This is a genomic window from Nannocystis sp. RBIL2, assembly GCF_026626745.1.
Lineage (GTDB): Bacteria > Myxococcota_A > Polyangia > Nannocystales > Nannocystaceae > Nannocystis.
The window spans coordinates 2,734,043-2,849,385 of sequence record NZ_JAPNJW010000001.1 but is presented as its reverse complement, the minus strand read 5'-3'; the positions used below and the strand labels follow the sequence as shown (position 1 = coordinate 2,849,385).

The 115,343-nt window shown below is 70.1% G+C and carries 86 protein-coding genes and 1 pseudogene (2 of these 87 running past the window's edge); 41 read left to right on the top strand and 46 right to left on the bottom strand.

What is annotated here, in order from left to right:
* Positions 1-323, bottom strand: the 5' portion of a protein-coding gene (locus tag OV090_RS11005) for a hypothetical protein (protein ID WP_267703546.1). 211 nt of this gene lie to the left of the window's left edge; only the first 323 of its 534 coding nucleotides appear in the window; it begins with the start codon at positions 321-323; its stop codon lies off the left edge, out of view.
* A gap of 284 nt (positions 324-607) precedes the next feature.
* Positions 608-1,564: a hypothetical protein gene (locus OV090_RS11000; RefSeq protein WP_267703545.1), complete on the bottom strand. Its 957-nt coding sequence runs from the start codon at positions 1,562-1,564 to the stop codon at positions 608-610.
* A 596-nt stretch (positions 1,565-2,160) separates the two neighbouring features.
* On the opposite strand from OV090_RS11000, the gene OV090_RS10995 reads away from it, so the two are divergent.
* A complete protein-coding gene (locus OV090_RS10995) occupies positions 2,161-3,147 on the top strand; it encodes a cyclic GMP-AMP synthase DncV-like nucleotidyltransferase (protein WP_267703544.1) in 987 nt (328 codons plus the stop codon).
* Positions 3,144-4,916, top strand: coding sequence for a ThiF family adenylyltransferase (locus OV090_RS10990; RefSeq protein WP_267703543.1), 1,773 nt, complete (start codon positions 3,144-3,146; stop codon positions 4,914-4,916). Before OV090_RS10995 ends, OV090_RS10990 begins: the two co-directional genes overlap by 4 nt.
* A gap of 61 nt (positions 4,917-4,977) precedes the next feature.
* On the opposite strand, the gene OV090_RS10985 is transcribed toward OV090_RS10990, so the two are convergent.
* From OV090_RS10985 to OV090_RS10965, 5 genes are all read right to left on the bottom strand, one after another.
* Positions 4,978-5,373, bottom strand: a complete 396-nt coding sequence (locus tag OV090_RS10985; RefSeq protein WP_267703542.1) for a hypothetical protein — start codon at positions 5,371-5,373, stop codon at positions 4,978-4,980.
* Between the two features lie 25 nt (positions 5,374-5,398).
* Complete coding sequence (locus OV090_RS10980; RefSeq protein WP_267703541.1) at positions 5,399-6,034, bottom strand: hypothetical protein; 636 nt, start codon at positions 6,032-6,034, stop codon at positions 5,399-5,401.
* A gap of 351 nt (positions 6,035-6,385) precedes the next feature.
* Positions 6,386-7,009, bottom strand: a complete 624-nt coding sequence (locus tag OV090_RS10975) for a hypothetical protein (RefSeq protein WP_267703540.1) — start codon at positions 7,007-7,009, stop codon at positions 6,386-6,388.
* Positions 7,010-7,878: 869 nt separating this feature from the next.
* Positions 7,879-9,375, bottom strand: coding sequence for a hypothetical protein (locus OV090_RS10970; protein WP_267703539.1), 1,497 nt, complete (start codon positions 9,373-9,375; stop codon positions 7,879-7,881).
* A gap of 133 nt (positions 9,376-9,508) precedes the next feature.
* Positions 9,509-10,360, bottom strand: a complete 852-nt coding sequence (locus tag OV090_RS10965; RefSeq protein ID WP_267703538.1) for a sigma factor-like helix-turn-helix DNA-binding protein — start codon at positions 10,358-10,360, stop codon at positions 9,509-9,511.
* Positions 10,361-10,589: 229 nt separating this feature from the next.
* Between OV090_RS10965 and OV090_RS10960 the strand changes: the two genes are divergently transcribed.
* On the top strand, positions 10,590-13,511 hold the full coding sequence (locus OV090_RS10960) for a serine/threonine-protein kinase (protein ID WP_267703537.1): 2,922 nt from the start codon (positions 10,590-10,592) through the stop codon (positions 13,509-13,511).
* Between the two features lie 62 nt (positions 13,512-13,573).
* Here OV090_RS10960 and OV090_RS10955 read toward each other — a convergent pair whose 3' ends face one another.
* Positions 13,574-14,443: a hypothetical protein gene (locus OV090_RS10955; RefSeq protein WP_267703536.1), complete on the bottom strand. Its 870-nt coding sequence runs from the start codon at positions 14,441-14,443 to the stop codon at positions 13,574-13,576.
* 595 nt (positions 14,444-15,038) lie between these two features.
* Between OV090_RS10955 and OV090_RS10950 the strand changes: the two genes are divergently transcribed.
* Both OV090_RS10950 and OV090_RS10945 read left to right on the top strand, forming a co-directional pair.
* Positions 15,039-15,476, top strand: coding sequence for a hypothetical protein (locus tag OV090_RS10950; protein ID WP_267703535.1), 438 nt, complete (start codon positions 15,039-15,041; stop codon positions 15,474-15,476).
* 96 nt (positions 15,477-15,572) lie between these two features.
* The gene (locus OV090_RS10945; RefSeq protein WP_267703534.1) at positions 15,573-17,255 is read left to right on the top strand and encodes a 5'-nucleotidase C-terminal domain-containing protein; all 1,683 of its coding nucleotides are present in this window, start codon (positions 15,573-15,575) and stop codon (positions 17,253-17,255) included.
* 101 nt (positions 17,256-17,356) lie between these two features.
* On the opposite strand, the gene OV090_RS10940 is transcribed toward OV090_RS10945, so the two are convergent.
* Positions 17,357-17,884 (bottom strand): sulfotransferase family 2 domain-containing protein, encoded by a 528-nt coding sequence (locus tag OV090_RS10940; protein ID WP_267703533.1) that lies wholly within the window; start codon positions 17,882-17,884, stop codon positions 17,357-17,359.
* A 51-nt stretch (positions 17,885-17,935) separates the two neighbouring features.
* Between OV090_RS10940 and OV090_RS10935 the strand changes: the two genes are divergently transcribed.
* Positions 17,936-19,042, top strand: a complete 1,107-nt coding sequence (locus tag OV090_RS10935; RefSeq protein ID WP_267703532.1) for a YkgJ family cysteine cluster protein — start codon at positions 17,936-17,938, stop codon at positions 19,040-19,042.
* A 340-nt stretch (positions 19,043-19,382) separates the two neighbouring features.
* Here the strand turns inward: OV090_RS10935 and OV090_RS10930 are convergent, their stop codons facing one another.
* A complete protein-coding gene (locus OV090_RS10930) occupies positions 19,383-19,631 on the bottom strand; it encodes a hypothetical protein (RefSeq protein ID WP_267703531.1) in 249 nt (82 codons plus the stop codon).
* On the opposite strand from OV090_RS10930, the gene OV090_RS10925 reads away from it, so the two are divergent.
* From OV090_RS10925 to OV090_RS10915, 3 genes are all read left to right on the top strand, one after another.
* The gene (locus OV090_RS10925) at positions 19,630-20,514 is read left to right on the top strand and encodes an NAD(P)-binding domain-containing protein (protein ID WP_267703530.1); all 885 of its coding nucleotides are present in this window, start codon (positions 19,630-19,632) and stop codon (positions 20,512-20,514) included. The genes OV090_RS10930 and OV090_RS10925 overlap by 2 nt on opposite strands.
* A gap of 342 nt (positions 20,515-20,856) precedes the next feature.
* Entirely contained in the window at positions 20,857-22,128 is a 1,272-nt protein-coding gene (locus OV090_RS10920; RefSeq protein WP_267703529.1) for a hypothetical protein, read from the top strand.
* A 51-nt stretch (positions 22,129-22,179) separates the two neighbouring features.
* Positions 22,180-22,584: a VOC family protein gene (locus OV090_RS10915; protein WP_267703528.1), complete on the top strand. Its 405-nt coding sequence runs from the start codon at positions 22,180-22,182 to the stop codon at positions 22,582-22,584.
* A gap of 45 nt (positions 22,585-22,629) precedes the next feature.
* On the opposite strand, the gene OV090_RS10910 is transcribed toward OV090_RS10915, so the two are convergent.
* Together OV090_RS10910 and OV090_RS10905 are read right to left on the bottom strand one after the other, a co-directional pair.
* Positions 22,630-23,511, bottom strand: coding sequence for an SMI1/KNR4 family protein (locus tag OV090_RS10910; RefSeq protein WP_267703527.1), 882 nt, complete (start codon positions 23,509-23,511; stop codon positions 22,630-22,632).
* A 23-nt stretch (positions 23,512-23,534) separates the two neighbouring features.
* Positions 23,535-24,425, bottom strand: coding sequence for an FHA domain-containing protein (locus tag OV090_RS10905; protein WP_267703526.1), 891 nt, complete (start codon positions 24,423-24,425; stop codon positions 23,535-23,537).
* A gap of 243 nt (positions 24,426-24,668) precedes the next feature.
* Between OV090_RS10905 and OV090_RS10900 the strand changes: the two genes are divergently transcribed.
* The 3 genes from OV090_RS10900 to OV090_RS10890 all read left to right on the top strand — a co-directional run bounded on the left by OV090_RS10900 (position 24,669) and on the right by OV090_RS10890 (position 29,950).
* Positions 24,669-25,829, top strand: coding sequence for a hypothetical protein (locus OV090_RS10900; RefSeq protein WP_267703525.1), 1,161 nt, complete (start codon positions 24,669-24,671; stop codon positions 25,827-25,829).
* A 532-nt stretch (positions 25,830-26,361) separates the two neighbouring features.
* Positions 26,362-27,324, top strand: coding sequence for an ADYC domain-containing protein (locus OV090_RS10895; protein ID WP_267703524.1), 963 nt, complete (start codon positions 26,362-26,364; stop codon positions 27,322-27,324).
* Positions 27,325-27,334: 10 nt separating this feature from the next.
* A complete protein-coding gene (locus OV090_RS10890; RefSeq protein WP_267703523.1) occupies positions 27,335-29,950 on the top strand; it encodes a serine/threonine-protein kinase in 2,616 nt (871 codons plus the stop codon).
* Between the two features lie 74 nt (positions 29,951-30,024).
* Here the strand turns inward: OV090_RS10890 and OV090_RS50620 are convergent.
* The 3 genes and pseudogenes from OV090_RS50620 to dctP all read right to left on the bottom strand — a co-directional run.
* Positions 30,025-30,336 (bottom strand): annotated as a pseudogene (locus OV090_RS50620) (2Fe-2S iron-sulfur cluster-binding protein); the annotation flags it as partial.
* Between the two features lie 194 nt (positions 30,337-30,530).
* Complete coding sequence (locus OV090_RS10880; RefSeq protein ID WP_267703522.1) at positions 30,531-30,935, bottom strand: hypothetical protein; 405 nt, start codon at positions 30,933-30,935, stop codon at positions 30,531-30,533.
* Between the two features lie 72 nt (positions 30,936-31,007).
* Positions 31,008-31,748, bottom strand: coding sequence for a TRAP transporter substrate-binding protein DctP (gene dctP / locus OV090_RS10875; protein ID WP_267703521.1), 741 nt, complete (start codon positions 31,746-31,748; stop codon positions 31,008-31,010).
* Positions 31,749-32,073: 325 nt separating this feature from the next.
* On the opposite strand from dctP, the gene OV090_RS10870 reads away from it, so the two are divergent.
* A complete protein-coding gene (locus OV090_RS10870; RefSeq protein ID WP_267703520.1) occupies positions 32,074-32,412 on the top strand; it encodes a DUF6209 family protein in 339 nt (112 codons plus the stop codon).
* A 103-nt stretch (positions 32,413-32,515) separates the two neighbouring features.
* On the opposite strand, the gene OV090_RS10865 is transcribed toward OV090_RS10870, so the two are convergent.
* Complete coding sequence (locus tag OV090_RS10865) at positions 32,516-34,474, bottom strand: FG-GAP-like repeat-containing protein (protein ID WP_267703519.1); 1,959 nt, start codon at positions 34,472-34,474, stop codon at positions 32,516-32,518.
* A 422-nt stretch (positions 34,475-34,896) separates the two neighbouring features.
* On the opposite strand from OV090_RS10865, the gene OV090_RS10860 reads away from it, so the two are divergent.
* Positions 34,897-36,777 carry a hypothetical protein gene (locus OV090_RS10860; RefSeq protein WP_267703518.1) on the top strand — a complete coding sequence of 627 codons (1,881 nt, stop codon included), beginning with the start codon at positions 34,897-34,899 and terminating at the stop codon, positions 36,775-36,777.
* Positions 36,778-36,891: 114 nt separating this feature from the next.
* Here OV090_RS10860 and OV090_RS10855 read toward each other — a convergent pair whose 3' ends face one another.
* Together OV090_RS10855 and OV090_RS10850 are read right to left on the bottom strand one after the other, a co-directional pair.
* Positions 36,892-37,800 (bottom strand): ion transporter, encoded by a 909-nt coding sequence (locus OV090_RS10855; RefSeq protein ID WP_267703517.1) that lies wholly within the window; start codon positions 37,798-37,800, stop codon positions 36,892-36,894.
* A 9-nt stretch (positions 37,801-37,809) separates the two neighbouring features.
* Positions 37,810-37,986, bottom strand: a complete 177-nt coding sequence (locus OV090_RS10850; RefSeq protein ID WP_267703516.1) for a hypothetical protein — start codon at positions 37,984-37,986, stop codon at positions 37,810-37,812.
* A 556-nt stretch (positions 37,987-38,542) separates the two neighbouring features.
* Between OV090_RS10850 and OV090_RS10845 the strand changes: the two genes are divergently transcribed.
* From OV090_RS10845 to OV090_RS10820, 6 genes are all read left to right on the top strand, one after another.
* On the top strand, positions 38,543-39,205 hold the full coding sequence (locus OV090_RS10845) for a glycoside hydrolase domain-containing protein (RefSeq protein WP_267703515.1): 663 nt from the start codon (positions 38,543-38,545) through the stop codon (positions 39,203-39,205).
* A gap of 152 nt (positions 39,206-39,357) precedes the next feature.
* Entirely contained in the window at positions 39,358-40,035 is a 678-nt protein-coding gene (locus OV090_RS10840; RefSeq protein WP_267703514.1) for a DUF2589 domain-containing protein, read from the top strand.
* A 193-nt stretch (positions 40,036-40,228) separates the two neighbouring features.
* Positions 40,229-40,741 (top strand): DUF2589 domain-containing protein, encoded by a 513-nt coding sequence (locus OV090_RS10835; RefSeq protein WP_267703513.1) that lies wholly within the window; start codon positions 40,229-40,231, stop codon positions 40,739-40,741.
* 7 nt (positions 40,742-40,748) lie between these two features.
* Entirely contained in the window at positions 40,749-41,006 is a 258-nt protein-coding gene (locus tag OV090_RS10830) for a hypothetical protein (protein ID WP_267703512.1), read from the top strand.
* Positions 41,003-41,581: a hypothetical protein gene (locus OV090_RS10825; protein ID WP_267703511.1), complete on the top strand. Its 579-nt coding sequence runs from the start codon at positions 41,003-41,005 to the stop codon at positions 41,579-41,581. Before OV090_RS10830 ends, OV090_RS10825 begins: the two co-directional genes overlap by 4 nt.
* Positions 41,582-41,846: 265 nt before the next feature.
* Positions 41,847-43,415: a substrate-binding domain-containing protein gene (locus OV090_RS10820; RefSeq protein WP_267703510.1), complete on the top strand. Its 1,569-nt coding sequence runs from the start codon at positions 41,847-41,849 to the stop codon at positions 43,413-43,415.
* Positions 43,416-43,421: 6 nt separating this feature from the next.
* Here OV090_RS10820 and OV090_RS10815 read toward each other — a convergent pair whose 3' ends face one another.
* From OV090_RS10815 to OV090_RS10805, 3 genes are read right to left on the bottom strand one after another with little or no spacing between them, the layout of a single operon-like run.
* On the bottom strand, positions 43,422-44,408 hold the full coding sequence (locus OV090_RS10815) for a prohibitin family protein (protein ID WP_267703509.1): 987 nt from the start codon (positions 44,406-44,408) through the stop codon (positions 43,422-43,424).
* Between the two features lie 6 nt (positions 44,409-44,414).
* On the bottom strand, positions 44,415-44,603 hold the full coding sequence (locus tag OV090_RS10810) for a hypothetical protein (RefSeq protein ID WP_267703508.1): 189 nt from the start codon (positions 44,601-44,603) through the stop codon (positions 44,415-44,417).
* A gap of 16 nt (positions 44,604-44,619) precedes the next feature.
* Positions 44,620-45,159: a DUF697 domain-containing protein gene (locus OV090_RS10805; protein ID WP_267703507.1), complete on the bottom strand. Its 540-nt coding sequence runs from the start codon at positions 45,157-45,159 to the stop codon at positions 44,620-44,622.
* 515 nt (positions 45,160-45,674) lie between these two features.
* On the opposite strand from OV090_RS10805, the gene OV090_RS10800 reads away from it, so the two are divergent.
* Together OV090_RS10800 and OV090_RS10795 are read left to right on the top strand one after the other, a co-directional pair.
* Entirely contained in the window at positions 45,675-45,905 is a 231-nt protein-coding gene (locus OV090_RS10800) for an MbtH family protein (RefSeq protein ID WP_267703506.1), read from the top strand.
* A 33-nt stretch (positions 45,906-45,938) separates the two neighbouring features.
* The gene (locus OV090_RS10795; RefSeq protein WP_267703505.1) at positions 45,939-47,573 is read left to right on the top strand and encodes a cyclic peptide export ABC transporter; all 1,635 of its coding nucleotides are present in this window, start codon (positions 45,939-45,941) and stop codon (positions 47,571-47,573) included.
* Positions 47,574-47,613: 40 nt separating this feature from the next.
* On the opposite strand, the gene OV090_RS10790 is transcribed toward OV090_RS10795, so the two are convergent.
* Both OV090_RS10790 and OV090_RS10785 read right to left on the bottom strand, forming a co-directional pair.
* Positions 47,614-48,327 carry a DUF6875 domain-containing protein gene (locus tag OV090_RS10790; RefSeq protein WP_267703504.1) on the bottom strand — a complete coding sequence of 238 codons (714 nt, stop codon included), beginning with the start codon at positions 48,325-48,327 and terminating at the stop codon, positions 47,614-47,616.
* Positions 48,318-65,501, bottom strand: a complete 17,184-nt coding sequence (locus tag OV090_RS10785) for a non-ribosomal peptide synthase/polyketide synthase (protein ID WP_267703503.1) — start codon at positions 65,499-65,501, stop codon at positions 48,318-48,320. Before OV090_RS10785 ends, OV090_RS10790 begins: the two co-directional genes overlap by 10 nt.
* 264 nt (positions 65,502-65,765) lie before the next feature.
* On the opposite strand from OV090_RS10785, the gene OV090_RS10780 reads away from it, so the two are divergent.
* A complete protein-coding gene (locus OV090_RS10780) occupies positions 65,766-65,936 on the top strand; it encodes a hypothetical protein (RefSeq protein WP_267703502.1) in 171 nt (56 codons plus the stop codon).
* 218 nt (positions 65,937-66,154) lie between these two features.
* On the opposite strand, the gene OV090_RS10775 is transcribed toward OV090_RS10780, so the two are convergent.
* Positions 66,155-67,828 carry a multicopper oxidase domain-containing protein gene (locus OV090_RS10775; RefSeq protein ID WP_267703501.1) on the bottom strand — a complete coding sequence of 558 codons (1,674 nt, stop codon included), beginning with the start codon at positions 67,826-67,828 and terminating at the stop codon, positions 66,155-66,157.
* A 701-nt stretch (positions 67,829-68,529) separates the two neighbouring features.
* On the opposite strand from OV090_RS10775, the gene OV090_RS10770 reads away from it, so the two are divergent.
* Positions 68,530-69,243 carry an outer membrane lipoprotein-sorting protein gene (locus OV090_RS10770; RefSeq protein ID WP_267703500.1) on the top strand — a complete coding sequence of 238 codons (714 nt, stop codon included), beginning with the start codon at positions 68,530-68,532 and terminating at the stop codon, positions 69,241-69,243.
* 85 nt (positions 69,244-69,328) lie between these two features.
* Here OV090_RS10770 and OV090_RS10765 read toward each other — a convergent pair whose 3' ends face one another.
* Positions 69,329-70,171, bottom strand: a complete 843-nt coding sequence (locus tag OV090_RS10765) for an HAD family acid phosphatase (RefSeq protein WP_267703499.1) — start codon at positions 70,169-70,171, stop codon at positions 69,329-69,331.
* A 171-nt stretch (positions 70,172-70,342) separates the two neighbouring features.
* Between OV090_RS10765 and OV090_RS10760 the strand changes: the two genes are divergently transcribed.
* On the top strand, positions 70,343-70,891 hold the full coding sequence (locus OV090_RS10760) for a YaeQ family protein (protein ID WP_267703498.1): 549 nt from the start codon (positions 70,343-70,345) through the stop codon (positions 70,889-70,891).
* 490 nt (positions 70,892-71,381) lie between these two features.
* Positions 71,382-72,728 carry a hypothetical protein gene (locus OV090_RS10755; protein ID WP_267703497.1) on the top strand — a complete coding sequence of 449 codons (1,347 nt, stop codon included), beginning with the start codon at positions 71,382-71,384 and terminating at the stop codon, positions 72,726-72,728.
* A gap of 78 nt (positions 72,729-72,806) precedes the next feature.
* Here OV090_RS10755 and OV090_RS10750 read toward each other — a convergent pair whose 3' ends face one another.
* Complete coding sequence (locus OV090_RS10750; RefSeq protein WP_267703496.1) at positions 72,807-73,886, bottom strand: two-component regulator propeller domain-containing protein; 1,080 nt, start codon at positions 73,884-73,886, stop codon at positions 72,807-72,809.
* A gap of 224 nt (positions 73,887-74,110) precedes the next feature.
* The gene (locus tag OV090_RS10745; RefSeq protein WP_267703495.1) at positions 74,111-74,668 is read right to left on the bottom strand and encodes a DUF4386 domain-containing protein; all 558 of its coding nucleotides are present in this window, start codon (positions 74,666-74,668) and stop codon (positions 74,111-74,113) included.
* Positions 74,669-75,001: 333 nt separating this feature from the next.
* On the opposite strand from OV090_RS10745, the gene OV090_RS10740 reads away from it, so the two are divergent.
* On the top strand, positions 75,002-75,673 hold the full coding sequence (locus OV090_RS10740; protein ID WP_276604602.1) for a TetR/AcrR family transcriptional regulator C-terminal domain-containing protein: 672 nt from the start codon (positions 75,002-75,004) through the stop codon (positions 75,671-75,673).
* Between the two features lie 39 nt (positions 75,674-75,712).
* On the opposite strand, the gene OV090_RS10735 is transcribed toward OV090_RS10740, so the two are convergent.
* Positions 75,713-76,354 carry a hypothetical protein gene (locus tag OV090_RS10735; RefSeq protein ID WP_267703493.1) on the bottom strand — a complete coding sequence of 214 codons (642 nt, stop codon included), beginning with the start codon at positions 76,352-76,354 and terminating at the stop codon, positions 75,713-75,715.
* 452 nt (positions 76,355-76,806) lie between these two features.
* On the opposite strand from OV090_RS10735, the gene OV090_RS10730 reads away from it, so the two are divergent.
* The 4 genes from OV090_RS10730 to OV090_RS10715 all read left to right on the top strand — a co-directional run bounded on the left by OV090_RS10730 (position 76,807) and on the right by OV090_RS10715 (position 82,024).
* On the top strand, positions 76,807-77,301 hold the full coding sequence (locus tag OV090_RS10730; RefSeq protein WP_267703492.1) for a VOC family protein: 495 nt from the start codon (positions 76,807-76,809) through the stop codon (positions 77,299-77,301).
* A gap of 274 nt (positions 77,302-77,575) precedes the next feature.
* The gene (locus OV090_RS10725; protein WP_267703491.1) at positions 77,576-79,153 is read left to right on the top strand and encodes a hypothetical protein; all 1,578 of its coding nucleotides are present in this window, start codon (positions 77,576-77,578) and stop codon (positions 79,151-79,153) included.
* A 181-nt stretch (positions 79,154-79,334) separates the two neighbouring features.
* The gene (locus OV090_RS10720) at positions 79,335-80,258 is read left to right on the top strand and encodes a hypothetical protein (RefSeq protein ID WP_267703490.1); all 924 of its coding nucleotides are present in this window, start codon (positions 79,335-79,337) and stop codon (positions 80,256-80,258) included.
* A 1,139-nt stretch (positions 80,259-81,397) separates the two neighbouring features.
* Positions 81,398-82,024, top strand: coding sequence for a reverse transcriptase domain-containing protein (locus tag OV090_RS10715; protein ID WP_267703489.1), 627 nt, complete (start codon positions 81,398-81,400; stop codon positions 82,022-82,024).
* 58 nt (positions 82,025-82,082) lie between these two features.
* Here OV090_RS10715 and OV090_RS10710 read toward each other — a convergent pair whose 3' ends face one another.
* Positions 82,083-83,447, bottom strand: a complete 1,365-nt coding sequence (locus OV090_RS10710) for a hypothetical protein (protein WP_267703488.1) — start codon at positions 83,445-83,447, stop codon at positions 82,083-82,085.
* Positions 83,448-83,824: 377 nt separating this feature from the next.
* On the opposite strand from OV090_RS10710, the gene OV090_RS10705 reads away from it, so the two are divergent.
* Positions 83,825-85,039, top strand: coding sequence for a cytochrome P450 (locus OV090_RS10705; protein WP_267703487.1), 1,215 nt, complete (start codon positions 83,825-83,827; stop codon positions 85,037-85,039).
* A 119-nt stretch (positions 85,040-85,158) separates the two neighbouring features.
* On the opposite strand, the gene OV090_RS10700 is transcribed toward OV090_RS10705, so the two are convergent.
* Positions 85,159-85,824 carry a tetratricopeptide repeat protein gene (locus tag OV090_RS10700; RefSeq protein WP_267703486.1) on the bottom strand — a complete coding sequence of 222 codons (666 nt, stop codon included), beginning with the start codon at positions 85,822-85,824 and terminating at the stop codon, positions 85,159-85,161.
* 4 nt (positions 85,825-85,828) lie between these two features.
* On the bottom strand, positions 85,829-88,243 hold the full coding sequence (locus tag OV090_RS10695) for a 5'-nucleotidase C-terminal domain-containing protein (RefSeq protein ID WP_267703485.1): 2,415 nt from the start codon (positions 88,241-88,243) through the stop codon (positions 85,829-85,831).
* A 1-nt stretch (position 88,244) separates the two neighbouring features.
* On the opposite strand from OV090_RS10695, the gene OV090_RS10690 reads away from it, so the two are divergent.
* Positions 88,245-88,589, top strand: a complete 345-nt coding sequence (locus tag OV090_RS10690; protein WP_267703484.1) for a hypothetical protein — start codon at positions 88,245-88,247, stop codon at positions 88,587-88,589.
* A 389-nt stretch (positions 88,590-88,978) separates the two neighbouring features.
* On the top strand, positions 88,979-90,667 hold the full coding sequence (locus tag OV090_RS10685) for a hypothetical protein (protein WP_267703483.1): 1,689 nt from the start codon (positions 88,979-88,981) through the stop codon (positions 90,665-90,667).
* 16 nt (positions 90,668-90,683) lie between these two features.
* Here OV090_RS10685 and OV090_RS10680 read toward each other — a convergent pair whose 3' ends face one another.
* Complete coding sequence (locus OV090_RS10680; protein WP_267703482.1) at positions 90,684-91,664, bottom strand: formylglycine-generating enzyme family protein; 981 nt, start codon at positions 91,662-91,664, stop codon at positions 90,684-90,686.
* Positions 91,661-93,406: a sulfatase-like hydrolase/transferase gene (locus OV090_RS10675; RefSeq protein ID WP_276604431.1), complete on the bottom strand. Its 1,746-nt coding sequence runs from the start codon at positions 93,404-93,406 to the stop codon at positions 91,661-91,663. The genes OV090_RS10680 and OV090_RS10675 overlap by 4 nt, the downstream gene beginning before the upstream one ends.
* A gap of 440 nt (positions 93,407-93,846) precedes the next feature.
* On the opposite strand from OV090_RS10675, the gene OV090_RS10670 reads away from it, so the two are divergent.
* The 4 genes from OV090_RS10670 (at position 93,847) to OV090_RS10655 (ending at position 98,274) form a co-directional block, all read left to right on the top strand.
* A complete protein-coding gene (locus tag OV090_RS10670; protein WP_267703481.1) occupies positions 93,847-95,550 on the top strand; it encodes a thiamine pyrophosphate-binding protein in 1,704 nt (567 codons plus the stop codon).
* Positions 95,547-96,272, top strand: coding sequence for a nitroreductase family protein (locus tag OV090_RS10665; RefSeq protein WP_267703480.1), 726 nt, complete (start codon positions 95,547-95,549; stop codon positions 96,270-96,272). The genes OV090_RS10670 and OV090_RS10665 overlap by 4 nt, the downstream gene beginning before the upstream one ends.
* Before the next feature lie 61 nt (positions 96,273-96,333).
* Positions 96,334-96,969: a DUF3592 domain-containing protein gene (locus OV090_RS10660; RefSeq protein ID WP_267703479.1), complete on the top strand. Its 636-nt coding sequence runs from the start codon at positions 96,334-96,336 to the stop codon at positions 96,967-96,969.
* A 282-nt stretch (positions 96,970-97,251) separates the two neighbouring features.
* A complete protein-coding gene (locus tag OV090_RS10655; protein ID WP_267703478.1) occupies positions 97,252-98,274 on the top strand; it encodes a ferritin-like domain-containing protein in 1,023 nt (340 codons plus the stop codon).
* A 48-nt stretch (positions 98,275-98,322) separates the two neighbouring features.
* Here the strand turns inward: OV090_RS10655 and OV090_RS10650 are convergent, their stop codons facing one another.
* The 3 genes from OV090_RS10650 to OV090_RS10640 all read right to left on the bottom strand — a co-directional run bounded on the left by OV090_RS10650 (position 98,323) and on the right by OV090_RS10640 (position 101,972).
* A complete protein-coding gene (locus tag OV090_RS10650; RefSeq protein ID WP_267703477.1) occupies positions 98,323-99,057 on the bottom strand; it encodes an NAD(P)H-binding protein in 735 nt (244 codons plus the stop codon).
* 94 nt (positions 99,058-99,151) lie between these two features.
* Complete coding sequence (locus tag OV090_RS10645) at positions 99,152-100,405, bottom strand: hypothetical protein (RefSeq protein ID WP_267703476.1); 1,254 nt, start codon at positions 100,403-100,405, stop codon at positions 99,152-99,154.
* A 175-nt stretch (positions 100,406-100,580) separates the two neighbouring features.
* Complete coding sequence (locus OV090_RS10640; RefSeq protein WP_267703475.1) at positions 100,581-101,972, bottom strand: aminotransferase class V-fold PLP-dependent enzyme; 1,392 nt, start codon at positions 101,970-101,972, stop codon at positions 100,581-100,583.
* Positions 101,973-103,106: 1,134 nt separating this feature from the next.
* Between OV090_RS10640 and OV090_RS10635 the strand changes: the two genes are divergently transcribed.
* Positions 103,107-104,096 (top strand): hypothetical protein, encoded by a 990-nt coding sequence (locus OV090_RS10635; protein ID WP_267703474.1) that lies wholly within the window; start codon positions 103,107-103,109, stop codon positions 104,094-104,096.
* Between the two features lie 23 nt (positions 104,097-104,119).
* Here the strand turns inward: OV090_RS10635 and OV090_RS10630 are convergent, their stop codons facing one another.
* The 7 genes from OV090_RS10630 to OV090_RS10600 all read right to left on the bottom strand — a co-directional run bounded on the left by OV090_RS10630 (position 104,120) and on the right by OV090_RS10600 (position 108,826).
* Entirely contained in the window at positions 104,120-104,389 is a 270-nt protein-coding gene (locus tag OV090_RS10630) for a hypothetical protein (RefSeq protein ID WP_267703473.1), read from the bottom strand.
* Between the two features lie 83 nt (positions 104,390-104,472).
* Positions 104,473-105,489 carry a hypothetical protein gene (locus OV090_RS10625; protein WP_267703472.1) on the bottom strand — a complete coding sequence of 339 codons (1,017 nt, stop codon included), beginning with the start codon at positions 105,487-105,489 and terminating at the stop codon, positions 104,473-104,475.
* 147 nt (positions 105,490-105,636) lie between these two features.
* Entirely contained in the window at positions 105,637-106,029 is a 393-nt protein-coding gene (locus OV090_RS10620) for a tetratricopeptide repeat protein (RefSeq protein WP_267703471.1), read from the bottom strand.
* A 179-nt stretch (positions 106,030-106,208) separates the two neighbouring features.
* A complete protein-coding gene (locus OV090_RS10615) occupies positions 106,209-106,517 on the bottom strand; it encodes a hypothetical protein (protein ID WP_267703470.1) in 309 nt (102 codons plus the stop codon).
* Between the two features lie 350 nt (positions 106,518-106,867).
* On the bottom strand, positions 106,868-107,668 hold the full coding sequence (locus OV090_RS10610) for a TatD family hydrolase (protein WP_267703469.1): 801 nt from the start codon (positions 107,666-107,668) through the stop codon (positions 106,868-106,870).
* Positions 107,669-107,879: 211 nt separating this feature from the next.
* Positions 107,880-108,173, bottom strand: coding sequence for a hypothetical protein (locus OV090_RS10605; protein WP_267703468.1), 294 nt, complete (start codon positions 108,171-108,173; stop codon positions 107,880-107,882).
* 32 nt (positions 108,174-108,205) lie between these two features.
* Positions 108,206-108,826: a hypothetical protein gene (locus OV090_RS10600; RefSeq protein ID WP_267703467.1), complete on the bottom strand. Its 621-nt coding sequence runs from the start codon at positions 108,824-108,826 to the stop codon at positions 108,206-108,208.
* Positions 108,827-109,156: 330 nt separating this feature from the next.
* On the opposite strand from OV090_RS10600, the gene OV090_RS10595 reads away from it, so the two are divergent.
* Together OV090_RS10595 and OV090_RS10590 are read left to right on the top strand one after the other, a co-directional pair.
* On the top strand, positions 109,157-110,662 hold the full coding sequence (locus tag OV090_RS10595; protein WP_267703466.1) for a hypothetical protein: 1,506 nt from the start codon (positions 109,157-109,159) through the stop codon (positions 110,660-110,662).
* Positions 110,663-111,496: 834 nt separating this feature from the next.
* Positions 111,497-111,955, top strand: coding sequence for a winged helix-turn-helix domain-containing protein (locus OV090_RS10590; RefSeq protein ID WP_267703465.1), 459 nt, complete (start codon positions 111,497-111,499; stop codon positions 111,953-111,955).
* Positions 111,956-112,093: 138 nt separating this feature from the next.
* On the opposite strand, the gene OV090_RS10585 is transcribed toward OV090_RS10590, so the two are convergent.
* The 3 genes from OV090_RS10585 to OV090_RS10575 form a co-directional block, all read right to left on the bottom strand.
* On the bottom strand, positions 112,094-112,636 hold the full coding sequence (locus OV090_RS10585; RefSeq protein ID WP_267703464.1) for a hypothetical protein: 543 nt from the start codon (positions 112,634-112,636) through the stop codon (positions 112,094-112,096).
* Between the two features lie 234 nt (positions 112,637-112,870).
* The gene (locus OV090_RS10580; RefSeq protein WP_267703463.1) at positions 112,871-115,075 is read right to left on the bottom strand and encodes a DPP IV N-terminal domain-containing protein; all 2,205 of its coding nucleotides are present in this window, start codon (positions 115,073-115,075) and stop codon (positions 112,871-112,873) included.
* A protein-coding gene (locus OV090_RS10575) for a PLP-dependent aminotransferase family protein (protein ID WP_267703462.1) crosses the window boundary here: on the bottom strand, positions 115,072-115,343 show its final stretch. It continues 1,114 nt past the right edge of the window; 272 of the gene's 1,386 nt are visible here — the last part of the coding sequence; its start codon lies off the right edge, out of view — the gene reads right to left on this strand; its stop codon occupies positions 115,072-115,074. Before OV090_RS10575 ends, OV090_RS10580 begins: the two co-directional genes overlap by 4 nt.

The following is a 115,343-nucleotide window of genomic DNA, read 5'->3' as shown; positions in this document are numbered from 1 at the left end:
TGGGACAGCGCCACGTGGCCGGCGAGCGGGCCGAGGTCGACGATCGCGTTGCCGGCGGCCGAGAGCTGCGAGAGCGTCTGCGGGGCGAACGCGTGCAGGGCGGTGACGCCCGTGAACTCGATGCCGAGGTCGACGAGCGCGTCGAGCTCGACCAGCGCGCCGATGTCCGGTTTCAGCGGGTTGAGGCCGAGGCGAAGCGACTCGAGTCCGTGCAACCCGGCGAGCGGGTCCGGGTCGACGAGCGCGTTGCTGTCGAGCGACAGCGACTTCAGAGCCGGCAGGTCGACGAGCGGCGCGACGTCGACGATGTCGTTGACCGACAAGCGCAGCGACTCGAGCGACGCGCGCCGGCCATCGAGCCAGCGTGACGGCGACGTTGCGGGGTCTCACCTCGCGGCGCTGCGGGGCGCCTGTCAGCGATCGAAATCTCGCGGAGGACTGCACCTCAGGGGCTGGCGTTGCTCAATTTCCGATGTGACCTCGGGTCGTCCAGCCCGAGCTTGATCATTCGGCGACGCAGCGCATGCCGAGTGGCGACGTGCTCGCACGCCGGAAGGCGGCGCGTTCTGCACGATAGGCTGCGTTTGCCCACTGATCTTGCGAATGACTACAGCGGGAACGCGCTACAGTCGTCGAAGTCACGCCAGTTGCAGGCTTCGAGCTGATCGATCCGGCTGGCCAACTGGGAAGCACGCAGCCGCGTCGCCACACGGCAGTTGCGCTTCCACGGCGTGGGCCACAGGCATAGCCGCCGCAGCACGGCGAGTCCCGAAGCGCTGCCGAGGGCATTCACGGTCGCATCGTCCCAGATGAGGGCTTCCTCGTGTCGATCCGAGAGCTGTCGCGAGGTGCGGGTCTCGTAGCCGAGGTGCAGCTCGGTGAGTCGTGGCAGCTCCGCGCGGGTCAGTGACTGCACGGAGGGTGGCGCCGCACCCATGCGCGCATCGAGAATGCGCAGCGCAGGGTGGAATGCGGCGACGAAGTAGGGGCAGCGGATACCGAGCCGCTCCAGGCGGGGACACCCCCTGGCCAGCGGCAGCAGCGAGCCGCAACTGCGCAGGGCGAACGACGCCTCGCCGTGAGGATCAGGCAGTCCGCCGATGCACAGCGCGCGCAGAGCCGCCAGCGGCTCCGTCGAAAGCGCCTCGACGAGAGGCGCGAAGTCCTCCCTGTCGTCCTCCATGTACTGCACGGAGAGTGAGACCAAAAGCCGCGCCGACGGATGCGCGAGGACCTGCCGGAGCACCTCGGGTGGCCCTGCAAAACATAAGGTATGGAAGAAGCCGCCGCGGTAGATCACCTCGCAACTCGCCGCGGGCTCGGCGTCACCCCGCGAAGGAAAAGCGCCGGAGAGCTCGACGGCGTGGGCCGCCAGGAGGGCTTGCTCTTTCTCGCGTAGCGCAGCGTCCTCGTTTTCTTCGAGGGCGAGCTGAATCAAGCCCAGCTCGCCCCGCGGGTCACCCTGGGATTGCAGCCGCTCGGCGTAGGTGACCCATGCTCGGCGATCGTCGGGGCGGTCGATGATGTCTTGCTCGAGTGTCGCGTTCTCGGGGTCGGCTCGCACCGCGCCATCGTATCCTCGGCAGACCACACGGCATTTGAAAACGTGGATTCGCCGGGCCCCTGCGAGGCTCGCGGCGCCGGAGGCACGTCGAGGCTGCGCTCGACGCCGGCGAGTCAGTTCGGACAGAGGTCTGCTGCGGCGAGAGCTGACCAGGGGTTCAGGTTTTGGGTGATCGAGTTGCGGGACGGTCGCAGAAGGTCGACCGCGCGCGCCGACTCCGGGATGACAACCGGCCGGTCGCCGGGGCGGCCGGCGGGCGATCGCCGTGGCCGGACACCAGGCCCTGACCGCGACGATATTGCCGGGCGTCGCGTCGCCGACCTGCCGCCCGGCCGCCCGCATGGCCTCATCGTGCGAGGTCGTGGTCCAGTTGCTCTGGCCTGCTCGGCGCTCGGTTGCGCTCTCTAGTGCAACAATTGCTCGAGCCAGGGCTGCGACGGGCTCGCCGGCCGGCCGGAGAGTCGTGAGCCGAATTTCGCGGCGACAGGACTACGGTCGAGCCGCGAGCTCGACCCATCTTGGCCCGCGACGACGCGGGCTTCCCGCGGTGATCGATCGGCGGCGCGACCGACACACAACTGTCCCCACCACGGCATATGACCAACATCAATCGATACCTGGCCACCTTCGACGAGACGATCAAGCTCGACTGGGACCACACCGGCGTCCTCCGCGAGCGACGTAATGTCATCCTCGAGCACCTCCGCGCGCGGCTCGACGGCCCGAGCTTCGACCCCTGCAATCAGGGCAGCTACGACCTGCGCACGGGCGTCCACCCGCTGAGCGGCGACTACGACATCGACGTCGCCCTACGTTTCAACACCACGATCGACGAATGGCCCGACCCCGTCGCCCTCAAGCAGCGAGTGCTCGCGGGTCTCGAAGACCTCGGCAGCTCGGTTCGGCTCCGTCGCCCGTGCGTCACCGTGTTCTACCGGCGCGGTGACGAACAACTGTATCACGTCGACCTCGCGGTGTACGCCCGCGACGCGCATGATCGCCTCCATCTCGCGTGCGGCAAGCCCGGCGATCGGCAGGACATGAGGATCTGGCAGCCCTCGGATCCGCAGGCGCTCGGCGCCTTCATCGACGGGCGCTTCAAGGATCAAGACAAAGTGCAATTCCGTCGGGTGGTACGTGTCCTGAAGCGCTGGAAGGACGAGCGCTTCTCCAGCGAAGGAGAGGCGGCGCCCAGGGGCATCGCGCTCACGGCCGCGGCGCTGAAGTGGTTTCGGGTCGAGCGTCGCCAGGATCCCGTCGACAGGCAGGTTCACTACGACGATGCGGCGGCGCTCCTGGCGCTGGTGAAGGCCATGCGTGAATATCCCGAGCGGCGGCTGAAAGCGAAGCTCCCGGTCGCTCCCGGCAACGACCCGTTCGACCGCATGACCGATCGCCAGATGGAGATCTTCCGTGAGGAGCTCGAGCGCCTCGAGCGAGCGCTGACGACCGCGCTGGGGAGCCCGGACCGCGACGGGGCGTGCGACGCCCTGCGCCGCGTGTTCGGCGACGACTTCCCCGGCCCGGAAGGCAAACCCACGCGCAAGCGTTCGGCGATCGTCGCCTCGGGGTCGGCGGCATGAAGCGACCCATCCCGACCGAATTGCTCGCCGAGCTGTGCGCCGCGGGCATCCTCGAGGACGCGGCGCCCGCCGGGCCCGAGCTCCTCGCTCAGAGCTGGGCGAATGGGCTCGCGGGCGCGTTCACGGGCCGAGCCCGCGTCGAGGGCCGCGCGCTCCGTGTGCGGATCGGCATCCCGCGGCGCTTTCCAAACGTCCTGCCGCGGATCTACGTCCTCGACCTCGACTCGCGGCTGCCTCACGTCCACAAGCACGGGTACGTCTGCTACTCGGAGCACGACGGCGTGCTGCTCGATCGCAGGGACGCCGTCGCGGTCGTCGCCGACGCCCTGCGCATGGCGCTGGAGCTCGTCGCCAGCGGGCTACGCGGCGACAACTCGGCCGCGTTCATCGAGGAGCTGGCGCTGTACTGGCCCGGCCAAGCCCTCGCGCTGTCGATGGTGTCGCCAGGCGAGGAGATCCGGTGGGTCTGCGGCGTCCGCATGTCCAAGTTGTGGCACCTGTTCGACAATCGCGCGCAGGCGAACCGCGCGCTGCCCGGGTTGCCCGCCGAGCAGGTGCTCTACGTCCCGCTCCACGAGGTGACGCGGCCGATCGACTCGACTCCGTCGGAGTGGGGAACCACGGAGATCACCCGCTTCATCAAGCAGAACCTGACCGACGCGCAGCGCAAGTCGCTGCACACGCAACTGCGCGGCAAGCCCCGCGCGAGCAGCTTCGTCGTCGTCCGCGTCCCGTTGCCGCGCGGCGGGCAGTGCCTGATCGGCGTGGAGTACCTCGGCATCCAGGGCGAGCATCCGCTGACGAGGCGTCCGGGCACCGCAGGAGCGCAGGCGATCACCGTCTTCCGACAAGACCTCGATTACCTGGTCGCCCGCGGCGGTGGGCTCGCGGCGGTGCGGCGCTCCAGGGCGCTGCTGATCGGCAGCGGCGCAGTCGGGGGTCACGTCGCCGGCGAGCTCGCGCGCGCCGGCGTCCAAGCGCTCACCCTCGTGGACCCCGACGAGCTCCGCCCCGAGAACGCCTACCGCCACGTGCTCGGTCAACCGCTAGCGAGCGACGTCCTGCGCGCGTTCCTCAAGTCGCCCGCGAAGGTCCACCTGCTGACTTTCGAGCTGAGAACGCACTATCCCGCGCTCACGGTCGAGCCGGTCGTCGCGGCCATCGAACAGGCGATCGAGGCCGGCACGATCCGTCTCGCAGACTTCGACATCGTCATCGCCGCCACCGGCGATCCCAACGTCGACCGCTGGCTCAACGAGACCGCGCTCGACGCTGCCGAGGCGCCGCCGATCGTCTACACCTGGCTCGAGCCGCTCGGGCTCGGTGGCCACGCGGCGCTGATCGCCGGGCACGGACCGAAGCAGCCGCGCCCGGCGGGCTGCCTCGACTGCCTGTTCACCCCCGCACAAGAGGAGCGCGCCCCGGCCCTGTGCAATCGCGCTGCGTTCGCGGCCCCTGGGCAGGCGGTGACGCGCGAGCTGGCCGCGTGCGGCAACGCCTTCACGCCGTTCGGCTCGCTCGACGCCGTGCGCACCGCCGAGCTGGCGGTGCGCCTGGCCTTGCAAGCGATGACCGGCGAGCACCGGGGCGCCTTGCTGCGCTCGTGGAAGGGCGACCCCGCCGCGTTCCGCACGGCCGGCTACCGGACCTCGCCGCGCTTCGAGGAGCCCGTCGAGCGGCTCGAGCACGCCGGTGAAGTCTTCTCGCAGCCGCACTGTCCCGTGTGCGCCCCGCCGTTCATGGCCCGTAGAGCGGCAGCGCCTGGCTGAACCCCCTGTGACCTTCGTGGTCGGGCCGCGCCGTTCGGGGCCGCTGGGCTGAGATCCGAGGTCAGCGCCGGCGACGGCGGGCGAGCCACCACGGCAAGGCGAGCAGGCCGAGAGCGGGATCGCCAGTGAGGTTGCAGCCGGAGTCGCCGTCCGCGAGGGCGTCGCTGGATCTGGCGCCGCTCGTGTCGGCGGGGGTGCCCGGATTCCCGTCCCTGGCGCCGACATCACTCGTGGTGTCGACATTCCTGGCGGTGCTGCCTTCGCCGGTGGTATCGCCATTCCCGGCGTCGCTGTCCTCGCCGGTGGTGCTGTCATTCTCGGTGGTGCTCTCGCCGCCGGTGGTGGTGTCGTCGGCGGGCATGCACAGGCCGGCGCTACCCAGGCCGTCCTCGCACGGTTCGCCGTCGGGGGCGTGGCCGCGGGAGCTCGCCCGCAGCCACAGGCCTGCCGCGAGCACGAGCCCCGGCCCGCGACCCCCGTGCTCACATCGTGCACATGTCGTAGTCGCACGTGCCGTACGTGTACCCGTAGGAGCAGTTACCCGTCGACGGATCGAACGTGCTCGACGTCAGGATCCTCGTGCGCACCCGACCGAGGCCGCAGCCGATGCAGGCCTGGGTGCCCGCCGGCAGGCAAAGCGACGCGGGCAGGCCCTCTGGCGCGCTCAAGGGCAGGTCGGCGCCGCCGAGCGCCGGGATGAAAGCGATGCAGTCCTCGCCATCGCACGACTCGCCGGCCTCGCGCAGGTTGACGTGCGCCGTCGGGCTCTCGCCGTCACAGGTCGCCTCGAGCACCGGTGCCACGAAGCCGCGGTCCCCGAGCTGCAGCGGATCGATGAGGATCTGGGAGACGCGCGCGTCGCCGTCGCACTCGAGGGTGGCGCGCTGCTCGTCGCTGAGCGCGAGCTCGACGACCTCGCCGTCGGCGAGCTCGATCGCGGCCGAACCGGCGAGCTTCAGCGACATGCCGGCGACCGGATCCTCGGCACCCTCATAGTTGGGGGTGTAAGCGGCGAGGCTCGCGGCGGCCGGATCTCCCGCGTCACAGCCGGGCACGGCGAGCAGTCCGGCGAGCAGGGTGGTCAGCGCGACGAAACTACGAACATTGGCATTGAACATGAGCGATCTGTCTTTCCAGGTGAGATGAACGCCGCGGCGTCAACCGCGACGCCACCTGTATTGCACAACGCGTACCAACGACGCCGCTCGGCAATACGCGGACCCTTGGCCGCGTTCGCCGACGGACAGTGGCCTGTCAGGCCACTCCGCCGCGATGTGTGGCGTCGCAGTCGACAGCCGCCTCGCGCTCGTGGACGCCGGGCCGACCGCCCTGCTCGTGTCCGTCGTTCACCGCGCGTCGCACCTCGGTGCCCGGCTCCGCCGGCCGCAGATAGTCGATCGTCGCGGTCCTGTCGCCGTAAACAACGGACGGCGGCCGAGCCGTCGCGCCCGGCGTTCGACAGGTTGGAGTCAGAATCGGCCGACGAGCGACACGCCCGCGAACGTCGGGCTGAAGCTCGGGGTCAGACGAGTGTGCTCGCCGATGGCCCGGCGGTAGCGACGCAGCTTGCGGTTGTAACTCGCGCCGTGGGCGAGCAACCCGACGCCGACGATCCCGGTCGCCTGAGTGAGCATGATGCCGCTCAGGTACCCGGCCCACCGCCCGCGCACGCACTGCCCGTAGTCGGGGTCGGACATGCCGGAGGCCTCGTCGTACGGATACTTGCGGTCGCACGAAGAGGCGCCGAAGACGTCGACGAGCGAGCCGACCCGTACGCCGATGTAGCCGAGGATCCCGAGCGTCATGAGACCGGCGCCGAGACCGGCGTGGAGTCGGCCGAGCCGCTCGCGCCCGCCGGCGTAGGCGGTCTGATACGCGGCATGACGACCGTGGGTACCACCCGCTCCGCCGGCGAAGCCGAACGCGAACAGGTTGGAGATGAGGGCGACCGGGCCGAGCGCCGCGAGGCTGACCGCGTCGCCGAGGCAGTCGGCCGGATCTCCGCCCACGTCGCTGCAGCCGCGCTTGACGGTGATGATCCGTCCCATGTTGGCGCCGAGTCCGAGCGCGCCGAAAACCCCGGCGGTGGCCATCAGACCGATTCCGCGGCGACGCGGCGGCGAGGGCCTGTCCTTTGCAGACGCCGACGCCGACGCCGTCACTTCGGGGGCCGGCTCGGGGCCTTCGGTCTTGTTCGTGGGTGCGGGCGCGGCGTCGTCGGCCGCGCCGCTCGATGCGAGCGGAGCGTCGGCCACGGGAGGCGCCTGCGTGAGAGCGAGGACGAGAGAAAGGGCGGTTGCGGAGATGACAGACATACGCGAGTCGCTTCACCACAATGACGCCGACCCCTCGTCGTGGTCGCAGCGGTCGCCGCCGCATCGGTGACACGCCGTCGCCGCGTCCCCGTCGCATGTGTCGCCGATGGCGGATTCTCACGCCTCGCGTCGCTCACGCCCGCGCTGCGCTTGCTGCAGGGGGGATGAGCTGGACGAACCAGAAGTAGCCGTCGTAAAGCGCGCGGCGGAGGAGCCGTGCCGGGCCTTCGATCTCGCGGGTTCATCGCTGGCTCGACGTTGCCACCGGACCACACCGCGGCGCCGTGAACTGGTACGCGCTCGGCGAATGGCGCCTCGGAGGTTCGAGGATGACCGGCCGTCACCGCTCTCTCATCAAAGTACCACCAGCTGACGTCAGCCGTCCGACGTGATCACGCGGCGCAGCAGCACCTTTGAATCGGTGTCCACCGGCTCGCCCATGGCCAGCGTCCCGCAGACGAGGCCTCTCCGAGGGACGGGGCGTGCTTCGCCTCGCTCACCAGCGCGTGCTGCTCGAAGCCCACGACGAGCACGGTGTCGCTCTCGGCCGTCGTCATCCGGGCCCTGCGCTCGTCCCTCGTGTCCAGCTCGAGTCGACGATGGCCGTCGACTCGAGGTGCACCTCGGTGCCTGCTCCCCGACTGCGGTCAGCTCGCGTGGACGTCTTGCGGGCGGTAACGGGCGAGGAAACGGAGCGCTCCCACGCCGCGCGCGAGCCAGAACGTGATCACGAACAGGACGAGCAGGACCGCCGGGCCCGACACCAGCACGAAACCCCAGTCCGGCGCGGCCGGGTCCAGGGTCTTGTCGATCAGCAATTCGACCAGCGGCTTGGCGGCGAAGATGTAGGCGATCGGGAACAGCTGCACCCAGAGCAGGCCGATCGTGCCCCAGCGCCAGAACCGGCGGTGCGCGGCCAGCGGGACCTTGTCGTGGAAGCGGCGCTGGAAGATCTTCTGCGACTTGCCGAGGTAGAGCGCGCTCGCGGCGACCACGGCGACGAGGTTGAACACGAGGAACAGGGTGACGCCGACCAGGCTCGCCAGCACCGCGGAGGACGACGCGTTCGGCTCGACCTGGACATAGATGAATGCGAGCGAGAGGTAGGCGATGAACGTCTCGAGCGCGGGCTGCAGCATGTAGGTCGTCAGCACCGACGCGAGCAGCGTCAGCGCGATCAACACGACGATCACGCCCAGCGTCGCCAGGAACTCGCGGCTGATCCGCTGCAGCGTCTTCTTGATGACGGTACGCCCGACTCCGGCCTCGCCACGGGCGGCGCGCCCGGGCAGCCGCACGATCTCGAGCAGCGTGGGCCTTATCGCCAGGAAGAACAGCGCGCCGGTGAGCAGGGTCAGCACCACCGGGATGTATGCGAGCACCCAGCTGACGCTCTTGAAGAAGCTGGCGACCGTGCTGAACACCTGCATATCGTCGCGGAATTTCTGCACGTTCTCGAGCATGATCACCGGCAGCGGCTCTTCGGACTCGAGGCTGAGCTGCGCGAGCGTCGGCTCGATGATGAGAGGCCCCATCGGCGCCATCTCCTCGGCCTTCTCGTCCAGCAGAGCGAGCGTCGCCTCGACCATCTGGACCTGCGGGTTCGACACGGAGCCGAGGCCCGCCTGGATCCCGCGGAGCAGCATCAGCGCGCCGCTGAACAGATTGACGGCGATCACGAAGGTCACCGCCGCCAGCGCGCTGTAGCGGAACAGCACGCCGAACTTGCCCGGGTAGCGGCGGATCGATACGAGGGGGAGCAGCAGCAGCAACAGGCCGCAGAGGGCGATCCGCGACAGGACGCCCGAGATCTGGTCCATCTTCTGCGACTGCTTGTCCATGATCTTGTCGGCGAGCCTGTCGAGCAGGGGGCCGCGGATCACCGAGATCTGGGATCGCAGGCGCGCGGCGTAGACGGCGGGGTCTTCCTCCCCGGCGACGGCCGGCTCCGCGACGGCGGCCTCGGCGACGAGGGCCGCTGGATCGACCGCGGCGGGATCGGCCGCAAAGGCAGGCTCGGCGGGCTCGGCGGGCTCGGCGCGCGCGTCGATCGCAGGCTCGGGAGCGGTCGCTCGCGCAGGCGCCGGCTCGCCGAGGCTGACGGCGAGCAATGTGGACAGAAAGATGGGGACTGAGCTTCGCATGGCAAACCTCGAGCGTCGCGCTCGGTTCACCGCGAATGACGCCGCGTCCCGACCTCGGTCGCACCGGCTCGCCGACACGCCGACTCCGGGCCTCGGTCGCACGAAGAGAGGCGATTCGCCGACGCGCGGCTCCTCACGCCTGCGGGTCGCGGAGCAAGACCGAGATCTGGACGTCGAGCTGGCTATGGACGAGCCGGGCGAGGCTGCCGAATTCGGAGGGCGAGAGGCCCAGAGCGGCGGTCAAAAGGCGCCGCGTCTCCTCGAACAGCAGCGTGCGGGCGCGGATCAGCCAGCGCGCAGCAGTGGCCCGGTGCATGCCGTACACCAGCCCGATCCGGTCGACGCTCAGGCCGTCGATCACGGCGAGCCGCAAGACCGCGCGCTCGCGCTCGGGGAGGCGAGCGCAGGCGTCGCGGAAGGCCTGCTCGAACTCGACCCGGTAGCGGCTGCGCAGGTAGTCGAGCTCGGGGTCGCCGGCGGTGGCCAGCGCGCTGTCCTGGAGGTCGCTCAGGCGCCGCTGCTCGCGGTTCTGCTGGCGGCGCAGGGAGAGGCCGGTGCGGACGAGGCTGATCCGGACCCACGCCGCGAGGGGTCCGCGGCCGGCGTACTCGAGCAGGCGCGGGCCTCCGCTCTCCGTGCCGACGAGTAGCCGCTGGCGGACGGTCTGGCACACCTCGTCGCCGAAGGTCGGGTCGGAGTCGAGCGACTTCAGCACGTCCGCTCCCTCGGCGAGGATCTTGTCCTCGAAGAGCCGGACGGCGAGCGGGTCGGCCGCGACCGCGCACGCGTACGCCAGATAGAGGTCGCTGACGTGAAGGCCGGCGACGGCCTGGACCGCGGCCTCGGGGTCGTCCGGCAGGAGGCCCTGACAGTGGGCGATGAACGCCTCGCGATCGATGCGGACGTTCGGCCACGGCGCCTGCGCTTCGTGCCAGCGGTTGCGCAGGACCGCCAGGACGGCCGCGGAGGGAGAGAGGGGGCGCATCGGGGATCGGCCGGTCCGCAAAACCTCGCAAAATCCCGCGGCGCGCACAAGTCAGCGGACGCGCGCGTGGGGAGACGTCGTCCCCACGTGCCCCAGGAGCGCGCCGAAACTGATACATCTCCGCGGCGCGGTCATGCGAACGAAAAGCGAGCCCGGTACGACGTGTCTGAGCGACAATGATGTCCTCGACCTGCTCGCCGGAGGCAGGACCGAGGCCGAGCGTGAGCACATGCGCACTCACGTCGACCGCTGCGAGGCCTGCCGCGGGCTCTTGGCGGCGCTCGTCGGTCGGTCGAGCGAGGCGTCGCGGGGCGGCGATGCGGCGCTGCCAGCGCCCGCCCTGCTCGCCCCGGGCACCGACGTGGGGCCTTACCAGGTGCTCGAGCGGATCGGCAGCGGTGGCATGGGTGTGGTGTATGCGGCGTTCGATCCGCGGCTCGACCGCAAGGTCGCGCTGAAGTTGATCCGCCCCGAGCTCTCGACGCTCGACCCGGACCTCGAGCGGCGATTGATCCGCGAGTCGAAAGCCATGGCCCGTCTCTCGCACCCGAATGTGCTCGCGGTGCACGACATCGGCGTGTGCGGCGGCCAGGTGTACATGGCGATGGACCTGGTCGAGGGCCAGACGCTGCGGGCGTGGCTGAAGACCCGGCCGCGCTGGTTCGAGGTGCTCGCGGTGTTCGTGCAAGCCGGACGCGGGCTGGCGGCGGCACACCAGGCGGGGCTGGTCCATCGCGATTTCAAGCCGGACAACGTGCTCGTCGATCGCAACGGGCGCGTGATGGTGACCGACTTCGGGCTGGCGCGGCCCATCGAGGCGAGCCCGCCGCCGACGGTCGTCTCGGCGCCGACGCGCGAGGCCGCCGGCGACGAAGAGACGGTCGGGTCCGTCGACTCGGCCGCGGACACGGCGTTGACGCGCTCCGGAGCGCTGGTCGGTACACCCGCGTACATGGCCCCGGAGCAGCAGCGCGGCGAGGCGGCCGACGAACGCTCGGACGTGTTCAGCTTCTGCGTCGCGCTCCACGAGGGGCTGTACGGCGCCCGTCCGCTCGCCGGCCGTCCGCCGGCGCATCCGCCGGCGCATCCTCCGGGCCGCGACGCCCGGGTGCCGGGGTGGCTGCGTCGCGCCGTCCTGCGCGGCCTGGAGCCCGTGCCCGCGCGGCGCCACCCGTCGATGAGCGCGCTGCTGGCGGAACTGTCGCCGCCGCGGCCGGTCGCGCTCTATCTGTCTCTCGGGACGGGTGTTCTCGCGGCCGCCGTCGCCCTGACGGCGGCGGCCGTCGGCGGCGGCACCGACGAGCACGCCCGGGTCTGCGCGGGGGCAGAGCTGCATCTGGCCAGCGCCTGGAGCGACGAGCGGCGGGCCGCGGTCCGGGCCGCGCTGCTCGTGGACGACAGCGCGCGCGTGCAATTCGTGTGGCGCCGGGTCGAGGGGGCCCTCGACGGGCACATCGCAATGTGGCAGCGGGTCCACGGCGAGCTGTGCGAGGTCGACCGCGACTCGGCTGCGGGGGTCGCAGGGGCGCGCTGCCTCGATGCGTGGGCGAACGATCTGGCCGCGGTGACCACGGTGCTGTCCCGTGGGACAGGTGACGATCCGGATCGCGCCCTGCGAGTGATCGACACCCTGCGCGCGGCCGACACCTGCCTGCGCCCGGCGCCAGGCCAGGATCGCCTGCCCGTGCCCGAGGACGCGGCGAGCCGCACCGAAGTCGAGGCGATCCGCGCCGCCCTCGCCGAGGTCGAGGTGCTCCAGACCGCCGGGGCGCTCGCCGAGGCTCGCGACCGCGCCAGGTCGCTGGTGCGCCGGGCCGAGGCGCTCGCGTACCGACCGGTCGCGGCCGAGGCGCTGCTGCTCCAGGGGATCCTCGAGGCCGAGGGCGCCGATCCGCATCTCGGCGCCCAGATCGTGCGGCGAGCGGCGAACGACGCCGAGGCGGTCCGACACGATCGGGTCGCGGCCGAGGCGTGGAGCTTCCTCGTGTTTCACGCCGCCCAGCGGCTCGGCGACCTCGAGCGCGCGCGCGAGTACGCCGAGCAAGCGGACGCGGCGATCGAGCGGCTCGGCGGCGACCTCGACCTCACCTCGCGCGTCACGTACTACCGCGGAATGCTCGCGTGGCGCGCGGGCGATCCTGCGGCCGCGCGTGCGTGGTACGAGCGCGCTGCCCTGCAGATGCGCGAGGCCGGCCGCGAGCCGCACATCGATCTGCTCGAGGGGCTCGGACTCGCCTACATCGACGAGGGCCGCTTCACGGCGGCGGCGGAGCAGCTCGAGCGCGTGCTCGAGCTGCGAAGCGAACAGCTCGGCCCCGAGCATCCGGACCTCGGACTCGCCCGCCTGAACATCGCGGCGGCGCTGCACGAGCTCGCCCGCGACGAGGAGGCACTGGTACACCTGCGCGCCGCGTTGAGCTCGCACACGGCCGGCCACGGCCACGGCCCCGTCGAGCTCGGGCGCCTGCACTTCGACCTCGGCGAGGTCCTGCGAGCACTCGGTCGCTACGAGGAGGCGCTCGTCCACAACAGCCGCGCGCTGGCGATCCTGCGGGAGGCCCTCGGCGAGGAGCACCCCGAGGTCGCGAACTTCTCCGAGCATCGGGCCGGCCTGTACCTCGGAATGGGACGCCCCGAGGAGGCCGTCGCGCTGATGCGCGAGACACTGGCGATGCATCGCCGCACCCGCGGCGAGCGAGACCCGTTCGTCGCGCGCTGTCAGCTCAACCTCGGCGAGGTCCTGCGCCGCACGGGCCGCCCGCAGGAGGCGCTCGAGCTCGGGCGCGCGGCACTCTCGCTGTTCGAGGCGCTGCGACCCGAAAGCGGCGCCATCCTCGGCTATGTTCGCACGTCGGTCGGCCGCACGCTGATCGCTCTCGGACGCGAGCGCGAGGCGCTGCCACTGCTCGACAGCGCGCTCGCGGGCTACCCCGAGGTCGACGTCCATCCATACCAGGTCGCCTCCACCCGGGCGGCGCTGGCCCAGGCGCTGTGGGCCGCCGAGGGCGACCGGAGGCGGGCGCGGGACCTCGCCGTCGCGGCGCGCGAGGTGCTGGCCCGCGGTGGCCCCGAATGGACGACCGAGCGCGAGGAGATCGAGCGCTGGCTCGTCGAGCGCCCGGCGACGGACGTGCCCGTGGAATCGCCATAGGCGCGACGGCCGATGGGACGGGGCGGGCGGGTCCTCAGCCCGCAGTCGCGCCCTCGAGGCGCCTACTCGACGCCCCACAAGTTGGTCGACGAGACAACGACGTCGTCGATGTAGAACGTCGTCTCCTCGTCGAAGCCGCTGTTGGACGAGCCCAGGAGGTAGCCCGCGGTGATGTAGTTTCCGCCGGCGCTATTGGGGTGGAGAGCGCCGTGGAACGTGCCATTGTGCTCGTCGACGACCTTGATCGTCGTCCCGTCGCACCGCGTGGCCCAATACTCGACCTCGCCGTCGTTCGAGTTCGTCGTGGTCGGCATGCGGACGTGAAGGATGCGGCGCACCCAGGTGCCTGGGTCGACGTTGATGTCGACGAACCGTGGTCCAGTCTCGATCCCCGCGCTGGGTAGATAGTACCAGGTGCGCTCGCCGTCCGCGGCCGCGTACGCGAACGAGCCGTACTGCCACGAGCTCCCCTCGTTCACCCAGTTTGGGTCGTCCTGATCGACGCGACGAAACAGGCGTCCGAGGATCATGGTCGGGTAGATCTCGGTGGGTGAAGGCGCCGAGTAGCCCTCCGACATCATCACCAGCTCCTTCTCACCTCCGCCGAAGTCGTTCGATCCCGCGGTCGAGCGATGAAAATAGTTCGCGGGGATGAAGATGTCGTACTTGAACCAAAAGTCGGTCAGGTGCTGATTGAACGCAAAACGCTGCTCGATCACCGTATCGGAGGGCGGGGGATTCGGCTGCGCAGGATAGGTGAATCGGAGCGAGCGCGTGCCTCGCCGCGCGAGTGCCGTGCTGACGCGGGTGTAGTGGTTGTCCGTCCACTCGATGCCGCCCGGGCTGCCCATCGCTACGGTGTCGTCGGCAAAGCTCTCGAAGCCGTCGTTGGCGATGTCTCCGAGCGGATCCTCCATAGAACAGCCGGTCATCGGGCCCGTATCGGTCGCCGTGCCCGTATCGGTGCTCGTGCTCGCATCGGTGATCGTACTCGCACCGGTGATCGTGCTCGCAGCGGACACCGTGCTCGCATCGGTCATCGAAGGGTCGGTTTCGACCTCCGCGTGCGTGGAGTTCGCCCCCGGCGGCGAACTGCACGCGGCGAGAAGGCCAGCGAGGAGGAGCGAGCCAATGGATTGTCGATTCATGGAAGGCACCATATCAATTTCTCGTCCGGCCTGAAGTGCTGGGCGACGGCCGAGTCCGGGGGCTCCTGCACCCTTCGCTATCACGGCCGAGCAGGGGCGGCCGTGGTCTCGTTCACCTCACGGCCGCGCAGCCGTGGAACACATTCGAGTTCCTCGATGATGAAGACCGGCCAGAGGGCGCAATAGCTCGTGTCGGTCACGATGCGGCCGTGCATCCGCTGCGCCCGGATGCACGGCCGTCAGCCGCTCTGGTGTTGGCGTCGCTGGCGGCACGCCGTCCGCACGAAGCCATTCTCGAAGGCGCCGCACTCCGCGAACGCTTCGAGCTCCAGCTTGACGAACTCCGGTAGCAGGGACCGCCGCTCCCCGCCAAACCAAGATGTCCGAAGGGACATGTGATGAGGTCGCTGCAGAGCGGCTCGCCCATGTCCCGAACGACACAGACACGCTCCGTCCGGCTCCGCAATTGGCCGCGCTCGAGCCGCGTGAGATCGAGCGGGACCGCCACCGCAAGGCTCACAGTCACTCTCCAGCGCGGCGGCGGCGGGCCGCGGTGACCGGACCGCACCGGCCGGGCCGCGAACTGCAGGACGAGCAGCGCCTGGAACAGCGTCGATACGGGGCCGCCGACGACGACGGTCGCCAGCCGGTGCCTGCGACGAGCCAGTCGTCGCTCAGGATCTGCTTGCGCCCGAAGCGGTCCGCTCAGAAAGAGGTGCAGATTTCACCGGAGACCGGAGAGCTGATCCATCCTTCCGAGGACTCCATCTCCCGGCGGCGGAAACGAAAGGCGCCGCCAGGAAGAGAAGGCGCGTGAGGCAGCGGAACGGCGAGCCGAGCGTCGCCGGCGCCCTTGGCATCCGTCGTCGTGCCTGGATGTGTTTGTGCATCCGGACGGGTACCATCGTGCGCCGTGAGACGCCACCTCCCACTGCGCAACTTGCTCCTCCCCCTCTTCGGCATCCTCGCGTGTCAGCAACCCGCGAGGCCCACGACCCCACCGTCGGCGGGCGACCCGGCGACTTCGCCAGCCGCCGCGCCCGCGCCGAAGGAGGCGGTGCTCCTGCACATCAACGACACCTACCGCATCGAGGGGAATCCCGAGGCAGGCGAGGGTGGGATGGCCCGGGTCCGGGGGCTGCGAACGCAGCTCGAGCAGGAGCACCCGACGCTGCTGCTCACGCACGGCGGAGACTTCTTGCAGCCGTCGTTCATGAGCCGGCTGTACGGCGGCGACCAGATGGTCGACGTGCTCAACCACCTGGACGGCGACGGCAAGGCGTTCGACCCGCGGATGTTCGTGGTGCCGGGCAACCACGAGTTCGACAAGCGCGGCATGGACGACGGCCGCGCGCTCGACGGCCGCGTCGAGGCGTCGGGGTTCACGTGGCTGTCGGCCAGCGTCGAGTTCGCCAAGGGCGAAGGCGGCGAGCCGGTCGTGGCGGCGGCCAACCTCGTGCCCCGGCGGCTGGTCGAGAGCGGCGGCTACAAGGTGGGGCTATTCGGGCTGACGCTCGATTCGGTCCAGGCGGAGTACATCGCGGCCCACCGCGAACGGGTGGCGGTGGCGAAGGCCGAGACGGCGGCGCTGCGGGCGGAGGGCGCCGACTTCGTGGTTGCGCTGACGCATCTGGACATGCCCGCGGACCAGGCGCTGCTGACCGCCCTGGGCGCCGAGGGCCCGGACCTGATCCTCGGCGGACACGAGCACAATCACCAGGACGCGCGGGTCGGGACGGCGGCGGTGGTGAAGGCTGACGCCGACGCCGCGACCGCCGCGGTGGTGCGCCTGCGCAAGGTCGACGGCAAGCCCCAGATCGAGTGGGAGTACGTGCCGCTGAAGGGGACCAGCCCGGCGCCGGACCCGGCGCTGCAGGCGGTGGTCGACGGCTGGCGCAAGAAGCACGAGGCCGAGTTCTGCGCGAAGGCGAAGGAGCAGCCCGCCTGCCTCGCGGGCGAGATCGGGCGCACGGGCGTGACGCTGGTCGGCGAGGAGCTGGAGATTCGCCGGTTCGAGACCAACCTCGGCAACCTGATCGTCGACTGGATGCTCGAGTCCGCGAAGCCCTACGGGGCCGAGGTCGCGTTCTACAACTCCGGGTCGTTCCGCCTGAACCGCAACCTCGCGGCGGGTCCGGTGACGCGGCAGATGATCGAGGAGCTGTTCGCGTACCCGAGCCCGCTGCGCCTGATCCAGATCGACGGCGCGACCCTGCAGAAGGTCGCCGAGCGCTCGGTCTCCGATTGGACCGGCCAGGGCCACTTCCTGCAGATCGCCGGCTTCGCATTCCGCTTCGATCCGGCGACCGGCGCGGTCACCGGCCTCAGCCGCCGTACCGCCAAGGGCTGGGTGGCAGTGAAGCCGAAGGACCGCTTCCTCGCGGTCACCGAGAGCTTCCTCGTCAACCCGGCACGCGGGCAGGACGGTTACACGATGCTGACCGAGAAGATGCTCAAGAAGATGCCGGAGGTCGACCTCAAACAGCGGACGATCGAGCGCCTGCAAGCGGCCGGCGCCCAGGGCGTCGCGCCGACCGTGGACGGACGGATCTGCAATCTGACGCGGCCCGGCCCGTGCCTCGCCGTCGGACCGTGAGCGGCGCGGCGGGCTCCAAGCTCTGCGGGTCCATCGCACGCGCCGGGTCGGCGAATTCGTCGGGGCCGGGCCCTCGCCCGGTCCCTCGAGCCTACGCTCGATCATCCCGCATCTCTACGCGCCCCGGCGCCGAATTGGTACCCGAACGCTGCGATGTCGGCCGCGTATAGCTCTTCGACGATCGCCCTCGTGTCATCGTCGTAGTAGTCGACGTAGAATTTGTGGTCAGTCTTGAAGACGTGCGGCAACTGCTTGGTCCCGATCCGAAGATGGGAACAGATCCTGGCGAAATCGCTCTGAAGCGCCTCGAAACGGCCGATGAAATCGACGGCGATCGTCCCCCCGATGCTCAGGCGTGTCACCTGCGGCGACAACGCGTCCTCCAGCCACAGCGCCGAGGATGACAGCCTGACCCCGTTCTTCAGCCGTCGTAGCATCTCGGGGAATTCATAGTCGAACAGACGCTGATGATCTCTGCTCCAGAAGTACCTGGACACCAACCAGTCCCATGGATTGCGGACGAATGCGAACTTGTAATACGTCCGAAACCTGTCGGGGAAATTTTCGCTGTAGAAGGCCGCCGTCGCGAGCTCTACTTTCCGTTCGCGGACGGAGCCTTCGGCTATCATTGTCGCGAGTGCGGCTTTCGCTGTTGTAAAGGCGCGGGGTTCTTTCCGACCGTGGCCGAGCACACCTTTCTGAGCGAGCGCTATCCTTCGCTCGCGTTGTTCACGCTCAACGCCGCGCGCTCGGCCCAGGACCGGCTGCTGGCGGTGGTCAATCACGACTGCTTCTTCCTCGGCGACAGCGGTCAGTGCAAGATACACACCCAGTATGGGCGGCAGCGCAAGCCGTTATTCTGTCGGTTGTTCCCGGCCGTACGCTTCATCCGCGTGGGTGAGCGGCTGGCGGTCGATCTGCACGAGCTGTGTCCGATCCGTCCGTTCCACGCTGGCTCCGAGGACTTCGTCCTGCGTCACGCAGAGCTGCGTGACGACCTGCACGCCGAGCTCGAGACCGTGCTCGCGCTGGCCGAGCCGCCAGCCACCGACGAGGCGGGCGTGCCGCGGCTCGATCCGGCGCGGCTCGACTACGAGGCGTGGCTGCGCGACCTGGTGCAGGCGGAACCGCAGCTCGGGCTGTTCGAGTACTGTGCGATCGACGCCTGGAACGCGCAGCACGGCTGGCCGGCCGCACGCCCACCCAGCGCCGAGCTCGAGCGCGGCCGGCAAGAAGCGCGGGTGCGGCTGCGGGCGATGGCGACCCTGCTATCGTGCGAGGACGAACTCGCGGTCGATCACATCGCCTGCGAGCGCTTGCTGCTGGCGCTCGCGCCGCGGGTGCGGCTCGCCCTCGCGTCGCGTCTGACGCCCTCGCTCGGCAGCGCGGAGCTGTGGCAGCTCGCGCATCGGATGGTGCTCGCGCTCGCGCTGTATTTGGAGGTGGTCGCCGCCACCGCGGGCTCGGCGGTCACGACCTCCACCGTGAGCCACGCGCTCAAGGGCAGCTTGCTCTTGCTCTCGCTGCTGGCTCAGCTCGATCGAGTGCCAGCTTTCGGCTCGTCGCCGCTGCACGCCGCGGTGCTCGCTCCGCCTGCCGCGATCGAACACGAGCTGCTGGCGGTGGTGGAGCAGATTCACGGTCCCACGCAGTCCGCGACGCTCGCGCAGATCGTGAGCGCGGCGAGCTCTTCGCGCCTGACCCGCTCGCGAGTGCTGCGCAACCTCGCAGAGCTGTTCTCCTATCTGCGCTTCACGGACGCAGGCGAGGGCGAGCCGATCCGGTGACGCTGAGAGCCCGTGGGCCACGTGTCGAGGCTGGCACTGGCACGACGCCAGGCGGCGAGCCAGTGCGTGACGGGTGCATCATCGCGGGGGAGCCGGACCGGTCGAAGCGTTCAAGTGCATCGTGCAGGTGGGCGCCTTCGGCTACATCCGACGATCAGCGGCTCGCTGGAGCTGTTCGTCTCGCCGTGTCCTGGTTCAGGATACCTGCCGCCCGAGCCCTTTAAAACTGTTCGAGGTCGAGCATCGTGGTTCGCGCGCTGGCCCTGCTCCGTGGACCTCCAGGCGTTTTTGTACTCGACACCTCGACGAAATTCCCCCTTCGAACCGCTCGAGCGCCGCGCTACCCTTCGCGGGTGGCGCTTCGTCTCGTCGCTGTCCTCGCCGCTCTCGACTGCGGCACCGACCATCCGCCGGCGTCTTCGTCGACGGCCGTCACCGCCATCGCACCCACGTCGAACAGCCCGGGCAGCACGACGACGGCGACCTCGAACCGCGAGCCGAGGATTCGCAGCAGAGCAACAAATGAGGTCACTGCGCGCACGCGCTCGCATACCCGCATGGCACCGAAGGAAGAGAGAGAATAACGCATGACGCACAAAGCGACCGTCTCCATCGTCGGCTTGGGTCAAATGGGCGCCGCGCTGGCGCGCGCCTACATCGACGCCGGTCATCGAGTCACCGTATGGAACCGCAGCCCCGGCAAAGCGGAGCCGTTTCAGGGCCAGGCGACCGTGGCCGCGACGCCCGAGCAGGCGTGCGGCGCGAGCGACCTGACGATCATTTCGCTGTCGGATTACGAGGCGAGCGACCAGGTCCTCCGTACGCCCCTCGTGGCCGCGGCCGCGAAGGGTCGGACGCTGGTACAGCTGACGAGCGGCACGCCCAGCGACGCCCGCAGCGGGGCGGCGTGGGCTTCGAGCCTCGGGATCGACTACCTGGACGGTTGCATCCTGGCTTACCCCAGCTACATCGGCGGTGAGCAGACGGCGGTGTTCTACTCCGGCCCCAGGGACCTGTACGAGCGCCACCAGCCGACGCTGCGCGTCCTCGGCGGGGCCACCTCCCACGTCGGCGAGCCGATCGGGGCCGCGGCGGCGCTCGACTGCGCCCTGCTGGGGAGCTATTACGGCGCCACCCTGGCGGTCCTGCAGGGGGCGGCGATCTGCGCGTCGGAGGAGTTTCCCCTCGACGCTTACTTCGAGAAGTTCCAGGCGATCATGCCGCTCATCTCGATCACCGCCGACATGTGCAAGAAGATGCTGTCCACCGGCAATTTCAAGGGGACCGATTGCACTCTGGACATTCACGCGAACGCCATTCGGCACATCGTGCGCCTCAACCGGGAGAACAACGTCGACGGGAGGCTCCCGGAGCTGGCCCTGACCTACTTCGATCGGGCGTTGCAGCTCGGTCACGGCAGCGATGAAATTGCCGCCGTGTTCAACGCGCTCCGGGGCTCGACCCGGAGCTGACCTGCGAGGGAGCGAGCCCAGGCCGTCGCGCCCGCCCGCAGTGGCTGGCGCATGCGCTCGGCGAGACCGACCCGGCACGCGGCTCCTCCCGCGTTTGTGGGCCGCGGTCGGTGGATCGCCTCCGGACCTGAGCGCCGGATGCGTCGTCGTCGGGTCCGAATGAGGGGTTTCCACCGTCTCGACCGGGCCGGCCGACCGTCGTTCACCGCCTTCACGATTCCGACGTCGCGGCGAACTGCAGCATGGCCGCGTCGTCCAAGCGGCTTTCGCTCACGGCGAGGGCCAGCGCGAGGGCCGTTCACCCCCTGTCGTCCGCGCCACCCGCTCGATACATTGCCGCGCATGAACACCACGCGGCGCTTGTCACCCGGCCTCATCCTCTCCTGCGCGGCGTTCCTGGCGCTCGCCGGATGCAGCTCGAAGCCGACGAAGGGCGAATTCCGCGAGAAGAATCGCGCCGCGATCGAGGCCGCGAAGAAGTCTTTCGCGGAGATGAAGCGCATCGTCGAGGCGACGCCCTCGCCCGAGGTGAACGGCGCGTGCGCCCGCCCCGGGCTCGTCGCCATCGATTCGAAGTCCGCGGTCGCGCCCCGGGGCGACGCCGTCACCGAGCAGCTCGACGCCTGGTACTTCGAGAGCCTCGCCTCGGCCCCGCCGCCGGGGAGCCTCGTCGACGGCGAGGGGCCGCTCCTGCGCGTGGTCGAAGAGGCGGATGTGGGCAACGACGAGGTGTCGCTCAGCATGCCCGTCGATCCCGAGTTCGAGCAGCGCAAGCTCGATGCGGCGAGCGCCGTCCGCTTCGTCCTCGTCACGCGCAAGACGCAGCGAGGCGCCGACGTGTTCCTGTTCGAGCACCCGAAGGCGACGCTCGTCTGCTCCTTCGCCCTCGACGTCGAGGCCGGCGGGCAGACCGTCGAGGATCTGAAGTTCATCGACGACAATGGCTACGACCCCCACACCGGCGCGCCGGCGGACCGGTCGACGGCGGCTCGGTCGACGGGCGGCGACGCCAAGATCGAGACGCTCCACGCCGAGGCGCTCGCCCAGCGCTTCGGGATCGGAAACGTCGCGCCCAGCCGACCGGCGGACGATCCGCGGGTGAAGGAGCGCGCGGCCAAGGTGGTGAAAGCCCTCGAAGCCACCATCGATCTGCCGGAGTGCACGCCCGACGCGGTGGGCAAGGGCATCCGGATGAACGAGAAGGAGCTGCGCATCCTCGCGGGCGGCCCGCTCCTGCTCCGGGCGGACCCCGACGTCCAGATCAACCCGAACAGCTCGACCACGACGGCGAGCTACCTGCGCGGGCGCGACAAGGCGAGCGCCGACGCCCTGGCCGACGCCGCGGTGTGGCACGTCGTCGACCTTCAGAAGGGCGGCGTGGCGACCTCGCTCGACGGAAAGACGTTCAACGGTGGCTGGGCGAACGGAAACCTGGTCGTCCTCGACAAGGACGGCAAGGCGACGTGCAGGAAGCCCGTGAGCATCGCGCCGCCGGATCAGCTCCAGGTCATGGTGAAGAACCCCCAGGCTCCCGGCATCTCCGACAACGACGCCGGCAGCGTCTCCGCCAGCCAGCTCCGCACGCAGATCGACGAGCTCCTCGGCGCGCCTTGAGGGCGACGATCTCCTCCAGCGCCCTCGGACATCCGGCATACTCCGCGCCGCATGTCCCATCTCGAGCTCGTGGCCCTGATCATCGACGACTACGACCCCGCGATCGAATTCTTCGTCGGCGCGCTCGGCTTCACGCTGGTCGAGGACTCGCCGGCGCACACCAACGACGGGCGCCTGAAGCGTTGGGTGGTCGTGCGGCCCCCCGGGGCGCAGACGGCGATCTTGCTCGCGCGCGCCGACGGGGCGCGCCAGGCTGCGGTCGTCGGGGACCAATTCGCCGGGCGCGTCGGCCTGTTCCTGCGCGTCGACGACTTCGACGCCGCGCACGCGCGCATGGTCGCGGCCGGCGTCGAGTTCGTGTCTCCCCCGCGCGCCGAGCCGTACGGGCGCGTCGCCGTGTTCCGCGACATCGCGGGCAATCGCTGGGACCTGCTCGGCCCAGACCCACGCCGCTGATTTGCCGCCTCGTGGAGGGCATCGAGCGCGACCCGGCCGGCTGTACTAGCCCGCCCCCTCCGGCGAGAGCCCGCGGAGCTTCGCCTCCACGAGCTCGCGCGCGCGGGACGTCTTGGCCGCGGGCGACAGGCCGGAGGGCAACAGTCGCTTCATCGCGCTCACCACCGCGTCGATCGTGGCGCCCTCGTCGCGCATCCGCTGGACCAGCTTGAACTGCGCGAGCTCGTCGTCGAGCCAGCGCTCGTACCACCCGACGAGTGTGTCGTCGGTCTCGACGATACGGTCCTCATCCCAGTGCACGATGCGCCCGACGTCTCCGGTACACACCACGCCGGAGTAAAGCGAGCAGCCGGAGAACAGGATCGTGACGATGCCGGTCAGCCGCGACGGCGACAGGTCGGCGTATGTCGGCTCGGGCGGCTGCGCGTGGGTGCGAACGCCGAGCGCGCGCAAGGCCGCGATTCCCGGGTACGCGGTGCCTGGCCGCCGGGGCTTGAGCTCCGCCGCAGCGAACAGGCCATGGTCCGGTCCCGCGCCGCCGTCCCCGACGGTGAGATAGAACGCGTGAAGGCCGGGCGGAAGCTTCGCGCCGAGCTTCTTCTCGATCGCCGCGAGCTGGCGCGTGGTGGCCTTCGGTCGCAGGAGGTACCGGTGGGTCCGAGCGCCGAAGGTCGCGTAACCGCGATCGAGCTCGCGCAAGATCTGGAGCTTCTCGACCGCGCCCTCCCAGTCGGTGCGATCGCCGGGCCACGCGGGCCGCGGCGTGGGTGCGGGTGGCTCGGTCGGCGCCACTTGCTCGAACGCGCCGGGCTCGGCACGTACCTGCTGGATCGCGCTGGCGAGGGGCACGCCCTGCGCGACGAGCTCGTTGAGCTTGCGCTGGGCGGCCTGGGTGAGCCGGCGCGCGGGTGGAGCGTCCTCGTTCATACGAGCTTCAGCGTCCGAGCCGGTCACTCCGGGGCACCGACGAATTTGAACACAGTGCTGCCGATCTTCAGGTGGTCGCCCGCGGCCAGGCGCGCCTCCTGGACCTGCTCGTCGTGGACGTAGGTGCCGTTGGTGCTGTCGTTGTCGATGACCCACCAGCCGTCGTCGCGCGGCTCGAGGCGGGCGTGGCAGCGCGAGACGGAGTCGCCGGACAGCACGATCGTGTTGTCGAGGCCGCGGCCGACGGTGACGCCCGTGGGCTTCAACACGAAGGAGCGTCCGACGAGCTCGGCGTCCAGCGAATAGAGGACCACGAGGGCGTCGACGAGCTTGGGGGCGCCGGGTCCGTACGAGAACAGGCGGTCGGCCCAGTGGCCGACTGGGTCCGGTCGCCCGAGCTGTACGGTCTGGACGCCGCCGTCCGTGAGCCCTTTCGGGATGGCGATGCACTGCCCCGCGAACGCGCGGACCTCGGCGTCGGCGACGGTCTCGCAGTAATAGACGCGCTCGTTGCATTGCTGGCACAGTCGGACCGACTCGCTGTCGGCCGGCGCGAGCGTCTCCCACCGCTTGGGGCAGGCGAAGGCGAAGCGGACCCGCGGCGCGGCCTGTTTGGCGCCGGCGCTGCCGCAGTTCATGATCTCTTCGCGCCGCAGCGCATTGGCGTAATCGAGGCCGATCTCGCGCGACAGCGCGACGAACCGGGCGAGCACGGCGGGGTCGTCGGTCGCACGCGCATGGAGGGCGACCTCGAGGCGCAGCCACTCGGCGCGCTCGGGGTCCTTGCCCTCGACGAGCTCGGCGTAGGCGAGACGATCGGCGTCGCCGAGCGTCTGGTCGAACGCCTTGTGGATGAACGGCCGCTCGTCGTCGGAGCGCAGGTACTCGGCGATGCGGCGCGGCTCCTCGGCCATGGTGAGTGGATATCACGTCGGGAGCGGGGGCGGAGACGGGCAAGTTCGAGCGACGAGCAACATCACGCTCGCCGCTGGACACCCGGTGGGCACCACCTGCCGGTCACGCACCTCGGTCTGCAGCGCCGGGTTGAGCTACAGTGCGAAGGATGCGGCCCGGGGACATCCTGGACGCGCCTGAGGTGCCCGACGGCGCCCGCGTCGTGGACCGGACGAGTACCGCCGGCGGAGAAAATCATGACAGTGACGATCGATGACGGGAGCGACTCGGACAGCATGACGGGGGAGCTCGCGCGGCTGTTCGCGGACCCTCGGGAGCAGTGGGACAACCTCGAGATCGCGGTGCAGGTCGGACGGACCTACGCGGCGATCCACTGGACGGGGTTCGACGAGGACCCGGAGGCGGTGGGCTCGGGGTTCTTGATTCGTATGGACGGCGAGAGCCCGCTCGGGGCGAGCGACACCCCGGAGATCGTCGAGCTGCTCGACGGCGGGAGCGAGCCGTTCGAGGCGACTGCGCGCCACCTGCTGACCGCGGAGGAGGCGTGCTGGCTGGCGGGACGGCTCGACCGGGGCGAGCGCCCGACGCACTGGCCCGACGGGCGCCCGCTCGTGTGGAGCGTGGCGATGGTCGACGACGCGCCGTGGGAGGCGGTCGGGATCGTGGAGCCGCCGTACTGGGATCGGCAGACGGAGCTGCTGTACGGGAGCGTGATCGACCGCGAGCGGGACGAGGAGCCGGAATGGATCGGGCAGAGGCGGCTGCTGGTGCGGCATACGCTGACGGCGGACCAGGCGGAGGCGCTGCCGCAGACGGCGATCTGGCCGGTGCTGCGCCAGCTCCACGACGTCGACGACCCCCTGTGGTTGGCGACGATCGCCAGGCATCCGCTGCCGTGGTTGCAGTCGCTGATCGTCGTGCTCGATGACTTGGGCGGGCTCGCGGAGGCGGTGCGGGCGCTGCCGCGGCTGGCCGAGCTGGGGGTCCACAGCCTGTCGCCGACGCTGCCGGCGATCGCCAGCGAGAGTCTTGAAGAGGTGCTGCTCACGGGCCTGGGCGGGGGGCTGCTCGATGTGTTCCTGCGGGAGTCACGGCTGCCAGCGCTGCGGGTGCTGGCGATCGACAGCGACATGCTGGCGGCCCCGGTCGACTTCTCGCCGCTGGGCAAGGAGGTGGTCGTGCACGTCGAGTACGCGCCGGACGACGACCTCGGGACGAACCGCCACGCTGCGAGCGCTCGCACGCTGGCGCTCGCGCTCGGACCCCAGCACACGCCGGAGGCGCTCGTCGCGGCGCTCGAGTCGCGGGTGGAGGGCGACACGTGGGTATCGACGGTGTGGGATCACGCGGAGGCGGCGGTCGAGCTGGCGCGCCTCCGCGGGGTCCGGCTGCAGGCGCGTTGAATGGGGTATGCGGTGACGGTTCGTGCGGACCGACGAGCGGCCGGGTATTCACGGCTGTCCTCGCGGTTCATGGAGCATTCGTGTCACTGGTGAATGTGCATACTTGGCTTGATGCGAATGAAGGGTCGAAGCCTCGCTGCGACAGCCGGGGTCTGAAGGCACCGTGCGCGGCGGCGATCCGGCGCCGGGTCCGCAGCATCGCAAGGTGTTACACGCGCCTCGCCACGGCGCTGCGCTGGCAGATCTGACGACCTGCCCCGACAACGCCCCCGGGCGCTTCTCCGGTGGCCGCTCGCGCGACCGCGTGCGCCGCGATGCGAACGGATGTTCGAGGGCGCCGGGGCCGAGAATTCCAATGTGTCCCGCTCGCGGCGAGGTTCGGACTCTCGGGAGAGTCAACATTGTTCATCCGCGATAGGACAGCGAGGGATTCGTAGGAACCGGCCGACAGGGTCGTACACACGGCTTTTCATTCGAACTGGCCACCGCTGAAGATTGTTGTGTATAATGATCGGACGCGGGGGAGGGATCGATGCGAATCACTTCGTTGTGCGGAGCGGTGGTGTTGGTGACCGCGATGGCGGCGTGCGACGAGCCGCGGGCGGATGACGGCGCTTGCGGCTGCGACGAGGTCGAGGCCCGCAGCGCCCAGGTCAACGGGGGGCTGCTGAACGGGGGTCTGCTGAACGGGGCGCTGCTGAACGGGGCGCTGCTGAACGGGGGCTTGCTCAACGGCCCCAATGGAGCTTCGGACCAGATCCAGCTGAAGCAGGTCAACGTGCAGGGCGACGGCGTGGCCGAAGACGCCCGGATCGAGGGCAGCATGTTGGTCGTCACGTCGCACCAGGGCGAGGAGCTGGCGGGCCTCGAGCTCGACGACGCCAAGCTGCACTTCGAGGTGAAGGAGGGCGGGACGACTCGCCAGAAGCTGCTCAAGATCCTCGACGTCGCGCCGCTGGCCCCCGGCTCCGACGTGTGGCTGTTCGATGTTTCGCTCAAGGTCGACTCCGGCGGCTGGGGCCCGATGTGCATCGACAGCGCCGGCGAGCCGACGCAGGCGATCTTGCTGGCCGACGTGTGGAACCCGGGCACCGGCGGTCGCATGCCGGCCACGGCCAGCAGCGTCACGTTCGCGTGCCGCGACACGGCGCTGGCGAAGTGCGTGGAATGGGGTTACAGGCCGTGGCTCGCCGATCTGCACGAGGTCCACCAGGCCTGCACGCGGCTGGTCCGCGCCGACTACTGCGGCGACGGCGTGGCGCACACGCAGCAGGGTACGGCGATTCACGTCCTCGACCAGCTCGGCATCCAGGGCGTCGATCCGAACCTTCAATTCGTGGTCGAGGCCGAGTGGGGGCCGGAGGGGGCGGTCTGCCTCAACGCGAACAACATGCGCCTCGGGCCGCAGGCGCTGAGCTGCGAGCTGCCCGCCTGCGGCACGCCGTTCGCCTCCGGCGGGCTCCTCCAGAGCGGAAAGATCGTGGGCGCCCCGTAGAGCTGCGCGGATGAGCGAGACCAGCGCAGATCCGGCCCTCATCGGCCCCTTCGGCGTGCTGCGCAAGCTCGGCGAGGGCGCGATGGGCGTGGTCTTCGAGGGCTACGACGCGCGGCTCGAGCGCAAGGTGGCGCTGAAGCTGGTCCGCCGGCAGCTTCTCAACAATCCGGCGGTGCGCGAGCGGATGACCCGCGAGGCGCAGGCGATGGCCCGCCTGTCGAGCCCGAACGTCGTGCAGGTCTATCAGGTCGGCGAGCACGACGGCGGCATCTATCTGGCGATGGAGTACATCGAGGGCCAGACGCTGGCGACCTGGCTGCGGGCCGAGGCGCGGCCGTGGCAGCAGGTCCTGCGCACGATCTGCGACGCCGGTCGCGGCCTCGCAGCCGCCCACACGGCCGGCCTCGTGCATCGCGACTTCAAGCCCGACAACGTGCTCGTCGACGATCGCGGTCGCGCGCGCGTCCTCGACTTCGGCCTCGTGCAGGCCGAGGGCGGCCCCGACGATTCGGCCCGCGCGGCCTTGCTCGAGCAGGAGCTCGTCGACACCGAGCAGGGCATGCGCTCGCCGCAGTCCACACACCCGTCCCCGGGGACATCCGCGCCCGACCGTTCGAGCAACCTGCACTGGTCGGTGCGGCTGACGCAGATGGGCAACACGCTCGGCACGCCGGCGTACATGTCACCGGAGCAGCACTTCGGGCGCGTGGCCAGCCCGCTCGCCGATCAGTTCAGCTTCAGCGTCACGCTGTACGAGGCGCTCTACGGCGCGCGGCCGTTCACCGGCGACTCGTGGGCGGCGATCCGCGAGGCGGTCCGGCACGGGGTGGTCCCGCCGCCGCCGCTCGAGTCGCAGGTGCCGCGGCGCGTGTTCAAGGTGCTGGTGCGCGGGCTGGAGATCGACCCCGCGAAGCGCTGGCCGAGCATGGCGGCGATGATCGAGGCGCTCGAGTACGATCCGTGGCGCGTGCGGGCGCGGGTCGCGGCGACGACCGCGCTCATCGGCGCGGCCTCGCTGGCGAGCTACGCGGTCGCGGTCACCCGGGCCGAGGACGGCCAGCGCTGCCAGGTGAGCGGCGAGCAGCTGGTGGGCGTGTGGGACCCGGCGCGCGAGGCCGCGGTGGCGCGCGCGTTCGCGGCGACGCACCTGCCCTTTGCGACAGACACGGCCCGGCGGGTCCAGAGCCGCATCGACGCCTACGCGCGCGCGTGGGTGGCCGAGCGCCAGGCAGCGTGCGAGGACCGGGCCTCCGGGGCGCAGACCGACCACCTCGCCGACCTCCGCGTCGCCTGCCTCGATCGCCGCAAGGCTCACCTGTCGGCGCTCGTCGACGTGTTCGCGGCCGCCAACAACGCGGTGGTGGAGAACGCGGTCCAGGCCGCGACGGCGCTGCCGAGCCTCGCCACCTGCGCCGACGCCAGCGGGCTGTTGTCGTTCGTGCTGCCCGACGACCCCGCGGTGGCCGAGCGGGTGACCGCGCTGCGCGGCGACCTGGCCCACGCCGACGTGTTCGATCGGACAGGTCGATACGAGGAGGGCCTCACGCTCGCCCGGCGCACCCGCGAGGAGGCGACGGGCCTCGGCTACGCTCCGCTCGACGCCGAGGCCGCACTGGTCGAGGGCCGCGTGCTGATGAACCTGGTGCGCGGCGAGGAGGCCGAGGCTGCGCTGCAGCGAGCGACGCGGTTGGGGATCCGCCACGACCTGCACGCGACCGCGGCCGAGGCGGCGACGGTGCGCATGTTCGTTCTCGGCAACCACCTCGGCCGCCCGGCCGAGGCGCTGGCGACGGCGCCGTTCGCCGAGTCGCTGATCCAGCGCGCCGGCGACGACGCAGCCCTGCGCGTCCTGTTCCACAACAACGTCGGCACGAGCCACCAAAATCGCGGCGAGCTCGCGGCGGCCCGCGGCGAATACGAGCAGGCGCTCGCGCGGCTGCGGCAGCGAGGCGAGCGCGAGCCCTTCGAGGCGATCGTCCACAACAACCTCGGCCTGATGCACCTCGAGCAGGGCCAGCTCGAGGCCGCGTGGACCCACTTCATCAGCTCCTCGGAATTGTTCGTGGCGATCCTCGGCGAACACCACCCGCTACTTGCGCACCCGATCCACGGGCTCGGCGACGTCGAGGTCCGCCGCGGTCGCCACCTCGACGCCATCCCGCATTATCTTCGCTCGCTGGCGCTGATGGAGGCGACCTACGACGCCGAACACCGCTATTTGCTGTACCCGCTGGTGGGGCTCGGCCACGCCTACGCGGGGGCCGGGAAGGTCGAACAGGCCGAACACGATTATTCGCGCGCGCTCCGGGTCGCCGAGGCGAACGGGGTCCGCGACAATTTCCTCGCCGAGGCGCACGCGGGGCTCGGCGAGCTCGCGGCCAGGGCCGGCTCGCCGGCGAAGGCGCGGCGAGCATTCGAGCAGGCAGCGGCCGTCTACGCGGAGGTCGGCGCCGGCGACAGCGAACCGGGCGCCCGCGCTGCCCTGCGGGCCGGCGAGCTCGCGGCCGCTCAGGGCGAGCGCGCGGCCGCGAGGCGATGGTTCGAGCAGGTGCTCGCCACGAAGTCCGAGGCGGCGGCGCCGCTGCGCGCGCAGGCGTCGGTGCTGCTGCAGCGCAACGGGACCTGAGTGCTGGAGCCGGCGCGATATGACCGAAGAGGGAGGTGCCGCGCGCTCGACCCTTGCGGGGGTCCTTCACGTCCGGGGTGCTCGTGGTAGAACGCGTCGAGGCTCTCGCGCGAGATCTCCGCCTCGATGTCGCCGTCCTTCTGGATCCTCGCCTGACAGCCGAGCCGGCTCGAGGCGCGCACGTCGAACGCCTTGTCGAGAATGTCCTCCTCGTCCTCCTCGTCCTCGGAGAGCAGCTCTCGGCCCTTCGTGACGTAGACGTGGCACGTGGAGCAGGCGCAGACGCCACCGCACACGTCGCCCTCCGGTGCGCCCACGCTTTTCGCCGCCGGGAGGAGCGTCGAGCCGACAGGGACCTCGGTCTCCCACGTTCGGCCGAGCGCCAGTAATCGGACTTTCGCCGTCCGTTCTTCCTCGATTCGTGCTCTGTCACGTGCGCGTCGACGCCCCTGGCCGCCGCCAGTTGTGTGTATGGGAACTTACCACGATAAAGAGGCCCGCCGCGACGCGCCGCGGGCCCTGCCGACTCGCAGGGCCGTGAGCGGGGCCAGGGCCGCTCGCGCCCCTCACCCATATCGCACTACTTGGCGGCGACGTCGACCTCGATGCTGACCTTCTCGTTGAAGGGTATGCAGTCATTTTCGGTACACACAGCGCCCCTGAGCTCACCGGTGATCGTCTTCTTGCCGCTCGTGGAGGCGGTCAGCCCGATCTCGAACTTGAGCACATTCTCGGTGAGCGTGGCGTCCTGCATGGTCAGCTTGTTGCGGTCCAGTTTCACGCCGTCGGGCGCCGTGAGCGACAGCTTGGCCGGGTATTCTTTGTTGATGTGATAATCGGCCTTTGCGGTGACTTTCACCGTTGCGACCGCCTTCACGTTCACCTTCGCGGCGGGCTTCACGATGTTGAGATCGTAGTAGTTCGCAGCGAACGCGGTCCCGGTCATTGCGACGAACAGAGCGGCGATGGTCAGAAGTTTCTTCATGGTGTTCTCCTTGCTTGGCAAGCAACCTCCATCGTATTCAAGAGTCAATCGGGGCTTCGGCGCGACGCTCGTTCAGGCCATCGACTCGAGCCGAGCGACGAGCTCGGGAGAGAAGGTGCCCTGCGCCAGGATTTGGCGCGTCTGTTTGAACCGCGCGTTCCAAAAACCGCGCTCGTCGGCGGTGAGGGAGACGACCGTCATCATGCCCTTGAGCCGCGCGAGCGCGGCCGTGTCTTCCTGGCGAGCACGGGTCTGGAGCGCGTTGGCAGCGATCTTGCCCGTGTCCAGCACGATCGCCCGCAGATCGGCGGGCAAAGCGTCCAGCCTCTTCTGCGAGAGGACGATGGCCCCGACGCGGGGCCCGACCGCGAGGTCGGTGATGGTGTCGAGCTTGCTCGCCCACTGGAGTTGCTCGACGGCGAGCGGTGACTGCAGCACCGCGTTGACCGCGGATGTGTCGAGCCGGGGCAGCACCTCGGGGGCACTCAGCGGCACCGCAGTCACACCGCCGATGCTCTGGTAGAGGGCCTTCACGATCGGGTCGTCGCGGAGCAGCCACGGTTTCCTGCCCTTGAGGCTGGTAGCGGGCCGCACGGGAAAGCCGCGCGAGAAGATGGACACCATGCCCACGTCGCACCAACCGACGGCAGCGGCCCCGGGCTGCGGAGCCCCGCCTCGAGCTCCCCGGCCAACGCGGCGCGGGCGGCGTCGAGCTTCGCCCAGGTGGTGAACAGGCCCGGCATCTGCAGGGCGAGCGCGGGCTTGTGGAGCCTGGCGAGGCCGACGCTCGAGACGACAGCGCCGTCCGTGCATCGACTCTCTCATCATGGTTTCACCGGAGAGAGAGCCGCGACCCCTCCGCTCCGATCCAAAAAAGCTTCGAATTTTTTCGCCCGCGCGAATGCGTCGCTTGCGCGCCTTCAGCGTGGCCGCTCGACCCCCGACGTCGCAGGGCGACAGGTTTGATGATTGACTGGCGGACCATGAGGGTCGGTGCGCCCGACCCTGAACGGATCGGGTCGTGGCGCTCGACTCCCTCGCCCCGACACGAGCGCGCATCCGTCGTCGTTGGCGTCGCGCTTTTCTGTTGACGGGTCCATCGCCGAGGCGCGAAGCTTTCCGGCGGGAAAGAGGGATCATGGCTACGGTACGTTTCTTGTCGGATTGGTCAAATCCATCGAACTCCGAGATTCGCCCCGGCGAGCCCCTGCGGCTCGAATACGACCTGGCGAGGTCTTGCCAGTGCCGTGCAGAGCGCTACGGGCAGAAGGCATGGAGCCTGGTCGCCCACCTTCGCTTTCACCCTGGCAACCAGGAGCGGGCCGGCGACATCTCGTCGGGCGCGCTCGAGGTGGACGTGCCGCCGGGTACCGACCGAATCGAGCTATGGTTCCACAACAGCGATCACACGGGCTGCTCGGCCTGGGACAGCCGATACGGTGAGAACTACTGGTTGGACGTGAAGCCGCCGTCGTGACGCTCGCGGCGACCGCGGTCGAGAGGCTCTTCCGTGGTCGGCCGGGCCGGACGACCGCCGCTCGCCCGGCCCGGGCGCGATCCGCTTGCCTGTCGTTGGACGGTCAGAGGCCGTTGGGGATCACCGTGAGCGTCGCGGAGCCCTTGTTGGTCAGGATGAGGTCGTCGTATCCGTCGACGTTCAGGTCGGCGACGGCGATGGCGTTGAGGCCCGGCGAGACGCCGGTGGCGACGAGGGGGGCTGCGGTGAAGGTGCCGGTGCCGGTGCCGGTCATGGGGAACACTCCGCCGGCGGCCGTGGTGTACAGGATGTAGGCGTCGAGCTTGCCGTCGCCGTTGAAGTCGCTGGCCACGACCCCCAGCGCCGAGTTGGCGACCAGGGGGGCGCCGGTGGCGGATTGCACCCCGTTGGCGAAGGTGCCGTTGCCGTTGCCCTTGAAGAAGAACAGGTAGCCGCCGGCGGCACCGTTGGCGAGGATGTCGAGCGTACCGTCGCCGTCGGCGTCGCCGAAGGCGAGGCCCGCGGTCTGGCCGTTGAGGGCGTTGGCGTAGGCGACCGGGGCAGCGAACGTGCCATCGCCTTGATTGACGAGGATCGACAGGCGCGCCGAGCTGGGGCTGGTCACCACGAGGTCGACGTGGGAGTTGCCGTCGACGTCACGGCAGGCGATCGTCGACTGCACGCCGCCGGTCGAAAGGATGGTGATGAGCACGGGCGGGCCGAAGGTGCCGGTGCCGGTGCCGGGGATCACGCTCACCTGGTTCGAGGTCACGCTGGTGGTAGCGACGTCGATCGCGCCGTCCTTGTCGAAGTCGGCGGCGCAGAGGTGGAGGGAGCCCGGGGCGCCGGTGGAAAACGGCGCCGGCGCCCCGAAGGTGCCGGGCGCGTCCGGGCCGAGGTTGCGGTAGACGCTGAGGTTGCCGTGGATGGCGGGCAGGTTGGTCTGGCCGTCGACGGTGACGGCGTCGAGCCAGCCGTCGCCGTCCACGTCCGCCGCGACGACAGCGTTGCTCGACAGCGGCGCGCCGGCGTAGTTGACCTCCGCTTGCACGGTGGCGTCGCCGTTGCCGAGAAAGACGGAGAGCGAGCCGGAGGGGGTCATCGCCGAGCCGGACTCGGCGTTGGCGACCAGGATGTCGAGCTTGCCGTCCTTGTCGATGTCGGCGACCGCGGGGGCCAGCGGGGTGTGCGTCGCGGGCACGTCGATCGGCACGCCGGGGACCTGGCCGGCGGGGGGCGGCTTGCAGTCGCCGTTGCTGCAGATGTCGTTCGCCGCGCACGCGTTGCCGCAGGCGTTGCAGTGGTCGGCGCTGCTCTGGAGGTTGGCCTCGCAGCCGTCGACCGGGTCCGCATTGCAGTCCCCGAGGGTGCCGGTGCAGGCGTCGCAGTTTTCGCCCGTATAGGTGGGGGCGCACGCGCAGGTGTAGCCATTGACGGCGTCGGTGCAGGTGCCGCCGTTCTGGCAGGGGTTCGGGGCGCAGTCGTCGATGTCGGTCTCGCAGGTCGGTCCGGTGAATCCAGGGGCGCACTCGCAGGTGAATCCGTCGATGCCGTCGATGCAGGTGCCGCCGTTCTGGCACGGCTCCGGAGCGCAGTCGTCGATGTCGGTCTCGCAGTTCGGTCCGGTGAATCCGGGGGCGCACTCGCAGGTGTAACCGTCGCCGCCTTCGATGCAGGTGCCGTCGTTGAGGCAGGGGTTCGGAGCGCAGACGTCGGTGCCGGTCTCGCTGGTATCGGTCGGGTCCGTGACCATGGTCGTGCCGGTCGTCCCTGTCGTCGGGTCCACGGGCGTGGTCGTGCTGGTGCCTTCACTCGAAGAGGTGTCGTCGCTGCTGGACGTCGTCGGGCCGCCGCATCCGGCGGTGCTGCAGGTGGTCGAGTCCGGTGCCGTGGACGAATCCTCGGTGGTCGGCACGTCACCGGTGGTGGTCGTCGTGGCCCCCGTTTCGGTCTCGGTCATCGAGGTGGCGGGGGTGTCGGACCCGCAGGCCCCACACCCCAGGCCGAGCAAGAGGAGCAGGTGTTTGTCGAAGGCACGGCTCTTGGCTTCAATGCGACGCATGTCCTCGACAGGGTCACACCGGCGGTCTGCGGAGGATACGGGCAATCCCGCGCGACCGACGAAGTCACGGCCCGACGGGCGGGCCGGTCCGTTCCGACGCGGCTCTCCGGCATGGACGAAGCACGCGAGCAGGTGCTCCGCGGTATCACCGCACGACTCAGAAAACACGTGACGTTGATCATCGTCCGGTCGTGCGGCCGCTTCGAGATCGCCGTCCGCAGCGCATGCCCCGCGAGCTGTCGAATCAGCGCGGCGGGAATCCGCTCCTACGCTCGCGGCGATCGTGAATGGGGCCTGCCTCGGGGCTGCACCGGTTCGCGTCGAGCACCGACGTCGTGGTCGTCCGTCTCCGCAACGCATTGCCCGGTGCACCCGCAATCGGGTTTGACGTCACCGGACAGGCCCTCTATCGTGGCGTTACCATGGGCTCCGATCTGTATCGCGTGAAAGTGGTCTCGAAGAAGGCGACGACCGCGGTCTTCGACGTGAAGGTGATCCACCCCGACATCTCGACGATCCCGGAGGACCGCAGTTTTGCGCTGATGATCCTGCGCGAGGCGGCGAACGACTCGCTCCTGGCGCGCGAGCTGACCACGCGCGACAAGACCGACAGAGTGTGGTTGAAGAAGTACGCCAGCGGCTTCATCCAATCGGTCGCGCTGACCCCCACCGGGAATTCGGCCAAGCGCGGGCGGCTCACCATCACCGTCTCCGATCCGGCCTGGCTCGATCACATGGCGCCGGGCGAGAGCTTCGATACCGCCGCCTTTCAGCGCATCGACAAGTACGACAGGCACCCGCCGATTTTGCTGACGACGGGCGCCGCCGGGCCGCCCGAGGTCGACGACTCCGACCTCGACGACGGCGATGGCTTCCTCTGGGTCCCGCGCGAAGCCTACGGGGACGTCAGGATCGTGAAGCCGCTCCCTCCGTTCGTCCAGGTGCCGGCGTACTCCCTCAGCGCGTACGAGGTCGTCGACGAATTGTCCGGGAAGCTCGCTCCCAAGCGGCTCCAGGCCTGGCACGGCAAGGCGGTGCGGGTGATCGCCTCCGGCAGGCCGCAGGAGGGCGCGCTCGGGCTCCTGAAGGGCTCGGCCGACAAGTTCGCGCTGCTGTCGTTACAAGGCTGGGGCTGGTCGAAGGTCGAGGCGATCGGCCGTCTGCGCCTGAAGCCCGGGCGGCGGGGAACGAAGGCGTCGTACGCGGAGGTGCTCGAGCGCGTGCGCATCAGCGCGGCGCTCGTGAAGAAGCGGGGCGACACGCTCGAGCTCACCTGCCGCCTGCCGCCCGACGGCCGCAAGGTGCCGTTCGCCAGCGAGAGCGACGTGCTCGCGCTGCTCGCCGGGCCGCTCGAGTTCGACTTCTTCAGGCAAGGCTTCAAGACGAAGGCGCCGCTCGGCGACGCGCTGACGCGGGACCTCCGCGAGCAGAGCCTGGGCACCGACGAGGACCTGTACCCCGCGGTCGCCAGGGCCTACGTGGCGTCGTTCACCGTCGAGGGCGCGACGAAGCCGAAGAAGAAGCTCACCGCTGCGGCGCTCGACGCCCTCACGCCGCCCGCGGCGCTCGCGGCTCTCTCGGCCGCCTGGCCGACCTTCACCCTGCGGATCAAGGTGACCGACCCGAAGTGGATCGCGCACGTCGACGACGAGCTGCCGATGTTCGCGGACGACACGGTGCTGGCAAAGCCGGCCACGCTGGCGGAGCAGAAGGCCGCGAAAGAAAAAGCCGCGAAAGCGAAGGCCAGGGCCAAGAAGGCGCCGAGCAAGCCCGCGCCGAAGCGGGCGATCCTCTGGCTCAAGAAGGGCACGAGCGACAAGGTGTGGATCGCCTCGCAGGACGGCGCGACCTGGAAGGCACAGTACGGGCGGCGCGTGCTGCCGGACCGCGAAGAGAAGGTCTACGAGCTCGCCTCCGAAGAGAAGGCGAGCGCAGCCTTCACCAAGGCCGTGGAGGCGAAGAAGCGCGCCGGCTACCGGGTCGCGCCGGCGAACGACGCCGCGGCCGAACTGCTGTGGAAGCGCCTCGGGCTCGCGTTCGACGACAGCTCGGGCGTGCCCGTCGTGACGAAGGTGGGCCCGCCTGCATCGGCCGCGACGCACTTCGAGACCGGTTTCAAGGCCGGCGACACCATCTACGCCGCCCGCCACCGCGGCATGGGAGCCCCGTACAGGCTGCGCACGATCGAGGAGCTCGCGGTGGTCGTCGAGTCACGGCGGGCGGGCGAGGATGTCCTTCTCGAGACGAGCCGCAAGCTGGGCAAGAGCGGGATGATGACCACGGCGCGCGTCACACTCCGCTGATCCCTTGCGCGAAATTTCCTCGCACCGCGGAGCCGAGTTCGGGCGACGTTGAAGTCGTATTGTCGTGACCATGGTCAGCAGATTGAAAATAGGGCGAGACCTCGCTCGGCTCGCTCAGTCGGTCGAAGTGGCCGGCCGCAGCCGCGAGCCGGGCGACGTGCCGCCACCGGACGCCTCGTCGCTCTTTCGTGGCGAATCGGCCGGCTGCGGGGACGACCGGCCGCCGAGCTCCTCGCGCAACGCTGCGATCTCGAGCTGCAGGGCCCGGAGCGCGCGCTCTCCTGCGATCTCGCTCTCCGCGCTCTCGGCGTCGCGGCCGACGAAGAACGTGGCGAGCGAGGCGGTGAGGTAGCCGATGATCCCGATCGAGAACGCCGAGAGCAGCAGGCACAGGAGGCGGCCCTCGGGGGTGCGGGGCCAGTACTCGGAGGCGATCGTGGTCATCAGCATCGCCGTCCACCACAGCGCGTCGCCGTAGGAGTCGAGGCCGTTGCCCTCGGGATCGTACTCGAAGGCGTACATCCCGGCGGAGCCGGCCAGGAGCACGACGAACGTCAGCGAGACCACGTACCCGAGGCCGCGGCGGCTCATGCTCTTGCCGAGCGCGCCCATGCCTCGATTGACCGAACTGATCACACGCACCAGGCGGACGCCACGGGCCGCACGGGCGACCTGGAACACCCGGAACGCGCGGAAGATCCGCAGCAGGCGCAGCGCGGGGAGGGTCAGCGAGAGCGCGGTCAGCCAGTTGCGGCGCAGGTAGGCGAGCTTGGCCGGGGCGAGGGCGAAGCGGACCGCGAAGTCGACGATGAAGACGATCCAGATCGCCGTCGAGGTCAGCTCCAGGAAGCGCGGCAGGCCCCAGATGAACTCGACCACGAGCAAGGCGAGCCAGATCAGCCCGAGGACGACCATGGGGCCCTCGAGCCAGCTCTCGAGGCGATGAAGGGCTCCGCTGCGTTCGGAGCTCAGCGCGTCCTGGGGCTCGCCCGGGCCGTCCGTCGCTCCCTCGCCGAAGGCCATCGTCGAACCTCAGGCCCCCGGTCGCGGACGCGGGGCGACCGGGTAGTCGTCGCCGAGCAAGCTCGCCGCCGAGCGTTCGCGCAACCCGTCGGCTTCGGCCGCGCCGCGACGGGGCAGGGCTCCCGTCACCCGGACGGCGGGCTCGGCCGCGTTGAACTCGTCGAACGGCTCGACGACGGTCTTCATGACTGCACGTCCCTCCCTCATGACCGCGCCGCGGCCCCGGCGAACTGCGCGGCTGGCTCGACCCGTGGATAGCAGCGTTCGATCGCGCGACCACGAGCGCCCGCGCGGGCGCGGAACAGGTCCGCCGGCGACGGCCGGCTCGACGCTCGCGGGGCGCGAGGCGAACATCGGCGGCGAACGCTCGGCGGCCTCTTCCTTGCGGAGGTCGAGCGTCGCCGCGACGGCGCGCGCCGAGTTCGCCCTCTCCTTGGATCACTGGAGTCGCCGCGAGCGCTCGCCGGTTCGACGCGCGCCGGTGACCACGCCGCGGCCAGACGCGGCGGCGCGGCGCCGACCGGGGGCGCGGCGACGCGCCGAGGACTCGCAACCTTCGTGTCCGGAGGCGCGCGCTGTTCGTATTCAACCGAGATTCATCCGCCGCAGGACAATCTCCGTGCTCACGCGACGGTCTATTCGCCGCTGTCGTGGCGAGCTAAGGTCCTGTCTATCGCCATTGTGAGCGACGAGGCCCGTAGAGCCCGTCGACGCAGGTGTTGCACGACAAAGGAGAATGCAGGTGACAAAGCCCATTGGAATCATCGCAGACGCCGAGCCTGGCGCCCAGGGGTTCGATACCAACGCGGTCGTCACGTCGGAGCTCGCGCGGGCCTTCGCGGCCGACGGCTATCGCTTCTGCGTGCGCTACGTCAGCCACCGTGAGGACGAGGGCGCGCACGACATGACGACCTCGGAGGCCGAGGCGATCCTCGCCGCCGGGCTGGCATTGATGCTCGTCCAGCACGTCCGGCGCCCCGGCCATTGGGCGCCGACGGCCGCGCTGGGGGGCAAGGACGGCCAATTGGCGGCACATTACGCCGCCGAGCTCGGCTGCCCGCCCGGGCTCAGCCTGTGGTGCGACCTCGAGGGCGCCGGCACGCAGACCGCCGACATCATCGCCTACGCCAACGCCTGGTACGAGGCTGTCCATGGCGCGAGCTTCACCCCCGGGCTCTATGTCGGTACCTTCGCGCTGTCCGGCCTCCAACTCTACAGGCAGCTCGCCTTCACGAGCTACTGGAAGGCGGGAATGAAGGTCGCCGACGTCGAGACGCGGGGCTATCAGATGCTCCAGCACGGGCCGGGCCCCGCGAAGACGATCCAGTACGACCGCGACACGATCATGAGCGACCACCTCCGCGGGCTCCCGCGCTGGCTCGTGCGTGCGCCGTCGCAGTCGTGAAGCGCGCGGCGAGGGTCGAGCTCGCCCGGGCGCTGTCGCTTCCAATCAAGCTTAGACTCGGCATCGATTGAATATCATGTCGTCGCCCTCGGCGTCGAGGGTCGAGGACGGTTTGAAAACGCTAGAGTACGGAGTACAGAAGGAGAGGACAAATGACAGTCATGGGGAACGAATTCAGCGGGCTGCCGATGGGCGAGCTCATCGGTGCGCCGCTCAGCGCCGCCTGCGACGCGCAGGTCCGGCTCGCCAAGGCGACGGCCGATTTCATCAACACGGTCGGCTTCGAGCAGCCCGCCGGCGACAACAAGGACGGGGCGCCGGCCGGGAGGTCGACCGCGCGCAAGGTCGACTTCTCATTCGTGCGTCCCAGTCAGGAGATGAGCGAGGACAAGGAGACCGGCAAGAAGGTGGCGAAGCTCGAGACGGTCGAGCTCTCGGTGCCCCTCCTGGCGATCCTCAACGTGCCGTCGCTGATGGTCAAGTCGGTCGACATCGTGTTCGACATGGAGGTCAAGAGCGCCGAGGCGTCGAAGGATTCCTCGGACTCCGAGGGCTCGTTCGACGCGACGGGGAAGGCGGGGTGGGGCCCGTTCAGCCTCGAGGTGCACGTCCACGGGTCGATCGCCGCCCACAAGGAGAACACGCGCAGCACGGACAAGTCGGCCAAGTACCACGTCGAGGTGCACGCCCGCGACGACGGGATGCCGGAGGGCCTGGCGCGGGTCCTCGACATCGTGCAGTCGGCCATCGCGCCGATCGCCATCAGCAAGCCGGCCGATGCGGCCGCGAACGACCCCAGCCCGGCGCCGGCGCCCGCGTCGACGCCGTAGCATTGACGTAGCGAACGAGCGCTCCGGGCGGTGAGCCGGCGTCGGCCGACTCACCGCCCGGGAGCCTGCGACACGTCGTCACCCCTTTTTCGGGGGTCGTGTACGCCCGCGCGCGGGGCGTCGTCCCGCGCGATCGGCGGTCCTCGAGCTCGAGGAAAGCGCCGAGCCTCTCTCACCCGCGAAGGTCTTGACAATGCCCCGTATACGTTTCGATCACCTGGTCACGGCGCTCGCCGACGCAGTCGTCGACGCCGAGCACGTCATCCGCCGCCACCAGCTCAGCGATATCCGCAGCTTCTTCGACGCGGACAATCACCCCGTGATGGTCGACCTCGATCTGCCACGCAGCGACCCGGGGGCTCGACCCGGAGAGCTCGCCCGGCTGCAGGTGCCGCTGATCGCCATGGTCAACGTCACGCACCTTGCGATCGAGGAGATGGAGATCAACTTCACCACCGAGCTCGGGAGCGTGTCCGAGGAGGTCCACGAGCGCGCGCACGCGGTCGGTGGCGCCGACCCCGACGCCGGCCCGACCGCGCGTGAACATCAAGGGTGGAGCGGCCGGAAGCGCGTGACGACGATCGACGTGGAGACCGGCCCCGAGGAGCGAAAGCAAGGCGCCGCGACCGTGACCCTCAAGGTGCGGGCGGGCGAGGTCCCCGAGGGTGTGTCGAGACTCCTGGCGCGGCTCAACAAGCTGATCTGAGGCCCCGATGATTGATCTGACCGACATCGTATTCATCAAGCGGATCGTGATCGGGAGCAGCAACCCGGCCGACCTCCAGAGCGAGGAGCGCGTCGGGGAGGCGGTCCGCCTGCTCAACCAATGCCTCTCCGGCCAACCGAAGGGGAGGATCGTCGGGATCGAGAAGAGCTTCTCGATCCTGCAGGTCGGCGAGCACAACGTCGTCTTGCAATGGACGACCTACCAAGTCGGATTCACGCGCCGACCCCAATGGCTGCAGACATGACGGCGTCGACGCGAACGCGGCGATCCGGCCTCGCGCCGGCGGTGGAACTCGCGGACCTGGTCGCGGCGATCTCGGCGACGTACGGCGCGGCCCGGGAGGCGATCCAGCGGCGGCAGTTCGCGCGCCTGCTCCGGGCCACGAGCGGCGGAGCGAATGCCGGGCTCGCAGTGACCGTGCCCGGGACGCGCGAAGAGATCGTGGTGCCCTCGCTCGAGCTCGTGCCTGCGCGCTGGCTCGACGTGGCCGAACTCGTGGTCGAGTTCGACTGCGTACCGCTGTTCGTTCGCGTCGGGCGAGGCCGTCGTGTCGGCCTGCGGGTGGTGCGACGAGGCGCGAGCCGGCGCGCGCGCCGGGTCCGAATTGCGCTCTCCGGGCAGGCCGGGTCGCACCTGGAAGTCAGCCTCGATGGGCGCGCCCTGGGCGGGCCGTCGAGCGAGCCCAGCGCGGCGGCGCAGGACTCTCCGGCGCGCCGCGACGAGGTGGTCGTCGGCGGGTGGAGACGCGGCGCGCGTCCGGTGTACCTGCTCGCGCCGGCCGACGTCGATCGCATCGCGGATCTGCTCGGTCTGGACTGACGACACGAGTCGCTCGTCCGGCGCCCTCGCTGACCCGCGACCCCGGCGCCACCGGGAGCACCCCGGAGAGACCGTGATCGACCTCGTGATCGGCGCACCGTGACGGTCCTGCGCCGAGCCGACGATCGCGCTCGAGCTGCGCCGAGGAGGTCGGCGCCCCCTCGTATCGGCTCGGCGTGAATGCGAACGGAATGATCTACACATCGTTTGACGCCCTGAAGCCCGTGTGCGAGGATGCCCTCGCAATGTTTACGGACGCCCCAGTGTGCGCAGGTCGCCGCGTTTCGAGGTGTGCGTGATGGAGGCGGCGATTCGCATCGGCCTCGCCATCGCGCTCTCCGCACTCGTGATCGCGCTGTTCAGGCTCGGCCGCCGCAAACCGGCCTCGCGTGAGGATGAGGAGGGCCCCCGGGGATGGGGCTCCATCGTCGGCAATGCGCTGTTTCTCGGCGCCTTGTGGGCCCTGGTCGGCGTCATCGCGGCGTTCATGGCAATCGGCGGTAACCTGGTCGACGCCGTCCCACCGGCCGCCGACTTTGTCGAGGTCCGGGACGAACTCGGCGACGCAGCGCCCGATTGCGGCCCTCCTGGCCCGCTCGGAAAACCGCACCTCGTCGAGGTCGTCCACAGCATCGATCAGGGGCCCTGGCTCTCGCAAGCCGCCGACGCCTTCATGGAGCAGTGCCCGAACATCCAGCTGCGACTGACCGCGGGCGACGATTTCGAGACTGCCAATGCCATTCTCCGCGGTGAACTGCGACCGACGCTGTGGGCGGCGGCCGAGGAGCTCACCCTGCGCTACCTGGAAATTCGCTGGCGAGAGCAGTCCCCCGAATTGCTGTTCCGGCTGGACGAGCGGCGCCCCCTCGTCCGCTCGCCGCTCGTCGCCCTGCTCCACGAGGAGCAGCTCCGAACGCTGCAGGCGATCCGCGAGGCCGACCGCGAAGGGCTGGGGTTCTGGGTCGACGCGCTCTGTCCCACGATTCCTCGCGCGCCCGCGCTCGACGGTGTGCTGCAGGAGGACATGCTCCCGGGTACCTGGCTCGATTGGTTCACCCAGCGGAACCCGCCGCCGCCGCCGCCCGACTCGCGGCTCGCGGCGAAAAAAAAGCGCTCCACCCCTGGAGTCCCGCCGAAGCCCGCCGCTCTGCTGCTTCCGACGCCCGAAGAGCTGCGCTCCTGGGGCCGCGTCAAGCTGGGGTTCCCCGCGCCGACGTCCTCCGCCGGGGGCATGTCGACGCTCCTGCTGATGGCCCGGCAATACCTCCTCGCCGGCACCGCCGGCGACATCTCGCTCGCGCTCGAGGGCGAGGGCGAGGTCTTGCAGCGGTGGATGCGGCGCTGCAACGCGGGGCGTGACGAGTGGTTCGCCTCCGCGTTCCTGCTGACCGACCACGTCTTCGACCTCGGCCCGAAGAGCTACGACGGCGTCATCACCTACGAGAGCCTCGTCTTCCCGATCCTCGCGCGACTCAAATCCGACGAGCTCGGAGAGGTCCGGGTGTACTACCCGTCGCCGACCATCGTCGCCGAGCACCCCGCGGTGCTGATGTGGCCCGACGACGGGGAGCGCGCGCCTGCACTCGACGCCGCGCGGCGCTGGCTGCAATACCTCGAGCGCGAAGAGGTTCAGCGGAGCGCGATCTCATATGGCCTGCGCCCGGGGCGGCTCGACCGGCCGCTCGGCGCTTTCGACCTCGAGAAGAACCCCTTCCTCGACATGCGTCGCTTTGGCGTCGAGCTCGAGCCGAACCTCGAGGAGCCGCCGCGGCCGGACGGGCCGGTGCTGCTCCGGCTCCTCGAGCTGTGGCGAGACGCGACCGGCCGGAGCTGAGCGAGCTCAGGGCGCGGCCGGCGACGCGGGGGCCGCCGATTCGGAGGCCGACGACGCGGAGGCCGACGACGAAGCCGTCGTCGAGTCATTACCGACGTTGAACAGCAGCGAGGAGTTCGAGCCGGCCCCTCCGCCGAGGACGACCACCTTGGAGTTGGACGACTTGGCGAGCTCCGACGTCGCTTCGAGGTCGCGCCAGCGCAGCACGTCGGGGGAGAGCTCGCCGATGATCGTGTTGTAGTCGCGGATGCCGCTCGCCTCGGTCCGCTTGCGCTGGGCCTCCGCCTCCTCGCGCTCCAGCCTGTGGCGATACTCGAGCGTGAGCTGTTCCTGGCGGTACTTCTCGGCGATCGCGGCGAGGACCGCATCGGGCAACTCGAGGTCGACCAGATCGAGCTCCTGGATCTGAGCGTACGGCTTCTTCTCCTCGCCGTCGCCGAGTTCTTTGCGGCTGAGCGCGGAGATCCGCCGCAATTCGAGCATCAGGTCGTTGGCGCTCGAGTAGATCTTGTGCGCCGACCGATCCCCGAAGGTCCGCCGGACGTGGGCCTGGATGTCGGGCTTTATCACCCGCTCGAAGTAATCGGGGCCGATGTCGCGGTGGAGATGCCCGAGCATGTCGCTGTACGGCCGGAACTTCACCGATACGGCGACCTGCAGGTTGAGCCCCTCGTCGCTGAGGACGTCGAAATTCAACGTCTTCTGCTGCAGGCGCACCTCGTACAGCGTCAGGTGATCCCACGGCGGGATGACGTGCAGCCCTTCGCCCCACACCCTGTCTGTCACGGTGCCTCCGGCGAAATAGCGGTACATCACCCCCTGGCTGCCAGTCGGGACGGTGATGAACATCCGCGGCCACAGGAAGCCGAGCAACAGCAGCACCACGACCAGCGCGGTGTAGGTGAGGTATTCGACCTGGCCGAGCGTCCTCTCGCTCCACTCGCGCAAGGACGACCGGTCGCCGACCTCTTTCTTCTCCCGGGTCTTCGCCATGAGACGTCAACCTGCTCGCCGTCTGGCCTTGCGCGGACCCGAGAGCAGGGTGGCGATGAATCCGCCGATCGGCGTCAGCACGATCGACAGCAGCACCGTCCACCAGAAGCCGAGGCGCCGGGTCGTGCCGAGCAGCCCGAGCGCCAACACGGTCACTACCGGCAGTGCGTAGACGAAGAGCAAGGTCAACTCCATCGATCGCTCCTTCGGACTACGCCGGCCCCTGAGGCGACACGGACGGCGCGCCGGGCCGATTCCGCATCTCGGCGACCTTCTCCTTCGCGCCCTCGAATTCGCGCCTGAAGTGGTCGCGCATCCGGTGCGGATCGAAATCGAGGAAGGTGCCCCCGGATTCGAAGTGCATGACGAAGACGCGGCCAATGGCGTGAGTGAAGGCGCCGGCCGCGACCGGCACGCTGACGATCCCCAGCGCCGTCCCGACCACCGGAATCAGCTTCGCCAGGCTCCCCCCGAGCGCCGCGCCGACACCGACGCCGCCGATCCCGACGAGCAGCGAACCGACGAGCTTCTTGACGAGATCCTCGCGGAACGTGATGCCGTAGAGCGCGGACAGCTCCTTGAGCTGCTTGACCTGCACGGCGCTGACGGCGAGCACATCGGCGATCGGGATCGGCACCACCCCGGCGCCGAGCGCCCACAGGACGTTACGATGAATGATCGCGTCGGCCTGCATCAGCCGCGTCTCCGGATCAGAGGCCACTTCTTTCACTTGTGTCGTCTCGCTCACCATGGACAGTACCTCACTGCGTTTGAGTCCCAATGTCAAGGTCATTGCATCGATTTCGGGGTCGCGCGCGGTGCGCGGTTCGAGCCGAGGAGCCCGCTACGGCCCCGTCTGGTACGCATGCACGCTCCCGCCCGGCGCGGTCGTCTGTCGTGACGATTCGTCGCGCATTGCACTGCGAGGCCTCCGGAGCCCACCCGAGGGGGGCGTATTTCCGGAGCACCGGATGGGATGCTCGTAGGGTTCGGCGGGGCCCGTGTGACACGAGTCCGATCGTCGCCTGGCGGCCCCCTCGATCGGCTCTCGCTCGTGTGCAAAATCGTGGCCATGAGCGGCCCCGTGCGACGCCGTTTGCGCCGACGAATCCCCGTCTGCTGGTTGGAGACACCGCGTGTTTCGACGACCCTGTTCATCGTCGTCGTTCGCCACACGGCGCGCTCCGGGTGTTGACGGCGACCGGTCGACGTGCGAGCGTCCTGCCGTTCTCCACATCTGGATCCCCACCGATCAGGAACACATCCATGAGCGACGACGAGACGGATGCCACCCAGCGTTACGAGGTGGTCGTCAACCACGAGGAGCAGTACTCGCTTTGGCCCGCCGACCGCGAATTGCCGGTCGGATGGCGCAAGGCGGGCAAGAATGGCACCAAGCAGGAGTGCCTCGCCTACATCGACGAAGCGTGGACCGACCTGCGGCCGCTGTCCTTGCGGCTCGCCATGGCAAAGGCCGCGGAAGGCCCGACGGGCTGAGCCCGCTCGGCTGGCGTACGACGGCATCGATTCATGACTATCGTCGAACTGTTCCTCGACGAGGCAGGCAGGGAGCGGCGCGCCGTGTTGGCCGCGGCCAGCCTCGCCGGCGTCGCCAACGTGTTGGTGCTCGCGCTTGTCAATGCAGCGAGCGCTTCGTCCGACCCGACCGAATTTCGCATCTTTGCGATGTTCGCGCTGGGCGTCATCCTGTACGCCATCACGGGGCGCGCCACGTACCACCGCTGTGTGGCGATCGTCGAGTCGGCGCTGCACCGCATGAAGACCCGGATCGTCGACAAGATCGAGCGCGCCGATCTCGCCAGCATCGAACGCATCGGCTCCGCCGAGATCTTCGACCGCCTCACGGAGAACGTGGCCGTGATCTCCGGATGGGCAGGGAACATGGCCCACGTGCTGCAGTCGGTCAGCATCTCCGTGTTCGCCTGCCTCTACCTCGCGTACGTGTCGCCGACCGCGTTCATCTTGCTCGCGCTGCTGACCGCGATCAGCGTGAGCATTTACCGCGCCAGGCTCCGCGAGCTCGACGGCTACTTCCAGGAGAAGGCGGAGACGCGCCTGCGCTTCTTCGACTCTCTGACGGATCTGCTGCGCGGGTTCAAGGAGGTCAAGTACAGCCGTCGCCGCGGTAGCGAGCTGCGCGCCGGCCTCGTCGCTCACTCCGAGCGAATGCGCCGCGCGACGGTCCAGTCCGGCCGGATCTTCGACGACAACTGGATCTTCGCCAATTGCAGCCTGTTCGCGCTGCTCGGCACCGTCGTGTTCGTGCTCCCCCAGTACGTCCCCGCGGACACGGCGATGACCGGCACCCTCGTGGCCGGCACGATGTTCATCTGGGGTCCGCTCAGCGGCATCATCAACGGCGTGGCCGCGTTCACCCGCTCCAACCAGGCGCTGGCCGAGATCGCGGCGCTCGAGGCCAAGCTCGACGCGGTCGGCCTCGAGAGCTCCGAACCCGGTGAGGACCCCTGGGGCGGGCGCTTCTCGTCGATCGAGCTGCGCGGCCTTCAATACGGCCATGCCGGGGGCACCGATCAAGGCTTCCACATCGGCCCGATCGACCTCACGGTGAATGCCGGCGAGGTGCTGTTCATCGTCGGCGGCAACGGCAGCGGCAAGACGACCCTGGTCAAGACGCTCACAGGCCTGTACGCGCCGAGCGGCGGGCGACTGCTGGCCGACGGCATCTCCGTCGACCAGGACAACGCCGCCGCCTACCGCGAGCTGTTCACGACGATCTACTCCGACTTCCACCTGTTCTCGCGCCTCTACGGCCTCGCCGACATCGATGCCAGCGAGGTTCACCGGCTGCTCGCGCAGATGCACCTTCGCAGCCAGACGTCCTTCGCCGACGGGGGCTTCACCAAGCGCGAGCTGTCGACCGGCCAGCGCAAGCGCCTGGCGATGATCGTCGCGCTGCTCGAGGACCGCCCGATCTACGTCTTCGACGAGTGGGCCGCCGACCAGGACCCCGAGTTCCGCAAGTATTTCTACACCGAGCTGCTCCCCACGCTCCGGGCCCGCGGAAAGACCGTCCTCGCGGTCAGCCACGACGACCGTTATTTCTCCTGCGCAGACCGGGTCATCACGATGGAGCAGGGACAGATCCGCAGCGTCGAGCGCCCCGCCGACAGCGCCAGCCATTGACCCGTTCAGGGCGATCGATGTCGGGCGCGCCGTGCTCATCTCATCCTGCATGGCTCGGCGGAAACGCTGCGTCCAGGACCGCCTCCCAGTTCACCGGCAGCTGCGGGACGCCGGCGGCGGCGATGCGCGTCGTGAGCTCGTCGCGGGCGGTGATGCCGAACCGCCGGACGTAGGCCGACAGGTACTCCGGGCGGGAGAACAGGAACATCAGATCGGTGAGCTGCATCGGACGAATCACCAGCATCGGGTGCGGCGCTTCGAGCGGGCGGTAGTCGGGGTTGTGCAAGCCGGGCTCGCGGCAGCCGGGATAGAACTGGCCGATCATCAGACCCTGGGCGGTGATCTCGGGCTTCAGCGCCTGTTGCACGGGATCGATGAACTGCAGCCCCGCGTCGTTCGGCAACTCGGGGAATAGGGTCAGGATGGCGCGGAACTCGCGACCCATCCCGGCGGTGGGGAGCTCCGTGGGAAAGCGAGCCACCAGCGCGCGAATCACCGACTCCACTGCGGCGGGGCGGAGCTCCCCCTCGTACACGTGAAAGCGGATCGAGCGAAATCGGTTCAGGCCGGGCTCGACAAAGGGACACACGGACCCCTTGCGACCGATGATCGGGTTCGGCCTGGAGATGAAGGTCCTGAGCCACGTCAGCACCTCCAGCAGTTGCGCGCGAGTCGCTGCCGGGAGACCGGCGCTCTGCTCGTCGAGCTGCTCGGCGCACAACAGCCGAGCTTGCGATGGATCTGTCAGTTCCAAGACGCGTCCTCCCCGTCAACCGAGGTGCATGCGATGAGTCGCCGCAGCGACGAGAGGAACGCTTCCGCGATCCGCTCGATCGTCGAGGCCTCATGGATGGCGCTGCTGAAGCTCCAGCCGAGCCGCAGTCGCCCGTCCACCACGATGCCACTCACCACGAGCTCATGAAACAAGGCCATGTTCGGGCTGATGCTCGTATGCCCCGTCCCGTCGAAGGTCCAGGGCGAGCCGGCCTCGTACTGGCCGAGGTAGTTGAATACCATCGGCATGGGTACGGAGAGCGACGCACGTACGTCCGCGTCCGGATGCGCGTACCGCAGCCAGCCGTATCCGAGGCCCCGGCCGGGCACCGACCGCAGCTGCTCTTTCACGTCGTTCAGCAGCACCGCAGGATCGTGGCCCTGCTGCACGGTCAGCCACAGCGGGAACAGCGACGAGAACCATCCCAGGGTGCGGGACACGTCCACGTCAGCCACGACAGGCTCGCGACCGTGGTGCTGCAGCGCCACGCAGACAGTGTCTGTCGCGGAGGCGGCGCTCAGCGCCGATGCGAGGGCCGACAGCAGGACCGCGTCGATCTCCGTCCCATGCGCCGAGCCCACGGCGCGGAGGAGTGCGCGGGTGTCTGCCGGCGAGAGCTCCACCTCCACGGTGCGGCTGTCGCCGAAGGTCCCCGGCGCGCAGTCGCGGTCTCGTACGATCGGAGTCATGCGGCGAGCGCACTGCGCCTGCCAGTAGCCGAGCTCCTCCGACAGGCCGCCGCCGGCGATGAACGCGTGGAGCCGCTCGGACCACTGGCGCAGGGACGTGGTCTTGGCTCCGAGCTCCGGTGTCCGCCCGGCGATCAGCGCATCGCATGCGCGCTGCAGGTCCTCGCACACGATTCGCCACGACACGCCGTCCGTGATGAGGTGGTGGAGGACGAGGACGAGCTGCGCGCCCGCTTCGCCCAGATCCAGCCACGCAGCGCGGCAGATCGGGCCGCTGGAGAGACTCATGCCGCGCTGCAGCTCCGCCACCGCCTCGACCGCCGCGGCGTCGCGGGCCGAGCGATCCAACGCCGACAGATCGACCCGCTCGAGCACGAGGGTCGCCCCCGGCTCGTGCTCCTGAACCCACCCGGACTCGGTGCGACGATACCGCAACCGCACCGCGTCATGTTGCTCTGCGATGATTCGCAGCGCCTCTGCGGCGATCTCGGGCGAGAGCGCGGGCGGCGGCGTCCAGCGCATCGCTGGGCAGTAGTGATGCGCGTCCACTGGGTCCCCGTCGAGGAACCAGTGCTGGATCGGCGTCAGCGGCACCGTCCCGCTGACGGCGTCCTGCTCCGCCAGCACTGCGCTCTCTCGGCGCACCACCAGCGCGAGCTCGGCCACCGTCTGATGCATGAACATGTCGCGTGCAGTGAGATGGAGGCCGGCTCGCTTCGCGCGACCGATCACCTGGATCGCCAGGATCGAGTCCCCTCCGAGCGAGAAGAAGTTGTCGTGGATCCCGAGCGGCGAGCGCTGCAGCACCGCCGACCACAGCTCGGCGAGCACGCGCTCGGCCTCGGTCCGCGGCGCCACGCAGGACGTCTCGACCGCCTCACGCATCGCGTCGGGCGGCGGCAACGCCTTGCGATCCACCTTGCCGGCGGGGCTCAGCGGCAGCGCCGTGCGCCGCACGAACAGCGAGGGGACCATGTACGTCGGCAGCGCGGCCCCGAGGTGCTCGCGCAGTGCATCGTCGGTGCATCCGCTCTCGCCGAGCACCACGTGCGCGACCAGGCGCCTGTCACCGGACGCAGGTTCCCACACGACCACGGCGCACGCTCGCACCGACGGGTGCGACGACAGCACCGCCTCGATCTCCCCGAGCTCGATGCGGAAGCCGCGGATCTTGACCTGGTGATCGATGCGCCCGAGAAACTCCAGCGCTCCGTTCGCGTCCCAGCGGACGAGGTCGCCCGTGCGGTACATCCGTGACCCGGGCACCGCGGAGAACGGGTCCGGCACGAAGCGCTCCGCGGTCAGTGCGGGCCGGCCCAGATAGCCGCGCGCGAGCCCGGCTCCCCCGATGTACAGCTCGCCCGGGATGCCCACCGGCGTCTGCTGCAGGTGGTTGTCGACCACGTACAGCTGCGTATTGGCGATGCCTCGGCCGAGCCGCACGGGGCTCCGCCCGGAGTCGACGCGAGAGAGCGCGGACCAGATCGTCGTCTCGGTCGGCCCATACGCGTTCCACACCGGCGACGCCCTGCGCGCCAGCTCGACCGCCAGATCTGGCGTCATCGCCTCCCCGCCGCACAGCACCTGCAGGGGCCTCTCACCCTTCCAGCCAGCGTCCAGCACCATGCGCCACGTGGCCGGCGTCGCCTGCATCATCGTCGCGCGCGCGAGGGCGCTCACCAGCGCTTCGCCGTTGCTCGCGTCGTCGCGGGACGCCAGGTGGATCGAGGCCCCCCGGATCAGGGGCATGAACAGCTCCAGCCCGGCGATGTCGAACGACATCGAGGTCACGGCCAGCAGCGCGTCCTGGGGCCCGATCCCCGTCTGCTCGGCGAAGGAGTGCAGCAGGTTCGTCAGCGCGGCGTGCAGGATCTGGACGCCCTTGGGCCGCCCCGTCGAACCCGACGTGTACAGCACGTAGCTCGCGTGGTCCGGTCTCACGGCGACTGCGAGGGGCGTGCGCGGCTGCTGCCACGCGGGCGCGCCCGCGTCGAGGTGCACTGTCACGACCTCGTGCGGCGGAAGGCTGTCTCGCAGGCGCGCCTGCGTGAGCAGCACGGCGGGCCGCGCGTCCTCCAACATGAATGCCAGTCGCTCTGGCGGATAGCTCGGGTCGAGCGGCACGTAAGCCCCGCCCGCCTTCAAGATCCCCAACAGCCCCACCACCATCTCGAGCGACCGCTCGACGCACAGCGCCACCAGCACCTCCGGGCCGACGCCGAGTCCGCGGAGGTGATGGGCCAGCTGGTTCGAGCGCTCGTCGAGCTCGTGGTAGGTCAGCTGCTGCTCGCCGAACACCAGCGCCACCGCGGCCGGCGTCCGCCTGGCCTGCTCCGCGAACAGCTCGTGCGTGCACCGCTCTGCGGGACAGGCCGCCGCGGTGTCGTTCCACGCCGCGAGCTTCGCGTGCTCCGTCTCCGTCAGGAGGTCCAGCTGCGACAGGCGCTTGTCCGGGTGGAGCACCCCGTCCTGCACCAACACCTGCAGGTGCCTGCCGAGCCGCTCCACTGCGCCGGCGTCCACGCGGGTCGTATCGTAGGTCAGGGAGACTTCGGTCCCCTCCGCGTCATGCAGCACTCCGAGCGCCAGCGCCTGCTTCGCGGTCGCCACACCGGTGAGCGCCACGTCGAGGAGCGGTGACCAGCTGGCCGCGGCGCCGGTGGTCGGCGGCGTCACCTCGAAGAAGGTCACGTCGAACAGCGGGCTCTCGCCGGCCTGCCGCGACAGCCCCTGATCCTGCACGACCACGTCGAACGGCAGCGCCTGGTGCTCATAGGTCTCCAGCGCCGTCCGCCGCGCCCGCGCGAGCAGCTCGGCGAACGTGGGATCGTCGGCGAGGTCGGTCCGCAGCACCACAGTGTTGGTGAAGAACCCCAGCAAGTCGGCCGTGCCCGGCACCTCGCGGTTCGCAATCACTGCGCCGAGCCCGAAGTCCGTCTGGCCGCTGTACCGCGACAGCACCGCAGTGAGGGCGGCATACCAGGCCATGAAGGGGGTGCACCCGTGGGCCCGCGCGAGCGCCTGCAGCCCGCGGCTCGCCTCCGGTGGGACGCGGTGCGCGACGCTGGCTTCGAGGCCGGGGCCGCCCGCCGGCGCGGCGCGAACGATGGGCAGCTCCAGCCGCGGTACGCTCGCGAGCTTGGCCTTCCAGTAGGCCCGCGACGCCGCGAAGCCGCCGGTCGAGAGCGCCTCCTGCTCGGCGCGCGCGTAGTCGGCGAACTGGTAGGAGAGCGCCGGCAATGCCGCCGCTTCGTCGCGGCAGCACGCCTCGTACAGGCGCGAGAGCTCGGAGAGCAGCACGCCGCTGGACCACTCGTCGGTGATGATGTGGTGTTGAAGGACGAGCACGACATGGCGTTCGGCCTCCAGGCTCACGACCCGCACGCGCGTCAGCGGCCCGGTAGCGAGATCGAAGCGGGCCCCGATCTCGGCCTCCAGGTGCGCGCGCAAGGCGGTTTCCCGCGCCGCCTCGGGCAGCGCCGAGACGTCCTCCACGCGCAGCGGGATCGACACACTGTCCGCCACTCTTCGGATCAGCACGCCGTCCACCTCGGGATAGGTGGTGCGGAGGATCTCCTGCCGCTGCGCGAGCTGCTTCAGGCTCTGGCGCAGCGCCGGCTCCGAGAGCGCGCCGCGAATGACGAACACGTGCGGGACCTGGTACGACCGCGCCTCGGGCGAGAGCTTGTCGACGAACCAGATCCGCCGCTCGGTCCCCGAGAGCGCGTCGTATGCGGGCTCGGCCGCGTCGCGCGGGGAGGGAGAGAGCGCGAGCGCCGGTCGCGTCTCCGTCCCGGCGAGCAACGCCGCCAGGGCCGCGACGGTCGGCTGCCGCAGCAACGTGGCCAGAGTCAGCCCGAGCCCGAGCCTCGTCTTCACCGCCGACGCGACGCGCACCGCCAGGAGCGAGTGGCCGCCGAGCGCGAAGAAGTCGTCGTCGATGCCGATGGGCCGCACCTCGAGCAGCTCTTCCCAGATGGCCACGAGGGCGCGCTCGACGTCGGTCCGCGGCGCCATGAAGGTCCCATCCGCGCCGCGAGTCGCCTCGGGGGAGGGCAGGGCCTTGCGGTCGACCTTGCCGTTGGCGGAGAGCGGCAGGGCGTCGAGGAAGACGAACGCCGACGGGAGCATGTAGTCGGGCAGATAGCTCCGCAGGTGCTCGCGCAGCGAGGCCGCCGCGAGCGCGCTGTCCTTCGCGACCACGTAGGCGACGAGGCGGTTGTTCCCCGGCGTATCCTCCCGCGCGACGACGACGCACGACGCCACCGCGGGGTGGGACGCGAGCGCCGCCTCGATCTCGCCGAGCTCGACACGGAAGCCGCGGATCTTGACCTGATGATCGACGCGGCCGAGGAACTCGAGCTCGCCGTCCTCGTTCCAGCGTGCGAGGTCGCCGGTGCAGTACATGCGAGCGCCGGGCTGCGTCGCAAGCGGATCCGGCACGAAGCGCTCGGCCGTCATGGCGGGACGATTTAAATAGCCGCGCGCGAGGCCGACGCCGGCGAGGTGGATCTCCCCGGGCATGCCGATCGGGACCGGTCGCTTGGCGGCGTCGAGCAGGTAGAGGTGCACGCCATGGATGGGCCGGCCGATCGAGAACCTCTCGGGGCGCGACGGATCGAACCAGGCCTGGGCGGCGAAGATGCTGAACTCGGTGGGGCCGTAGGAGTTGAGGACCTGGCGGCCCTCGGCCCATTGCGCGACCAGGGAAGGCGGCGTGCTGTCGCCGGCGAGGGTGATGTGGCGCAGCGCCGGGGCGCGGCAGCGGAGCACGCGCAACATCGCCGGCGGGATGAAGGAGAAAGTGATGGCGCGGTGCTCGAGGCACTCGGCGATGCCCTCGACGGCGTCGTAGGCGTTGCTGGGCAACACGCAGGCGGCGCCGTTGCACAGCGAGAGCATCCAGTCGACGATCGCGCCGTCGAAGGCGATCGCGGCGCTGAAGAGGATGCGATCGCTGGGATGGACGGGGATGTGCTGGCGCTGGAAGGCGACGCGGGCAGCGAGGCCTCGATGCTCGTTGATCACGGGCTTGGGCTTGCCCGTCGAGCCCGAGGTGAACACGACGTAGTTCGCATTCTCGAGGGTCACGCCGCTTTCGGGCGGGGTGATCGGTTGCGAGGCCCATTGCGCCGCATCGGCGTCGAGCCGCACCACCGTCACGCCGGGCGCCGAGAGCCGGACGTCCGCGTGCGTCAGCAGCACCGGCGCCTCGGCCTCGGCCAGCAGCAGGGAGAGCCTGTCCGGCGGAGACGACGGGTCGAGCGGCACGAAGGCGCCTCCGGCCTTCAGGATCGCCACCAGACCCACCACCATGTCGAACGACCGCTCGACGCACACCGCGACGCGCACCTCGGGCCCGACGCCGAGCGTGCGCAGGTGGTGCGCCAGCCGGTTGGCCTGCGCCTCGAATTCGCCGTAGCGCAGCTGCAGCCCGTCCTGCTCGAGCGCCACGGCCTGCGGGGCCTTCACGGCCTGCTCGGCGATCAGCTCGTGAATGCACCGGGCGGCCGGATCGGTCGGCGGCGTGTCGTTCCACGCCGCGAGTTTTTCAATCTCCTCGTCGGTCAGCAGCTCGAGCTCGGAGACGCGTCTGTCCGGGTGCGCCGCTGCGTCGCTCACCAGCGTCCTCAGGTGGCCGCACAGCCGCTCGGCCGCCGTTCGCGAGACGCGCGTGGTGTCGTACAGGACCTCCACCAGGGTCCCCTCGGCCCCGTGCTGCACGGACACGGCCAGCGCGTTCTTGGCGGTCGCCAGCCCCTGCGGCGCCGCGCCGAGGCGCGGTGACCAACCGGACGCAGCAATGGTGGTCGGCGGCGTCACCTCGAAGAAGGTCACGTCGAACAGCGGGTTCTCGCCGGCCTGTCGCGACAGCCCCTGATCCTGCACGACGACGTCGAACGGCAGCGCCTGGTGTTCGTAGGCGTCGAGGGCCGTCCGCCGCGCCCGCGCGAGCAGCTCGCGGAAGGTCGGATCGCCCGCGAGGTCGGTCCGCAGCACCACCGTGTTGGTGAAGAACCCCAGCAGGTCGGCGGTGCCCGGCACCTCGCGGTTTGCGATCACCGCGCCGAGCCCGAAGTCCGCCTGGCCGCTGTACCGCGACAGCACCGCCGTGAGGGCGGCATACCAGGCCATGAAGGGCGTGCATCCGTGGTCGCGCGCGAGCGCTTGCAACCCGCGACTCGCCTCCACCGGGACGCCGAGCGCGACGCTCGCTTCGGGGCCGCGGCCAGGGGCGGTGCGGACGATGGGCAGCTCCAGCCGCGGGACGCCTGCGAGCCTGTCTTTCCAGTAGGCCCGCGACGGCGCGAAGCCCCCGGTCGTGAGGGCTTCCTGCTCGGCGCGTGCATGGTCGGCGAACTGGTAGGAGAGCGCCGGCAGTGCCGCCGCTTCGCCGCGGCAGCACGCCTCGTACAGGCGCGAGAGCTCGGCGAGCAGCACGCCGCTCGACCACTCGTCCGTGATGATGTGGTGCTGGAGGACGAGCACGACGTGGTGCTCGGCCTCCAGGCTCACGACCCGCACGCGCGTCAGCGGTCCGGTCGCGAGGTCGAAGGGGACCGCGATTTCGGCCTCCAGGTGCGCGTGCAAGGCGACCTCTCGCGCCGCCTCGGACAGCGCCGAGACGTCCTCCACGCGCAGCGGGATCGAAGCGCTCTCCGCCACCCTTCGGATCAACACGCCGTCCACCTCGGGATAGGTGGTGCGGAGGATCTCCTGCCGCTGCGCGAGCTGCTCCACGCTCTGGCGCAGCGCCGGCTCCGAGAGCGCGCCGCGGACGACGAACACGTGCGGGACCTGGTACGACCGCGCCTCGGGCGCGAGCTTGTCGACGAACCAGATCCGCCGCTCGGTCCCCGAGAGGCCGTCGTACGCGGGCTCGGCCGCGCCGCGCGGGGAGGGTGCGAGCGCGGCCACGGGCGCCGGTCGCGTCTCCGTCCCGGCGAGCAACGCCGCCAGGGCCGCGATCGTCGGTCGCTGAAGCAACGTGGCCAGAGTCAGCCCGAGCCCGAGCCTCGCCTTCACCGCCGACACGACGCGCACCGCCAGGAGCGAGTGGCCGCCGAGCGCGAAGAAGTCATCGTCGATGCCGATGGGGCGCGCCTCGAGCAGCTCCTCCCAGATGGCCACGAGGCCGCGCTCGAGGTCGGTGCGGGGCGCGATGAATGTCTCTGCCGCGCCCCGGGTGGTCTCGGGAGAGGGCAGGGCCTTGCGGTCGACCTTGCCGTTGGGATTGAGCGGCAGCGCGTCGAGGAAGACGAACGCCGCGGGGACCATGTACTCCGGCAGCCTCGCGGCGAGCGACGCTCGCAGCTCGCTCAGGGTGGCGTCGTCGCCGGCCACGTAGGCCACCAGGCGCTTGTCGCCGGTCGCGTCCTCGCGCGCCACGACGACGCAGTCGCGCACGGAAGGGTGCGCCGCGAGTGCGGCCTCGATCTCGCCGAGCTCGATGCGGAAGCCGCGGATCTTGACCTGGTGATCGATGCGGCCGAGGAACTCGAGCGCGCCATCGTCGCGAAAGCGGGCCAGGTCACCGGTGCGATACATGCGTGCGCCGGGCTCCGAGAACGGATCGGGCACGAATCGCTCCGCCGTCAGGCCGGGGCGGCCGAGGTAGCCGCGGGCGAGCTGCACGCCCGCGAGATACAGCTCGCCGGCGACGCCGACGGGGACCGGGCGAAACGCAGCGTCGAGCACGTAGGTGCGGGTGTTGTCGATCGGCCGGCCGATCGGCACCGGCCCCGTCTCTTCGGACCGGCAGGTATGGCTCGTGACGTCGATCGCAGCTTCGGTGGGACCGTAGAGGTTGTGGAGCTCGCCGCGGTTGCCCGCATACCAGGCCTCGCGCAAGTGGGCGGGCAATGCCTCGCCGCTGGCGAAGACGTGGCGGAGCGACGCGCGCTCGCGGGGCTCGGTCGCCGCCAGGAACACGCCGAGCATCGACGGGACGAAATGGATCACGGTGACGCCGGTCGTCGCGATGAGGGCGGCGAGGTAGCGCGGATCTTTGTGCCCCTCGGGCGCGGCGATCACCATGCGGGCGCCCTCGAGCAACGGCCACCACAGCTCCCAGCCGGACACGTCGAACGACAGCGGCGTCTTCTGCAAGATGGCGTCGCTCGGGTTCAGGCCGTAGGCGCGCTGCATCCAGCGCAGGCGATTGTCGAGGCCGCGATGGGTGTTGAGCACGCCCTTGGGGCGCCCCGTGGAGCCCGAGGTGTAGATGACGTAGATCGCGTGATCGGGGCCGACGTCGACCGCAGGGGACGTGGACGGTTGCTGCTGCCAGGTGGGCGCATCGAGATGCACGACCACGTCGTGCGGTGGAAGGCTGTCCCGCAGGCGCGCTTGCGTGAGCAGCACTGCGGGCCGCGCGTCCTCCAGCATGAAGGCCAGGCGCTCTTGCGGATAACTCGGGTCGAGCGGCACGTAGGCTCCGCCCGCCTTGAGGATGGCCAGCAGCCCCACGAGCATCTCGAGCGACCGCTCGACGCACAGGCCGACCCGTACCTCCGGACCGACGCCCAGGCCGCGCAGGTGATGGGCCAGCTGGTTCGAGCGCTCGTCGAGCTCGCGGTACGTCAGCTGCTGGACGCCGAACACCAGCGCCACCGCGTCCGGCGTCCGTGCGGCCTGATCTTCGAACTGCTCGTGGATGCACCGCGCCGGCGGATACGCCACCGCGGTGTCGTTCCACGCCGCCAGCTCCGCGTGCTCGGCCTCCGTCAGCAGGCCGAGCTCCGACAGGTGCCTGTCCGGGTGCGCGACCATGTCGAGGAGGACGGTTCGCAGGTGGCCCCAGAGCTGCTCGATGTCTTCGCTGCGGAGCGCTGAGGGTTCCCACATCCAGCGCAAGTCGAGGGTCGTTCCAGCAGCCACCGTGATGGCGAGCGGGTAGCTCGTCTGCTCGAACGCCTGGAAGTCCTCGATCGGCAGGACCTCGGCCTGCTGCGCCGCGTCGTCCACCGGGTAGTTCTCGAACACGAGGAGCGTGTCGAACAGCGCGCGACCTCCACCCACCGCGCTCGCGCGCTGCACCTCGTACAGCGGGGTCGCCTCGTGGGCGCGCAGCTCGACCTGCTCGGCTTGCAGTCGCTGCAGCCATTCGACGACGCCCTCCGAGCCGGACCATCGCGCCCGCAGCGGCAACGTGTTGATGAACAGGCCCACCATCCGCTCGATGCCGCGGAGAGGCGCGCCGCGACCCGAGGTCGTCATGCCGAAGACGACGTCCGTGCGCCCCGTGGTGCGTCCGAGGACCTGCGCGAGCGCCCCTTGCACCACAGTGTTCAGGGTCAGCCCATGCCGCCGGGCAAAGGCCGTGATCGCCTCGGTCTCGGCGGCGGTCAGCGCGGTGTCGCGCTGCCTGTGCTCGCGCGTCGCCTCTGCAAGCGTCGCGGCGAGCGGCGGGAACGGCAGCCGCGTCGGCTCCTCGACGCCGGCCAGGTACTGGGCGAAGAACGCCGACGACGCGTTCTGGTCTCGCGTCGCGAGCCAGGCGATGTACCGCTCGTAGGCCACCGGCTCCGGCAGCGCGAGTCGACGCCCGCCCCGGTGCGCAGCATAGGCGGCCTGCAGCTCTCCGAGCACGACCGGCATCGACCAGCCGTCGGCCAGGATGTGATGCGTGGTCTTCACCATCCACGTGCTGCCGCCGGGCATGCGCACGAGCACGACCCGCGCCAGCGGGGCCCGCCCGAAATCGAAGCCGGCCGCCCGCTCGTCGCGCCGCAGGGCCTCCCACCGCGCCTCCGCCTCGATCGCGTCCAGCGAGGACCAGTCGTAGGTCGGCATCGCGAAGGCGACGCTCCTGCGCACCACCTGCAGCGGCTCCGGGACGCCCTGCCACAGGAAAGACGTCCGATACACCGCGTGGCGCGCGAACACGGTCTTCCACGCGCTCTCGAGCGCCGCGGCGTCCACGTCGCCTCCGAGCTGCAGCGCGAGCTGGACGGTGTAGGTCGGCGACTCCGGCTCGTTCAGGGCGTGGAACAACAGCCCCGCCTGCAGCGGCGAGAGCGGGTAGACGCTCTCGACGTCGCGCGTGGCCCCGAACAGCCCGTCCAGCGCCGGCTGCTCGAGCCGCGCGAGCGGGAAGTCCGAGGGCGTGTATCCGAACGCTTCGCTCGCCGTGCAGTGAGCGATGATTCGCCGCAGCGAGGCGACGAACCGAGCTGCGAGCCGCGCCACCGTCGAGTCGTCGTGGATCGCCGAGCTGTACGTCCATTCGAACCGCAGCCGTCCCTGCCACACGCCGCCGTTCACCGCCAGTGCGTGCCACAGCGCCATCCGCGAGCTCGAGGTCCGCCCCGTCGGCTCCGTCGCCGGTCCGAACATCCCCCGGCCCTGCGCCCCCATGTCGAACTGCCCGAGGTAGTTGAACACCACCGGCGGATCTACCGAGAGTGAGGCGCGCACCGCCTCGTCCGGGTGCGCGTACCGCAGCCAGCCGTAGCCGAAGCCGCGGTTCGGCACCGACCGCAGCTGTTCCTTGACGCCCTTCAGCAGCGCCGCAGGATCGTCGGTCGCCGGAGCCGTCAGCCACACCGGGAACATCGACGTGAACCACCCGACGGTGCGGGACACGTCCACGTCCTCGAGCAGCGCTTCGCGTCCGTGCCCTTCGAGGGTGACGCACACCGTGTCCGTGTCGCAGAACGCGCTCAGCGCCGCTGCGAGCGCCGAGAGCAAGACGTCGTTGATCTCGGTGCGGTAAGCCGCGCTCACGTCGTGCAGGAGCGCCCGGGTCTCGGCCTCGGACAGCTCCACGTCCACGGTGCGGCTGTCTCCGACCGTGCCCGGCGCCGCCTCGTGGTCCTGCGGCAGCGGCGTGATGCCCCGCGCGCACTGAGCTCGCCAGAAGTCCTCCTCCTGCGACAGGCCGCCGGCAGCGACGAACGCGTGCAGCCGCTCCGACCACTGCCGGAACGAGGTCGTCTTGGCCGCGAGCTCCGGCGTCCGACCGGCCAGCAGGGCCTCGCAGGCGCGCTCGAGGTCCTCGTGCAAGATCCGCCACGACACGCCGTCCACCACGAGGTGATGCACGACGAGCAGCAGCCGCTTGCCCTCGTCGCCCAGATCCAGCCACGCCGCGCGGGCCACTGGCCCCGCGGACAGCGACAGGCTGGCTTGCAGAGCGTCCGCCGACGCCTCCACGGCCGCCCTGCGCGCGCCAGGTGGCAGCGCCGAGAGGTCCGTCCGCTCGAGCGGCAGCGCCACCTCCTCCGCGTGGCTCTGCACCCACCCGGACTCCGTATGGTGATACTGCAATCGCAGCGCGTCGTGCTGCCGCAATACGAACTGCAACGCCTCGGCCACGAGCGCGGGCGACAGCGCGGACGACGGCGTCCACATCCAGGCCTGATTGAAGTGGTGGGCGTCTTCGGGGTCCTTGCCCAAGAACCACTGCTGGCTCGGCGTCAGCAAAGCAGTGCCGGTCACCGCCTGCTCGGCCACGGCCGCGCTCGATCTGCGCGCCACCTGCACCAGCTCGGCGACCGTCTGGTGCATGAACATGTCGCGCACGGTCACGTGCAAGCCAGCTCGCTTGGCCCGACCCACCACCTGGATCGCCAGGATCGAATCTCCGCCCAGCGAGAAGAAGTTGTCGTGGATCCCCACCGACGCGACGCGCAGCACCTCCGACCAAACTTCCGCGAGCGCTCGCTCCGCTTCGGTGCGCGGCGCGACGTACGACGTGTCCACGGCCTGCCGCGTGTCCTTGGGGGCAGGTAGCCGCTTGCGGTCGACCTTGCCGTTGGCGGAGAGCGGCAGGGCGTCGAGGAAGACGAACGCCGACGGGAGCATGTAGTCGGGCAGGTGGCTCCGCAGGTGCTCGCGCAGCACGTTCGCCGCGAGCGCGCCGTCCTGGGCGACCACGTAGGCGACGAGGCGCGTGCTGCCCGGCGTATCCTCTCGCGCGACGACGACGCACGACGCCACCGCGGCGTGGGACGAGAGCACCGCCTCGATCTCGCCGAGTTCGACACGGAAGCCGCGGATCTTGACCTGATGATCGGCGCGGCCGAGGAACTCGAGCTCGCCGTCCTCGTTCCAGCGCGCGAGGTCGCCGGTGCAATACATGCGGGCGCCGGGCTGCTCCGAGAACGGATCCGGCACGAAGCGCTCGGCCGTCATGGCGGGACGATTCAAATAACCGCGGGCGAGGCCGACGCCGGCGAGGTGGATCTCCCCGGGCATGCCGATCGGGACCGGTCGCTTGGCGGCGTCGAGCAGGTAGAGGTGCACGCCATGGATGGGCCGGCCGATCGAGAACCTCTGCGGCCGCGACGGATCGAACCAGGCCTGGGCGGCGAAGATGCTGAACTCAGTGGGGCCGTAGGAGTTGAGGACCTGGCGACCCTCGGCCCACTGCGCCACGAGGGAAGGCGGCGTGCTGTCGCCGGCGAGAGTGATGTGGCGCAGGGCCGGCGCGGGGCAGCGGAGCGCGCGCAACATCGCCGGCGGGATGAAGGAGAAAGTGATGGCGCGGTGCTCGAGGCACTCCGCGATGCCCTCGACGGCGTCGTAGGCGTTGCTGGGCAACACGCAGGCGGCGCCGTTGCACAGCGAGAGCATCCAGTCGACGATCGCGCCGTCGAAGGCGATCGCGGCGCTGAAGAGGATGCGATCGCTGGGATGGACGGGGATGTGCAGGCGCTGGAAGGCGACGCGGGCAGCGAGGCCTCGATGCTCGTTGATCACGGGCTTGGGCTTGCCCGTCGAGCCCGAGGTGAACACGACGTAGTTCGCATTCTCGAGGGTCACGCCGCTTTCGGGCGGGGTGATCGGTTGCGAGGCCCATTGCGCCGCATCGGCGTCGAGCCGCACCACCGTCACGCCCGGCGCCGAGAGCCGGACGTCCGCGTGCGTCAGCAGCACCGGCGCCTCGGCCTCGGCCAGCAGCAGGGAGAGCCTGTCCGGCGGAGACGACGGGTCGAGCGGCACGAAGGCGCCTCCGGCCTTCAGGATCGCCACCAGACCCACCACCATGTCGAACGACCGCTCGACGCACACCGCGACGCGCACCTCGGGCCCGACGCCGAGCGCACGCAGGTGGTGCGCCAGCCGGTTGGCCTGCGCCTCGAATTCGCCGTAGCGCAGCTGCAGCCCGTCCTGCTCGAGCGCCACGGCCTGCGGGGCCTTGGCCGCCTGCTCGGCGATCAGCTCGTGAATGCACCGGGCGGCCGGATCGGCCGGCGGCGTGTCGTTCCACGCCGCGAGTTTTTCAATCTCCTCGTCGGTCAGCAGCTCGAGCTCGGAGACCCGTCTTTCGGGGTGCGCCGCCGCGTCGCTCACCAGCGCCCTCAGGTGCCCGCACAGCCGCTCGGCCGCCGTTCGTGACACGCGTGTGGTGTCGTACAGGACCTCCACCAGGGTCCCCTCGGCCGCGTGCTGCACGGACACGGCCAGAGCGTTCTTCGCCGTCGCCAGCCCCTGCGGCACCGCATCGAGGCGCGGCGACCAACCGGCAGCGGCGCCGGTGGTCGGCGGCGTCACCTCGAAGAAGGTCACGTCGAACAGCGGGTTCTCGCCGGCCTGCCGCGACAGCCCCTGCTCCTGCACGACGACGTCGAACGGCAGCGCCTGGTGTTCATAAGCGTCGAGGGCCGTTCGCCGCGCCCGCGCGAGCAGCTCGGCGAACGTGGGATCGCCGGAGAGGTCGGTCCGCAGCACCACCGTGTTGGTGAAGAACCCCAGCATCCCCTCGGTCCCGGCGATCTGGCGATTTGCCACCACCGCGCCGAGCCCGAAGTCCCGCTGGCCGCTGTACCGCGACAGGACCGCCGCAAGCGCGGCATACCAGGCCATGAAAGGGGTCGCGGCGCTCTCGTGGGCGAGCGCCTGCAGCTGGCGGCTCGCCTCCGGCGACAGGCGGAGCGAGGCCTGCCCTTCGGGCCCCGAGACCGCTGCCGAAGCGGGAGCGACGATCGAGAGGTCGAGCCGAGGAACGTCGGAGAGGGCCGCTCTCCAGTAGGCCCGTGACGCTGCGAGCCCGTCGCCTGCGAGCGCCGACCGCTCCGCGCGCGCATAATCCGAGTACTGGTAGGCGAGGGGAGGCAGAGCGGCCGTCTCTCCGCGGCACGACGCTTCGTACAGGGACGAGAGTTCCGCGAGCAGCAGCCCCCAGGACCACTCGTCGGTGATGATGTGATGCTGATGCACCACGACGACGTGCCTGTCTGCGGCAGTCGTCACGGCCAGGACACGGGTCAGGGGCCCGCGCTCGAGGTCGAAGCGGGCCTCCACCTCCGCGGCGAGCATCGCCCGCAGCGCCGCATCGCGCTCCGCTTCGGGCAGCGACGAGACGTCCTCCACGCGGATCGGGATGCGCACGTCGTCAGACACCTCTCGCCGCGGCGTGCCGTCCACCTCCGGATAGGTCGTGCGAAGGATCGGGTGGCGCAATGCCAGCACGCGCACGCTCTCTCGCAGCGCCGGAGCACACAGCGCGGACGCCACCTCGAACACGTGCGGGATCTGGTACGACCTCGCCTGGGGCGACAGTTTCTCCAAAAACCAAATGCGCCGCTCCGTGCCCGAAAGGCCCTCGAACGGCGCCTCACCGTCCGCTCGCGGCGAGAGGCCGAGCTGCGGCGCCGGTCGCTCCGCCCTCGTGTCCAGGAGGGCCGCCAGCGCCTCGATCGTCGGGTTGCGAAGCAGCGCGGCCAGGCTCGGCGCGCTCCCGAACCGCGCCTGGATGGCGGACACGACGCGAAAGGCGAGGAGCGAATGACCACCCAGCAGGAAGAAATTGTCGCTGACGCCGACGGGGCGCACCTCGAGCAGCTCTTCCCAGATGACCACGAGGGCGCGCTCGACGTCGGTGCGGGGCGCGATGAATGTCTCTGCCGCGCCCCGGGTGGTCTCGGGAGAGGGCAGGGCCTTGCGGTCGACCTTGCCGTTGGGATTGAGCGGCAGGGCGTCGAGGAAGACGAACGCCGCGGGGACCATGTACTCCGGCAGCCTCGCGCCGAGCGACGCTCGCAGCTCGCTCAGGGTGGCGTCGTCGCCGGCCACGTAGGCCACCAGGCGCTTGTCGCCGGTCGCGTCCTCTCGCGCCACGACGACGCAGTCGCGCACGGAAGGGTGGGCCGCGAGCGCGGCCTCGATCTCGCCGAGCTCGATGCGGAAGCCGCGGATCTTGACCTGGTGATCGATGCGGCCGAGAAACTCGAGGGCGCCGTCGTCGCGAAAGCGGGCCAGGTCGCCGGTGCGATACATGCGTGCGCCGGGCTCCGAGAACGGATCGGGCACGAATCGCTCGGCCGTCAGGCTGGGGCGGCCGAGGTAGCCGCGGGCGAGCTGCACGCCCGCCAGATACAGCTCGCCAGCGACGCCGACGGGGACCGGGCGAAACGCAGCGTCGAGCACGTAGGTGCGGGTGTTGTCGATCGGCCGGCCGATCGGCACCGGCCCCGTCTCTTCGGACCGGCAGGTATGGCTCGTGACGTCGATCGCAGCTTCGGTGGGACCGTAGAGGTTGTGGAGCTCGCCGCGGTTGCCCGCATACCAGGCCTCGCGCAAGTGGGCGGGCAATGCCTCGCCGCTGGCGAAGACGTGGCGGAGCGACGCGCGCTCGCGGGGCTCGGTCGCCGCCAGGAACACGCCGAGCATCGACGGGACGAAATGGATCACGGTGACGCCGGTCGCCGCGATGAGGGCCGCGAGGTAGCGCGGGTCTTTGTGCCCCTCGGGCGCGGCGATCACCATGCGGGCGCCCTCGAGCAGCGGCCACCACAGCTCCCAGCCGGACACGTCGAACGACAGCGGCGTCTTCTGCAAGATGGCGTCGCTCGGGTTCAGGCCATAGGCCCGCTGCATCCAGCGCAGGCGATTGTCGAGGCCGCGATGGGTGTTGAGCACGCCCTTGGGGCGGCCCGTGGAGCCCGAGGTGTAGATGACGTAGATCGCGTGATCCGGGCCGACGTCGACCGCAGGGGACGTGGACGGTTGCTGCTGCCAGGTGGGCGCGTCGAGATGCACGACCACGTCGTGCGGTGGAAGGCTGTCCCGCAGTCGCGCTTGCGTGAGCAGCACTGCGGGCCGCGCGTCGGCCAGCATGAAGGCCAGGCGCTCTTGCGGATAGCTCGGGTCGAGCGGCACGTAGGCTCCGCCCGCCTTGAGGATGGCCAGCAGCCCCACGAGCATCTCGAGCGACCGCTCGACGCACAGGCCGACCCGTACCTCCGGACCGACGCCCAGGCCGCGCAGGTGATGGGCCAGCTGGTTCGAGCGCTCGTCGAGCTCGCGGTACGTCAGCTGCTGGACGCCGAACACCAGCGCCACCGCGTCCGGCGTCCGTGCGGCCTGATCTTCGAACTGCTCGTGGATGCACCGCGCCGGCGGATACGCCACCGCCGTGTCGTTCCACGCCGCGAGCTGACGCAGCTCGTCCGAGGTGAGCATGGGCAGGTGCTCGATCGGGCGCGTCAGGTCGGCCGCGGCGGCCCAGGGGAGCACGCCCGCGGCGGTGTCGGGGCTGCCTGCGTCCTGCGGTGCCGCGACATACTGCTCCGACCTCGGCTCGAACCCCCGAACGTCCCGGCTCTCGTCGTGCATGCTCATCGTAGGTCCTGATCGATTCCCCTGGCATCCATTCGCGCGCAGGCCATGCCGAGCTTCGCACCGATCACGGGATGCAGCCGGTGCCCGCGGGTCGACCTCGGGATCCACCGGCCTTGGTGATCGATCTCGGCAACCTCGCCTTCCTCATCCTCGAGTGCGATGGCGATGCCGCCGCCGCTGACGCTCTGCAGGGAGCCGGAGCTTGCCGTCATCGAGGAAAACCGCGTTCACATTCGTCTCGTCTTCGACGAGAGAAAAGACATCATCGTGCTGCGGGCGTGGGTGCCCCGCGGCCTGCCCGTGACGGTCTTGTCGCCGTTCCTGCCATAATTCGTTCGAAATTCGCATCGTTGAGAAATGGCGGATTGCTCGGGGCAAATCGAACGAGGCGTGGTGTGCTGACGTCATCGAGCGGTGGGTGGGCGCCCAATGGGCGCCCGACGGGCGCCCGACTGGTCAGTGTAGAGTGCGATTGCACGCATGCCCACGCGCGTCGGCGATCCTATTGACTCGGGCGAGGTGGCAGTTTCTCGTCCTTCTTTGGAGACTCATTCGGAGTCACACGAGTCGTCCACCGGCGGCGCCGGGCAGGCCGCCTCCTGCACCTCGACGATCTGCATCATGCCTTCGTCCTCGTGCTCGAGGATGTGGCAGTGCAGCACGTACTGTCCCTTGTAATGCAGGAAGCGCGACAGGAACTTGAGGGTGCCGTCGGCGTTCATGCCGTTCGTGGGTATGAGGCAGGTGTCGCGCCAGATCGGCTGGGCCGGAGTCTTCCCGTTGATGGACGTCACGAGGAACGAGTTGACATGGATGTGGAAGGGATGAACCGTCGCTCCCGCGGTGTCGGTGACCTTGTTGACGAGCGTCCATTCCTCCACGGCGTCGAGGAGGATGCACTGGTCGACCCGGCTCATGCAGAACGGCCTGCCGTCGATGAGGAAGTGCGCTCCGGCGGCGTCCTGGGTCACCGTGAACTCGACCTGGCGGGTGTTCGTGACCTCGTTGCCGGGCTTCGCCATGTCGTCGAACGACGGGTAAAGCGCGGGCGGCGTGAGCACCTGGGGGATCTGGAGGCTCGTGTCCGGATCTCCCGAGACGACCACGGTGGCGAGGACCTGCGGCGCCCAGCAGACGAAGTCGAGGTAGCCGAGCGCCACCATCTGGTAGGTGCCCGCCTCGAACTGGACGAGCATGTCCACGCGGCCGCCCGGCGGGATGACGTACTCGACCTCGGAGACGGGGTCGGCGAGCGGCATCTTCAGGGGCGCGCCGTACGTGATCCCGTCCGTGGCGACCTGGTAGTACGTGGCCGACTTCGCCCGCAGCTCGTCCCGGTTCAGCATGGGCGGGCCGTTCGAGGAGGCGCAAGAGTAGCCGAACGGATCGTAGTCAGGCTTCGGCAACGACGTGGTGGGATCCAGCTGATCGTCCGGCACGCGGAGGAAGGCGACGTCCAGCGGGGCACGAAATCCCGTGTGAAGCAGCCGCAAGCGCTGCACCTCGCCCGGGCGCATGCGAAGGATCGGATCGAGCTGGCCGTTGACGTGGAAGAAATCATCGATGCCAGGAGGAAGGGGACCGGCATGGCCCATCTCCCCATACGTAGCGAGGCGGGTCTTGCCATCGCACGAATCCATGGTCTGGATCATGTACTCGCCGACGACGAGGAGCTGCTCCTTGCCCTGCCCCGGCCCGGGTTCGGGAGAGAACAGCCTGTCGAGGTCGTCTCTCTCCTCGTCGCGGATGATGATCGCCCCGACCATGCCACCTGCCACCTGGATCGCCGTCGATCCGTGCATATGCGGGTGGTACCAGTAGGTCCCGGCGGGGTGATTGGCCTTCGTCCCGTCCGGCATGGCGATGTCTCGCGGGATGTCGAAGACGAAGTCGTAGCTCTCACCAGGACCGATGATCAAGAAGACGTCATCTCCGGGCGGCCCGGGGTCGACGTGCAGGCCGTGCGTGTGGAGGTTGGTCGAGTTGTTGTGCGTGCCCGCCCCGTGCCCGCCGCCGTGCCCGCCGCCGCCGCCGCTGCCCGTGGCGCAGTCGGGGGGGTCCACGGCGCTGTCGTCGTCCGGAAGAAGGTTGATGAGCTTCAGCTTGAGCTGGTCACCCGGGCGGAGCTCGATGGTCGGGCCCGGGACCGTCCCCGTGTACGGCGCATCGCCGAGGCTCGACTCGCCCCGATTGACCTTCAGACCCGTGTACGCGCGGGTCATGAACGTATGCTGGCCCACCGTCACTTCGGTCTCTGTGATGGTCAGCTCGATATCGAGGACGCCGTCCCGAGAGCGGACGCTGGCGGGCGTGAAGAGCTCTCCATTCGAAACCGGCCGCGGAGCGTCGTCATCCCCCGGACTGCAACCTGTGAGCTCGGGGAGCAAGAAGCTCGCGCCAAGCGTGGCGCCCAGCGAGAGGAAGCCGCGCCGATCGAGCGTCAGCGCGACATGGGACCGGTTGTTGCCAGGCGAAGGTTTCTTCTGAGAGGTCATAAAGCTTCTCGTCGAGCCTCGGGGTGGATGGGTCCGCCCGGTTCAGGTTCCGCCGGAGGACGACCGGCCATAGGGAGGCTCAGAGGTGAAGAGCCAGGACCCTCCGGTTGCGATCCAAAAAACTTCGAACTTTTTTCGTGCCCTTGCGGGCGCATCTTCGCGCTCGCTCGACGGGGCGACCCCGCCCGGCCGCGGGCCCCGTCTCGGGTGGCTACGGATCAAGCGGAGAGCGTCGGGCTAAACCCCGCCCCGCACCGAGGATGGCGTCCGCAAGGGCGCGAAAAAAGTTCAAAGTCTTTTGGATCGCAACCCGACGGTCTTGGCTCTTCACCCTGGAGCGGCGCTCGATGGGTCGTGATTGTCATTCATCCATCCTGTCGCTGTTCGAGGTCCTTATGAAGATGCATCGTGCTGTCGTATTCGTCGCTGTGGCTGTCGCGGCTCTCGCCCATTCCACCTCCGCCGCCGCCGACCCGGCGGGCGACCAACTCCTCGCCGAGATGGACGCGGCGATGAACCGCGCCCAGACCCTCGTGTTCGACTTCGAGGTCTTGAATCAGGAGGCGGGCGCGCCCGAGCGGACGATGGCCATGAAGCTGTCGAGAAAGGGCAAGAAGCATCTCATCGAGTTCAGCGCCCCGGCCGACATGAAGGGCACCAAGGCCCTCGTGCTCTCTCCGACGGAGATGTACGTGTTCTTGCCCGCGTTCGGCAAGGTCCGCCGGATCGCCGGCACCGCGGCCGATCAGGGCTTCTTCGGCCTCGTCTACAGCCAAGACGACCTCACCACCACCGCCTACGGCCCGCGCTACACCGCCACCCGCACCGGCGAGGACGCTACGACCTGGAAGCTGGTGCTCACGCCGAAGGCCGGCATGGACACGCCGTACGCTCGCATCGAGATCGCCGTCAACAAAGAGCGCAAGCTCCCCGGGGAGCTCAAGTACTTCGATGCCCAGGGCAAGCAGCTCAAGGCCGAGACCCGCACCGGCTACTCCTGCGAGGGCAACGTGTGCTCACCCGCGGAGCTCAAGATGGTCGACAGCGTCAAGGGCGGCCAGACCCGGCTCGTGCGCAAGTCGTGGAAGGTCAACCCGGCGCTGCCCGACGACCGCTTCACCAAGCGAGCGCTCGAGAAGTGACCCCGGCGCCCCTGTCGTTCACCCACCCGTCCCCCTCGCGGTTCCTGGGGATGGCGCTGGCGAGTCGCGCGGCGCCGGGGGGCGCTCACTCGGCGGGGTCCAGCGATTGCAGGCGCAGCTCTTGCTTTTGCGCCTTCGTCTTGGTGCGGTCGTAATTGAAGAGGGCGTCGTCCCACGAGCCGTACATCGGGTTCGGGAGCACGAACCAGCGCGTACCCCACCAGGCGGCGTGATCGCGGACGAGCGCCGCGCGCTCGACCAGCGTCGGGTGGTCCTTGTCGACGAAGTCGAAGAGGTTGTCGCCGAACATCAGGACCACGCGGTGCTTCTTGGCGACCTCGGCGCGGCGCGGGCTCTTCTCCTTCCAGCCGCGATCGGGGTCGCGGAAGTAGAAGGTGTCGAGGTTGGCGGTGTCGGGGAAGCCGAGCCGCGCGAGGTTGTCGCGGGTCGGCTCGGCCTGCGGGACGTCGCGGTTCGACACGTAGAACACGCGCACGCCCTTGGCGGCGGCGGCGCTCAGGAACGCGGCGGCGCCCGGCACCCCGGTGGCCTTGCGCTCCTCGATCCACGCGTTCCAGGTGTCGGGGGCGAACTCGCCGCCGCTGGCGACGAGCCGCGCCTGGTAGGCGCTGTTGTCGAGCACCGTCTCGTCGACGTCGACGATGATCGCCGGCGGTAAGGCCGAGAAGTCGCCCTGCTGCTCGACGGCGGCGGTCCAGGCAGTGTCGGCGAGCGCGCGCTCGAGCGCCGGGCCAGCGGCGCCGTAAGCCTGCAGCGCCGACGCCTCGTACTCGGCGCTGGTCTGCAGCCACGCGACCGCGAACAACATGTCGTTGGTAGCCCCGTCGGTGGCGGCCGGGGTGTGCTTGCAAGCCAGCGGCGCTGCGACCACGGCGAGGGCGACGGCGAGACGGCGAAGGGCGATCATGGGTGGCCGGAGAGTAGTGGGAATTTGCCGGCAAACCCACGTCATCGAGCGGGGGGCGAGGGGCCGCGGGCGTGAGCGGTGGCCCGAAGCGGCCCGGCGGGGCCCGCTCCGCAGCCCGCGCAGGCGCCCGCGGCCCGGCGTCTGGCCGCGTCCGTGGTATGACGCCGCGACATGGCCCTGACGGCGACGCTCTACCACCTGCAGATCAGCCTCTCGGACGTCGACCGCAACGTGTACGAGGAGCTCGACCTGCGGATCGCGCGGCACCCGTCGGAGAGCCTCCGCTTCATGCTGACGCGGACGATCGCCTACTGCCTCAGCCTCGCCGACGGCATCGCCTTCAGCAAGGACGGCATCGCCTCGACCGACGACCCGACGATCGCGGTGCGCGACCCGACCGGCGTGCTGCTCGAGTGGATCGACGTCGGCAGCCCGGCGACGGAGCGGCTTCACAAGGCGACCAAGGCGGCGCGCCAGGTGTCGCTGTTCACGTCGACGCCGCTGACGCAACTGCGGCGCGACGCGGCCAACCGGGCCATCCACAAGGCGGAGACGATCGCGGTGTGGCGGCTCGAGCCGGCGTTCCTCGACGCGCTCGAGGCGAAGATCGATCGCAAGGGCAAGCTCGAGCTGACGCGCAACGACGGGCAGCTCTACGTGACCGTCGGCGGCGAGACGCTGACGGGAGCGATCGTCCGCGAGTCGCTGATCGACGCGTGAGCGGACGCGGCCGTACGGCGTCATGGGCCTCGCGTCCCGGCGCGCCCCGATCGGCCCGACCGCCGGGGTGACCTTCACGGCGTCGCCGAGCCTGGCCCAGAGGGTCCGCATCGATGTCGCAGGAGGTGCGCCCGGTGCCGCGGTGCATGGGCGCTCCCTCGCGCACGCCCTGCTCGGGGTGCCGCACGAGCCCGCCTGGCGCCAGGGGCCTCGCGGTCCGTCCGGCAGCGGCGGTCGACCCGGGATCGAGGCGGTGCGCATCGAGGACGTCGGCTTCGTGTTCGCCCCATTGCCGTCGGGCGTCCGACTGCGCGCCGATCCACGACCAGCGGTGCCGCCCCGCCGTCGCCCCGCAAGTGACCCGTGCCTGTGATACACGTAGACGATTGACCGAACCGCGCGGCGGCGAACCCGGCCGACCGGCCGCCGCGTCCACACATTGCCGCTCTATCAGCCCGCGCCGGCCGCGATCGTCCGAGTCATGCCAAGTGTGTCGATACGTCTCCTCTCGTCAATCTCGCTACTCTCCCTCGCTTGCACCAATGACAGCGATCCGCTGGACTCCGCGGGCATCAATCCGGGGTTCATCAGCGGGGCGTGCATTCAAGGGCAGTGCTTCGACGGCCTCGTCTGCCAGGGGAACAACCTGTGCATGAGCCCCGGCGGTGGGTCCGGAGGCGACCCGAGCGGCGACCCGAGCGGCGATCCGACCGACGGCTCGACCAGCGACACGAGCGCGGGGCCGGGCGGTGATCCGTCCGGCGATCCGACCAGCGGACCGACGAGCGATCCGACCGTCACGGGCGGCCCGGGGCCGACGTCGGACAGCGACCCGACCACCGATCCGCCGATGACCACCGGCGAGCCGGGCAACTGCAAGAACCTCCAGCTGGACGCGCCGACGACCAACCTGATCTTCGTGCTCGACCGCAGCGGCTCGTTCTCCGTCGGCACCTGGGATCACGACGGCAACCCCGGGACCCCCGCGGTCAGCAAGTGGAGCAGCCTGCACAAGACCTTGACCGCGGTGATCGGCAAGTATCAGGCGCAGCACAAGCTCGGCCTGATGATGTTCCCGTCGAGCGCCGCGACGGCCGACTACAGCGAGGGGGCGTGCGTCACCAACGGCAGCCCCGAGGTCGCCCCGGCGTTGAATAGCGCGGCGGCGATCGGCGCCGCGCTGCCGGCGGCGAACGCGACGCTCAAGGGCGCGACGCCGATGGCCAGAGGCCTCGACGGTGCGCTCTCCTCCCTCGATTCGGCGCCGGCGAACGAAGCGCGGGCGATGGTGCTCATCGGCGACGGCTCGCCGAATTGTTCCGACAGCGCGCCCAACGTCGAGGGGCTGTTCGAGGTCCTCGACACGAGCGTCCACGCGATCGTCGGCGCCGCCTGGTCGAACGACCAGATCCCGACGGCCGTCGTCGGCGTCGGCCTGCTCGACTCCTACAGCCAGGCCCTGAAGGACGGCAACCCGGACAACACCAATCCGGTGGTCGAGTTCAACACGCTCGCCGAAGCAGGTGGGCGCCCGCGGGCCGGCGCGGCCAAGTTCTACGACGCCTCCGACGAGAGCGAGCTCGGCGCGTACCTCGACGAGGCGGTCCGCGTGACCCTCGGCTGCGAACTCATCCTCGACGACACGCCGGCCGATCCGACGGCGACCCGCGTGACGGTCGACGGCACGAACTACGCGTATTCGCCGAACCTGAATTGTTCGACCGGCGACGGCTGGGTGTACACCGACGGCAGCAATTCACGCGTCCGGCTGTGCGGGGCCGCCTGCGAGGGATTGCTTTCATCAGGGAGCGCGCAGGTCGACCTCGACTGCCCTTGAGGGTTGCCCTCGCCACGGCGGGCGATCAGGGCCCTGCTACCAGGGCCCGACTACCAGGGCCCGACTACCAGGGCCCGACTACCAGGGCCCATTTTGGCCGACATGGACGAAGGACTGCCCGTCGAAGCGGAAGAGCCCGCCGGAGAAGCCGGCCCAGAGCGTGCCGTTCTTGTCCTCCAGCAAGGCCTGCAGACCGAAATGCACGGTCAGGTCCGGCCGGTCCGTGTCCTTGAACAGGGTGAAGGTCCTGCCGTCGTAGCGGTACGCACCCACGTGCGAGGCGCCGATCCAGACGTTCCCTGCGCGGTCCTCGTAGAGGGTATAGATGTCGTTTTCGCTGAGGCCGGCCACGTCCGCGAACTTCGTGAAGGTCTTGCCGTCGTAATAGCAAACGCCGCCATCACCGGTCATGGCGGGTTGATAAGCCTGGACGCACGTGAACCACAGGCGGCCCTGCCGATCCTCGCGGATGGTCCAGACGGTATCGCTGCACAGGCCGTCCTTCTTGGTGAACTGCGTGAAGGTACTGCCATCATAACGGATCGCGCCGAGGCCGTCGGAGCCGAACCACAGGTTGCCCTTGCTGTCCTCCAACTGGAAGGTGATGCGGCCGGGCCGAATGCTGTAAGCGGCGGGCCGCTCCGCCCGGAACGGGATGGCGAACGGGGTCGACGAGGTGCCGTCGTGGCGAAGCACGCCGTCGTCGGTGCTCACCCACACGGTGCCGCTGCGATCCGTGCGGACACGGCCCTCGCCCGCGAAAAAGCGGGTGAAAGTCTTGCCGTCGTACTTGCACACTCCCGTGTGCCCGCCGAACCACAGGGCACCATCCTTGCCCTCGGCGATGCTGTGGATGGTATCCCCGCATAGACCGTCCCGTTCGGTGAAATAGGTGAGCGTGCGGCCGTCGTGACGGGCCACGCCTTTGCTCATGGTGCCGAACCACAGCTGGCCCTTGCTGTCCTCGAACACCTCCACCACGTACTCGGCGATCTGCGGCGATTCGAGCCCCGCGCCGCGGGGCGGTGCCTGCAGCCCTTCGCTCACCGGTGAAGCCTTCGCCGATGGAGCGGTCGCGCGCTGTCCACCGCAGGAAGCGAGGACCGTCGACACGAACAGCAGCAGGCGGATGCGCGTGAACGGGATGCGAGATCGCATGGGAGGGCGGGGGAAGAGCCCTGCATCGCCGCGACACAGAGGTCGGAAGGGGCGGGCGAGCAGGGCGACTTCGGGGCGGGCGTGGAAAGGCCTATCATCTTTCCGGAAGCCGCGCTTTCACTCGCGGAAGAACCTCGTTTCGCCGCCGCGTGCTGCCACGACGACGCGTGGGCCTCATCGGCCTGTCGCGGACGGTTCTCCCGTTCGCCGCGTGCGGTCGCCGTTCATGCGGGGGCCGACCGGGTGACGCCGGTGCGGAAGCCCTTGACGATCAGCCAGATGCCGAACGTGACCTCGAAGCCCGCGCCGGGCATCGCGGAGACGAGCCCGGCACCTGTCACGCCGGCGAGCTCCAGCAGGCACCCCGCGGCGAAGGAGGCGTAGCCGACGAGGCCCCAGAGCGCGAGGAAGCGGGGGGCCAAGCCCGAGCGGAGGAGCTCCAGACAGAACGCGAGGCTGCCGATGCCGAGTCCGGCCATCGCCACGTTGTAGGCGACGAAGTTGGTGGCGATCGCTGCGGGGCCGGTCATCGTCAGCAGAGCGACCGCCCCGGCGCCGAGGGCGAGGCCCTCGAAGATCCGGGTGCCCAGGTAGATCGAGGCGACGGACCTGCTGAAGCGGCCCACGATCGGGAACACCAGGACGCCGATGGTGATGACCATGAGGGAGTTGAGCAGCATGGAGCCCGTGCCGGCGAGGAGCAGGGCGGAGGAGCCACCCGGGCTCGTGTTGGCGACGGCGAGCGTGCTGCCGATGCCGTAGGTCAGGAACGCGCCCAGCATGAGGATTCCGACGACGCGTGCCGCGGTTCGCGACCGGTCTCTCGGTGGAGTGGGCAGGTCGAGCGGCCGGTGCGGGGTGTGGCCGGACGCTGCGGGGCTCGCGTGGAGCGGTTCGGCTCGGGCGCTGGAGGGCATGACTTCCTTCGATCGGCTGGGGAGACTCTTACGGTGTAAGGTCGCTGTGGCGCTGGTCTACCATACGGTGTAAGGTCCGTCAATGGATCGACGGGACCGGAGCCGGGAAGAGTGACGAGGACGAGATCGGGGCGGGCCGGTCGAGCGAAGGGCGCCTCGCGGACGCCGGTGACTCGCGAGCGAGCGCTGCAGACCGCGATGGTGCTCGCGGACAGCGGCGGAATCGAGTCGCTCAGCATGCGCAAGCTCGCGGGCGAGCTCGGGATCGAGGCCATGTCGCTCTATCACCACGTGAAGAGCAAAGAGGACATCCTCGACGGGATGGTCGACATCGTCTTCGGCGAGATGGAGCTCCCGTCGCCGGGAGAGGCGTGGAAGACGGCGATGCGGAGGCGCGCGGAGTCGACGCGCGCCGTCCTCGCCAGGCACCCGTGGGCGATAGCGATTCTGGACTCGCGCACCACGCCTGGCCCCGCGACGCTCCGGTACTCCGACACGGTGATCGGGTACCTGCGGGCCGCCGGGTTCTCGATCCCCATGGCGGCGCACGCTCTGTCGATCCTCGACAGCTACGTGCGGGGCTTCGCGATGCAGGAGGCCTCCCTGCCGCTCGACCCGTCCGGCAGCATCCAGGCAGCGACCGAGAGCATTCTGGAGCAGCAGCCCATGATGTCGAACGCATTCCCGCATCTCGGGGCGATGGCGGCCGAGCTGATCTTGAAGCCGGGGTACGCCTACGGGAACGAGTTCCAATTCGGGCTCGGGCTGATCCTCGACGGGCTGGAGCGCGCGCTCGCCACGGAGAACGGTCCGCAACGCGGTGATGCACCGGCGGAGGGCGGCGCCGGCTCGCAGTCCGCGGCCTCGTAGGAGTATGTCGCGAGCGTGAAGTCGTTGGCCCGCTCGAGTTCACCGGTGCGCTCGATCGCCTGACATCGACCTCGGCGTCGATCGTGGCCAACTTGCGCGCAGCCGGTTCAGCAGCGCGGCCACGTCCTCGCGGGCGTTCCCTGCGATGGCGACCGCCACACAGCCCAGCCTGGCCTCGAGGCTCACCAGGACACTCGTGCCCGCGAGCCGGAGGCACGTGACGCCCGCGAGGTCGGGTGGGAGGAGGCTCCCGCCGAGGTCACGGAGCTGCTGGACTACTTCAGACTTGATCGACGGCAGTCTCGGCTCGTCTCCGAAGATCAAGAGGCCGCTGCGCTCCGGCCAGGCGCTCAACTCGAAGGACGTCAAGACCTGCTCGGCCAGCAGCTCGCCGAGCGTCTGGCCGAGGTCGTGTCGGGCATCGGCCTCGTAGACGCCGTTGCTTCCCATCTCGACGAGGGCTGCATCCACTCCGTCGCCGCGGCTCAGGTCGAGGAAGAGCTCGAAGGGCGAGATGGCGCTCGGGTCGGGCTCGAAGCCGACGAGGAAGAACCGATCCCGTGGATAGGGGGCGGGTTCCTCCTCCGCCATCCACGCCCAGTGCTCTGCGAGAGGGTCGAGCCTGTGCTCGTACTGCCCGAGCGGGTTGAAGTCTCCGCTGCTGCGGCCCATCGTCCGCATCAGGTCGACGTAGATGCGAGGCAGCGTGAGGCCGAACCGCGCCTCCCAGCACGCGAGCTCGGCTCTCTCGACACCCTCCGCCGTCGCGAGGAAGCCGGGATGGCGAGCGCCGATGAGCGCGACCAGCGAAGGCCAGAGGTCCGTCATCGCCTCATCCTAACAGACGCGGCCCCGGTTCTCGCGGACGCGGTACCGCGCCACGATCCCGCGAAAAAGCCCTCGATACGCGTCCGCTGCGACCGTGACGGCCGAACGTCGTAAGCGCCCTACAATGGCGCTCATGGTGCTCGCTACGACCATCGGGCCAGGGCTCGCACATGCATCGGCATGGGCCATGATCATCCTCACGCCCCAGGCTGGGTTCATCGCCCCAAGCATGGACCGCTCGCCAGCCGATCGAGGCGATGCTCCGGCTCGAGACCTCGCGAACTGTTTTGTGGAGTGACCCGACCATGACCGCAGGAATCCATCACGTGGCGTTTGCATGCCGCGATGCCGAGGCAACGCATCGATTCTACTCGCAAGTGCTCGGCTTCCCCCTCGTGCATACCGAGCTCAGCCGATTCGGCCAGGGTTGGTTCCGCCACTTCTTTTACGATCTCGGCAACGACGCCTCGATCGCATTCTTCGAGCTTCACGGCGTCGGCGAACCCACGCCACCCAAGACCGCGATCTCCACCGACCTCGGGTACCCGATCTGGGTAAACCACGTCGCAGTCCGTGTCGACCGCGAGGCGCAGCAACGACTCGTGGCGAAGGTCCGTGACGCGCAGCTCGACGTCGTCTTGGAGCATGACCACGGCTGGTGTCATTCCGTGTACCTCCGCGATCCGAATGGCATCCTCGTCGAGCTCTGCGCGGACCACGAAGGTGGCATGCCAGTCGATCTCGCCGAGGCGGAGAGGCTCCGCACCGTGATCCCCGCGTGGCTCGCTTCGAGTCCGTGAGGGGTCCTCGTCGATCACACGTGTGCGCGCAGCGGCTCTGGTGAATCAGGAGCGCACATGAGGCCATGGAAGCAGACGTCGGAAGCGCAATGAGGTAAGAGGGTCGGGCGGTGGGGCGGCGGCAGCGGGGTTGCTGGACCGCACAGTGGCCAGGCCGAGGCGCGAGCACGACGAGCGGCGTGCGATGCGTGATGTGCGCAGGTGACAATGCGGTCGCGCACGCCTCGCAGCGGCGCCGGTTGATCTCGTCGGCGTCCGGTGCTGAAATCGTGTGATGCAGCCCGACATCGGCGAGCTCTGGCGAGCATACCGTGGCGATCCGCTCCGCCTGGACCTGCTGCGACGAGCCGAGGCCGAAGTCGTGGCGGGTATGGCGGCCGCCGGCGACGAGGAGCCTGTCGGGCAGCTGCTGCGACGGCTGCGCGAGGTGTTGGTGCTCGGCCACCTGCGTCGTGCGCTGCGCGAGCAGCCGCGAGGCTCTCACGACGCCGGGCCCGGCGACGCTGCGGGAGCGTTCGCCGGCGTGTTGCGAGCATGGGCCGAGCGGCTGCCGGAGTCGGAGCGACAAGGCCTGCTCCAGCGAGCGCCGTCCTTCGCCGACCTGCAGGCCGCGAGGTCCGGGACGTCCGAGCAGGAGCCTCGCAAGGACGAGCCGGCGGACGGCGAGCGCAGCCTCTACGAGGCGTTCCAGCTGCGCGATCGCGACGCGCGATGGACGGCCCTCAAGCGGCTGGCCGGGCCCGACGACGAGAGGCTTCGCTATCTCTACCGCCGCGTGCAGGGGACCGAGTTCGAGCTGCCCAACGAGATCCTCAGCTTCCCGGCCTCGGCCCTCGACCGCGAATTGTGGAGCGAGCGGATCCGGGCCGAGGAGGTCCACAGCGGGCATCTGCCCGGCGAATTGTTGCTGCGCTACGCGAAGCTGCTCGGCGAGCACGAGCGCAGCGCGGTGGTCGACCGCGGGCTGGACGCGATCGAGGCGGCCCACCCACCCCTGCCGCTGGAGACGTTCTACGGCCACGCGTCGGTGCTCGAGCCGGGGCAGGTCCGGAGAGCGGTCGCGTGGATCTTGCGGCAGGACGACCCGCGCGAGGAGCGGCTCGAGCTGGTGGGCGAGCTCGCCGGACGGCTGCTCGAGCTCGGCCATTGTGGGGAGGCCGTCGCCATGATTCATGGCATCGACGACGGCCCGGCCGGCGCCCGCGAGCTCGGCCGCATGTTCGCCCTGTCGGCGGCCCGGGGCGAGAGCGCGATAGGTCCCGTGGACGCGGCGCTCACGACGGACCCGAAGCGCCTCGTCTACGTGCAGGCGTTCGCGCGCGAGCTCGGCGGCTCCGAGGTGATCGTGCGGCCCGACGTCGCCGGTGAATTGCTGGCACGCATCGGCACGCTCAGCGACGAGGACTGCCGCGCCGCGGCGGTCGCGGCCGTGATCGGGGCGCTGCCGCGCGGTGTCTCGTTGATGCCGTGGCTCGCGGCGATCGACACCAGCACCCGGGGCGCGGCGCGGCGGCGCAGCCTGCTCGTGCTGCTCGAGTCCGCCAACCTCGACGGGCCGCAGGCCGCGACGCGCCTGCGCGAGGTGGTGGCGGAGCTCCTGGTCGATTCGTCGCTCGCGGCCGAGGAGCTCGCGGCGGCGTGCCTGGCCTCGCGCTGCCTGCCGGCCGACGAGCGTGCGCCCCTCTGGGCGCGCTGGCTGACCCGCCATCTCGACGAGTCCCAGGATGTGCTGGCGTCGCTCTCGAGCCCGCTCGGGGCCGTGTTCGTGGCCACGCTGGTGGAGCTGGGCGGCGAGTCGGCGCTGGTCCAGGGCTGCGATGTCCTGGTCGACGTCGCCACGACGCTCGCGTGATTCGCCTGCCGTCTGCGGCGGCGCCAGCGAGGGCAGGGGACCGGCGAGATCGACAGTCGCGGCGCGCGAGGCCGACCAGCGTCCCGTGCCCGTGTGAATGTGATATGGATGGTCGTCGGCATGCCGATCCACACGAACTGGTGACCGAACGGACCCAGGGCCCTCCCGCGCAGGTGCCGACATGAAGCTCTACATCCGCACGCAGGAGCCGGGGGACCGGCGCGACCACGTCCAGTTCGACCACTGCTTCGAGGTCGACTCCCAGGACGAGTGGAGGGCCAGGATCGAGGCCGTCGGCGACAAGATCATCACATCGGTGCTGAAACCGAGCGGGTTCCGGATCCCTCTCGTGGGGCCCCACCTCTACAAGCGGTCGCATCCGCACGAGCGACATTACACCTACGATCTCGCCATCCACGAGAGCTACCGCGCCGCCGCCGAGAAGCTCGCGCGCGCAGTCGAGACCGCGATCGCGGGCAGCCGACGCTGTCTGGTCTATCTGCCCCTCCGCGGGGCGCTGCCGATCTGGCGCGCGGTGAAGCGGTACCTCCGCGAGATCCCCGCCGGGCGGCTGGTCGAGTACCACGCGGCGACGTCGAGCTTCGTGATGTACCCGGACGCGCTCGAGATCCGCGGAAAGGGCTGCGGTCGGGCCAGCGGTCGCTACGCCAACATCCTCGAGCTCCGCCGGCTGCGCGACTGGTGCATCGGCCCGATGGGCTTCGACCACCTCCTGTACGTCGACGAGATCGTATCCGGCGGAATGCTGCGCGGACACGTGAACGAGATGATCGAGCTGGGCGTGACGGCGATGCTCCCGGTCACCGTCGCGGCGCTCGCGGACGCGTTCGGCACCCGCTCGAAGGCCAACGGTCATCTGAACCGGCTCGCCGCCCAGCGCACGATCCACGCGTTCGTCTGGGAGGGCTGCCATACGCTGGTCTCCGAGGACCAGAAGTTTACGCTCGGGACGCACTACGTCGATCACGAGTTCGGCCCTCACGTCGTGCCGGTGTTGACGGACACGCTGGAATGGTTCGACGAGAAGGTGCGATTCGACCGCGACGTGGTCGGCGCGGTCGAGGCGTTCGACCCCGTCGAGTGACCGGCACCAGTCCCGCGTCGGTGCTCCCTCCATGACTTGTTCATGAGTCGTGTGCGACGAACCACATCGTGACGGCGCGGCCGGGCCCGGACTACACATGCGCGGCATGGTCGGCGAGCGTGATGGCGTGGAAGACGTGGCGGCGAGACGCTGCTGAGCGTCCTCGTGCTGGCGGGTCTGCTTCCAGAAGGCGAGAGCGAGCTCGCGGACGTGGCTCTTGAGGATGGCAGGACGCAGAGGAGTCGAGCTCTCGGCCTGAAGTCGAGCCGTACGGTCTCGCCGGACTCGGTCACCTCAACCAGAACGAATCCGAGACCAGCAGCGTGAACCTACCGCGCCTCGGCATCGTCATCGTCCATCCTCGAACCTTCGAGATGCCTGATAGCGCCCAAGGCCGAACTCGTCACGACGCGGTTCGTCGCACGCTTAGTGCGCCGGGATAAACCGGCAGAGAGGAGAAGATGCGAGAGCTTCACGTCGAAGGAGTAGCGACCCACGACGACCCCGAGTCCTGCGTCGGCATCCGCGAGGGTGAAGGCAAAGCATGGGACAGGGGCACGTGCGGGCCGGGTATTGAGCCGCGAAATCAGGTACTCCAGGGCGCCGACGTCGTTAAGCGAGGCGGAAGGCAACACGTATCGAGCCGTAAACGCGAGGCTCGGTGCGGCCCTGCGCGGTCGAAGACCCCGTGCACGCACGGAACCTCTCTGCGCGAGAACCGGGAGATCTCCGGGACGCCCGCCGCGATGGCGTCGCAAAGGGACGTGTCGGGAAGGCCATGAGCCGCAAGCCGACAATGCACGGCCCGGAGAAGTCAGACGGGCTCGTAGTACCGACGAAGTCGCTGAACGAGGCCGGCCCGCCGGCGGAGGAGGCGATGGAGGGAAGGAGCCCGGCCAAGGGGAACACGGGAGGGCAAAACGCGCCCCGGACACAGCGCCGGACCAGCGAGCACCGTATCGCGGACAAGAGGATCGTGCGGCTCATCCAGAAATGGTTGGCCGCGGGAGTCCTCGAAGAAGGGAAGTGGTCGTCCACGTCAGGTGGGACGCCGCAAGGGGCGACGATCTCGCCGCTCCTGGCGAACGTGTACCTGCACTACGTGGCTCGACCTGTGGGTACAGCAATGGCGAGGACGCGTGGCGTGGGGCGAGGTCATCGTCGTGCGCTACGCCGACGACTTCGTGCTGGGATTCCAGCACGAGGCCGATGCGGTCCGGTTCCGGACCGACCTCGAGCAGCGTCTCGGTCGCTTCGGACTCGAGGTCCACCCCGAGAAGACCCGGTTGTTTCGTTTCGGTAGACATGCCGCGGCGAACCACCGCGAACGCGGGGAGGGGAAGCCGCAGACCTTCGACTTCCTCGGCTTCACGCACATTTGCGGGAAGTCGAGGGCGGGGAAGTTCCTGCTGCTCCGACGCACCTCGAAGAAGCGGATGCGAGCGAAGCTCAAATCGATACGCGAAGTCCTCCACAAACGGCGTCACGTGCCCGTGCCCGTTCAGGGGCGATGGCTCAAGGGCGTCGTCGGTGGTTATTTCGCGTATCATGCCGTGCCCTCGAACATCAAACGCCTCGGCGACTTCCGCACCCAGGTAATCCGCTCCTGGCACTTCGCCTTGCGGCGTCGGAGCCAACGAACCCGGACGACCTGGGAACGCATGAACCGGCTGGCGAACCGATGGATCCCTCCAGCGCGAATCCTTCACCCATATCCCTGGGACCGCTTCGACGATCGAACCCGAGGCAGGAGCCGAGTGCGGTAGTTCCGCTCGCTCGGATCTGTGCGGGGGGCGGCCCGAGCTGAAGGGCGAAGGGCCGTCCCTACCGCGATCGATCCACGGGACGCGAGCGCTGTCGCGGTCGCAACAATAGCGGCAACGCCCACGCCATGAGCCAGGGCCCGCCGCCGCGTTCATTGCACGCACAGCCGGAGTCGAGCGAGGCGCTCGCCGACGATTCGTGTCCCGCGCTCGAGCTGGCGGTATCCGCACCGCCACCGTCCGGGATGGGGCTCGCGCCGGTCGTCATTTCGGGCGCGGGCTCGGGCGCGGGCGCGGGCTGGGGTTCAGGCTCGGGCTTCGGCGCCGGCCCGCCCGTCCCCGTCTCCGCCGGTCCCCAGGACGCGCCCGTCGACAGCCCGTCGCCCGAGGTGGTGCCATTGTCGGGCGGCGCGCCCGTGGTCATCTCGCCAGTGGTCGATTCGTCCTCAGCCGGAATCGGCGCACCATCCGGCCAGGTCCAGCACTCGTCCGGGTCCCACATGTCGTCCTCGCCCCCGAGCTCGCACGTGTACGGCACCTCGGCGCACGCGGCAGCCGTCGCCGTCGCGATGTCGATCGAGTACCAGCCGACCTGCGCATCGACGCCGTAGCAGCGCTCGTCGCCGAACCGCGTCTCTCCGGTCGCCAGGTTGCGCACCCTGACCGCCGCGCAGAACGGATCGGAGTGCCAGTGCTCGAGCGGTCCGTCGAGGCCGCCGTCGAGCAGGCCGCCGTCCCAGAGCAGCTGGCGCGCCAGCAAGCCCGCGGTCGCCGGCCCGACCGGCACCTCCTGCGACACCTGTACTTTCAGCAGGTTCGTGCCGCTGGCCGGCGTACAGAAGCCCTCCGACCACCCGGGACCCAGCTCCTCGAAACAATCTCCCCACTGAGTTTGCGGGTACGCGCCGTCGCAGCAGACCATCGACCCGAGGTAGTAAAAGTCGCGGGCCTCGATCGTCTCCGTCGCCTGCTGCGGCGGCAGTACGGCCGGCAGCGGCTCCGAGGGCCCGAGGTCGGCGTGGAATTCGAAATCGAGCGGGATATCAGGGATGTCGGGGCAATCGTCGAGGGGCGGGTTATGCACCATCCCGTGGACCTGATACGTCGCGCCCGGCTCCAGCCACTGTGCCGGCCGCCACACCATCACCCCACGAATCGGCGTCGACTCGAGCGCGCCCGCGACCGGCTCGCCGTTCTTCGTCACCTCGAGCGCGACGGACCCCAGCGGCTCGACCCATTCGTCGTGCAGCTCGCCCTGGAGCACCAGCACCCCGTCGATCGGGATCGCCGCGGCGTTGCGCGGCGTCATCGACAGCCACGCGTCCCAGCTACAGGAGTACCAGCAGTCCTTGGCGACCGCCTCGACGGGCATCAGCGCTGCACCCGTCACCGGAATCGCCATCCACAGCCGCCGCGCCGCGCTCATCGTCGTGAAACCATAGCGCCGCCGCGCCCGCCGGCCCGTGGCCGGGGCTACAGCCCCCGCCGACCCATCATCGCGCCAGCGGCGTCAGAGCGTCCGGAAGCGGCCCCAGGTCTCTGATGCCCTGCGGGTGCGGCGAATCGCCCCCGTCGCAACGGAGTAAATCCTGTTTATCAGGAGCGACGCGACGGGCGTCGCCGTCCCCTCGCCACGATCGGACCCTGTCGCCCGCCCGCCCGGCGGGCACGGGTGAGCGGTGCCGTGGCCCCGGAGGATGCGCTTCGTACGTGCCGGGGGAGGGGCGGGGCGCTACGATTCGAGCGTGTCAGAGCCCGAGCCCGCCGTGTCAGGCTGAGCTCGGCCCGCCGCGAGAGCCCTGCATGACGTTCAAGATCGATTTCGCCGACCCGCAGGTCCGCCAGGACCCTTATCCGCTGTACGCCCGACTGCGCCGGGAGGCGCCCGTCGCCTCGATTCGTCTGCCGTTCTTCGGGCGGGTCTGGCTGCTGTCGCGCTACGACGACGTGTACAGCGCGCTGCGAGATCCGCGCCTCGTGAGCGACCCGCGGAACGCCGGCGCGAATCGATGGAGTCCCGATCAGTGGTGGCTCCCGCCGGTGGTCCGCACGCTCAACACGTCGATGATCTCGCAGGACGAGCCCGGGCACCGCAGGCTCCGCGCGCTCGTCCAGGGGGTGTTCACCCCGCGGCGGATCGAGGCGCTGTCGGGCGCGATCGAGCGGTTGACGGAGACGTTGCTGGATCGGGCCGCGGAGCGCGGCTCCGTCGATCTGATCGCCGACTTCGCGCTCCCGCTGCCGTTGACGATCATCTCCGAGATGATCGGGGTCCCGGAGGCAGAGCGCATGAAGTTGCGCCGCTGGATGAACGCGATGGTCGAGAACAGCGGCACGAGCCTGCTCAACCTCGTGCGTCAGATGCCGAGCCTCCTCCTCCTCGCCCGCTGTCTCCGCCGCCTGATCCGGCTGCGCCAGGCCGAGCCGGCCGATGATCTGGCGACGGCCCTGATCCAGGCCCGCGACCGCGACGACAAGCTGAGCGAGGACGAGCTGGTGGCGATGCTGTTCTTGCTGGTTTTGGCGGGGCACGAGACGACCGTCAACCTGATCGGCAACGGCACCCTCGCGTTGCTGCAGCACCCCGACCAGCTCGAGCTGTTGCGCGCGCGCCCGGAGCTGATCACGAGCGCGGTGGAGGAGCTGCTCCGCTTCTCGAACCCGGTCGAACAGCCCCCGCCGCGCTTCGCCCGCGAGGACGTGACGATCCGGGGCGTTACGATCCCGCGCGGCGAGGCGGTGATGCCCCTGCTCGCCGCGGCCAATCGCGACGAGGCGGCGTTCGAGCGCGCCGACGGGCTCGACATCACCCGCGAGCCCAATCGTCACGTCGCGTTCGGCCTCGGCCTCCACTATTGCCTCGGCGCCCCGCTGGCCCGTCTCGAGGGACGGATCGCGATCCAGGCGCTGGTCCGGCGCTTCCCACGGCTGCGTCTCGCCGTCGACCCTGCCCGGCTGCGGTGGCGCAGCTCGATCAACCTGCACGGCCTGCGCGCGTTGCCGCTGCACCTCACGTGAACCGCAGGCCGATGGCAAAGTGGCCTTTTGAACATGTCGAAGAGGACATGTCTAAAGGCGCCGATGGCGGACGCCGAGCGTCTGCGGCGCCCGTGGCATCGACCTCGGGCGGCGCGCGCTCAGCGGTGATGGTGTTGGAGCGCGTGACCGGCGGCGGCCATGTAACGGCGTGACTCGGACTCGTCGACCTTCAGACCGAGCTCCCCGTGCAGGTACGCGAGCGCGAGCGCCTGCAAGGCTTCGGGGTGCTCCATGGCGGCGGCGCGCTGATACAGCGCGACCGCGCGGGCGTCGTCGCGGGGCAGGCCGGCGCCGGTGCGGGCGGCGCCCGCGAGCAGGAACATCGCGTCGGCCGAGCCGGCGTCGACCGCCAGCTCGAACCACCGCACGGCCTCGACCGGGTCCGCCGGCACGCCCTTGCCGCTCTGGCTCATCCGCCCGAGCTCGTAGGCTGCGCTGCCCGGACGCGCCGCCTCGGCTCGCAAGAACCAGGCCCGGGCCTGGCCGACGTCGGCGGGCACCTGGGCCGAGCCGCGAAGGTATCGTTGCCCGAGGGCCACCTGCGCGTCGACATCGCCGGACTCGGCCGCGGCCGTGAGGGCGGCGAGCGGAGGTTCGTGCGCGTCGTGGGCCGCGTGCGCGTCGTGGGACGCGCGCGGGGCGTGCGGAGCGTGCTCGACCGGCGCGACGGCCTCGCGCGGGCCGGGCACCGGAGGCTCCTCGCGCGCGCACCGGCACAGGGCCAGCGCGGCCACGAGGACGACAGGGATCGGCGTCGGTCGCATGGGTTCACTGCGAGAGATCGATCGCGTAGAGCGACAGCATCTTGTTGCTGCCGTCGTCCTGCTGGACCAGCGAGATGTTGTCGAGGCCGGCCTCCTGCGCCTTGGGCAGGGCGTTCTGCGCCGAGGAGAAGACCACGGGGCCCATCGTCGCGACCTTGGTGAAGCGCCAGCTCTGGGCGGAGCCGTGGTCCTGGCGGGTGAGCGTGACGATCTTCTTGATGTAGGCGATCAGGACCTCGCGGTTGGTGTCGGGCGAGGCGTAGATCGTCTTGCTGCCGTCGAGCCCGGGGAACTGCCCGCCGCCGCCGGCGCGGTAGTTGTTGGTGGCGACGATGAACTCGGCGGCGGGGTCGATGGGGGCGCCGTCGAACGTGAGGTTCTTGATCCGGCCGCTCGCCTTCTCGCCCATCGGCGGCAGGGGCTGGGTGACGTCGATCTCGTAGCTGACCCGCGGATCGGTGATCATGTCGAAGTTGTAGCCCGGCATCGCCAGGTTAATCAGCGGCTGCGGCGTCGCCACCATCGGGTCGATGTGGTTGAAGCGCGTCGCCGCCTTCTCGAGCCAGTCGTGGAGCTCCGCGCCGGTCACCTTCACCGCCTGGAGCGTGTTGGCGTAGAGGTAGAGGTCGGCCGCGTTGTTGATGGCGATGTTGCCCGCGGGGACGTCGGTGAAGTCGTTGCCGCCGGCGAAGCCGGTCTTGAACGGCGCGCTGACCGACAGCACCGGCAGCGTCGCGTACTCCGGCAGGTTGGCCTGGATGTACGCGGAGACGTGGTCCGCCTGCGCCTGGTTGACGATCTGGATCGCGCCGACGTCGCCGAGGTCGGCGAACAGCGTCGTCATCCCGAAGTCGGTGGTGCCGATCGGCGTCTGGACGTAGGCGACCGTGCCCTGGTGCTCGGCGTCCACGAGCGGCGCGATCGAGGGCTCGGCGTCGACGCGGATCTTGGTGCCGTCAGGCTGGCCCTCGCACATGCCGGCGAAGGCGCACGGCTCGCCGGTGCGCCAGCGCTGGTCGGCGTCGCAGGCCACGGGCAGGCCGCCCACGCAGGTGGTGGCGATCGGGCGCGCCTCGACGATCGTCTGGCCGGCGTCGATCGTCCAGCGACCCTCGGTGTAGACGAGTCCGGTCTTGATCACGCCGAGGTGCTGCCCCCAGAAGTTCGCCATGACCGCGGGCACGCCCGCCACCGTGCCGACATCCTTGTCCACCATCGGCAGGTCGAACTGCGGCGCAGTGCTGGCCGGGTTGGGGAAGATCTGGTGCGAGTGGCCCATCAGCATCGCGTCGATGCCGGGGATCTGGGCCAGGTACCAGGCCTGATTCTCGAGCGCGGGCGTGTAGGGCGAGTCGTCGAGGCCGCCGTGGATGATCGCCACCACGATCTCGGCGCCCTCGGCCCGCAGGGCGTCGACGAGCGGCGGCACGGTCTCTTGCACGCCCTGGGTGTAGGCCTTGCCCTCGAGCCACTTCTTGTCCCAGTTGAGGATCGGCGGCGGGGTGATGTCGACGAAGCCGATCGTGACGGTCGAGGTGATCGGGGCGTCGTCGGGCCCGACGGCGGTGATCGTCCGCGACAGCAGGACGGTCGGCGGGAACAGGGTGGCGTCGGTCTTGGCGCTGAAGACGTTGCTCGACAGCTGCGGGAAGGTCGGCCCGGCGCACTCGTCGGAGCCGGCGAGGTCGAGGTCGGGGACGTCGAACGGCGTGTGCGTCACCTGCGACAGGAAGGGCAGGCCGAAGTTGAACTCGTGGTTGCCGATCCCGCCGACGTCGAACTCGAGGTGGTTCATCACCTTGTACATCGCCAGGGTGTCGGCGCAGGCGAGCGGCTCGACGAGCGCCTGGTAGTCGGCGAGCACCGTGCCCTGGATGGTGTCGCCGTTGTCGACGAGGACGGTGTTGCCGAACTCCTGGCGCGCCTGCTGGATCAGGGTCGCAGTGCGATCGAGGCCGTACGAGGGGTCCTCGGTCAGCTTGTAGTAGTCGAAGCCGAGGATCGTGGTGTGGAGATCGGTGGTCTCCAGCAGCGCGAGCACGGCCCGCGAACCCTCCGGGGTCACGGGCTCGCCGGTGGTGTCCGTGGTGTCGGTGGTGAGGCCCTCGGTGGTGGTGCCGGTGGTGGTGCCCTCGGTGGTGCTGGTGGTGAGCTCGGTGGTGCCGGTGGTGGTGAGCTCGGTGGTGCCCTCGGTGGTGCCGGTGGTCGGGGCCTCGGTGGTGCCGGTGGAGGTGGGCTCGACGGTGGTGGTGCCCGGCGCGGATGTCGAGGTCGTGGTCCCCGTGGGGGCGTCGGTGTCGGTGCCGGCGGATTCGGTCGTGGACGAGCCGGAGTCGCCGCAGGCGGCGAGCGTCACGGCGAGCGGGGCGAGCAGGGCGACTGTGGTGATCGCGGAGAGACGGAGCGGGAAATGATGCATCGTGATAATTCCTCTCACCGCGATCGGCGCGGCGCCGCGGCGCGGGCATACTGCCTGCGATAATTTTACGCTGTCAAGCGGAGACGCCTTCGAGCGCAATATCGACAGTCGAATCACGGGACAGTCACCGCATCCGCGCATCGTGGCCGCAATATCACTCACATGGCGGGCGCAACAGGCGCGCCGCGATGCCGTCATCGGCGATCACCGTGGGATGACAGGCGAGTTCGCGCCCGACGCCTCGGCCACGCGCGCGCTCGAGTTCGGCGATAGCGCTCACGCTCGGCTCGGCCCGAGCTGTCTGCTCCGCGTCGAAACTTCGATAGAGAGCGTCACGAGCGGATGAAGTAAGCGCTCGAGCACTTCGCCGTGCGACCCTCGGCAGGTGCGTCATCGAGGAATGGCGGGAGGCTGTGCGGTCGGAGATCGGCGTCTGCCGCTCCACATGATTCCAGCGAGCGGGTCAATTTCAGCTGGACAGCGCCTGATGACCCTCACGAACCTGGTCGTCTCGGGCGTGCTGGCGGGCGCGCCGTGGGACGAGTCGGCGTCTGTCGTGGCCGCCGAGGCGCAGTCGGCCGCGCGGCCGGACGGGCGCTTCATGGGCGCTCGGACAGGGGCGGGTTGCGTGGTACTCTGTCCTTCAGCATGAGCTCGAATTCCAGGCCTGGTCGCGTGCATCGTCCCGGAACGACGTCGAGGACCTCCGTATTGGCGCTGCTCCCTGCATTGCTCATGGCTTGTTCCGGAGCTCCGGGAGAACCGACCGCGACCGACTCCGGCGCCACGACGACGACGTCGACGACCGCGGGCGGCGAGTCGCAGGGCACCACGACGAGCGTCGATCCGACGATGGACGCCCCGACGACGACGACGAGTGGCGCCACGACGACGGCCGGCACGACGCTCGACACCACGAGCACGACCGAAGGCCTTGGCGAGTGCGCGCCGGGTGATTCGCGGAGCTGCTACAGCGGCCCGGACGGCACCGAGGGCGTCGGCGCTTGTCAGGGCGGCGAGCAGGAGTGCGGCCCCGACGAGACCTGGGGCCCGTGCGTCGGCGAGGTCGTGCCGGCGCCGGAGACCTGCGACGAACCGGGCGACGAGGACTGCGACGGCGAGGACCCGTGCCTGGGCGACGGCGCGTTCGCGTGGGGCCTGACGTTCGGCCAGGGCGGCGACGACCAGGGCCGACGTGTCGCCTTCGACGGCGCCGGCAACGTCGTGGTCGCCGCGTGGGGCAACGGCCCCATCGACTTCGGCGGCGGCGTGTTGGAAAACGGCGGCCGCGACGTGTTCCTCGCCAAGTTCTCGCCCACCGGCGACCTGCTGTGGAACAAGCGCTTCGGCGACGCGGACGACCAGGGCGGGCCGGAGTACGGGTTCGCGGTCACGCCCGCGGGGGACGTCGTGCTCGCCGGGCACTTCCACGGCGCGATCGACTTCGGCGGGGGTCCGCTGGTGAACCCGTCGCCGGTGGCCGACATCTTCCTCGTCAAGCTGGACGGCGACGGCGAGCACGTGTGGAGCAAGTCGTTCAACGCTGGCGAGCACACGGCGGTGCAGGACCTGGCCATCGCCGATAACGGCGACATCCTGCTGACCGGCGGCTTCTACGGCTTTTTGGACCTCGACGACGTGGGCCTGAGCGGCAATGGTGACGCCGACATCTACGTCGCCCGGTTCACGGCCGCGGGCGCGCACGTGTGGAGCCGGGGGATCGGCGACTCGGTGGCGCAGCACGGCCTCGGCATCGCCGTCGACGCGGCCGGCAACTCGTACGTGACGGGCCTGTTCCGGGGCACGATCGACCCCGGCGGCGGTCCGTTGATCTCCGTCGGCTCCGAGGACATCTTTCTGTTCAAGCTCGACCCCGCGGGCGCCACTGTCTGGGCCAAGCGCTTCGGCGACGTGGGTGGCCAGGGCGCCAACGCAGTGGCCGTCGACAGCAAGGGGCGCGTCTCGATCACGGGGGCGGTGAACGGCGGCGTCGACTTCGGCGGCGGCCTGTTCAAAGAGCCGGCCGTCTTCAGCTACCTGGCCCAGTTCGACACCGACGGCGCGCACCTGTGGAGCCGGAAGCTCTGCGTCCTCGGCTACTCACTCGGCCAGGACGTCGTCGTCGACGGCCTCGACAACGTCCTCGTCACCGGCGAATACGCGGACCAGTGCGAGCTCGGCGGCGCGCCGCTGGTGGCGATCGACTTGGGCGACGTGTTCGTCGGCAAGTTCAGCCCGAAGGGCGAGCACGGCTGGAGCAGGGGCCTCGGAGGCGCCGACAACCAATTCGGCGCCGCCATCGCCGGATCCGCCACGGGCACCGTCGCAGTCACCGGCGACTTCCTCGGCGCGATCGACCTCGGCGGCGGCGCCAAGGCCTCCAAGGGCGGCCGGGACGGCTTCGTCGTCGTGATCGATCCGTGAGCCACGGGTCTGTGATTCACTGCCCCGCTGCGTCGCGCGCGATGCGGAAGCCAAGGTGGTTGGTGGCGCTGTCGGTGGCGCCCTTGCCACGGGCATCGGGGGTGTAGCGGCCGCAGTACTGGTCGGTGCAGAGGTAGGAGCCGCCTCGCTGGACGCGCTTGGCGACGCCGGGTTCGGCCGGATCGAAGCTGTCCGGAGGGCCAGGTGGGTCGACGGCTCGCGGGGGGCGGCTCGCGTAAATATCGGGGCGGTACCAGTCCGCGGTCCACTCCCAGACGTTCCCGGACATGTCGTAAAGGCCATGTCCGTTGGCGGGGTAGCTGGCGACGCGGGCGGCCCCGGCGTGGCCGTCGGCGGCGGTGTCGTGGCCGGGGAAGCGGCCCTGGAAGGTGTTGGCGGGGTGCGCGTCGTCGACGAGCGGCGCATCGCCCCACACGTAGCGTTTGCGGTCGAGGCCGCCGCGGGCCGCATACTCCCACTCGGCCTCGGTCGGCAGGCGGGCCTTCGCCCAGCGGGCGTAGGCGACGGCGTCGGCGTGGGCGACGTGGACGACCGCGTGATTCATGCGACCTTCGAGGTCGCTGGCGGGGCCCTCGGGGTGCTGCCAGTCGGCGCCGGGGACGTAGCGCCACCACGCGTCGGCGCGCGCGAGCGAGGCGAGGCGCTCTGGCGGGCTGAAGACGACAGAGCCGGCGACGAGGCGGTCGGGCGGGACGTCTGGATAATCCTCGGCGCGCGGGGTCCGTTCGGTGAGCGTGATGTACCCGGTCGCGCGCACGAAGGCGGCGAACTGGGCGTTGGTGACCTCGGTGGCGCCGAGCCAGAAGCCCGAGACCGCGACGCGGTGGCGCGGATGGGCGTCGGTGAACCGCGGATCGTCGGAGCCCATCCAGAACTCGCCGGCGGGGATCCACACCAGCTCGGGAGACGCGGATTCACAGGCTGCCAGGCACGCGGCGAGCAGCGAACCGCAGGTGGCGAGGCGGGTGCGGGTCATTGCGTGAACTCGATCTGCTTGCGCGCCGGGAACTTCTTCAACACCTCGCGGTAGCGCAGCAGCTCTGCCTCGAGCGCGAGGGCGACCGGCGCGTGGCGGATCGCGATCGAGTCGTCCTCCTGCGGGTTGGTGTAAAGGTTGAACATCATCGCGCCGGCGCTCGGGGCGATCGCGCCGGTGAACCCGCCCTGTTGCCCGCGCTGCGTCACGAGCTGGGGCAGCTGGGCGATCGTGGTGAACTTGAACTCGTCGATGCGGGTGCCGACGGGGCGGTCGTTCCAGAAGTAGAGGACGCTGCGGCGGTTCGATTCGCCGTCGTCGGCGACCAGGAAGGAGGTCTGGTCGACGCCGTCGACGTAGCGGTCCTCGGGCATGAGCGCGGCCAGCTCGCCGCCGGGCCGGCCGGCGAGGGCGAGCGCGGTGTTGAAGATGTCGGCCAGGTCGAACAGGCCCTCGGACCGCCGCGCGGTGATGGTGCCGCGCCACGAGGCGAAGGTCGGCACGCGCACGCCACCCTCCCAGGTCGAGCCCTTGCCGCCGCGGAACGGAGTGCGACCGTACGGCGCGACCTCCTGCTCGGGGCCGTTGTCGGAGGTGAACAGCACGAGGGTGTTGTCGACCTGGCCGGTCTGCTCGAGCGTGCGGTAGAGGCGGCCGAACACGTCGTCCATCTCGACCATGCAGTCGCTGTAGGTGGTTCGGGCGCGCGAGCGGCCGCGGTAATGCGGGTTGGGGTAATTGTCGAAGTGGCAGCCGCGGGTGTTGTAATACAGGAAGAACGGGCGCGATTCGTCGGCCATGCGGCGCAGGAATTGCTCGCCGTAGGCGGCCCACTCCTGGTCGAGGTCCTGGATCGTCTCGAGATCGATCACCTGGACGGTCTCGAGCGCGCCGCCGCGGACCGCGTGGACGTCGGCGCGGGAGAACGGCAGGCTGCGGATGAACGCGGTGCGGGCGGGGCTCAGGGCGATCTCCGGGTTGAAGTGCGGGTCGCGCCATTCGGTGTACATGTCCGAGACGCTGAGGAAGCCGCGGAAATCGTCGAAGCCGACGTTCTGCGGCTGGGACCCCTTGTTCTCGCCCAGGTGCCATTTGCCGATCGCCTGGGTGACGTAGCCGAGCTCCGACAGCAGGCGGGCGAGGGTGACCGCGCCCTCGAGGCCGCCGGCCTGGCCGTACATCGGCGGGCGCAGGATGCCGTGATGGACCGGATATTGGCCGGTCATGATGGTGGCCCGGGTCGGCGAGCAGCTCGGCTGCGAATAGGCCGAGGTCAAGACCAGGCTCTCGGCGGCGACCCGATCGATCTGCGGCGTGGGGTTGCCGAGGCTGACGCCGCCGCCGTTGAAACCGGGGTCCATCCAGCCGACGTCGTCCATCAGGAAGATCAGGACGTTGGGCCGCTTGCCCGTGCGTCGCTGCAGCGCGGCCAGCTCGTCGCGGGCGGCCCGGACCTGCGCGGCGTGGGTGACCACGGGCTCCATGTTGGCGGCCGGGCGGCTGGTACGGGCGCTGAGGAATTGGTCGGGGTGATCGTAGCCGGGGCCGGGAGGCCGGGCGGCGGCCTCCGGCTCGGCGAGGCCTTCCGGGGCGATCGGCGGCGCGAGCTCGGGTGCCTCGGCGGGTGGCTCCTGCCCGGTCGCGGGCCTTTCCCCCGGCCGCGGCGTGCAGGCGAGGACGAGGCTCAGCGCGGCCGCCCGCCGGAGAGGAGGCGTCGAGGTATGAACATTGCGCGGGGGCATGGGACCCTCCTTGTCGTCATGGTCGAGCGGGGAAATGTGGGCACGTCGTTGGGCCCGGACGGGGCGTTGCGCAACGAGGTCGGGCACGCGCGGGCGTATCTGCGAGGGCACGTGTGTGAATGGGGCGGGCGCAAGGGTCGGTCGGTCGCTGCGGGCGGTGCTGACGCCGGTGCGACGCTACGGGCCGAATAGCGCCCGGGGCCGTGTCGGCCCGAGGACGAGCAATTGGCGTGATTGCGCAATTTCGGCGTGACGTCGCGCAACCACGAATTCGTCTCGCGCCCGTGATCGCCGGGACGGTCAGCCGCGCTATCGAAGCGCTCCGCTCGGCTCACGGCACCGAGCGGGCACGAGCCTCGCCTGCGCTGGGGCGCGAGCGAGAGCCGCTGGGGCCCGTCCCCGCTGCCGATAGGTCGACTGACATGACTACGATATCCTCCTTGGCCACGTCACTGCCCCGCGTCGCACCGACGCACGATCTTCCCCTGCTCGATCTGCCTGCGCTCGACCTGGCGACGCCCGTGACGGTCGCCCGCGCATTCGTGCGGGAGCTCGAGCGGTTCGGCATCGAGCAGGTGTTCGGGATCCCCGGCGGCGCTTGCTCGCCCCTCGACGACGCGCTGCTCGATTCGCGGATCCGCATGATCACGTGCCAGCACGAGGCGCTCGCGGCCTACATGGCGATCGGGTACCACCGCGCGACGGGCCGCCCGGGCGTGGTGATCGTGACCTCCGGCCCGGGCGTGCTCAACACTGCGCCGGCGCTCGCCGCAGCGCGCCTGGACGACGACGGGCTCGTGGTGATCGCGGGCGACGTGATGCGGCAGAACGCCGATCGTGGCGCGCTGCAGGATGGAGGCGCGCGCGGGCTGCAGCTCGATGCCGCGATGGGGGCGCTCGCCGGCGAGGCGGAGACCGTGCGCCACGCCTTCCAGGCCCAGGCGCGCCTCGGCCAGGCCCTGTTCCGCGCCGCGGCCACGCCGGCGTCGCCCACCGTCCTGTCCGTGCCGGTCGACGTGCTGCGGGCCCAGGCCTCGCCGTGCGCGGTGTTCGGGGCGCCCGCTCCGGTGCCCGCCGCCGGCGAAGAGGCCCTCGAAGCGGCGGTGAGCGTCCTGTCGCGGGTGCGGCAGGGCCTCGTGTGGCTCGGCGTGGGCGCGCGCTCCCTCGGCGAGGCGCTCGTGCCCGCGCTCGAGCGGCTCGGCTGGCCGGTGATCACCGACTCCGAGGGGCGGGGCGTCATCTCCGACGAGCATCCGCTGCGGGTCGGGTGCTTCGGCGTCGGCGACGACGGGGCCGCCCATGCGTGGCTCACCCGTCACCCGCCCGGGGCCATCCTTGCGATCGGCGCGCGCTTCGACGACACGACCACCAACGGTTATGCCGCGGAGCTCCACCAGCCTCGGCTGGTCCAGATCGATCACTCCGCGCTCCGGCTCGCGCGAGGGCTGCCCGCCGCAGTAGCGATCCACGCCGATATCCCCTCGACGGTGGCCGCGATCGCAGCGCGCATGCCCGGCGCTTCGGTGTCGATTCCGCGGCGCCCGGTCGCGGTGGCCCTGCCGCTGCAGAATACGCCCTTCGATCCCCGCGCGGTGGTCGTGGCGCTGCAGCGCTGCTTCCCGGCGGACACCACCTTCACCTCCGACATCGGCAATCACTTGCTGGCGACGCTCACCCGGCTCCGCGTCCGCCGAGCGGGTCAGCTCCACATCTCGCAAGGCCTCGGCGGCATGGGCTCGGGCATCGGCATGGCCTTCGGTCTCGCCGCGGCAGGGGTCCGGCCGGTGGTGGGCATCTGCGGTGACGGTGGCGCCCTCATGGCGGGCAACGACGTGGCGACCTGCGTGAAGTACCGCCTGCCCGTCGTCCTGGCGATCTTCCACGACGGCCACCTCGGTATGGTCCATCACGGGGTCACTCGCATCTACGGCCGCTCCGATCCCTACGCGCTCCCGCCGGTCGATTTCGTCGCGTGGGCGCGAGCCCTGGGCGCCGACGCCATGCGGATCGAGAGCGAGGCCGACCTGCAGGCGGCGGCGGGCCGGGAGCTGCGTGGGCCGCTGGTGCTCGAGATCCCCATCGATCCTGCGATTCGCCTCGAGAACCCGCGCGAGAAGGTGTTCGCCTTCCCGGAGGCCACATGAGCACGCTGGCGCTGCTGCGAGAGCGACGCTCGGTCCGGCACTTCACCGCGGCGGACCCGGGCCGCGAGCGGGTCGCGGAGGTGATCGAGGACGCCGCCTGGGCGCCCTCGGGCGGCAACGAGCAGCCGTGGGAGGTGATGGCGCTGTCGCCCCGCGAGTGCGCGGGGCTGCGCGAGCGCTTCGAGCAGCGGACGTGGGCCGGGCGCGTGCCCAAGGTGCGCACGCTGCTCGAGGCCGCCGCCGGCGGGCCGCTCCCCATGGCCGAGGTGGGTCCGCGGATCCACGCGCGCATCGAGGCCGACGGCCTCGTGCGGGGCGCTCCGTGGGCGCTCGTGGTGCACACCCGGCCGCCCGCGCCGCCCGACCCCGCGGTGCTGGCGGAGGCGGGCGCGTGGACCCGCGCCGCGCTGGATTCTCGGTGGCACGCGCCGGCCTCCGTGACGGCCTTCGTCAGCGGCCCCCTCAACGCCCGCGTGCGCCGGGACAGCTGCGTGGGCTTCGTGCTGTCGCTGTGCCTCGCCGCCCACGCCCGCGGCCTCGGTACTTGCATTCAGTACGGCTACCTGGCGTTCGAGGACGAGCTCAAGGAGACGCTCGGGATCGACCCGCAGCAGTCGCTGGTCGCGGTGGTGCTGCTCGGCTGGCCCGATCCCGAGAGCCCGGTCAACGCCGCGGCGATCGAGGGCGCGCGGCGCCGGCCGGTGCCCGTCGTGTGGCGCTGACGGGCGAGGCCTCGAGCTCCCATGCCCCGGGTCCCGAGCGCAGTCGCCGTCGTGCTTCGCCATGGCGCTGGGGCTGCTCGTGCACGGCATCCTGGCGTGTGCGCCTGAGCCTGGTGAGATGCCGTCTCCGGCGCTCGCGCGCTGGAGGTCGCGCACGCACCGGCCGCGGACCGGCGAGCCGGCGATCTGCGAGAATGCGGCCGTGACCGCCGCGCATCCAGGCTCCCGCACATCCTCGTTCGGAGTGCTCCTCGGACTCCGCATCGGCGTGCTGATCGGCGGTGCGATCACCTACCTCGGCGTCGTCGAAACCGAGGCGGAGTTGCGCCTGCGCGGCGGCGGCGACATCGTCGAGGCCGACGTGGTCGACACCCGGGTGATGACGGCGCGCGGTTCCGGGACCACGTATGAAGTCCGGTACGCGTTCACGCTCCCGGGCGCGGCGGAGACGTACAGCCTCAGCGACGCGACCGGCCGCGAGGGCCTGTGGACGGCGCTGCCCCGGGGCGACTGGGACACCGCCCGCATGTCGAGGAAGGTCGCGGTGCGCTACTTGCCCGAAGATCCGTGGGTGAGCCGCCCGGTGAACTCCGGCGCCGCGCCGCTCGGTGACTCGATCGCCGGGATCGTCCTCGGTCTGTTGATATGGGTGCCCTCCCTGATCTTGTTCGTCCGGGTCCTCCGCAGCCGCTCGTGAGCGACGCACGCGGCCCGGGTTCGCTACCGCGCGGCGGCGACGCGGGCGATCGTGCGAGCGGGTGTATGATGAATGTTGATATTGAATATCATTTTAAAGGTAGTGTCGTGCGAATGGTCGTGAATGCTCGATGTCGATAGACGGGCGGTGGGCGGGCGGTGGGCGGGCGCCCGACGGTGCATTGTATTGCGTCTTTGGCTCGAACATCGCGCTTGGTCGCGGTGATCGAGCGTGATAGATCCATGGCTTCGACGCTCGATTGCCGAGCGGTGGAGACTGGGTATGCAGAATCAGGATTGGACGCCCGAAGCCCTCGCCGACCACCTTCAGAAGGCCGTGTACCTCGAGATGTGGACCATTCCGCTGTACCTGACGGCGGCCTATTCGCTGCAGGTGCCGGGGTCGGATGCGATGAATCCGCCCGGGCTGGAGTCGATGCGCAACGCGAACAACCGCAGCCCCGAGCAGCTCGCGTTCAACAACATCTACTCGATCGCCATGCAGGAGATGCTGCACCTCGAGCTGGCCTCGAACCTCTTCAACGCGCTGTTCGCCGCCAAGGGGTACTCGCCGAAGTTCACGGGCGAGTGGGCGCCGCGCTTCGACGGGTTCCCGCCGTGGATCGCGGGCACGGTGCCCGTGCAGCTCGGGCCGGTGAACGACGCCCAGATGCGGCTGCTCGCCGCGATCGAGACGCCCGAGCCGAAGAGCGACCGGCCGCCGAACGGGCCGCAGCAGGTCTACGATTCGATCGGGCAGTTCTACAAGGCCATCGAGCAGGGGATCGACGCGCTGTGGGACCGGCTCTACGACCCCGCGGCGGACCACCGGCAGAAGAGCGAGTTCGCCGACCCCGGCTATCCGGACGCCGACTACACGGGCTTCAGCGCGACGATCTCGGGTGACAGCGCGTCGGCGCGGAAGACCGCCGACCAGATGATCCAGGCGATCATCGGCCAGGGCGAGGGCAGCAGGGGCCCGTTCATCGAGCCCGACCTGCGCCCGGAAGATCTGAAGGATCTCGAGGACCGCTTCAGCCACTTCGCTCGCTTCCGCATGGTCCAGGCGATGCTGAAGTTCGGCGAGCCGCTGAAGATCTACCCGCAGACGGGCAGCGACGGACTAGCGACCGCGCAGCAGCGGCTCAACACCGGCTTCACGTCCTTGCTCGAGGCTTTGGAGCAGGGCTTCGCGGGCGACGATGGGCTGAATCTGGCGAGCATGTGGGGTCTCCCCAGGAAGATCGTCGGGGTCTGGGCCGCGGGCGGCGTGCCGGAATTCCAGTACGTGAAGAGCGGCGCGTAGCGTCGATCCGCGCGCGGCGCAGCCAATGCCCAGGCCGCTCGGCGCGGGCTACGGCTGCCCGCTCGCGATCAGCGCCATCATCTCCGGGTAGTGATACGTCGCGCTCGCCGCGGGGTGGTGCTTCGCAGCGGCGATCATCGCCTTGGCGATCTGTTCGACGGTGATCGACTTGTACTTCGCCGGGGTGACGAACGAGAACAGCGGCAGCGCCTTCTCGAGCAGCCACGGCGTGTGCTGCGAGCCGATGATCATCGCGGGACGGAACACGCTGACGATCGCCGGCCCGCTCGCGCGCACGGCTTCTTCGGACTCGCCCTTCACGCGGTTGTACCTCGACATGCCTGCGGCACCGCTGCCGCTGGCCTTCGCAGTCGGGTCCGCACCCGCGGCGCTCATGAACGCGAGATGACGGACCTTGCCCGAGTCTCGCAGCCCCCGCGCGAACGCCTCGTTCAGCGCCACGTCGACCGCGCGGTGCTCCTCGAGCGTGAGCTTCGCGGTGCCGGCACCGACGCCGAGGACGCTGAATCCCTCCACGTCGCCGTCGAGGTCTCTCGCAGCATCGAGGGTCGCCGCGGCGAGGGCCGCGGGGTTCATCTCGGGGACGAGCTTCTCCACCAGGCTGCGGCCGGCGGTGCGAGCCATCGCCACGACCTCGGGCAGCGAGCGGCGCGATAGGGTGATGACGGCGTCGAAGCCATCGTCGTGGAACAGCTCGCGGAGCAGCGCGGCTCCGACCGAGCCGGAGCCTCCGAGGACGATCGCTGTGCGTTTGCGGGTCATGGCGGCGCGATGATACGCGCAAGACGCTGTAGAACGGGGGCCCGGAATCACGCGGCGCTGCCGAATGGAGCGTTCCGCTCCAGTCGCAGCGGGATCACCCCGACGCGATGGGGCAGCGGCTGCCGTTCCGGCGACCTGCCCGGCGACGCCGACGACCCAGCGCCAGGAGGCTCATCCAGGCGAGGCTGGCGGACGCCGTGGCGTCGCACGAGCAACCACTCGCGTCCGCAGTGAGGGTCGGTCCGGTCGACGAGGCGGGCTCGGTGGTACCCGAGCCGTCGGCGGAGGTCCCCGTCGTCGCGGGAGCGCCGGGGGACGTGCTCGTCGTCGAGGTCGTCGCATTGCCTGGCGCGCCGGTCGTGCCGTCGGTGCTCGTCTCGCACGGATCGCCGACGAAGGCCGCCTCGGGGTTGCAGCCGGCGGTGGTGCCGGAGGTGGTGCCGCCGGAGCTGCCCGGCAGGACCGTGAGCAGGTTGAGCGGGTAGGCGCTGAAGGTCCGCTGCATCGGGTCGGTGACGTCGACGCGGAGCGCCACGGTGCGTCCGGAAGTCTCGGGCGGCGGCAAGAACTGCAGGCTGAAGGACTCGCCCTCGACGGGTACGTCCTCGCTGTAGAGCTTCCAGTCGAGCCCTCCGGTGCCGGTGATCGACCAGTAGACGCTCAGCGTCGAGCCCGGCAGCGCGCGCGTGCAGCCGTCGATCGCGTAGGTGTCCTCCGCGAAGGTGAAGTCCAGAGTGGTGGTCACTGCCGCCGCCGGACCTACCGCGGCCAGGTCGAGCCCGTCCACCACGTGAACCACGCCCGGACGCTGCGAGTAGATGTTGACCGCCGGCTCCCAGGTGTAGCCCTGGACGACATAGGCGCCGGCCGGGAGCGCAGTGGTGTCCCAGTCGACGCCCTTCTTCGCCTCGGCGAACGTGATCGGCCGGCGTGCATCATCGGGCGTGATCGGGAACCAGCAGTCCTGCCACACGCTGCTGGTCTCGAGGACTGCGTCGTCCTCGACCAGCATCGGGTCGACCAGCATCTTGGCCGCGGCCGCCTCGACATCCTTCCAGGTCAGCCAGATCGGCAGGAACTCTTCCCGGCTGTGATCGCGGCAGAAGGCGACGAACTGGTGGCGACGACTGTCGGCGACCTCGTCGACGGTCACGTCGACGTCTTCGTAGGGCACCCCGTAAGCCAGGTGCAGCATGACCTCTTGCTGGCGGTCCACGACCGTGAGGCAAGGGGTGGAGTCGGGCCACGCGACCGGCGTGCGCGGCTCGAGACCGTTCGCGGCCGACGCCGCCAGCGGAGCCACAACGACCCCGACGAGCGTCAGCGACGGGAGCGATCCGCGGAGCATGGGCGACACGGTACCCCGACGCGAAGGTCCGGCACAGAGGGAGCAGCGGGGACCCCAGGTGTCGATCGCGCGGTTGAAGCGCCCGGAACGCCGCCGCGATGCCGGGCGGCGCCGGTGGCGTGGCGCAAGTCGACGACGCGCGGCAGCGTGCGCCCGGGCGAGGTCGGTCGACCCGTCAAGAAGACGAGGAGGGGAGGGCGCCTGCCCGGGCCCGCGCCGCCAGTCCTGCGACGCGATCATGCAACCACGTCACCCAGCTCTCGCTCTCGGGCTTCATCAGCGCGCTGCGGAGGATCCTCGCGCTCGCTGCGTCCTTCACCACCGACGCGTGCCTCCGCTCGAGCGCCTCGCGGGTCACCCGCAACGTCGAAAGGAACACCGGATCGCTCTCGCTCATGCCGGCGTGCAGCATCGCGGCGCTGGCCGCATCGATCGCTGTCATCGTCGGGCGGTCCAGCGTCGGGAAACAGTTGACGATGTCCAGCTGCGGCGGCTGGTACAGGGTCAAGGCCTCGCTGGATGCGATCCGGCGCGCCCAGTCGCGGGCGGCCCGGAGGTTGGCGGCGAGCACGGCGCCGAGGCCGTCCGCGGTCAGCGGCAACAGACGCTGCGTCAGCCACAGCGCAGCCGCGGCGGCTCCGGCCCGCGAGCACTCGAGGCTGATCTCGCCCAGGTGAAGCTCGCCGGACGTGAAGTAGGTGTAGGGCGAGTCGTGGCGATAGAAGCGGCCGACCGCCGGATCGCGGAACAGCACGGCGCCGCATCCATAGGGCTGCAGGCCGTGCTTGTGCGGGTCGATCGCCACCGAGTCGCAATCGGCGATCGCGCGCCACGGCGCCGGGTCGAGCCCGTCGGGACCCGCTCCCGCGAGCAGAGCGTAGAAGCCGCCGTACGCCGCGTCGACGTGGATCCTCGCCCCGTACGCGTGCGCCAGCGGGACGATGGCGTCGAGCGGATCGATCGCGCCGAGGGAGGTGGTGCCGAGCGTGGCGACCACGGTCCCGACCTCGCCCCCGGCGAGCAGCTGCGAGAGCGCGTCGAGGTCCATGCGGCCCTGCGCATCGGCGGGTACGGACCGGGTGGGCACGCCCAGCAGGTGACCCATGCGCGCGTGGGTGTAGTGGCTCTCCTCGCTGAACGCGATCGCCCGGCCCGGATGGGTCTCGCGCGCGACGAACAGCGCCTCGAGGTTGGCGATCGTCCCGCTCGAGGTCAGGTGGCCCAGGTGCTCCTCGAACCCGAGCATCCGCGCCAGCGCGTCGACGGCCTCTCGCTCCATCACCGCGGTCGGCGGCCCGCCGTCGAGGGCGTGGTTGTTGGGGTTGATCAGCATGGTAGCGAGATAGCCGACCACCGCCACCGGATGCGGGGGCTTTATCATCTGCCCCGCGTAACGCGGGTGAAAGAACGGGTAATTGCCGGTGAGGCGCTCGCTCAGCTCGGCCAGGCCGCGCGCGAGCGCGTCCGGACCGATCTCGAGCGACGGGTGAGACTCATAGGCGCCCCAACCCGCCTGCCACTCGGCCACTGCATCGACGGCGCGTACCGCCCAATCCCGGAAATTCATGATGGTCGCCTCTCAAGACCTCGCGGCGAGCCGCGGCGGCGCCGACCTCGGCCTCGGGGCGAGGTCGTGGAGCGGGGCGGCGGAATCGCTCGCGCGGGACATGAACGCGGCGACGATACCGTCCGCGAGCAGGCCAGGTCGAGCCCGGCGCGAGCTTCGGCCTCGTCGCCGGGCGCGCAGGCGGTGGGCATGCGGGAGCGAGAGGGACAATGAAATGACCGCTCCGCCCCGGGTGCACGCCAGCGACGGGGGAGACGAGACACGGCGGCGTCGACGCCCCTGCGCGTGCATCTGCCGCCGGGGAGATCGTGACCTCGCGCGTGCCCAGCAACTCGCGTCATTGCTCGGCGATCCCGATGCGATGCGCCGTCATCGCCGCGGCGATGTCTCGTTCGGCGGTGCTCGATTTGCTTCGCGCCGGAGCGCGGCTCGTGTCGAACGCGAGGGAGCGTGACGACGTCGGGAAGCCTCGCCTGAAGGACAGCTGCAGCGGGGAAGCGCTCCGGGCGAGGCCATTTACATCGTGAGCATGCAGAGAAGCCGATGCATGTTTGTCCCCGCGATCGGGTGAACCCCACGTGAGTCCTTCTCGCAGGTCGACATCGAGGCGATACACCTGCACGTGTCGGCGAGTCCGGGTGAATGGCTCACCGAACGCCGCGCGCCTCGCCTCACGGCGGACGCTCCGCGTCGATCGGCGAGATCCCTCCAGGCGCTCTGCCGCATGCGTTTCGTGGACAAGGACCCTCGGGCGGGCTCGACACCTCTGGCTCTCACATCCACTCGAGGTCTCTTGCGAGCATGCGACGACTCCCCATCGCAATCGTGGCTGGCCACGTGGGATTGACATGTGCCGGTAGCTGCGCCGGCGCATCGTCCGACGCGCCTTCCGACACCTCCACCTCCACCTACGCCTCATCCGACACCTCGGCATACGCAGCGGATGCGTCGACCCTGGCGTCGTCCGGCGCGCCCCCCGAGGGTCCGACGTACTATCGGGACATCGCGCCGATCCTCGCCGCGAGATGCACGGAGTGTCATCGCTCGGGGGGGATCGCGCCGTTCGCCATCAGTACATACGAAGAGGCTGCACCGTTCGCCGCGCTGATCGCCCGGACCGCCGTCGAGCGCTCGATGCCGCCGTTCAACCTCGACAACGGCGGCGGCTGCAACACCTACGTCGGCGCGCCCTGGCTGTCCGAGGCTGACATTGCGACGCTCGCGACGTGGGCGCAGGCCGGCGCCCCTGCCGGCGAAATCACGGGGGAGACCCTCGAGAGCCCGACTGCCTGGCGGCTCGATCGCGTCGACTTGACGATCTCGATGCCGGCGCCGTACGCCCCGACTCAGCCGATCATCGACGACTACCGCTGCTTCATCGTCGAGCCCGATCTCCCCCAGGACGCGTTCGTCACCGCCTTCGAGGTGCGCCTCGGCCGGCCCGACGTGGTCCATCATCTGACCCTCTACGCGCTCGACTCCGCAGAGGACGAGCAGGCCGCCGCGGACCTCGACGCCGCCGAGGAAGGCCCCGGTTATACGTGCTTCGGAGACACGATCGTGCCGTCGCGCTGGCTGGTCGGCAGCGGCCCGAGCGACAGGGGCGGCGACTTGCCCGCGGGTACGGGGCTGCGCATCGGCGCTGGGCGCAAGGCCGTGCTGCAGATGCACTACAATTGGCAGAACGGCACCGCGCCCGACCGCACCGTCATCGATCTGAAGCTCGAGCCGGTGGTCGAGCACGAGGCCGTCATCGCCCGCATCGCCGATACGAAGCTCGAGCTCCCGCCCGGTCTGCCCGCGGTGACGGAGTCCAATGAGATGACGATGGACGCCGATTACACGGTGTGGGGCGTGTGGCCGCACATGCACAACCTCGGCAAGCATCTGCGCGTGACTGCGAACCACGGGGCGAGCGAATCGTGCCTCGCTCAGGTGAATCGCTACCAGTTCCACTGGCAGCGGTTCGCTTTTTACGAGCAGCCGCTGCACGTCCTCGCGGGCGATACCCTGCAGATCACCTGCACGTACGACACCACGAGCCGCGACACGACGACCCGGTGGGGCTTCGGGACCGACGACGAGATGTGCATCGGCTTCTTCTACATCACGCGGAACGGATGACGCCGACGAGCGAGTGTCGGGCTTCAGGGCTCGTCGTCGTCCTCGGAGCCGAGGTCGTCGAGATCGGCGAGAGAGGGGGACTCGAACGTCACGCTGAGCAAAAATTTCCGGTCCAGCGCGGCGACCTGGGCGCGGAACTCCGTGAGCGCCGCGACGAACTCCCGCGTGAGGTCGGCAGGGGCCCTGGCCGCGCACTGCGGGCACTTCAGCGGCTCCGTCCCGTCGATGAGCGCCTGCGCGTTCAGCTCGAAGCTCGCGTCGCACTTCTGACACGTGAGATCGATGATCACCATCGCGCGATTACCCAGGCGCCCGACCGGTGTCAACGCCGCGGCAGCCGGCGGTATCGCCTCAGGACGTGGGCGTCCTCGCCGGCTCAGAGCGCAGCGACGGCGATCCTGCCGTCCTCGTGGACGAAGAACAGCCACGCCCCCGAAGGGTCGCTGCCGATCGTCCCGTAGGTGCCCTTCGCGTTCGGCGTGCGGAGCTGCCGCCGCGTGTTCAGCTCGCGATCGACGAGCAGCGCCGCGTCCTCGTATTGCGCGATCAGCCCGTCGGCGCCCCAGGGCAACACGCTCAGCAGGAGCCCGTGACCGGGCAGGCCGCCGCCGATGCGCCCCGCGACGGGCACCGGGCCGCTCTCCGTCATCCGCACGTAGCCGTTCGTCATGAGGCTGACCCACATCTGTTCGCCGTTGAACAGCGCGCCGCCCCCGAGCGCGACCTGGGTGGGCGCCGGCGTCGACGCCCGCCAGGCGACCTCGTCCGAGTAGGCGCCGTGGGTGTAGGCGAGCCACGGTCCGTTCGCCGCGTAGAGCGAGGCAAAATTCGTCGGCGTGAGGGCCTCCTTCGGGACCTCGAGCGCGAACGGACCCTGCAGCCCCTTCGCGGTCACGCGGGCCACGCGGTGCTCGTGGATCGCAGTGACGACGCCGCTCTCGTCGACCTCGAGATCGTCGAGCTCGGGGAAGGGCGACTTGCGCCGCACCACCTCGCCGGTGGTGAGCGTCGAGATCGCCAGCTTGCCCTCGCAGACCTGCGCCACGCGCGTGCCTGCCGGAGAGACCGCGAAATTGTCGTCGCTCGACGCGTCGCACGGGAGCGCTTGCCGGCCGCCGTCTCCGCCGCTCCACGGCCGGTGTTGGCACGCGCCGTCCTCGCAGCGCCAGACCCCGCGGACATCGGCGAACACGTCACCCGAGGCGCTGACGCCGGTCACGAGGTCCTTCCACTCGAGGTCCTCGAGCACCGTCGCGTCCGGAGCAGTCGCCTCGCCGGCCGCCGCCGACGGAGGCGTGCCCGCCTCGCCGGGCGTCGGCGCCGGAGGTGCCGTCGCCGGGGCGTCCGCATCCACGCACGAAACAAGGACGAAGAAGAAGAGGCACCGACGCACGCGCTCTCGTATCACCGTCGCGCCCTCTCCCGCAACCTGGCGCTCGCCGAGCCCCAGCGATGTCTTTCCGAAGGAATTGCCGATCGAAGCGAGAGCACGCCGCATGGCGGCGGTCGACAGGACGGGCGGCGTGAGGGCGCAGATCGGTCATGTGCCGCGGAGCTCGTCGCGGTACCAGGCGAGCGCGCGGGCGTAGCGGAGCAGCGAGGGCGAGCCGGCCTTGAGCGCGAGCGCGACCTCGATCATGGTGGCGAGGGCCTCGGCGTGGCGGCCGAGGCTGTGCAGGGTCAGCGATTCGAAGCACCGCGTGGCGGGGTCGCCCGGACGCTCGGCGTCGGCCCGGCGGAGGATGTCGAGCGATTCGTCGAGGCGGCCGACGTTGCGCAGGGTGGAACCGTAGCCGATGAGGAAGGCGACACGGTCGTCCGCGGGTCCGCCGAGGGCCCAGGCCCGGTCGTAGAACGCTATCGCCTCGCGCTCGCGTCCGGCGGTGTCGAGGGCGTAAGCCAGACGCACGAGTTCGCCGATGTCGTCGCTCATGGCCGCCGTATAACACGAGCGCAGGCGCGCTCGCGTATCAGCACGTCCTCAATCCGCCGGACGTGTGGGTGCGGCTGTTCGAGTGGCGAGGCCCGCGAACGTGCGCATCGGGACATGTCTTCGAGGACATGGCGCGCCGGCACGGCTGGTGGCTTAGGGCTCATGGCCCCCGGGCGCGATCACTGCGGGTCGTCGGCCGGGCGCGCCTCGAACGACGCGACCTGGCGACGGGGCAAGTCCTTGGCCAGACCCGCGACACTCGGCCAGGGTTGCTTGCGGTGATGCAGCTTCGCCGCGATCGTCTCTCCGACCGCGAGGTTCACCTCGCGCACGTCGGTCGGGCACGAGACCAGCAGCACCATGCGCGGCGGCGGTTCGCCGGCGTCGAGCACCTCGACCTCGAGCGCACCGACGACATGGCGGTCCCCGCAGGGGACCCAACTCTTGCGGTTGGGGATGGCGACGATCCTGAACCGGCCCGCCGTCATGGTCGCCAGATCGACGGTGGGTGCAGGTGTAGGCGCGGACCCGGACGCGGCGGGCGGGTCGGCCGTCAGCGCTGGTTGAGGCGCTGGCACGGGTTGCGCCGCAGGCTGGGTCGCTGGCGCAGGTTGGGGCGCCGGTGCGGCCTCGGGTGTTGCCGTCGCGGGGCTGGCGGTCTGACCTGGGCCGCAGCTCGATTGGACCGCGAGACAGACGAGGGCGAGGAGAACGCGGCGTGACCGAGCGAGTGCGGCTGGCATGCATGGACGGACGACATGGCCATCGCCGGATTCAGCGGCGCCGTGGTGACGAACAGCACCCATTCGCAACCTCGAGTTTCTCACCAGGCCTCGGCCTAGCCCGCCGCGAGCTTCAGCCCGAAGAACGCGCACGCCGTGGCGGTGCTGCTGGCCGCCAGCGCCTCGAGCGTCTCGCCGCGGGCCCTGGCCACTGCCGCGGCCACGTGCGCCAGCAAGGCCGGCTCGTTGCGCTTGGGGGTGGGCTTGAGGTCGCGCGGGGTGAGGAACGGCGCATCGGTCTCGAGCATCAAGCGGTTCGCGGGGATCGAGCGCACGAGCTCGCGCAGGTGCAGCCCGCGGCGCTCGTCGCAGATCCACCCGGTGATGCCGATGTGACAGTCCATGTCGAGGTAGCGATGCAGCTCGGCCCTGGTGCCGGTGAAGCAGTGCACCACCGCGTCGCACAGCCGCGAGCGGTGCTCGGCCAGGATCTCCACGAAGCGCGCGTGCGCCGAGCGCTCGTGCAAGAACACCGGCAGGCCGGTCGTGGCTGCGAGCTCGAGCTGCGCCGCGAAGCACCGCTCTTGCGCGGGGCGCGGCGAGAAGTCGCGGTCGAAGTCGAGGCCGCACTCGCCGATCGCCAGCACCTGCGGCCGCTCCGCGAGCTTCGCCAGCCGCGCGGGCGCATCGCCCTCCCAGTGCTTGGCGTCGTGCGGATGCACCCCCGCAGTGGCCGACAGGAGCCCCGGATGCGCCTCCGCCAGCTCCACCGCGTGGCTGCTCCCGGACAGGCTCGTGCCCGTGACCACCATGTGGGCCACCCCCGCCGCACGAGCGCGGCTCAGCAAGGCCGGCAGGTCAGAGGCGAACGAGCGGTGCGTGAGGTTGACGCCGATGTCGATGAGGGCAGGGGGCACGCCGGTCTCCGGCGGCCATGATACGCGAAACACCCCGGATTCCCGGCCAGGAGTCGGGTGTGATCGTTCTGGCGATCGGCGTGCGGTCGAGGATGACTCACGCGCGGCGACGAGGACCACGAGCGGGGACGGGCGGGGCGGGCGGCGCACGGGCGCGGCGCGCTCGCCCACGCTCGACGGACCCCGCGTCAAAGTCTTCCGCCTCGGCAGTTCACGGGATCGGCACGTCTCGCAGTTCGAGCGGCGTGGAGCGCAGCCACAGCGAGCGAGCGACGCGGATCCGCAGCTCGCCGATCTGCTCCGTCGACAGCCGTTTCCACCGCAATCCCCAATGCACCTCGTCCGTTACCCCGGCGGGACGGAAGGACTCGACATCGGCGAGCTCCTCCTCCTCCCCGGCGACCGCGAGGAACGCCGAGTCGACGATTCGCGCCAGGATCGCCGGCGGATAGGGCTCGGCCGACGGTGACGGTCGACCGACGAGCCGCACGCTGTCGGGTTCCACGGTGACGACCTCGAATCGGCACAGGGTGCCGGTCACAGTCGCGCCGGGGCGCAGCTCGTCGAGGCGCAGGATCTCGTGGGTCTCGGGGAACAGCGCGTCGACGACGACGTGTAGGCGCTCGATCCGCCGGGAACCCGGCTGGACGTCGGGGACCGCGATCGAAAATTCCGCCAGGTGGTCACTCTCACCGCGCAGCGAGGCGGTCGCCGCCAGCCGTCGACCGCGCCGAACTCGTCCTGCTGCCAGCGTGCTCCGATCGCGGAGGCCAGCAGGTCGAGCGCGGCCATCGTGCTGGCGCACGTGCACTCGAGCGCGACCGGTATGTCCACCAGCTCCGGATCGACCCGGAGATCGAGCCCGACGAGCGGTTGCAGCGCGGCCGAGACCTCTCCGGCGTTCCCCTTGAGACGCAGCTGCAGCGGCCTCGGCGCGCCGCGGACGCGGCGGATCTGCTCGGCGTAGGTGATCGCCACGAATGTGAACAGCGCCCGGGCCTTCGCCGTCCGCCTCAGCTCGCGCGAGGCCTGCAGGAGCTGCATCGCCACCGCCCAGCCGCCCAGCTCGAGCGTGGCGGACGCATCGTCGCGCGCGCGCAGCCCCGGGCTGGCGAGCGCCGCGATGGCGGCCTTGACCTCGTCCTCGGTCGGGCTCATGGCGACCCGAGGATACCTGGATCGCGTGTCTCCGTCGCGGGGGCGCGGCCCGGCGCATTTTCGACCGCCGGACCGAAATTATGTCTTTCAGAGCATGTCCATATGGACAGCATGACCGTCAGCGCGCTCGCGGGCCGCCGCGCAGCCGTCCCCATGCGGCGGCCCCATGCGGCGGACCCCTGGGGCAGCGGCCGCTCCGATCGGCCCCGCGGGGCCCCGGACGGCGAAATGACGCGGCTTTCTCCGCTCGGTGCGGCGCTTGCTTGAGGGCGGTCGCGGCCGGTGGGTGCGGTCCTCCGGTCTGCCCGCCGCCTCCGGAGATCGACTATCATGCACTCGACATTCGACAATCGCATTCACACGACTCGCTATTGCATCACCGCGGCCGCGGCCCTGGCGACGCTCGCCGGCATCGTGCCCGCGGCGCACGCCGACCCGACGCGGATGTGGGGCACTTACGACGGCGGCTCGGCCTTCGAGACCGCGCGCGGCGTCGTCCTCGACGAGGACAACAATGTCGTCACTGTCGGCGACATCGCCTCGACCAGCGGCCTCGCGGCCAGCTCGCTCCACGACTCGAGCCACAACGGCGGCCATGACGCCTTCTTCACCAAGTTCAACGCCAGCGGCGGCCAGGTGTGGGGCAACTACTACGGCGGCAGCGGCGACGACACCTTCCACGACGTGATCTACGACGAGGACGCCGCGGTCTACTACGCCGCCGGCGGCACCCGCTCGGCCAACACCGTCAACAACGTGATCGCCACGCCCAGCACCCACCAGACCTTCCTCGACGGCGACGGCGACGCCATGCTCGTCAAGTTCATCGGCAACGGCACGCGCCGCTGGGGCACGTACTTCGGCGGTAGCGGCCACGAGGAGGCCTTCGCCACCTGCCTCGACTCGCAGGGCGACGTCTACATCGTCGGCACCACCACCTCCGACGACCTCTTCGACGGCGTCCTCGACTTCACCCCGCACGACGACACCCTCGACGGCACCGTCGACGCCTTCGTCGCCAAGTTCTCCGGCGACACCGGCCTGCTGCTGTGGGGCACTTACTACGGCGGCAGCGCCGGCTCGACGCGGGCGCTCGACTGCGGCGTCGGCTCGGACGACTCCGTCTACGTCGGCGGCTACAGCACCTCGGCCAACAACGAGCTCGACGGCGCCTTCTTCGACACCCACGGCGGCGGTCACGACGCCTTCCTCGTCCGCTACGACACCGACGGGGCGCTCGAGTGGGCCACCTACTTCGGCGGCAGCGGCGACGACCAGGGCCGCGGCGTCGCCGTCGACACCACCGGTCCCGACGACCTCGTCTACCTCGCCGGGGTCGCCGGTTCGACCAGCGACATCGCCTCGGGCACCTTCGCGCTGACCAGCAAGTCCGGGGTCACCGACGCGTTCCTCGCCCAGTTCGACGTCGACGGCGACATCCCCGTGTGGTCGCGCTACTGGGGCGGCAGCGGCTTCGATCAGTTCGAGGGCATCGACGCCGCCGGCGACGTCTACCTCTCGGGCGCGACGACCTCCTCGGGCCTCTTCACCAGCGGCTTCGACAACGCCCACGATGGCACGGTGTGGGACGGGCTGTTCGTCAACTTCGAAGACGACGGCGGCGAGGTCTGGGGCTCGTACAACGGCGGCGACGGGAACGACGAGTCGGTGCTCGCGGTCGACCAACGGTTCGACACGCTCGTCGGCGTCGGCGGCACCAACTCGAGCAGCAACACCGGCATCAACGCCGCGACCTTCCCTGCCACCGTCCACGACGCGACCTACGACGGCAGCTACGACATCTTCATGACCTTCATCCGCCTGTTCACGATCTGAGCCGCGACCAGGCGAGCTGCGGCGCTCGGACGACGCCCGCCGCGTGCGGCGGTCGTCGGCGCCGTAGCGTCATTATCAGCGATCAGGGCGACTGTTTCTCAATCGGTGGCCCGACGAGGGCGGTCGCCGGAAACATTCTCGGGACCTGCTCGGACAGCATCGAAAGTCCTGGGGCCGCTCGATGCAGGGTCGGGGGTCGATCTCACAGTAAGAAACATGTTCTACTGCGCGAATCTGCGGTGATGTAGATCGGGGGCTGGGACCGAGGGCGTGCGGGCGCCGTCCCCCGAGCCCGGCTCGGAGGTGCAAAAAGGCCAATGGTGGTTGCCGCCGAGGCTGCCGCAAAGATGTCGGCTCTATACCGATATCGCCCATCCATGACAGGATCGAAAGGCGCCTGCGAGAACGTGTTGCACGGGCAGGGCACATCGATCACGGGCCCCGCGCAGCGATTGACAGGGGTTTTTACTCGCAGTACACCGTCCCTGTGACGGCAGCGCGTGGCTCCGGCCAGGCGCGGCTGATTCATCTATTTGCGCCGGCTTCACAGCCATCGCGCATTGTCGTGGGTGGCTGCCGGGCACGGGCGAGGTGCGAAAGGTCGGCCGCGAGGGACTTGCGCCGCCTGTTCGGTGCATTCGAGCTCGTCTTCATGGCTGAGCCTGCTGCGCTCGGGCTGCGCCGGCGTCCTGGACGGCCGCGCCGTGGCCGTGCATTTCGATACGCAGGCCCGGCAGGGCGGGGGCAGGGCGGGGCTCCACCGTTGACGCCACCGGCTCCTTGCCGCAACATCGAAAGACCCCCCCGAACGCATTGGACGGATGGTACGAGCTCATGCCCGAAGATCAAGATAGATGGACCTTCCTGACCAACCACGCGCATGTTCTGCTGTGTCTGGCCAAAGACCCCGGGATTCGATTGAGCGACGTCGCGGCCGAGGTCGGGCTCACCGAGCGCGGTGTCCAGCGAATCGTGAAAGAGCTGGCGCTCTCGGGCTACCTCACCCGCGAGCGCAACGGTCGTCGCAATCGCTATGTGGTGGATCACCGCCAGCCGTTGCGCCCCGCGATCGCCGGTCATCGCCAGGTGGGTGACCTGCTGCGGCTGGTCACCGCCGAGCTGCCGCCATTCGAATCCGAGGGCGCCGAGGGCCGCGATCCGACGCGGATCTTCTCCGGCGCGGGGAGCCGGGGGTGGGGCGAGGTCGTGGCGAATCAGGAGCCGTCCGCGGGCTCGACGAGCAGCGCTCGCGGCGAAGGCACCGTCGGGCACACGCGCTACGGCGCGGCGTGAGCAGGCGCGGCGGGCCGGCCTGCCCCAAGTGCGTGGACGGCGAGCGCTGCAACGAGGGCTCGGACTGCCTCGGCGATAGCGTCGAGAACTCCGCCTGCGCCTCGAACTGACGGGGCGCAGGAGGATCCGCGTCGCGCCTCAGGAGATGCGGCCGGCGGCCAGGGCGACGAAGGTCGAGTAGGGCGCGAGCGCCGACTGGAGGGCGGCGTCGAGGGTGTCGTTGCGAAACTCCGCGTCGCTGGCGGCCTGGAGCTGCGTCGTGAAGAACGCTTGCCCCACCCGCAGGCTGGCGTGGCTCGCGGCGACGAACGCGTCGCCGGACTTCGCGTCGTGGGCTCCTGCGGCGAGCTCCTCGAGGACGCCGTCGCGTTCACGGTAGCAGCGCGCGCCGCCGGTGGTGGCCACGTGCGCGACGTCGCCGGACAACAGCACGACCGCCACGCCCGAAGCGTAGGGGGGCGGTGGTGCGGCTTTCGCCAGAGTCACCGCGGCGCCGTCGGTCACGTGAGCCACGCGTGCGAAGGCCCCCTTGACGCTCTCGAGCGAGGGGGTGGCGAGGTTGCCTTGCACCGCGATCAACGCGACGACGCGTCCGTCTTCGGCCGCACGCGCTTCCACGGTGGACGCCGCGTCGGTGTCTGCGCGCCGCCCATGCACGATGGCCCCGTATTGTGTTCCCATGGCGGGCATCGTACCCGGATCGCCGCGCGGGAGCAGGAAGAAGGTCACTCGTGCGGCGAAGCGGCGAACGCGCGGTGGCGGTCCGAGCTCGTGAGCCTCGGCGGGGCTCGATGAGCGCGAGGAGGCGCTGCTTCGAGCGGAGGTTCTCGTCGCGCTCGCGGGCGCGCTCGCAGGTGACGAGCAGCCCGCGCCGCGTGCCTGCTCGCGCGAGCGCGGGAAGCCGCGCGCCGCGGCCTACCGCGGCGGGCCGAGCTTGTCGGCGAAGAATCGCCGGACGTCGTCATAATAATAGCGGCGCGGCTCGGGGTTGTGGTCGGCGCCGGGCATGATGAGGAGTTCGAAGCGCTTGTCGGCCCGGATCAGCGCGTCGGCCATGCGCATCGTGGTGGAGAGCGGGGCCTGGTCGTCGCTGGTGCCGTGCATGAGCTTGAGGGCCCCGCGCAGGTTGCCGGCGAGCGCGAGGTTCGAGCCGGCCTGATAACCGGCGGGGTTGGCGGCGAGCAGGCCGAGGTTGGGCTCCATGCACAGGGCGTCCTCGGTGAGGTCGCCGGGGGCACCGGCGTAGCCTGCGACGAATCGATCGGGCGCGGTGAGCATGGCCCGCAGCGCGAAGTAGCCGCCCCACGAGTGGCCGTAGACGCCGAGGCGGTCCAGGTCCATGTACGGGCGGGTGGCGGCGGCCTGGTCGAGCGCGGCGAGGTGATCGGCGATCTCGAGCTGGCCGAGTCGGCCGTAGGTGGCGTCCTGAAACGCCTTGCCGCGCCCGGGGGTGCCGCGCGCGTCGAGGACCATGACGACGAAGCCCATCTGTGCCAGGGCCTCGGCGATCTGGCTCTCGGCGGTGCCGACGTAGCTCCACGGCACGACGGAGACGAAAGGGCCGGCGTAGATCACGTCGATGACGGCGTAGCGCCTTCGCGGATCGAAGTCGGCGGGTTTGAAGAGGGCGCCGTGAAGCGTGGTCACGCCGTCGGCGGCGGTGGCGACGATCGCCTCGGGCGGCCGGTAGCCGAGCGTCGAGTCGGCGCTCGCGTCGGCCTCGGCGTAGCGAAACGCAGCGCCGTCGGTCATCGAGATCACGTCCCACGCACGCGGCCGGGTGCGCGCGGAGTGGCCGTCGATGTAATGACTGCCGGACGGCGAGACGCGCGCGCGGTGCATGCCGGGGTCGGCGGACATGCGAGTCAGCGCGCCGCCGGCGATCGGCACGCGGTAGACGAGGCGATCGTAGGGCGCGGCCGATTCGGCGGACGCGACGACGAGCAATCCGTCGTGCTGCGGCGTGACCGCGAGGACCTGATGGACCGGGAATCCTCCGCGGGTGATCTGCCGCTCGAGCTTGCCGCTATAATCATAGCGGTAGACGTGGCGCCAGCCGTCGCGCTCCGACATCCACAGCAGGCCGTCCGGCAACGGCACGACCTGCTGCTGCCATCCCCCGACCTCGAAGCCGAGGTCGGCGACGAAGCTGTCCGGTCGCTCCTCGCGGACGACGAGGCGCGCGGCGCCGGTGGCGGGCGTGACCGCGAGCAGATCGAGCCGCTTGCCGTCGCGGGACAACCGCAGGACGAGGGCCTCGCTGCCGTCGGGCCGCCAGCCGGCGAGCCAGTCGTACGATTCGTCGCCGGGGAGCGCGGCCTTCACGGCGCGTCCGGTCGCGGGCTCGACGAGGTGGAGCTCGGCGCGCACCAGCGGCGTGCCGGTCTTCACGTACGGGACCTGCTTCACCGTCTCGATCGCGCTGGTGTAGTCGACGATCGGGACCTTGTGCACGGCCCGGGCGTCGTGCCGCCAGACCGCGGCGTGGCGGCTGTCGGGTGACCACGCGGCTCGCGGAATTTTAAAAAGGGCGTCGGGCTCGCCTTCGCGGGCGACGACGACGCGGCCGTCGGCGGCCACGACCGCGAATCCGTCGCCGCGCCGGACGAGGAGTGCGCGGCGATCGGGGGCGAGCACCGTGTCGGGCGCGAACAGGTGCGTTGCGACGTCGTCCTCGGCGAGGGCGACGACCCGGCGGTCGGCGAGGCCGAGCGCGAAGTTTTTATCGGCGATCCGGAACACGAGCCGCGCATTGTCCGGAGCGAGCGCGAATTGCAGGTAGTGCTCGGGCACCGTCACACCCGCGAGCGCGGCGCGCAATTCGGCGGGGGGCAGCAACGGGGCCACGGTGCGGGCCTGCGGATCGACGACCTCGAAGGTGCCGTGATTCGGACCGACGCCGGGCCAGTGCACGAAGCGGCCGTCCGGCAGCCAGACCTGGCCGCTGAGGCTGTCGCGGATGCCTTCGGCCCGGCGGAAGAATTGCTCGGCGCGATCGAGGCGGGCCTCCAGCGAATCGGCGACGGCGGGCGCGGCAGGCTCGGGGCGCTGGCGCGTGTGGGCGTGGCACGCGGCAGTCGAGGCGAGCGCGGCGGTGAGGACGAGGGCGCGGTGAATCATCGCAGGGCGCTCCAGGCCGGGCTGCCCAGCAGCTCGGCCAGAATGGTGAGACCGCGCCCCAGCTCGGCGCGCGAGCGGGCCGCGCCGAGCGAGACGCGGACCGCGTTGGGGGCGTTGCCGGGGCGGGCGGCGAACACGTGCGAGGGGCCGATCAACAGGTCGCGCGCATGGGCCTGCTCGACCAGCTCGAGGGCGCGGCGCTGCGGCGGGATCTCCAGCCACAGGAAGTACGCCGTCGGGTGCGCGCGGTACTGCCAATGGCCGAGCT

Bases quoted from the DNA above. Each gene is read 5' to 3' on its own strand.
- OV090_RS10995 (WP_267703544.1), top strand. From the start codon at position 2,161: ATGACCAACATCAATCGATACCTGGCCACCTTCGACGAGACGATCAAG.
- OV090_RS10990 (WP_267703543.1), top strand. From the start codon at position 3,144: ATGAAGCGACCCATCCCGACCGAATTGCTCGCCGAGCTGTGCGCCGCG.
- OV090_RS10980 (WP_267703541.1), bottom strand. From the start codon at position 6,034: ATGTTCAATGCCAATGTTCGTAGTTTCGTCGCGCTGACCACCCTGCTC.
- OV090_RS10975 (WP_267703540.1), bottom strand. From the start codon at position 7,009: ATGGCCACCGCCGGGGTTTTCGGCGCGCTCGGACTCGGCGCCAACATG.
- OV090_RS10970 (WP_267703539.1), bottom strand. From the start codon at position 9,375: ATGCGAAGCTCAGTCCCCATCTTTCTGTCCACATTGCTCGCCGTCAGC.
- OV090_RS10965 (WP_267703538.1), bottom strand. From the start codon at position 10,360: ATGCGCCCCCTCTCTCCCTCCGCGGCCGTCCTGGCGGTCCTGCGCAAC.
- OV090_RS10960 (WP_267703537.1), top strand. From the start codon at position 10,590: ATGCGCACTCACGTCGACCGCTGCGAGGCCTGCCGCGGGCTCTTGGCG.
- OV090_RS10955 (WP_267703536.1), bottom strand. From the start codon at position 14,443: ATGACCGGCTGTTCTATGGAGGATCCGCTCGGAGACATCGCCAACGAC.
- OV090_RS10950 (WP_267703535.1), top strand. From the start codon at position 15,039: ATGTCCGAAGGGACATGTGATGAGGTCGCTGCAGAGCGGCTCGCCCAT.
- OV090_RS10940 (WP_267703533.1), bottom strand. From the start codon at position 17,884: ATGATAGCCGAAGGCTCCGTCCGCGAACGGAAAGTAGAGCTCGCGACG.
- OV090_RS10925 (WP_267703530.1), top strand. From the start codon at position 19,630: ATGACGCACAAAGCGACCGTCTCCATCGTCGGCTTGGGTCAAATGGGC.
- OV090_RS10930 (WP_267703531.1), bottom strand. From the start codon at position 19,631: ATGCGTTATTCTCTCTCTTCCTTCGGTGCCATGCGGGTATGCGAGCGC.
- OV090_RS10920 (WP_267703529.1), top strand. From the start codon at position 20,857: ATGAACACCACGCGGCGCTTGTCACCCGGCCTCATCCTCTCCTGCGCG.
- OV090_RS10915 (WP_267703528.1), top strand. From the start codon at position 22,180: ATGTCCCATCTCGAGCTCGTGGCCCTGATCATCGACGACTACGACCCC.
- OV090_RS10910 (WP_267703527.1), bottom strand. From the start codon at position 23,511: ATGAACGAGGACGCTCCACCCGCGCGCCGGCTCACCCAGGCCGCCCAG.
- OV090_RS10905 (WP_267703526.1), bottom strand. From the start codon at position 24,425: ATGGCCGAGGAGCCGCGCCGCATCGCCGAGTACCTGCGCTCCGACGAC.
- OV090_RS10895 (WP_267703524.1), top strand. From the start codon at position 26,362: ATGCGAATCACTTCGTTGTGCGGAGCGGTGGTGTTGGTGACCGCGATG.
- OV090_RS10890 (WP_267703523.1), top strand. From the start codon at position 27,335: ATGAGCGAGACCAGCGCAGATCCGGCCCTCATCGGCCCCTTCGGCGTG.
- OV090_RS10880 (WP_267703522.1), bottom strand. From the start codon at position 30,935: ATGAAGAAACTTCTGACCATCGCCGCTCTGTTCGTCGCAATGACCGGG.
- dctP (WP_267703521.1), bottom strand. From the start codon at position 31,748: ATGCACGGACGGCGCTGTCGTCTCGAGCGTCGGCCTCGCCAGGCTCCA.
- OV090_RS10870 (WP_267703520.1), top strand. From the start codon at position 32,074: ATGGCTACGGTACGTTTCTTGTCGGATTGGTCAAATCCATCGAACTCC.
- OV090_RS10865 (WP_267703519.1), bottom strand. From the start codon at position 34,474: ATGCGTCGCATTGAAGCCAAGAGCCGTGCCTTCGACAAACACCTGCTC.
- OV090_RS10860 (WP_267703518.1), top strand. From the start codon at position 34,897: ATGGGCTCCGATCTGTATCGCGTGAAAGTGGTCTCGAAGAAGGCGACG.
- OV090_RS10855 (WP_267703517.1), bottom strand. From the start codon at position 37,800: ATGGCCTTCGGCGAGGGAGCGACGGACGGCCCGGGCGAGCCCCAGGAC.
- OV090_RS10850 (WP_267703516.1), bottom strand. From the start codon at position 37,986: ATGAAGACCGTCGTCGAGCCGTTCGACGAGTTCAACGCGGCCGAGCCC.
- OV090_RS10840 (WP_267703514.1), top strand. From the start codon at position 39,358: ATGACAGTCATGGGGAACGAATTCAGCGGGCTGCCGATGGGCGAGCTC.
- OV090_RS10835 (WP_267703513.1), top strand. From the start codon at position 40,229: ATGCCCCGTATACGTTTCGATCACCTGGTCACGGCGCTCGCCGACGCA.
- OV090_RS10830 (WP_267703512.1), top strand. From the start codon at position 40,749: ATGATTGATCTGACCGACATCGTATTCATCAAGCGGATCGTGATCGGG.
- OV090_RS10825 (WP_267703511.1), top strand. From the start codon at position 41,003: ATGACGGCGTCGACGCGAACGCGGCGATCCGGCCTCGCGCCGGCGGTG.
- OV090_RS10815 (WP_267703509.1), bottom strand. From the start codon at position 44,408: ATGGCGAAGACCCGGGAGAAGAAAGAGGTCGGCGACCGGTCGTCCTTG.
- OV090_RS10810 (WP_267703508.1), bottom strand. From the start codon at position 44,603: ATGGAGTTGACCTTGCTCTTCGTCTACGCACTGCCGGTAGTGACCGTG.
- OV090_RS10805 (WP_267703507.1), bottom strand. From the start codon at position 45,159: ATGGTGAGCGAGACGACACAAGTGAAAGAAGTGGCCTCTGATCCGGAG.
- OV090_RS10800 (WP_267703506.1), top strand. From the start codon at position 45,675: ATGAGCGACGACGAGACGGATGCCACCCAGCGTTACGAGGTGGTCGTC.
- OV090_RS10795 (WP_267703505.1), top strand. From the start codon at position 45,939: ATGACTATCGTCGAACTGTTCCTCGACGAGGCAGGCAGGGAGCGGCGC.
- OV090_RS10780 (WP_267703502.1), top strand. From the start codon at position 65,766: ATGGCGATGCCGCCGCCGCTGACGCTCTGCAGGGAGCCGGAGCTTGCC.
- OV090_RS10775 (WP_267703501.1), bottom strand. From the start codon at position 67,828: ATGACCCGCGCGTACACGGGTCTGAAGGTCAATCGGGGCGAGTCGAGC.
- OV090_RS10765 (WP_267703499.1), bottom strand. From the start codon at position 70,171: ATGATCGCCCTTCGCCGTCTCGCCGTCGCCCTCGCCGTGGTCGCAGCG.
- OV090_RS10760 (WP_267703498.1), top strand. From the start codon at position 70,343: ATGGCCCTGACGGCGACGCTCTACCACCTGCAGATCAGCCTCTCGGAC.
- OV090_RS10750 (WP_267703496.1), bottom strand. From the start codon at position 73,886: ATGCGATCTCGCATCCCGTTCACGCGCATCCGCCTGCTGCTGTTCGTG.
- OV090_RS10745 (WP_267703495.1), bottom strand. From the start codon at position 74,668: ATGCTGGGCGCGTTCCTGACCTACGGCATCGGCAGCACGCTCGCCGTC.
- OV090_RS10740 (WP_276604602.1), top strand. From the start codon at position 75,002: ATGGTGCTCGCGGACAGCGGCGGAATCGAGTCGCTCAGCATGCGCAAG.
- OV090_RS10735 (WP_267703493.1), bottom strand. From the start codon at position 76,354: ATGCGGACGATGGGCCGCAGCAGCGGAGACTTCAACCCGCTCGGGCAG.
- OV090_RS10730 (WP_267703492.1), top strand. From the start codon at position 76,807: ATGACCGCAGGAATCCATCACGTGGCGTTTGCATGCCGCGATGCCGAG.
- OV090_RS10725 (WP_267703491.1), top strand. From the start codon at position 77,576: ATGCAGCCCGACATCGGCGAGCTCTGGCGAGCATACCGTGGCGATCCG.
- OV090_RS10720 (WP_267703490.1), top strand. From the start codon at position 79,335: ATGAAGCTCTACATCCGCACGCAGGAGCCGGGGGACCGGCGCGACCAC.
- OV090_RS10710 (WP_267703488.1), bottom strand. From the start codon at position 83,447: ATGAGCGCGGCGCGGCGGCTGTGGATGGCGATTCCGGTGACGGGTGCA.
- OV090_RS10705 (WP_267703487.1), top strand. From the start codon at position 83,825: ATGACGTTCAAGATCGATTTCGCCGACCCGCAGGTCCGCCAGGACCCT.
- OV090_RS10700 (WP_267703486.1), bottom strand. From the start codon at position 85,824: ATGCGACCGACGCCGATCCCTGTCGTCCTCGTGGCCGCGCTGGCCCTG.
- OV090_RS10695 (WP_267703485.1), bottom strand. From the start codon at position 88,243: ATGCATCATTTCCCGCTCCGTCTCTCCGCGATCACCACAGTCGCCCTG.
- OV090_RS10685 (WP_267703483.1), top strand. From the start codon at position 88,979: ATGGCTTGTTCCGGAGCTCCGGGAGAACCGACCGCGACCGACTCCGGC.
- OV090_RS10680 (WP_267703482.1), bottom strand. From the start codon at position 91,664: ATGACCCGCACCCGCCTCGCCACCTGCGGTTCGCTGCTCGCCGCGTGC.
- OV090_RS10675 (WP_276604431.1), bottom strand. From the start codon at position 93,406: ATGCCCCCGCGCAATGTTCATACCTCGACGCCTCCTCTCCGGCGGGCG.
- OV090_RS10665 (WP_267703480.1), top strand. From the start codon at position 95,547: ATGAGCACGCTGGCGCTGCTGCGAGAGCGACGCTCGGTCCGGCACTTC.
- OV090_RS10660 (WP_267703479.1), top strand. From the start codon at position 96,334: ATGGCGCTGGGGCTGCTCGTGCACGGCATCCTGGCGTGTGCGCCTGAG.
- OV090_RS10655 (WP_267703478.1), top strand. From the start codon at position 97,252: ATGCAGAATCAGGATTGGACGCCCGAAGCCCTCGCCGACCACCTTCAG.
- OV090_RS10650 (WP_267703477.1), bottom strand. From the start codon at position 99,057: ATGACCCGCAAACGCACAGCGATCGTCCTCGGAGGCTCCGGCTCGGTC.
- OV090_RS10645 (WP_267703476.1), bottom strand. From the start codon at position 100,405: ATGCTCCGCGGATCGCTCCCGTCGCTGACGCTCGTCGGGGTCGTTGTG.
- OV090_RS10640 (WP_267703475.1), bottom strand. From the start codon at position 101,972: ATGAATTTCCGGGATTGGGCGGTACGCGCCGTCGATGCAGTGGCCGAG.
- OV090_RS10635 (WP_267703474.1), top strand. From the start codon at position 103,107: ATGCCGCCGTTCAACCTCGACAACGGCGGCGGCTGCAACACCTACGTC.
- OV090_RS10630 (WP_267703473.1), bottom strand. From the start codon at position 104,389: ATGGTGATCATCGATCTCACGTGTCAGAAGTGCGACGCGAGCTTCGAG.
- OV090_RS10620 (WP_267703471.1), bottom strand. From the start codon at position 106,029: ATGAGCGACGACATCGGCGAACTCGTGCGTCTGGCTTACGCCCTCGAC.
- OV090_RS10615 (WP_267703470.1), bottom strand. From the start codon at position 106,517: ATGACGGCGGGCCGGTTCAGGATCGTCGCCATCCCCAACCGCAAGAGT.
- OV090_RS10600 (WP_267703467.1), bottom strand. From the start codon at position 108,826: ATGAGCCCGACCGAGGACGAGGTCAAGGCCGCCATCGCGGCGCTCGCC.
- OV090_RS10595 (WP_267703466.1), top strand. From the start codon at position 109,157: ATGCACTCGACATTCGACAATCGCATTCACACGACTCGCTATTGCATC.
- OV090_RS10590 (WP_267703465.1), top strand. From the start codon at position 111,497: ATGCCCGAAGATCAAGATAGATGGACCTTCCTGACCAACCACGCGCAT.
- OV090_RS10585 (WP_267703464.1), bottom strand. From the start codon at position 112,636: ATGGGAACACAATACGGGGCCATCGTGCATGGGCGGCGCGCAGACACC.
- OV090_RS10580 (WP_267703463.1), bottom strand. From the start codon at position 115,075: ATGATTCACCGCGCCCTCGTCCTCACCGCCGCGCTCGCCTCGACTGCC.